This is a genomic window from Streptomyces sp. NPDC055025 (genome assembly GCF_053608565.1).
Window position 1 is genome coordinate 115,344 of the sequence record NZ_JBSGVS010000004.1, and the last position, 110,796, is coordinate 226,139.

At 71.7% G+C, this 110,796-nt stretch carries 91 protein-coding genes (1 of these 91 cut by a window edge); 44 read left to right on the forward strand and 47 right to left on the reverse strand.

Features of this window, described 5'->3' with window-relative positions:
* Positions 1–113 carry the beginning of a hypothetical protein gene (locus ACWGDX_RS04115; RefSeq protein WP_453622024.1) on the reverse strand. 382 nt of this gene lie to the left of the window's left edge, so 113 of the gene's 495 nt are visible here — the first part of the coding sequence; it begins with the start codon at positions 111–113; its stop codon lies off the left edge, out of view.
* Positions 114–1,168: 1,055 nt separating this feature from the next.
* Between ACWGDX_RS04115 and ACWGDX_RS04120 the strand changes: the two genes are divergently transcribed.
* The 9 genes from ACWGDX_RS04120 to ACWGDX_RS04160 all read left to right on the forward strand — a co-directional run bounded on the left by ACWGDX_RS04120 (position 1,169) and on the right by ACWGDX_RS04160 (position 14,489).
* Positions 1,169–2,218: a hypothetical protein gene (locus ACWGDX_RS04120; RefSeq protein ID WP_453622026.1), complete on the forward strand. Its 1,050-nt coding sequence runs from the start codon at positions 1,169–1,171 to the stop codon at positions 2,216–2,218.
* Positions 2,219–2,382: 164 nt separating this feature from the next.
* Entirely contained in the window at positions 2,383–5,043 is a 2,661-nt protein-coding gene (locus tag ACWGDX_RS04125; RefSeq protein ID WP_453622028.1) for an Hsp70 family protein, read from the forward strand.
* Positions 5,044–5,053: 10 nt separating this feature from the next.
* On the forward strand, positions 5,054–5,911 hold the full coding sequence (locus ACWGDX_RS04130) for a hypothetical protein (protein WP_453622030.1): 858 nt from the start codon (positions 5,054–5,056) through the stop codon (positions 5,909–5,911).
* A gap of 66 nt (positions 5,912–5,977) precedes the next feature.
* Complete coding sequence (locus tag ACWGDX_RS04135; RefSeq protein ID WP_453622031.1) at positions 5,978–7,969, forward strand: Hsp70 family protein; 1,992 nt, start codon at positions 5,978–5,980, stop codon at positions 7,967–7,969.
* 26 nt (positions 7,970–7,995) lie between these two features.
* A complete protein-coding gene (locus ACWGDX_RS04140) occupies positions 7,996–8,715 on the forward strand; it encodes an RNA polymerase sigma factor (RefSeq protein ID WP_453622032.1) in 720 nt (239 codons plus the stop codon).
* Positions 8,715–11,009: a dynamin family protein gene (locus ACWGDX_RS04145; RefSeq protein ID WP_453622033.1), complete on the forward strand. Its 2,295-nt coding sequence runs from the start codon at positions 8,715–8,717 to the stop codon at positions 11,007–11,009. Before ACWGDX_RS04140 ends, ACWGDX_RS04145 begins: the two co-directional genes overlap by 1 nt.
* Positions 11,009–12,679 (forward strand): dynamin family protein, encoded by a 1,671-nt coding sequence (locus ACWGDX_RS04150; protein ID WP_453622035.1) that lies wholly within the window; start codon positions 11,009–11,011, stop codon positions 12,677–12,679. The genes ACWGDX_RS04145 and ACWGDX_RS04150 overlap by 1 nt, the downstream gene beginning before the upstream one ends.
* Before the next feature lie 183 nt (positions 12,680–12,862).
* Positions 12,863–13,525: a Crp/Fnr family transcriptional regulator gene (locus tag ACWGDX_RS04155; RefSeq protein ID WP_453622190.1), complete on the forward strand. Its 663-nt coding sequence runs from the start codon at positions 12,863–12,865 to the stop codon at positions 13,523–13,525.
* A 52-nt stretch (positions 13,526–13,577) separates the two neighbouring features.
* Entirely contained in the window at positions 13,578–14,489 is a 912-nt protein-coding gene (locus tag ACWGDX_RS04160; protein WP_453622037.1) for a hypothetical protein, read from the forward strand.
* A 154-nt stretch (positions 14,490–14,643) separates the two neighbouring features.
* Here the strand turns inward: ACWGDX_RS04160 and ACWGDX_RS04165 are convergent, their stop codons facing one another.
* From ACWGDX_RS04165 to ACWGDX_RS04195, 7 genes are all read right to left on the reverse strand, one after another.
* Entirely contained in the window at positions 14,644–15,159 is a 516-nt protein-coding gene (locus tag ACWGDX_RS04165) for an RNA polymerase sigma factor (RefSeq protein ID WP_453622039.1), read from the reverse strand.
* A gap of 94 nt (positions 15,160–15,253) precedes the next feature.
* A complete protein-coding gene (locus tag ACWGDX_RS04170; RefSeq protein WP_453622041.1) occupies positions 15,254–15,841 on the reverse strand; it encodes a Pycsar system effector family protein in 588 nt (195 codons plus the stop codon).
* Positions 15,842–16,027: 186 nt separating this feature from the next.
* The gene (locus ACWGDX_RS04175) at positions 16,028–17,422 is read right to left on the reverse strand and encodes a cytochrome P450 (RefSeq protein WP_453622043.1); all 1,395 of its coding nucleotides are present in this window, start codon (positions 17,420–17,422) and stop codon (positions 16,028–16,030) included.
* Positions 17,423–17,630: 208 nt separating this feature from the next.
* The gene (dhaK, locus tag ACWGDX_RS04180) at positions 17,631–18,626 is read right to left on the reverse strand and encodes a dihydroxyacetone kinase subunit DhaK (protein ID WP_453622045.1); all 996 of its coding nucleotides are present in this window, start codon (positions 18,624–18,626) and stop codon (positions 17,631–17,633) included.
* 130 nt (positions 18,627–18,756) lie between these two features.
* Positions 18,757–19,491 carry a dihydroxyacetone kinase subunit DhaL gene (gene dhaL / locus ACWGDX_RS04185; RefSeq protein ID WP_453622047.1) on the reverse strand — a complete coding sequence of 245 codons (735 nt, stop codon included), beginning with the start codon at positions 19,489–19,491 and terminating at the stop codon, positions 18,757–18,759.
* A 28-nt stretch (positions 19,492–19,519) separates the two neighbouring features.
* Complete coding sequence (locus ACWGDX_RS04190) at positions 19,520–20,338, reverse strand: HAD-IA family hydrolase (RefSeq protein WP_453622049.1); 819 nt, start codon at positions 20,336–20,338, stop codon at positions 19,520–19,522.
* Positions 20,339–20,342: 4 nt separating this feature from the next.
* Entirely contained in the window at positions 20,343–21,203 is an 861-nt protein-coding gene (locus ACWGDX_RS04195; protein WP_453622051.1) for a class II fructose-bisphosphate aldolase, read from the reverse strand.
* Positions 21,204–21,411: 208 nt separating this feature from the next.
* Between ACWGDX_RS04195 and ACWGDX_RS04200 the strand changes: the two genes are divergently transcribed.
* Positions 21,412–22,026 (forward strand): CGNR zinc finger domain-containing protein, encoded by a 615-nt coding sequence (locus ACWGDX_RS04200; RefSeq protein ID WP_453622053.1) that lies wholly within the window; start codon positions 21,412–21,414, stop codon positions 22,024–22,026.
* A 40-nt stretch (positions 22,027–22,066) separates the two neighbouring features.
* Here the strand turns inward: ACWGDX_RS04200 and ACWGDX_RS04205 are convergent, their stop codons facing one another.
* The 4 genes from ACWGDX_RS04205 to ACWGDX_RS04220 form a co-directional block, all read right to left on the reverse strand.
* Positions 22,067–22,582 (reverse strand): DUF302 domain-containing protein, encoded by a 516-nt coding sequence (locus ACWGDX_RS04205; protein WP_453622055.1) that lies wholly within the window; start codon positions 22,580–22,582, stop codon positions 22,067–22,069.
* Positions 22,579–23,319: a hypothetical protein gene (locus ACWGDX_RS04210; RefSeq protein ID WP_453622057.1), complete on the reverse strand. Its 741-nt coding sequence runs from the start codon at positions 23,317–23,319 to the stop codon at positions 22,579–22,581. Before ACWGDX_RS04210 ends, ACWGDX_RS04205 begins: the two co-directional genes overlap by 4 nt.
* Before the next feature lie 236 nt (positions 23,320–23,555).
* On the reverse strand, positions 23,556–23,936 hold the full coding sequence (locus tag ACWGDX_RS04215) for a VOC family protein (protein WP_405983617.1): 381 nt from the start codon (positions 23,934–23,936) through the stop codon (positions 23,556–23,558).
* A gap of 129 nt (positions 23,937–24,065) precedes the next feature.
* Positions 24,066–25,229, reverse strand: a complete 1,164-nt coding sequence (locus ACWGDX_RS04220) for a hypothetical protein (protein ID WP_453622059.1) — start codon at positions 25,227–25,229, stop codon at positions 24,066–24,068.
* 289 nt (positions 25,230–25,518) lie between these two features.
* Between ACWGDX_RS04220 and ACWGDX_RS04225 the strand changes: the two genes are divergently transcribed.
* Both ACWGDX_RS04225 and ACWGDX_RS04230 read left to right on the forward strand, forming a co-directional pair.
* Complete coding sequence (locus tag ACWGDX_RS04225; RefSeq protein WP_453622061.1) at positions 25,519–26,790, forward strand: DegT/DnrJ/EryC1/StrS family aminotransferase; 1,272 nt, start codon at positions 25,519–25,521, stop codon at positions 26,788–26,790.
* A gap of 58 nt (positions 26,791–26,848) precedes the next feature.
* Positions 26,849–28,138 (forward strand): aminotransferase class V-fold PLP-dependent enzyme, encoded by a 1,290-nt coding sequence (locus tag ACWGDX_RS04230; protein WP_453622063.1) that lies wholly within the window; start codon positions 26,849–26,851, stop codon positions 28,136–28,138.
* On the opposite strand, the gene ACWGDX_RS04235 is transcribed toward ACWGDX_RS04230, so the two are convergent.
* The 5 genes from ACWGDX_RS04235 to ACWGDX_RS04255 all read right to left on the reverse strand — a co-directional run bounded on the left by ACWGDX_RS04235 (position 28,110) and on the right by ACWGDX_RS04255 (position 34,150).
* Positions 28,110–28,916 (reverse strand): DNA alkylation repair protein, encoded by an 807-nt coding sequence (locus ACWGDX_RS04235; protein WP_453622065.1) that lies wholly within the window; start codon positions 28,914–28,916, stop codon positions 28,110–28,112. The genes ACWGDX_RS04230 and ACWGDX_RS04235 overlap by 29 nt on opposite strands.
* Before the next feature lie 170 nt (positions 28,917–29,086).
* Positions 29,087–29,962 carry a hypothetical protein gene (locus ACWGDX_RS04240; RefSeq protein ID WP_453622067.1) on the reverse strand — a complete coding sequence of 292 codons (876 nt, stop codon included), beginning with the start codon at positions 29,960–29,962 and terminating at the stop codon, positions 29,087–29,089.
* Entirely contained in the window at positions 29,959–31,353 is a 1,395-nt protein-coding gene (locus tag ACWGDX_RS04245) for a phenylacetate--CoA ligase family protein (RefSeq protein ID WP_453622069.1), read from the reverse strand. Before ACWGDX_RS04245 ends, ACWGDX_RS04240 begins: the two co-directional genes overlap by 4 nt.
* A complete protein-coding gene (locus ACWGDX_RS04250) occupies positions 31,350–32,810 on the reverse strand; it encodes a coproporphyrinogen-III oxidase family protein (protein ID WP_453622071.1) in 1,461 nt (486 codons plus the stop codon). The genes ACWGDX_RS04245 and ACWGDX_RS04250 overlap by 4 nt, the downstream gene beginning before the upstream one ends.
* Complete coding sequence (locus tag ACWGDX_RS04255; protein ID WP_453622073.1) at positions 32,807–34,150, reverse strand: hypothetical protein; 1,344 nt, start codon at positions 34,148–34,150, stop codon at positions 32,807–32,809. The genes ACWGDX_RS04250 and ACWGDX_RS04255 overlap by 4 nt, the downstream gene beginning before the upstream one ends.
* 235 nt (positions 34,151–34,385) lie before the next feature.
* Here ACWGDX_RS04255 and ACWGDX_RS04260 point away from each other — a divergent pair, with 235 nt between their 5' ends.
* Positions 34,386–35,939 carry a GMC family oxidoreductase gene (locus ACWGDX_RS04260; protein ID WP_453622075.1) on the forward strand — a complete coding sequence of 518 codons (1,554 nt, stop codon included), beginning with the start codon at positions 34,386–34,388 and terminating at the stop codon, positions 35,937–35,939.
* Here ACWGDX_RS04260 and ACWGDX_RS04265 read toward each other — a convergent pair.
* The 3 genes from ACWGDX_RS04265 to ACWGDX_RS04275 form a co-directional block, all read right to left on the reverse strand.
* Positions 35,929–36,927, reverse strand: coding sequence for an SRPBCC family protein (locus ACWGDX_RS04265; protein WP_453622077.1), 999 nt, complete (start codon positions 36,925–36,927; stop codon positions 35,929–35,931). The two genes, ACWGDX_RS04260 and ACWGDX_RS04265, sit on opposite strands and share 11 nt — an antisense overlap.
* 6 nt (positions 36,928–36,933) lie before the next feature.
* Positions 36,934–37,605, reverse strand: coding sequence for a histone protein (locus ACWGDX_RS04270; RefSeq protein WP_453622079.1), 672 nt, complete (start codon positions 37,603–37,605; stop codon positions 36,934–36,936).
* 67 nt (positions 37,606–37,672) lie between these two features.
* A complete protein-coding gene (locus ACWGDX_RS04275) occupies positions 37,673–38,104 on the reverse strand; it encodes an Asp23/Gls24 family envelope stress response protein (protein ID WP_453622081.1) in 432 nt (143 codons plus the stop codon).
* Between the two features lie 285 nt (positions 38,105–38,389).
* Here ACWGDX_RS04275 and ACWGDX_RS04280 point away from each other — a divergent pair, with 285 nt between their 5' ends.
* Together ACWGDX_RS04280 and ACWGDX_RS04285 are read left to right on the forward strand one after the other, a co-directional pair.
* On the forward strand, positions 38,390–39,355 hold the full coding sequence (locus ACWGDX_RS04280; protein ID WP_453622083.1) for a hypothetical protein: 966 nt from the start codon (positions 38,390–38,392) through the stop codon (positions 39,353–39,355).
* A 185-nt stretch (positions 39,356–39,540) separates the two neighbouring features.
* The gene (locus ACWGDX_RS04285) at positions 39,541–39,912 is read left to right on the forward strand and encodes a DUF779 domain-containing protein (protein ID WP_453622084.1); all 372 of its coding nucleotides are present in this window, start codon (positions 39,541–39,543) and stop codon (positions 39,910–39,912) included.
* 53 nt (positions 39,913–39,965) lie between these two features.
* Here ACWGDX_RS04285 and ACWGDX_RS04290 read toward each other — a convergent pair whose 3' ends face one another.
* From ACWGDX_RS04290 to ACWGDX_RS04320, 7 genes are all read right to left on the reverse strand, one after another.
* A complete protein-coding gene (locus ACWGDX_RS04290; RefSeq protein WP_453622086.1) occupies positions 39,966–40,160 on the reverse strand; it encodes a hypothetical protein in 195 nt (64 codons plus the stop codon).
* Positions 40,161–40,288: 128 nt separating this feature from the next.
* Positions 40,289–41,155: a phosphatidylinositol-specific phospholipase C/glycerophosphodiester phosphodiesterase family protein gene (locus ACWGDX_RS04295; protein WP_453622088.1), complete on the reverse strand. Its 867-nt coding sequence runs from the start codon at positions 41,153–41,155 to the stop codon at positions 40,289–40,291.
* 202 nt (positions 41,156–41,357) lie between these two features.
* On the reverse strand, positions 41,358–42,482 hold the full coding sequence (locus ACWGDX_RS04300; protein ID WP_453622090.1) for an acyl-CoA dehydrogenase family protein: 1,125 nt from the start codon (positions 42,480–42,482) through the stop codon (positions 41,358–41,360).
* Positions 42,479–43,672, reverse strand: coding sequence for an acyl-CoA dehydrogenase family protein (locus ACWGDX_RS04305; protein WP_453622092.1), 1,194 nt, complete (start codon positions 43,670–43,672; stop codon positions 42,479–42,481). Before ACWGDX_RS04305 ends, ACWGDX_RS04300 begins: the two co-directional genes overlap by 4 nt.
* The gene (locus tag ACWGDX_RS04310) at positions 43,669–44,637 is read right to left on the reverse strand and encodes an NADPH:quinone oxidoreductase family protein (protein WP_453622094.1); all 969 of its coding nucleotides are present in this window, start codon (positions 44,635–44,637) and stop codon (positions 43,669–43,671) included. The genes ACWGDX_RS04305 and ACWGDX_RS04310 overlap by 4 nt, the downstream gene beginning before the upstream one ends.
* A 213-nt stretch (positions 44,638–44,850) precedes the next feature.
* Positions 44,851–45,120 (reverse strand): DUF5133 domain-containing protein, encoded by a 270-nt coding sequence (locus ACWGDX_RS04315; RefSeq protein ID WP_365901145.1) that lies wholly within the window; start codon positions 45,118–45,120, stop codon positions 44,851–44,853.
* A gap of 203 nt (positions 45,121–45,323) precedes the next feature.
* Complete coding sequence (locus ACWGDX_RS04320) at positions 45,324–46,622, reverse strand: alpha/beta fold hydrolase (protein WP_453622096.1); 1,299 nt, start codon at positions 46,620–46,622, stop codon at positions 45,324–45,326.
* A gap of 108 nt (positions 46,623–46,730) precedes the next feature.
* Between ACWGDX_RS04320 and ACWGDX_RS04325 the strand changes: the two genes are divergently transcribed.
* Entirely contained in the window at positions 46,731–47,894 is a 1,164-nt protein-coding gene (locus ACWGDX_RS04325; protein ID WP_453622098.1) for an ATP-binding cassette domain-containing protein, read from the forward strand.
* Positions 47,895–47,939: 45 nt separating this feature from the next.
* Here the strand turns inward: ACWGDX_RS04325 and ACWGDX_RS04330 are convergent, their stop codons facing one another.
* The 5 genes from ACWGDX_RS04330 to ACWGDX_RS04350 all read right to left on the reverse strand — a co-directional run bounded on the left by ACWGDX_RS04330 (position 47,940) and on the right by ACWGDX_RS04350 (position 52,843).
* Positions 47,940–48,920: an ABC transporter substrate-binding protein gene (locus ACWGDX_RS04330; protein ID WP_453622100.1), complete on the reverse strand. Its 981-nt coding sequence runs from the start codon at positions 48,918–48,920 to the stop codon at positions 47,940–47,942.
* Positions 48,917–49,591 (reverse strand): ABC transporter permease, encoded by a 675-nt coding sequence (locus ACWGDX_RS04335; RefSeq protein WP_453622102.1) that lies wholly within the window; start codon positions 49,589–49,591, stop codon positions 48,917–48,919. The genes ACWGDX_RS04330 and ACWGDX_RS04335 overlap by 4 nt, the downstream gene beginning before the upstream one ends.
* Positions 49,588–50,268 carry an ABC transporter permease gene (locus tag ACWGDX_RS04340; RefSeq protein ID WP_453622104.1) on the reverse strand — a complete coding sequence of 227 codons (681 nt, stop codon included), beginning with the start codon at positions 50,266–50,268 and terminating at the stop codon, positions 49,588–49,590. The genes ACWGDX_RS04335 and ACWGDX_RS04340 overlap by 4 nt, the downstream gene beginning before the upstream one ends.
* 115 nt (positions 50,269–50,383) lie before the next feature.
* Positions 50,384–51,586: a cytochrome P450 gene (locus ACWGDX_RS04345; protein ID WP_453622106.1), complete on the reverse strand. Its 1,203-nt coding sequence runs from the start codon at positions 51,584–51,586 to the stop codon at positions 50,384–50,386.
* 123 nt (positions 51,587–51,709) lie between these two features.
* Positions 51,710–52,843, reverse strand: coding sequence for a cation diffusion facilitator family transporter (locus ACWGDX_RS04350; RefSeq protein ID WP_453622107.1), 1,134 nt, complete (start codon positions 52,841–52,843; stop codon positions 51,710–51,712).
* Positions 52,844–52,976: 133 nt separating this feature from the next.
* On the opposite strand from ACWGDX_RS04350, the gene ACWGDX_RS04355 reads away from it, so the two are divergent.
* Positions 52,977–53,336, forward strand: a complete 360-nt coding sequence (locus ACWGDX_RS04355; protein ID WP_066949867.1) for an ArsR/SmtB family transcription factor — start codon at positions 52,977–52,979, stop codon at positions 53,334–53,336.
* A 124-nt stretch (positions 53,337–53,460) separates the two neighbouring features.
* Here the strand turns inward: ACWGDX_RS04355 and ACWGDX_RS04360 are convergent, their stop codons facing one another.
* Positions 53,461–54,600, reverse strand: a complete 1,140-nt coding sequence (locus ACWGDX_RS04360; RefSeq protein ID WP_453622109.1) for a glycoside hydrolase family 19 protein — start codon at positions 54,598–54,600, stop codon at positions 53,461–53,463.
* A 313-nt stretch (positions 54,601–54,913) separates the two neighbouring features.
* Here ACWGDX_RS04360 and ACWGDX_RS04365 point away from each other — a divergent pair, with 313 nt between their 5' ends.
* The 3 genes from ACWGDX_RS04365 to ACWGDX_RS04375 all read left to right on the forward strand — a co-directional run bounded on the left by ACWGDX_RS04365 (position 54,914) and on the right by ACWGDX_RS04375 (position 61,124).
* Complete coding sequence (locus ACWGDX_RS04365) at positions 54,914–56,338, forward strand: M28 family metallopeptidase (protein WP_453622111.1); 1,425 nt, start codon at positions 54,914–54,916, stop codon at positions 56,336–56,338.
* A 386-nt stretch (positions 56,339–56,724) separates the two neighbouring features.
* On the forward strand, positions 56,725–58,476 hold the full coding sequence (locus ACWGDX_RS04370) for a ThuA domain-containing protein (RefSeq protein WP_453622192.1): 1,752 nt from the start codon (positions 56,725–56,727) through the stop codon (positions 58,474–58,476).
* Between the two features lie 149 nt (positions 58,477–58,625).
* Complete coding sequence (locus ACWGDX_RS04375) at positions 58,626–61,124, forward strand: PQQ-dependent sugar dehydrogenase (RefSeq protein ID WP_453622113.1); 2,499 nt, start codon at positions 58,626–58,628, stop codon at positions 61,122–61,124.
* Between the two features lie 117 nt (positions 61,125–61,241).
* Here ACWGDX_RS04375 and ACWGDX_RS04380 read toward each other — a convergent pair whose 3' ends face one another.
* Both ACWGDX_RS04380 and ACWGDX_RS04385 read right to left on the reverse strand, forming a co-directional pair.
* Positions 61,242–62,024, reverse strand: coding sequence for an SAM-dependent methyltransferase (locus tag ACWGDX_RS04380; RefSeq protein ID WP_453622115.1), 783 nt, complete (start codon positions 62,022–62,024; stop codon positions 61,242–61,244).
* Between the two features lie 156 nt (positions 62,025–62,180).
* The gene (locus ACWGDX_RS04385) at positions 62,181–63,821 is read right to left on the reverse strand and encodes a PucR family transcriptional regulator (RefSeq protein WP_453622117.1); all 1,641 of its coding nucleotides are present in this window, start codon (positions 63,819–63,821) and stop codon (positions 62,181–62,183) included.
* A 322-nt stretch (positions 63,822–64,143) separates the two neighbouring features.
* Between ACWGDX_RS04385 and dnaK the strand changes: the two genes are divergently transcribed.
* The 9 genes from dnaK to ACWGDX_RS04430 all read left to right on the forward strand — a co-directional run bounded on the left by dnaK (position 64,144) and on the right by ACWGDX_RS04430 (position 74,022).
* Positions 64,144–66,048, forward strand: coding sequence for a molecular chaperone DnaK (dnaK, locus tag ACWGDX_RS04390; protein ID WP_453622119.1), 1,905 nt, complete (start codon positions 64,144–64,146; stop codon positions 66,046–66,048).
* Between the two features lie 9 nt (positions 66,049–66,057).
* On the forward strand, positions 66,058–66,552 hold the full coding sequence (locus tag ACWGDX_RS04395; RefSeq protein ID WP_453622121.1) for a nucleotide exchange factor GrpE: 495 nt from the start codon (positions 66,058–66,060) through the stop codon (positions 66,550–66,552).
* A 6-nt stretch (positions 66,553–66,558) separates the two neighbouring features.
* Entirely contained in the window at positions 66,559–67,530 is a 972-nt protein-coding gene (locus tag ACWGDX_RS04400; RefSeq protein WP_453622123.1) for a DnaJ C-terminal domain-containing protein, read from the forward strand.
* Positions 67,527–67,883 carry a chaperone modulator CbpM gene (locus ACWGDX_RS04405; RefSeq protein WP_382861743.1) on the forward strand — a complete coding sequence of 119 codons (357 nt, stop codon included), beginning with the start codon at positions 67,527–67,529 and terminating at the stop codon, positions 67,881–67,883. The genes ACWGDX_RS04400 and ACWGDX_RS04405 overlap by 4 nt, the downstream gene beginning before the upstream one ends.
* Positions 67,874–70,510: an ATP-dependent chaperone ClpB gene (gene clpB / locus ACWGDX_RS04410; protein ID WP_453622125.1), complete on the forward strand. Its 2,637-nt coding sequence runs from the start codon at positions 67,874–67,876 to the stop codon at positions 70,508–70,510. Before ACWGDX_RS04405 ends, clpB begins: the two co-directional genes overlap by 10 nt.
* Before the next feature lie 218 nt (positions 70,511–70,728).
* Positions 70,729–71,346 carry a TetR/AcrR family transcriptional regulator gene (locus ACWGDX_RS04415; RefSeq protein ID WP_453622127.1) on the forward strand — a complete coding sequence of 206 codons (618 nt, stop codon included), beginning with the start codon at positions 70,729–70,731 and terminating at the stop codon, positions 71,344–71,346.
* Positions 71,347–71,683: 337 nt separating this feature from the next.
* The gene (locus ACWGDX_RS04420) at positions 71,684–72,220 is read left to right on the forward strand and encodes a ParH-like protein (protein WP_453622129.1); all 537 of its coding nucleotides are present in this window, start codon (positions 71,684–71,686) and stop codon (positions 72,218–72,220) included.
* Positions 72,213–73,430: an MAB_1171c family putative transporter gene (locus ACWGDX_RS04425; RefSeq protein WP_453622131.1), complete on the forward strand. Its 1,218-nt coding sequence runs from the start codon at positions 72,213–72,215 to the stop codon at positions 73,428–73,430. The genes ACWGDX_RS04420 and ACWGDX_RS04425 overlap by 8 nt, the downstream gene beginning before the upstream one ends.
* A gap of 154 nt (positions 73,431–73,584) precedes the next feature.
* Complete coding sequence (locus ACWGDX_RS04430) at positions 73,585–74,022, forward strand: helix-turn-helix domain-containing protein (protein ID WP_363082453.1); 438 nt, start codon at positions 73,585–73,587, stop codon at positions 74,020–74,022.
* A gap of 118 nt (positions 74,023–74,140) precedes the next feature.
* Here ACWGDX_RS04430 and ACWGDX_RS04435 read toward each other — a convergent pair whose 3' ends face one another.
* The 3 genes from ACWGDX_RS04435 to ACWGDX_RS04445 form a co-directional block, all read right to left on the reverse strand.
* A complete protein-coding gene (locus ACWGDX_RS04435; protein WP_453622133.1) occupies positions 74,141–75,460 on the reverse strand; it encodes an MFS transporter in 1,320 nt (439 codons plus the stop codon).
* A gap of 150 nt (positions 75,461–75,610) precedes the next feature.
* On the reverse strand, positions 75,611–78,331 hold the full coding sequence (lanKC, locus tag ACWGDX_RS04440; RefSeq protein WP_453622135.1) for a class III lanthionine synthetase LanKC: 2,721 nt from the start codon (positions 78,329–78,331) through the stop codon (positions 75,611–75,613).
* Between the two features lie 155 nt (positions 78,332–78,486).
* Complete coding sequence (locus ACWGDX_RS04445; protein WP_453622137.1) at positions 78,487–78,657, reverse strand: hypothetical protein; 171 nt, start codon at positions 78,655–78,657, stop codon at positions 78,487–78,489.
* Between the two features lie 317 nt (positions 78,658–78,974).
* Here ACWGDX_RS04445 and ACWGDX_RS04450 point away from each other — a divergent pair, with 317 nt between their 5' ends.
* The 10 genes from ACWGDX_RS04450 to ACWGDX_RS04495 all read left to right on the forward strand — a co-directional run bounded on the left by ACWGDX_RS04450 (position 78,975) and on the right by ACWGDX_RS04495 (position 92,526).
* Positions 78,975–80,870, forward strand: coding sequence for a BTAD domain-containing putative transcriptional regulator (locus ACWGDX_RS04450; protein WP_453622139.1), 1,896 nt, complete (start codon positions 78,975–78,977; stop codon positions 80,868–80,870).
* A gap of 183 nt (positions 80,871–81,053) precedes the next feature.
* Positions 81,054–82,313, forward strand: coding sequence for a radical SAM protein (locus tag ACWGDX_RS04455; protein WP_453622141.1), 1,260 nt, complete (start codon positions 81,054–81,056; stop codon positions 82,311–82,313).
* On the forward strand, positions 82,313–83,107 hold the full coding sequence (locus ACWGDX_RS04460; RefSeq protein ID WP_453622143.1) for an iron-containing redox enzyme family protein: 795 nt from the start codon (positions 82,313–82,315) through the stop codon (positions 83,105–83,107). Before ACWGDX_RS04455 ends, ACWGDX_RS04460 begins: the two co-directional genes overlap by 1 nt.
* The gene (locus ACWGDX_RS04465; RefSeq protein ID WP_365901115.1) at positions 83,104–83,331 is read left to right on the forward strand and encodes an aroma-sacti cluster domain-containing protein; all 228 of its coding nucleotides are present in this window, start codon (positions 83,104–83,106) and stop codon (positions 83,329–83,331) included. Before ACWGDX_RS04460 ends, ACWGDX_RS04465 begins: the two co-directional genes overlap by 4 nt.
* 129 nt (positions 83,332–83,460) lie before the next feature.
* Positions 83,461–87,150 carry an adenylate/guanylate cyclase domain-containing protein gene (locus ACWGDX_RS04470; RefSeq protein ID WP_453622145.1) on the forward strand — a complete coding sequence of 1,230 codons (3,690 nt, stop codon included), beginning with the start codon at positions 83,461–83,463 and terminating at the stop codon, positions 87,148–87,150.
* On the forward strand, positions 87,147–88,049 hold the full coding sequence (locus ACWGDX_RS04475) for a S8 family peptidase (RefSeq protein WP_453622147.1): 903 nt from the start codon (positions 87,147–87,149) through the stop codon (positions 88,047–88,049). The genes ACWGDX_RS04470 and ACWGDX_RS04475 overlap by 4 nt, the downstream gene beginning before the upstream one ends.
* On the forward strand, positions 88,046–88,651 hold the full coding sequence (locus ACWGDX_RS04480; RefSeq protein ID WP_453622149.1) for a GAF domain-containing protein: 606 nt from the start codon (positions 88,046–88,048) through the stop codon (positions 88,649–88,651). The genes ACWGDX_RS04475 and ACWGDX_RS04480 overlap by 4 nt, the downstream gene beginning before the upstream one ends.
* 78 nt (positions 88,652–88,729) lie before the next feature.
* The gene (locus ACWGDX_RS04485) at positions 88,730–88,870 is read left to right on the forward strand and encodes a hypothetical protein (RefSeq protein WP_363086306.1); all 141 of its coding nucleotides are present in this window, start codon (positions 88,730–88,732) and stop codon (positions 88,868–88,870) included.
* Positions 88,871–88,933: 63 nt separating this feature from the next.
* Positions 88,934–90,238: a hypothetical protein gene (locus tag ACWGDX_RS04490; RefSeq protein ID WP_453622151.1), complete on the forward strand. Its 1,305-nt coding sequence runs from the start codon at positions 88,934–88,936 to the stop codon at positions 90,236–90,238.
* A gap of 50 nt (positions 90,239–90,288) precedes the next feature.
* Positions 90,289–92,526 (forward strand): tetratricopeptide repeat protein, encoded by a 2,238-nt coding sequence (locus ACWGDX_RS04495; protein WP_453622153.1) that lies wholly within the window; start codon positions 90,289–90,291, stop codon positions 92,524–92,526.
* A gap of 173 nt (positions 92,527–92,699) precedes the next feature.
* Here ACWGDX_RS04495 and phzG read toward each other — a convergent pair whose 3' ends face one another.
* Together phzG and ACWGDX_RS04505 are read right to left on the reverse strand one after the other, a co-directional pair.
* A complete protein-coding gene (gene phzG / locus ACWGDX_RS04500; RefSeq protein ID WP_453622155.1) occupies positions 92,700–93,344 on the reverse strand; it encodes a phenazine biosynthesis FMN-dependent oxidase PhzG in 645 nt (214 codons plus the stop codon).
* A gap of 324 nt (positions 93,345–93,668) precedes the next feature.
* Positions 93,669–94,307, reverse strand: a complete 639-nt coding sequence (locus ACWGDX_RS04505) for a 50S ribosomal protein L11 methyltransferase (RefSeq protein ID WP_453622157.1) — start codon at positions 94,305–94,307, stop codon at positions 93,669–93,671.
* 472 nt (positions 94,308–94,779) lie between these two features.
* Between ACWGDX_RS04505 and ACWGDX_RS04510 the strand changes: the two genes are divergently transcribed.
* Positions 94,780–96,732 carry a helix-turn-helix domain-containing protein gene (locus ACWGDX_RS04510; RefSeq protein ID WP_453622159.1) on the forward strand — a complete coding sequence of 651 codons (1,953 nt, stop codon included), beginning with the start codon at positions 94,780–94,782 and terminating at the stop codon, positions 96,730–96,732.
* Here ACWGDX_RS04510 and ACWGDX_RS04515 read toward each other — a convergent pair.
* The 4 genes from ACWGDX_RS04515 to ACWGDX_RS04530 form a co-directional block, all read right to left on the reverse strand.
* Positions 96,711–97,982, reverse strand: a complete 1,272-nt coding sequence (locus ACWGDX_RS04515) for an IS701 family transposase (protein ID WP_453622161.1) — start codon at positions 97,980–97,982, stop codon at positions 96,711–96,713. The genes ACWGDX_RS04510 and ACWGDX_RS04515 overlap by 22 nt on opposite strands.
* 292 nt (positions 97,983–98,274) lie before the next feature.
* Positions 98,275–99,255, reverse strand: a complete 981-nt coding sequence (gene ppk2, locus ACWGDX_RS04520) for a polyphosphate kinase 2 (RefSeq protein ID WP_453622163.1) — start codon at positions 99,253–99,255, stop codon at positions 98,275–98,277.
* Between the two features lie 123 nt (positions 99,256–99,378).
* Positions 99,379–100,101, reverse strand: a complete 723-nt coding sequence (locus ACWGDX_RS04525; protein ID WP_453622165.1) for a lysophospholipid acyltransferase family protein — start codon at positions 100,099–100,101, stop codon at positions 99,379–99,381.
* Between the two features lie 233 nt (positions 100,102–100,334).
* A complete protein-coding gene (locus tag ACWGDX_RS04530; protein ID WP_453622167.1) occupies positions 100,335–101,804 on the reverse strand; it encodes an MFS transporter in 1,470 nt (489 codons plus the stop codon).
* A gap of 119 nt (positions 101,805–101,923) precedes the next feature.
* On the opposite strand from ACWGDX_RS04530, the gene ACWGDX_RS04535 reads away from it, so the two are divergent.
* From ACWGDX_RS04535 to ACWGDX_RS04545, 3 genes are all read left to right on the forward strand, one after another.
* Positions 101,924–102,463: a MarR family winged helix-turn-helix transcriptional regulator gene (locus ACWGDX_RS04535; protein WP_453622169.1), complete on the forward strand. Its 540-nt coding sequence runs from the start codon at positions 101,924–101,926 to the stop codon at positions 102,461–102,463.
* 171 nt (positions 102,464–102,634) lie between these two features.
* Positions 102,635–103,492, forward strand: a complete 858-nt coding sequence (locus ACWGDX_RS04540; protein WP_453622171.1) for an SMP-30/gluconolactonase/LRE family protein — start codon at positions 102,635–102,637, stop codon at positions 103,490–103,492.
* 195 nt (positions 103,493–103,687) lie between these two features.
* Positions 103,688–103,897 (forward strand): hypothetical protein, encoded by a 210-nt coding sequence (locus ACWGDX_RS04545; protein ID WP_453622173.1) that lies wholly within the window; start codon positions 103,688–103,690, stop codon positions 103,895–103,897.
* Between the two features lie 113 nt (positions 103,898–104,010).
* Here the strand turns inward: ACWGDX_RS04545 and ACWGDX_RS04550 are convergent, their stop codons facing one another.
* The 3 genes from ACWGDX_RS04550 to ACWGDX_RS04560 form a co-directional block, all read right to left on the reverse strand.
* Positions 104,011–104,757, reverse strand: a complete 747-nt coding sequence (locus tag ACWGDX_RS04550; protein WP_453622175.1) for an SDR family NAD(P)-dependent oxidoreductase — start codon at positions 104,755–104,757, stop codon at positions 104,011–104,013.
* A 231-nt stretch (positions 104,758–104,988) separates the two neighbouring features.
* On the reverse strand, positions 104,989–108,426 hold the full coding sequence (locus ACWGDX_RS04555) for a S8 family serine peptidase (RefSeq protein WP_453622177.1): 3,438 nt from the start codon (positions 108,424–108,426) through the stop codon (positions 104,989–104,991).
* Positions 108,427–108,728: 302 nt separating this feature from the next.
* Complete coding sequence (locus ACWGDX_RS04560) at positions 108,729–109,355, reverse strand: GOLPH3/VPS74 family protein (RefSeq protein WP_453622179.1); 627 nt, start codon at positions 109,353–109,355, stop codon at positions 108,729–108,731.
* Between the two features lie 295 nt (positions 109,356–109,650).
* On the opposite strand from ACWGDX_RS04560, the gene ACWGDX_RS04565 reads away from it, so the two are divergent.
* Positions 109,651–110,676 carry an MDR family NADP-dependent oxidoreductase gene (locus ACWGDX_RS04565; RefSeq protein WP_453622181.1) on the forward strand — a complete coding sequence of 342 codons (1,026 nt, stop codon included), beginning with the start codon at positions 109,651–109,653 and terminating at the stop codon, positions 110,674–110,676.
* Positions 110,677–110,796 lie beyond the last annotated feature (120 nt).

A 110,796-nucleotide genomic window follows, 5' to 3' on the forward strand; every position in this document is an offset into this window, starting at 1 on the left:
AGCTCAACTATCCGCGGCGTACCATCAGCACTGCGCTGCATCACCGCGGTGATCGTCGCCGGCGCCTCGTCGACGCTTCCATCGGACGCTTCGACAGTAATCGTCCATTTCATGTGACACCCACATTCATGAGCTCTTGGGATGGCCCCTCGCGCGCGACGAGAGTGAGCATCCCCCGTGAAGGCCACACGCAAGAACAACCCTCACGCCTGCCACTTGCGAGTTGCTCTGAAGTGTCCACTGCTCTCATCGACTATGGTAGCAAACACCAAACAAGAATCCAGCCACACTGCGTCACACACCCCGCGTAGATTCGGTCCCTGATGTAGCATTCTGTCTGAGTACACCTGGATCCGAAGATCCAACACCCCGAAGCACGTCAGCACCACGACTGCGGTCGGAGGTGTCCCTGAACAGCCCGGCCACGCTCCGGTTTCCCGAGACCCGAAGAGCCGGCGCGAACGACCCGCGCCGGAGGGATCAGCCACCCGCGGCCACCCCTGACCACTCGACACGGTGGCCGAAAGATTGTGCTCCGAGGCTTGGAATCGGGCCCGCGAAGCCGTTGTCTCCTTGGCCTGTTCGTAGTGAGCCATCAATGAACTGACCGAGAAGAGTCGTCGGCGACACGCGGCGCCGTAACGTGCCTGCCGTCGAACGGCGATGTCGCCGCGAGCGACGCGGCCGGACCCCTCGGGTGCCCGGACCCCTCGGGTGCGACGCGGACCGGCCCTCTCCCGACGCCAGGTCTCCCCCCGCCGTCCCAACCGCCCCACCGGCGACAGGAGTTCCTGTCCGGGATCCCGCGACGGGTGACAAGGGACCGTCCTGGTCTTGTCAGGGTCTCGGCTGTTCGAGGCGCGGGCCTCAGCCGCTCCGCCGACGGCGCGCGCCGGGGCGGGAGGTGTACGGCGCGGGCGTGCGGCACAGATGCGCGCCCGCCGAGTGCTGCCGTCCGCCGGGACACCACACTTTCGGTACCTCCCCCCTTCCCCGTCGACGCCGAGATGCTGAGGACTCGCCTCTTGCGCCATGTCCATGCCGGGTTGGGCTTCCCACCGGCGCGTCCGTGGTGAAGCGAGGCGTTTGCGCTGTCGGCCCGTAGAGCTGACAGCCCGTCATCCCACCAGGCCACGGCCTCGGGTCGTGGGTACCGGAAGGATTCCACATGACCAAGACGAAGAGGAAGCTGCTCGGCGCGGTCGGCGCGGCCATCACTGTTCTGGCGGTTCTGGGCGCCGGCCCGGCGCAGGGCGCACCGGGCGGGGACAAGGACAAGAAGCCCGTCCGCGCGACCGCGCCGAAGGGCGACGGTCCGGCCCCGGACCACGCGGCCGGTGTCCGCGCCGTGGCGCCGTCGCCCGGCGTGACATCGGCGCTGACGACGATCCAGAAGCGGATCGCCGACCATGTGGCCACGCACGGAACCCGGTACACGTTCGCCAGTTACGTGGATCCCGCCAGCGGGAGGATCGTTCTCGAAACCGACGCCCCGGCCCGCCTCGTGTCCGCGCTGACGGATCTGTCCGGCGCCGGGGCCGCCCAGAGCCAGGCCGCCGCCCAGCTCCAGCTCCGCCCCGGGACCACGACCGACACCTTCCACCGACGCGACGACTCACCGCCGTTCTACGGAGGCGGCGGCCTCGCGGCCGAGGGCCTCCTGTGCTCCTCCGGCTACGCCGTGCAGAGATCCGGCACCAGATTCATGACCACCGCGGGCCACTGCTTCAACAACGGCGCCACCGTCGCGACCGAGTCCGGCGCGAGAACGTACGGCACCGTCTCCGACCGGCGTCTGCCCCCGGTCTCCAATGACGCCGCGGACATGGAACTCATGAGCGGGCAGTCCTACGCGGGCCGCGTCTTCACCGGCGGCGTCACCAGCGACACCAGCATCCCGGTGGTCTCGGCCGGCGGAGCCGTCGTCGGTTTCAACAACTACTGCCACAGCGGACGCACCACCGGGGAGCAGTGCGGCCACACGGCGACCAGTATCACCGCGCAGGTGTGTACCTCGACGGGCTGCAAGTCGCCCGTCATCGCCTACACCGGCGGCACCCTCCAGCAGGGCGGTGACTCCGGCGGCGCCTTCTACGCCAAGGACAGCACCGGTGCCTATATCCGCGGTCATGTGATCGCGGGCAACAGCACCACGGGCTATATCGAGCCGTGGACCGTGGTGGCCGCCATGCTGGGCGTCGCCATCGTGACGGGCTGACCCGTTCGGCCGGGCCGACCCGCCGGCCCGGCCGACCCGGCCGCCCGTGCCCCCGGCCCGGCCGGTCCGCGTTCCCGGCCGGTCGTCGACGGCGACGGGGACGGGGACGGAGAAGATCTTGCCGGGGCCGGGAACAAAACCCTCCCGGCCGGAATCCAATTGCCGTGCTCATCAAAGATGTGGACGCGCGGTGGACGGAACGGTCGGAGAATGTGCTGGCCGTGGACTTCGGCACGTCGACGAGCCGTGCCGTGCTGGTCGGCGCCGACGGACGGGACCGGCTGGTCAAGGATCCCGTGAGCGGGTCATGGCGCTGGGTGTCGGCGGTCTACGCCGATGACGGGGGCCCGGTGTTCGGGGCGGCTGCGTACGGCAGGCGCCAGCGGGACCCGGCGCGCTATCTCAAGGAGTTCAAGCGGCTGCTGGGACCCGACGAACCGGTGCGGCTGGGGGGCCGGGCCTTCTCCGCCACGGAACTGGTCGCCGGGCTGCTCGGCGCGGTGCGGGACGAGGCCCTGGCGATGCTGCCGTCGGGCTCCGGACTGGGGCGCGTCGTGGTCACCGTTCCGGCGGGCTACGAACCGGACGGAGCACGGTGGACGGCGATGCTGGACGCCTGCGGCCTGGCGGGCTTCGAGGACGCGGAGCTGCTGTCCGAGCCGGTGGCGGTGGCGCTGGGTCCGGCGCCCCGGCCGGTGCGGTCCGGGGGCCCGTCCACCGTGCTGGTCTACGACTTCGGGGGCGGGACCTTCGACACGGCGCTGGTGCGCTACGGCACCGGGGCGAGCGCGGGCGAAAGCGGCGAGGGACACCTCCCGCCCCGGGTCCTGGGCCACGCCTGTCTGGACTCCTGCGGCGGGCGGGACATCGACGGTGCGCTGGTCCGGTGGCTGCGGGAGACCGGACGGGCGTGGCTGGAGCCGCTGCTGGCCGTCCGGGACGGCGCCGAGCTGGGACGGGCCATGGCACTGGAGGATCTGGCCCGCAGGATCAAGCACCAGCTCAGCGGAGTGAGCAGTACGGAGGACCGGCTGTTCCCGGAATCCCCTGTCGTCCGGGTCACCCGCGAGGTGCTGGCCGGGCTCGCGGACGCCACGGTCGCGAGCACCGTCGACTGCTGCCGCGCGCTCATGCGGCGGTGCGGGGTCGGCACCGCCGAGGTGGCGTACGTCCTGCTGTCCGGCGGCAGTTCGCGGATGCCGGCGGTCCGGGCGGCGGTGGAGGCGTCACTGCGGCTGCCGGTGGTGCCGTCGGACGACCCGGATCTCGCCGTGGTGCTGGGGGCCGGCGTCTGGGCCGCGGGCGGCGCCGCCAGACGGCTGGCCGCGGGGCGGCCTGCCCGTGGGGTCGAGCCGTTGGCGTGGCAGATCCCCGGCGGCTCCGCCCGGCTGACCCGCTGGCTGCGTGCCCCGGGAGACGCCTACGCGCAGGGCACCGCGCTGGCCCGGGTACGGCTGGCGGACGGTTCGCTCCATGACCTGACGGCCGCGGGACCGGGACGTGTGCTGCGCCGCCATGCCGGGCCCGGCCAGCGGATCGCGGACGGGGACTGGCTGGTGACCGGTCTCCGGCCGCCTGTCGAGGGCGAGTTGCTCACCACCCCCGGTGTCGTCCGCGAGGGAAGCGCCGTCGGCGACGGGGGCGGGGCTGCTCCGGTGCGCTCGGCGGCTCCGGTGCGTTCCGTGGTCTGGAGCCCGGACGGGCGGCTGCTGTACGCGGCGGGCGAGGGCTGGGTGAGCGTGCTGGACGGGGAGTCGGGACAGCCGGTCGCCTCGTTCTCGGGCGCGGGTCCCGGGCGTCATCTGACGGTCCGCGCGGACGGCCGGCTCCTTGTCCACGGGACGAAGGACCCGGAGGGCCGGACCGGGGTCGTGGACGCGCGGTCCCTCGCCCCGCTGGGGGCGCTGGACCAGGATCACGCGGGCGACGGTCCCGTCGTCTTCGCCCCACGAGGACGGCTGCTGGCCGCCGGCCACGACGACGGAACGGTCCGGCTGGCCGCCGTCCGGAGCGACTTGGGTACCGGCGACGGCGTCGGGGCCGGTACCGCTGCTGCCGGCACCGGCGCCCGGCGGCTCTCCGTGAACGGGACGGCTCCGCGTGAGCCCGGCCGGATCAGGGACATCGCCTTCGGCCTTTCGGGCCGCGAGGTGACCGCGGTGAGCCGGGTCCGCCAGGAGCGGGGCCGTATCACCACATGGCGCGTCCACGACGGCGCGGTGCTCACCGATCTGGACCTGGACACGCCCCTCGAACGGCTGGCCCTCGGTGCGGGAGGCAGACTCGCGGCCTCGGGGCCCGGCGGCAACGCCCGCTCGCGCAGCGGGCGCGAGGCCGCGGTGTGGCTCTGGGACCGGGACCGGTTGCCGGGCGCGGGGAACACCCGGGCACGGGACGCCGGCGGGCGGGACGCCGGTGCGCGGGACGCCGGTGCGCGGGACGCCGGTGCGCGGGACGCCGGTGCGCGGGACGCCGGTGCGCGGGCCATGGGGGCGGGGGACGCCGGTGAGGGCGCCGCCGTACTCGTACGGCGCGGACGCGGATCGGCACCGGCGCTGGCGTTCTCCCCCGACGGACATCTCCTCGCCGAGGGCGGCCAGGACGAGTGCGTACGGCTGTGGGACACCCGTCGGCGCCGCGAGATACGGGCGTACGGCACGGGCGCGGCGGTCCGCGCCCTGGCCTTCGCCCCCGACGGACACGCCCTGGCCGTCGGTACGGACCAGGGTCTGACGCTGTGGACGCTCACCGCGTCGTCGGCGTACCGGACACAGACACGGACAGCGGCACAGACAGCGACAGCGACAGCGCAGGACAACGGATAGCGAGGCCACTGTGACCCATATATCCCTCCTCGACGTGTACGGGCCGACCCTGGCGCGGCTGCGGAAGTCCCTGGGCGACAGCGCCCCTCCGGGCGACGTCGCCAAGGCGCTGGCCGGGGCGCTCACCGCGCTGCCGCCCGGTGGATCTGCGCCGTCCGCCGCACCGGCCGCCGCGCCCTTCGCGCAGGCCGTGCAGTCCGCCGTCTGCCTCGCGCTCTACGCCGTACTCGATCCCGTACCCGCGCCCGTGTACGGGCCGGCCGGGACGCCGACGCGAGGCGATGCGCCGGCGGAGTCCGGCGGCGGGGTGGCCGAGCGGCTCCAGGGCTTCAGGACACGGGCCAAGCAGCTCAATCCCCTCGCCGCGCACACCTCCCCAGAGGAGGCCGCCCCACCGCCCCCGCCGTCTCCCGCCCAGGTGAGCGTGGCCAAGGTGCTGGACGGTGTACGGGGCGCCCTGGAGGCCGCCGACCAGGTGATCGTCGCGATGACCCCCCAGCCGCCGGAACCGGAGATCCTGCCCTGGACCGAGGACGACGAACTGATCGACATGCTGCACGACGTACTGGCGGCGGGTTCGCGCGGACGCGAGGGCTTCGCACTGGCGCGTATCGCCGATCTGGAGGAGACGCTGCACTCCCGGGGCATCCAGGCCGTGCGGTACGACCCGGCCGGCGCCGGCGCCGAGGGCGACCCGGGCCTGTTCGACTTCGTCGAGGGCGCCCGGCCGGGAGTACCGGGGATGACGCTCGTACCCGCCCTCGTGGATCTCACCGCGGACGGCCGGACCCTGCGCCGGGGACGGGTGCGACCGCCGGTCGTACCCCGTCCCGCGCGGGACGGCGCCCCTGGCGCGGAGACCGGCTGACCGGCTGACCGGCTGACCACGCCATCACAGAGCAATCGACAGCGCACACACTTCTTGGGGGACGAGATGACAGACGACACGAGCATCACGATCATCGGATTCGACCTGGGGCACGGCGACACCGCCGTGACCAAGGTCCACGCGGGCACGCGCCCGGACAGCGCGTCGCTCGGCGACCGCAACGCGCCGCCGGAGATCATCGAACTGGGCGGGGACCGCAAGCAGCTCGTGACGGCGGTGACGGTCACACCCGAGGGTGCCGTCCTGGTGGGCGAGGCCGTGTTCGAGTTCCCCAGGTCCGAGATCCATGTCGCGTTCAAGAGCCCGCATGTGGAGCGGGAACAGGTGCGACGCCCTCTGGAGCTGTTCGCGCGGCAGGTGGTCCAGGACATCAGGGAGTCGCGGCTGTCGAACAGCGGCCGGGTCCGCTGGATCTTCGGTCACCCCTCGGGGTGGGACACCGAGCAGGTCGCCGGATACCGGGAACTGCTGGCCGGGGTCTGCGCCCCCGACGAGGTCGGTCTCGTCCCCGAGTCCCGGGCAGCGCTGCTGTACGCGCGTGACGCGGGCGACCTCCCGGAGTCCGGGCCGCTCAGCAGCAAGTCGCTCACCGCCTCGACCCTCATCGTGGACATCGGCTCGTCCACCACCGACTACACCTCGATCGTGCACGGTACGAGCCGCCCGGTCGACCACGGCAATGTCGTCCTCGGTGCTCATCTGATCGACAAGTCCGTGCTGGAGATGGCGATCGACCGCTCGCCCCACGCGGAGCGGATACGGGCCGAGCTCGACGCGGAGACCTCGCGAGGCGCCAGGCAGCTGCTGGAAATCAGCTGCCGCAAGCTCAAGGAGAGATTCTTCAGCATCAACCCCCAGCGCTTCACCTACAATCCGAACGCCTCCGCGACCACCACCGAAGAGGTCTTCACCCGGGACGGGGACGCCCTCAATCTGAATATCAAGATCGACCGGAACGACATGGCGCGGATCCTGGACACCCCGCACCCCGAGCTCGGCGGTCTGTCCTGGCACCACGCCTACCGCCGTGACCTGGGCGCGGCCCTGTCCCACACGGGCACCGAGGTGGACATGATCCTGCTGACCGGCGGCCCGTCCCGGATGCGCTTCGTGCAGGAGAGCACCAGGGAACTCGCCCCCGGCGCACGGGTGATGCTGGGCACGGAACCCGAGTTCGCCATCGCACGGGGCCTGGCACTCGCCGGGCGGATGGACGAGCGCACCCGGGGATTCCGCAAGGACGTCGAGGAGTTCCTGGCCACGAAGACCGTCGGCGATCTGGTGAACGAGCGTCTGCCCCAGCTCACCGAGGCCATGGGCGCGGCGGTCGCCTCCGGACTCACCGAGAACCATGTCATCCCGGCCTTCACCGCCTGGCGCCGGCGCGACATCGTGACCATCGACGGGATGCGGAACCGTATCGTCTCCGGGGTCAACGCCGAGCTGAACAGCACCGACAACGCCGTACTCAACAAGATCGTCGCGGACTGGATGGCCGAGCTGCGTCCCGAGCTGGCGCAGCACACCGCCGTCATCTGCCGACGGTGGAATCTCGAACCCACCGCGCTGTCGCTTCCCGAAGTGAGCGTGAGCGGGGGGAAGATGACCGCCCGGGTGAACACCTCGGCGGCCACCGATGTGCTGAACAACATCAGCACCCTGGTCAATGCGGCCATTTCCGGGGTGGTCGCCACCGCGCTCTTCGGCGCGGGTTCCGCCATCATCATGGCGACGGGTCCCTTCGCGGTCCTGTTCGCCGCGGCGGCGATCTTCATGGGGCTGGGCACGATGAAGAACGCCATCATGGAGGAGATCGGGGACAAGGATCTGCCCATGGCGGCCAGGACTCTCCGCAGTGAGGCGTCCATGATCCGCAAGCTGCGCGAGCAGGCCACGGCGCAGGAGGCGGCGCTGGCGAGTGAACTCGCCTCGCAGTTCCGGTCGGACGGCAGTGGGCGGCTCGCCCGGGAGATCACGGCGTCGATCGAGAAACAGCTGACGAGCGTCGCGGCCGAGGTCGAACTTCTCATCGCCTGATGGCCGGCGCCGGCTCAGGGGGGATCATGACCAGACATCCCGTTCCGGGACCGTCGGCGAAGCGCGCCGGCACCCAGCAGGGCGTGCCCGCGCCGTACGACGGGCCCGTCGCCGTCCAGTTGTCCGAAGCTCCGTCCGAAGCCCCGTCCGAAGCTCCGTCCGGGACTCCGTCCGAAGCTCCGCCGGAGGCCCCGCTGTTCGAGGAGCCGACGGACGCCGAACTGGCACGGCGTGGTGCGAACGGTGACCAGGAGGCGTTCACGCTCCTGATGAGCCGGTACCGCGTGATGATCCATGCCACCTGTCTGCGGATCGTCGGTGACGCGGACGACGCGGGCGACGCGGTGCAGGAGACGCTGATCGGTGTCTGGCGCGGTCTGCCCGGCTTCCGCAGCGACGCCAGATTCTCCACCTGGCTGTACCGGATCGCGGTCAACGCGGCGCTGAAGGAGGCCGGGCGCCAGAACTCCCGGCCGCTGCCCGTGGAGGAGATACCCGAGCGCAAGGAGCCGGTCAGATCGGTGGCGGACCGGGTGACGGACGGGCTCTCGGTCCGGCGGGCGCTCGCCCTGCTGCCGCTGGACTTCCGGGTGGCCGTGGTCCTGCGGGACTGTTGCGGATGCGAGTACAGCGAGATCGCCGGAATCCTCGGCATACCGATCAACACCGTCAAGAGCCGGATCTCGCGCGCACGGCAGTCGCTGGCCGACCTGCTCCGCCCCAACGACGATCCAGGAGAGATGTAATGGACGGTGGACGCTGGCTCGACATGTCGGCTCTCCCCGACGTGGACCCGGACGAGGCCGTCTCGGACGAGGCCCTCAACCGTTTGCGTCAGCTACTGCGCGAGACGGCCGCGTCACCGATCGACGACGAGAACTGGGCGCGGATGCTCTCCGTCGCGCTGGACGAGCCCCACGGGGCCCCGGGAAGCGACCCGGCCGCCGTGAGGAACACGGCGACGGGAAGTCACCCGGCCACGGGAAACCAGGGGGCCACGGCGCACCGAGCGGCGGCCACGGCACACCGGGCCGCCGCCGCGGGACAGCACTCCGCCGCCTTCGACAGGCTGCGAGGCGAGGTGCTCGCCCTGTTCCCCCCGCTCACCGAGGCCACCGCGCGGCTCGGCGGGGAGGAGGCGCTCACCCGGCTCGGCACCGCGCGTGAGCGGCTGGACGAGGGACGGCTGACGGTCGTGGTGTGCGGTGAGTTCAACCGGGGCAAGTCCAGTCTGCTCAACGCCCTGCTGGAGGAGGATCCGCCGCTCTTTCCCGTGGAGACCTCCTACACCACCAATGTCGTCACCACCGTCTCGTACGGACCGGCCGAGCGTGTCACGGTGACACTGGAGGACGACAGCGGCGAGGTCGTCGAGCGGGAGATCGGCCGGGGCGAGATCGCCGGATATGTGACGGAGAGCGGCAACACCGCCAATGCCCGGCGGGCCCTGACCGTACAGATCCGCACCCCCAACGCACGGCTCGGCAGCGGGCTGACCCTGGTGGACACGCCCGGCGTCGGCGGTGTCCACCAGGACCACACCGCCGCCACCGCCGCGTTCCTGCCCAGCGCCGACGCCCTGGTGTTCGTCACCGATGTGGTCAAACCGCTGACCGACAGCGAACTGGCCTTTCTGCGCCGGGCCATGAAGGCCGCCCGCACCACGGACGACGCCGACGGCCAGATCTTCGTCCTCACCAAGATCGACGCGGTGCCCGACCACACGGAGCTGCTGCGCAACACGATGGACAAACTCACCGAGGCCACCGGGCTCCCTCCCGGTGAGCTGACACTCCTGCCCGTCTCCAGCCAGGCCAAGCTGGACCATCTGGTCTCCGGCGATCCGGAGGATCTGGAGCTGAGCAACTTCACGGCGCTGGAGAACACGGTATGGGCGGCTCTCTCCCGCCGCCGGGCCAAACTGCTCCTCGGCGGCGCCCTGACCGGTCTCGAATCCTGCGCGCTGTCGCTGTTGCGCCCGGTGGAGGCGGAGGCGGCGGTGCTCGGGGACCGGCGTGAGGAGGAACTGCGCAGGCTCACCGAGGAGTTCACCGAGCAGCAGCGGCGGCTGGACGAGCTGAACGACGGCGGATCCCGCTGGCGGGCCGATCTGCGGGCGGCGCTGAGCGGGGTGGAGGCCAGGCTGAGGCGGGAGGCGCGCAACGGACTGGCCGAGGTATGGGCACAGGTCGGCGCCGAACATCTCTACCAGGAGGCCTATCTGGACAACCCGGACCGGCTGCTGTCCGAGGTGACCGCGCAGGTCGCCCAGCTCCTGGGCACGGCCAATGAACTGGCGGCCCGTGAGGCGTCCAGGGTGGTACGGGAGTTCTCGACGTACAACGGTCTGGCCCTGGCCCCCGCGCGGATCGGCCGGCTGCCCGACCCGCCCGTACCCGCCCTGCCGCCGGTGGCCGGGACACAGCAGAGGGAGGACGCGGAACGGCGCAAGCTGATGGGTTCCAGCGTCGGCCTGGCCGCCGGGAGTTCGGCGGGCGCGGCGGGAGGCGCCACGATCGGCGCGCTGGTCGGCACCCTGCTGATGCCGGGGCTCGGCACCGCGGCCGGCGCGCAGTGGGGCGCCTGTATCGGCTCGGCGCTCGGCGGACTGCTGGGGACGAGAGCCGGCTATGTCAACGCGGCGAAGACCCTGGAGAAGGAGCAGCTCACCGGGAAGCGCGACGCCCTGCGGCGCGCTCTGACGCCCCTGCGCAAGGAGCAGGAGCGGCATCTCGACGAGGGTACGGCCGAGGTGATCCAGGAGTGGAGCCGGGCCGTCGTCGCCGAGCTGGACAGCCGGATCGCGCAGGAACGCGAGACCGCCGCGCGGGCGTTGGTCAGGCTGGAGAGCGCCCGGGACACCACGGCGCGCGAGGCGCTCGCGCGCCGGGCCGAACTGGACGGGGAGCGGTCCCTGCTCGACGGGCTGCGTCTGCGGATCGCGGCGCTGACGGAGGAGGCGGACCTGCTGTACGTCTCCCCGGAGCGCTCCGGGGAGCCGGGCACGGCGGCGCCCGGCGAGAACGCGGGGCACGGCTGATGCCGCGGGATCACGACGTACGGCGGATGCCGCGGGACGGTGACGTACGGCAGATGCCGGGGGATCGTGACGTATGGCTGATGCCGCGGGACGGGGCCGGGGCGGGGCGGCCTCGGGAGAGGGCCGAGGCGGCGTTCGCCCGGGGGGAGGCGCTGCTGCCCGGCCCGGAGTTCCACCGGGCGCGGGTCCGGCTGAACGAGATCCGTGAGAGGTTCCGGGCCCGGCTGCGGGTCGCCGTGGTGGGCCGGGTCAGCGCGGGGAAGTCCACGCTGGTCAACGCGCTGCTCGGGGAGGAGCGTTCGCCGACCGGGGTGACGGAGCTGACGTTCAATGTCACCCGGCTGCGCCGCTCCCGCCAGGAGTCGCTGACCGTCCACTACAGGGACGGGCGTCCCAGCCGGCAGCGGGCACCGGACGATCTGTGGCGGCTGGTGGCACAGGCCCGTCATGACCCGGAGCGGCTGGCCGAGCTGCGCGCCGTGGACTGGCTCGATCTGGGTATCCCCAATCCGCGGCTCGCCCGGTTCGATCTGGTGGACACCCCGGGCCTGGACTCGTACTTCGGTGAGGAGTCCGCCAGGACGCTGCGCTTCCTCGGCCGTACGGGAGAGGATGTGCACACCGCCACCGTGGAGCACGCGAGCCGGGCGGACGCCCTGGTGATGGTGTTCGCCTCGGGACTGGCCGAGTCGGAGGAACGTCTTCTGGCCGAGGTCACCGGAGCGGGGCTGCGCGCCGTCGAGCCGATGACCTCGGTGGGGGCGCTGACCAAGATCGAGTACTACTGGCCGGTCCGTCCCGATCCCATGGCGGAGGGCGAGCGCGTCGCCGACCGGCTGATGACGAAGTCGGGCGGACGCCGGATCCTCTTCGAACTGGTGCCGGTCGCCGGTCTGCTCGCCACCGGCGCCGCCGCCTGCACCGAGCGGGACGCCGCGGATCTGGTGGAGTTGTCACGGGTCGCGCCCGCCCTGCTGGAGGCACGCGTCAGACGGGGGCCGTACTTCGCCTCGCGCGACTACCCCGATCTGCCGGTGGGCACCGAGCGGCGGGCGGCGCTGCTCCGCCGTTTCGGCGGCTACGGCACCGTCCTGGCCTGCGCGCTGGCCAGGGACGGTCTGACCGACCGGGCGGGGCTGCGGGAGGAACTGCTCAGACGCAGCGGTGTGGTGCGTCTCGGCCAGGTACTCACCGAGCACTTCGGCAACCGCGCCGATCTGGTGAAGCTGGACGCCGCCGTACAGGAGATGGGCGAGCTGCCCGCGCTGGGCGGGCAGGGCGCGGAACCGTGGCTGCGCTGGCGGCTGGAGGAGGCGGCGGACCAGGTCACCCGGCTGCGGCTGACGGAGCACGCGTTCCGTGAACTGGCCCTGCTACGGCGGGTGTATGACGGCTCGGTCGTACTGACGGCCCAGGAGCTGTCCGAAGTCCTGCGGATCACCGGAGAGTACGGGGACTCCCCCGCGGCCCGGCTCGGTCTTGCGGCCGATTCGAGCCGGTCCTCGCTGGTCGGCGCGGCTCTGCGGCAGCAGGCGTACTGGGCGGGCGTCGATCTGGACGCGGCGCGCGGCCCGGCGACGGCGGAGGCGGTACGGACCGTGCGCCGTGGCTACGACCTGCTGCTGAACCGGATCGGACCGGTGGACGGCAGGGCGGGAGGTGACGGGTGAACGCCGTGGACGGCACGGGCCGACGGGGCGGACGGGGCGGGCCGGGCGTCCCGGTGGACCCGCTGGTTCGTGCGCCGGTGCGTAGATCGGCTCGTACGCCGGTCCACGCGCGGGTCCGCACGCCGCTCCGATCCGGTGGGACGGCACCCTGTTGTGGCGGATCTCGGCCACAATGGGCGTGTGATGACGCGGAGTGCCTTACTCGCGGATCTGTCCTCCGAAGGCATGGCGGAACTCGGCCGGTCGGGGACGCTCGTGGTGTACCCGGCCGGCCGGACTCTGATGCGCGAGGGGGACGAGGACCGGCATGTACTGGTCCTGCTCGACGGCTGCGCCAAGGTGGTGGGGGTCAGTCCCGGAGGACGCGAATCCCTGCTGGCGATCCGGGTCGCGGGCGATCTGGTGGGCGAACTGGCGGCGCTGGACGGGAAACCGCGTTCGGCCACGGTGACAGCGGTGCTGGCGACGACCGCGCGCCGGCTGTCCGGCGACGAGTTCCTGGCCCTGCTCGGCCGGCATCCCGGGGACTGGCTGACCGTCAGCCGCTATGTCACGGCCAAGCTGCGCGACGCCAACCGCTCGCGGGTGCATTCGGGCAGTCCGGTCGTGGCCAGGACGGCGCGGGTGCTGATCGAACTCGCCGAGAAGTTCGGCCGTCCGGTCCCCGGCGGGGTGCTGGTGGACATGCCGCTGCCCCAGTCGGCCCTGGCCGGGCTCGTCGGTGCCTCGGAGCCCGCGCTGCACCGTGCGCTGACCGGGCTCAGACGCAGCGGCGCGGTCGACACCGGCTATCGCCGCATCATGATCGTGGACAGTACGGAACTGGAACGTGCCATGCGGGACTGAACCCGGGGAGGCGGCGTCGTCCGGCCGCTCCGGCCGCCGGACAGGAGTGACGATGGCGCTGGTGTCTCCCGGTATCACCCGGGTCGTGTTCGCCGTGGACATCGAGGGGTACAGCAAGCGGCTGAACCTGGAGCAGATGCGTGAGCAGGAGCGGCTGGACCGGATAGTCCGGCACGCCTTCACCAACGCGGGGACCGAGTACTTCGCGCGGCAGGACAGCGGGGACGGGGTCCTGCTGATCCTGGAGGCCGGTATCGACCAGGCGTGGGTGCTGCCCCGGTTGCTGACCGGTCTGCGCGACGGTCTGGAGGTGGACAACCGGGACCGCGGTCCCACGGGCCGGATCCGGCTCCGGGCCTCGCTCGGTGAGGGGACGGTGCATGTGGCGCGGACCGGTTTCGCCAGCGGGGCGGTGATCGAGGTCTGCCGGTTCCTCAACTCGGGTCCGCTGAAGGCCGCTCTGAGTGAGGCGAAGGACCGCGATCTGGTCACCGCTGTCACGGACCACACGTACAAGCAGGTCGTACAGCAGCGGTATCCGGGCCTGGACCCGTCCGCGTTCCGCGAGGTACTGATCACCATGGAGGACAAGGGGTTCAGCGAGCGGGCGTGGATCGACGCCCCCGTCCCCGACCGGGCTCCCGCCGTCCCGGAGCCGCGGACGGTCGAGGGCTACGGGGGGCCTTCGGGCGTCGAGGGCACGGGCAAACAGCCCGCCGCCGGAGCCGAGCGCCCGCGCAAGGCGCCGGGCTCACGGCTGAACTCGGCGGTACGGACGGTCGAAGCCGGCTATCTCATCCATGAGCTGAAGCAGGGGCACCCCGGCGACCGCCCCGACACCCCGGGCGACCATGTCTCCGGTCCCACGGGGACGGGGACGGACGCCGGTCCTTCGGCGGAGACGGAGGAGTACGGGGAGGAGGACGAGGACGACTTCGACGACGAGTCGCCGGACGAGACCTGACGCTCGCGGGAACCCCTGAGGCCGGAGGGCCGGGGGGGCGCAGGTCCAGAGGTCCAGAGGTCCCGGGGGGGGCGGGAGCCGGGGGGGCGGGAGCCGGGGGTCTCCCGAGGGGGGAGGGGGTGGGTACCGTCCCGGCCAGGGACGGTACCCGCTCTCACCGCACGGTCGGGACCGGCCGGAGCAGATTCCGGCGCGCCTTCCCGACCTCCAGCCGTACCCGGGCGGCCGGTTCGTCCATGGTGTCCGCGATCTCGTCGTAGGAGAGCCCGGCGAAGTCGCTCAGCGCCAGCATGGCCCGCTGTCCCGGCGAAAGCCGGCGTAAGGCCGACTCGAAGGCACCGTTGTCCGCTTCCTCTTCCTGATCCGGGGTACGTGGGGCGAGCGCCAGCGAGTGGATCACGGCACAGCGGTCGAACAGGGCGCTCGCCGAGGAAGGAGCCGTTCCGCCCGTCCCCCCGTCGGCGAACCCCTTCCAGGCGTCACGCAGCGCGGCCGTGGCGGCGGCGCGGGCGGCCTCCTCGTCGCAGGTGATGAGCCGGCACAGGCCCAGCAGCCGAGCCCGGTGACGGCCGGCCAGTTCGGTGAAGGCCGTACCGTCGTCGCCCCGCGCACCGGGGGTGAGCGGTTCGGTGGTGTCGGCGGTTCCGGCCATGTTCTCCGGTCCGTACATGTCCGTGCTCCTCAGTCTCAGTTCCGAGGAGTGGACCGTAGGCACCGGCGGCCGGCATCACCACATCAGAAGATGCCATCGGGGGACGGATTTCTCACCGGACGAGCCGGTCCAGCAGAACGGCCCCGCCGCAGCAGGCGAGAGCGGCGACGAGCAGCCACAGCGAGCCCGCCACAGCCCGGTACTTCACGGACACGATCAGACTGACCTGACGGAGCTGACTGACCGTCAGCTCCAGTCGGGCGGCGGCCGACCGGTCTATCGCGGCGCCCAGTTCGGCGTCGGTGCCGAAGCCGGCGGCATCGCCGAAGTACTCCACCGTCGAGCCGCCGGTGGCACCGCGCCGCGATCTGCGGGGATAGACCACACTGCCGAGCAGAGCGATCCCGCCCGTGCCCGCGGCCAGCCCCGCCCACCACAGCCACTGCACGGACACGACCAGCTCCAGCGGCGACCAGGACCTGGCCAGCAGCCCGCCGGCCAGCGCCCCGCCCCCGATCCCGGCGCCGGCCAGCAGGATCTGTGCCTTGTTGTCGGCCCGGTCGACCTCGGACCGGGCTTCGGCGAGCAGGACGGAGGCGTACTCCAGGGCGGCGTCCTCCGGAGGAGGCGGCACCGGAGCGGGAAGGCCCGCGGGCCGGCGTACGGCGGCGAGCACCCTGAAAAACCATGAGTCGGCCATAGGACAATTCTGCCTTTCCGGCGGCGACTTCGGCCTTGAACAGTTCTTGTCGCCCGGCGCCCCCCTCATTACCTTCTGTCCCCTCGGATCGCGGCCTCGTGCTCACGAGGTCCATGAGGGGGGACAGATGAAGAGGAAGAAAGCGATTCGCCGTTCCATCGCCGTGCTGGGGGCACTCGCCCTACGTCAGAAGGAGTTCGGGTCTATCGTCCCGGTGACCAGGCTGGTGAGGAACTGGCGCAGCGTGGTGGCCTGGGCGGGCTGCCGCTCCTCGCCCGCCGCCCGCCGGTCGGGGACCGGGGCGGCGGGTATCTCGAAGCCCGCGTTGAGCCGGTATCTGATGGGCAGGGCGAGCAGACCCCGTACGAAGGGCGAGGAACGCCAGGGGAGCCGGTCCACCGGTACCGCCAGTTCGAGATGCTCGAAGTGCTCGAACAGACACTCAAGGGCCAAGGTGGTGATGGTGGTGGCGAGTTCACGGGCCGGGCACTGCCGTGGACCCGCGCCCCAGGAGAGATGGGCCCGTGTGCTGGTCGCCCGGTGCGCCGACGTACCGGTCGCGAAGCGTACGTCCGTGTGCGTGGCCGCCGTGGCGATCCACACCGGTTCGCCCGCCCTGATGATGTACTGGCCCAGCCGCTGATCGGTCACCGGGAATCGCGGTACGAAGTTGGACAACGGCGGTTTCCGCAGGGCGACATGGTTCACGGCTTCACGGATCATGCCCGCCGAGAGACTGGCGCGTGCGCGGCCGTCGCCGGTGATGATCTCGACGACGGCGTTCGCGATGAGGATGCCTCCGTGGTCCGCGATCATCCCCATGAGCATGATGAGTTCATGGGCCAGTTCCGAGGCCGTCAGACTCGGCCGTGCGGCCAGCATGTAGGAGGGGAAGTCCTCGCCCGGCCGGCGCCGTTTCTCCTCGCCGAGCCTGCCCATGGCGGTGAGGACCCGCTCGGAGGCCTGGGCCGAGGCCGGTCCGGCGTCGAGGATCCGCCAGATGTCCATGAGGGCTTCGTCATCGAGGGAGCCGGGGGCGCCCAGCAGCTCGCCGGCGACCATCAGGGGCAGCGGCCGGGAGAACTGCGCGGCCAGATCCGCCGTACCCGACCTGCCGCCCTGCGCGAGCAGGGTGACGAGGTCCTTCGCGGTCCGGCGGATGTTGTCCTTGAGCCTGCGGGTCCGCGGATGGCCCGGGTCCTGGAAGGGCTTCAGCGCCGCGTCCCAGGCGGCCCTGTATTCGGCGTGGTCGGGGCCGCCGCGCGCCATCATGTTCTCGGCCACCAGCGCGGGAGCGACCGGCCAGTCGTCCGGGACGCGGCCTTCGTTGCGGGCCCGCCAGTGCTGCATGCCCTTGGGCCACATCGCGTCGTTCTGGAGTACGTGCAGGGCTTCCGGATATCCCAGCACCAACCACACGGGCACACCCAGCAGATCCACCGGAGCGACCGCACCGTACCGGCTGCGCAGACGCTCGTGCACGACCTCCGGGCGGTCCTGGTACTCACGCCCGAGCAGCGGCTCGGTCGTCAGCGACTCCAAAGTGACGTCCGGGGTGTATCCCCCGCTGACTCGTTCCACGTCGGTCTCTTCCCACAGCGCGGCTCACCGCACCACAAGTCGACCGGCGGCACGGCTAACTGAGCGGCCGTCAGCGAGCGGAACACCGAGCTGACGTGGTGTGATCGCCCTGGGCCGCCCAGTCGCGTTACACACTGCTAGGGAGCGGACACATTTCCAAGCCCGGCAACGTCAAGGCTTGGACAACAAATCCCGGGCGGGGCGTCGTTCACGCGAAGCGCATCGGGATCTCGGCGGGGGCCGCGAGCAGATCGGAGATCTCGTCGTCGAGACGGACCAGGGTGACGGAGGCTCCGGCCATGTCGAGCGAGGTGCAGTACTCGCCCACGTAACTGCGGCGGATCTCGATGCCGCGCTCCGTGAGCTGCCGGTGCGCCAGCCCGTACACCAGATAGAGCTCGCCGATGGGGGTGCCGCCCAGACCGTTGACCATCAGGGCGACAGCGTCACCGGAGGTGTAGGGGAGATCGTCGACGACAGCGGTGACGAGTTCACGCACCATGGCGTCGGCGGGCTGGAGCTTCTCGCGGCGCCGCCCCGGCTCGCCATGGATCCCCACGCCCATCTCGACCTCGTCCTCGGGCAGATCGAACAGCGGGGACCCCTTGGCCGGCGGGGTGCACGCGGTCAGCGCCATACCCATGGTGCGGGTGACGGAGTTGACCTTCACGCCGATCCGGTGCACCTCGTCGAGGTCCGCTCCGCGTTCCGCCGCCGCGCCGACCGCCTTCATCACGAAGAAGTTGCCCGCCACCCCACGCCGGCCGACCGTGTAGGTGGAGTCCCGCACGGACACGTCGTCGTCGATGTACAGGGTACGGACGGTGACACCGTCGGCCTCGGCGAGCTCTTCGGCCATCTCGAAGGCCATACGGTCGCCCGTGTAGTTGTTGACCAGCAGCAGCACGCCCCTCGGGGACGCGACCAGCTTGACCGTCTCGTACACATAGTCGGCGGGCGGCGCGGAGAAGACGTCCCCGGGACACGCGGCGTCGAGCATTCCCCTGCCCACGGTCATGACATGGGCCGGCTCATGACCGGATCCCGATCCCTGGACGATGGAGACCTTGTCCGCGTGCGGCGCGTCGGCGCGCATGATCAGGTTGTATTCGGGGACGTAACGGAGGGTGTCGGGGTTGGCCAGGGCCAGCCCCTGGAGCATCTCGGGCACATAGTTCTTCGGGTCGTTGACGAACTTCTTCATGAGGGTCGCTCCTGGGACTCGACGCTGAGGCAGGGACACGGACAGGGAGTGGGGAGTGGGAAGCAGGGAGTGGCGAGCAGGGATACGTGGGGACGGGGATCGGCGCCGGCCGGTGCGGCCGGACCGGAGGTCAGACGCGCCGGGCCCATTCGTCGGCGACGCGCTCCGCGATGACGGCGATGGCCACGGCTCCCGCGTCGGGCGAACCGATGCTGCGCTCCCCCGTGTAGCTCGGCCGGCCGCGTCTCGCCAGCATCGGAGTGGTCGCGTCGGCGGCGACACGGGCCGCCGTCGCCGCGACCCGCGCCAGCTCGGCGGGGCCGGCGGCCGGGCCCCGGGCGGTCCGCGTCTCCTTCTCCAGCGCGTCGGTCATCGGGATCAGCGCGTCCAGCAGCGTCTTGTCGCCGAGATCGGATCTGCCCCGTACCTTGATGCCCTCGGCGGCGGCGCGCAGCATGGCGACCGCGTCCGCGCCGCCCAGCTCGGACCAGGACCGGTCGTTGACGGCCCCGGCGGCCCGGAGGAACGCCGTACCCCACAGCGGTCCCGACGTGCCGCCCACCCGTTTGGAGATCACCAGGGCGACCTTCTTCAGAAACGCCGACGGAGCGCCGCGGTCGAAGGTGTCCCAGTCCGCGAGCACGATCTCGAAGCCCCGCGCGAGCGAGTAACCGAAGTCGCCGTCGCCCACGACGGCGTCGAGTTCGCCGAATTCGCGTTCGTTGTCCACCGCGGTCCGCGCGATGACCCCGACGACGAACTCCAGATCGCTGTCGCCGTCACCGCTCCCCCGGACACCGCCACGGCCGAGGTCAGGACGGCGCCCACCGCCACGGTCACTGCCGTTGTCTGTTGTCGATGACATGTCTCTCCTGACTCCTCACTGGCCTGCGTCACTTCGCGCCGGGGGCAGCGGAGAGCAGGAATTCGAGATCGGCGAGCCGGACGAAGGGGCGCGGATCCGCACCGAGAGGGTCGCTCAGCACCTCGGTGGTGCTCCCGGCGTTACCGGTGCTCCCGGTGCTCTCCTCCGGCGCGGGGTCGCCCAGGGACGACACGACCAGCAGAGCGCCGGTGAAATCCTCCTCGCCGGTGTAGGCGCTGGGGGTGACCACACACCCGAGGCCCGCGTCCAGCGCCGACAGCAGCCCGTTGTGGCTGTCCTCGATCACCACGGTGCCCGTGGGGCCGAGCCCGAGCCGGTCCACCGCGTACCGGTAGATGTCCGGGGCCGGCTTCTTGCGCGGGACGATGTCCCCGGCGAACACGGCGAAGCGCGAGGCGAGTCCGGGCCCGGCGGCGAGTTCCAGCACGCTCCGTACGGCCGGCTCCGCCGAGGTGGAGGCGACGGCCAGGGTCCATCCGGCGGCGTCGGCCTCGGCGGCGATCCGCCGTACACCGGGCCGGGGCGGAATGGCGCCGCTGCCGATGATCCCGGTGTACACCTCGGTCTTGCGCCGGTGCCATCTCGCGATCCGCTCGTCGAGCGCGTCGGGGTCGCCGGGCAGCCCGGCCGCCGCGATGAACTCGGGGGTGAGGAGCGTCCTCATACGCTCCTTGCCCCCGCCGACCTTCACCTTCTCCGCGTACTCGCGATCGCTCCAGCGCACGGGCAGGCCGAACTCCTCGAAGGTCCGGTTGAACGCCGGCAGGTGCCCGTAGCGCTCGGTGTCGGCGAGGACTCCGTCGCAGTCGAAGACAAGGGCGGGCACGGCGTCACCCGGCCCGTCCGGCGCTGCCGAAGAGCGTCATGAGCGAGCCGGCCATCCCGATGACGTCCTGGCGGACGGAACGGAACAGGGAGGGCGGATCCCATTTCTGTTTCTCCGCCGCCGATTCGAGAAAGGCGAGACTCGACTTCATGAATGTTTCCTTGAGCGCGGTCGAGATATTGACCTTCGCGCATCCCCGGGAGATCAGATCACGGAATTGCTCTTCGGAGAGGCCGCTGCCGCCGTGGAGCGCGATCGGCAGAGGATGCGCGGCGACGATGTCGGAGACCCGCTGGAAATCGAGTACCGGTGCGCGTTTGTATGTACCGTGAGCGTTTCCGATGGCGGGCGCGAAAACATCCACATGGGTTGTCGCAAGGAATTTCAGCGCCACGTCCAGATCCTGCTGGGCGGCCGCCCTGTCGGTGCCCACCCCGTCCTCGACCCCCGTGATGGACTCGATCTCGCCCTCCACATGAGCACCGTGCGCACGGGCCTCGGCGACGACCTCGACCGTCTGCCGCATGTTCTCCTCCACCGGCAGCCGGGAGGCGTCGAACAGTACGGAATTCCAGCCCTGCCGCAGACACTCGGTGATGACCGCTCGTTCCGGACAGTGATCCAGATGCAGACTGACGGGCACCTCGATACCCGCCGTCATGGACGTCCACATGGCGTAGAGCACATCGCTGCCGATCGATTTGACCGTCTTGACGGACGTCTGCACGATCAGGGGCGAGGATTTCTCCACGGCCGCCGCGAGAACCGCCTCCATCGTGAGGTCGTTGAAGACATTGATGGCCGGCACCCCGTAACGCTCTTCGAAGGCGTCGGACAGGATGTCGGTCAGCGGCACGACAGACACATGGACTCCTGGGATCGGGCTCGCCCAATGGAGGCCCGGCCCTTCTGGCGCGACCGGACGCTCCAGATACATTCCACGCCAGTCGGCCGAGCGCCGCCAGTCGGCCGGGACCGCCGCCGCACCAGGTCCGGACACCCGCCTGTAATGACTGTATGGACTACGATTGTTTCCATCAGATCGCCGCTTCGTCGATGAGGGGAGTTCCGCGATGACGGTCTCCGGTCTTGCCGGTGAAGCCGTGTTTCCCGCGAGCGGCCGGTTCAGTACGTCACTGGCACCCGAAGAGCTGCGGCTGAGTCAGGAGCTGGCCAATACGGTCGGCCGGACCGTGAAGCCGGCGGTCGATCTGCTGCACGACCGGGAGCGGGCACAGGCATGGCTGGACGTGCTGATTCCCGACTGGTGCCGCCGGCACGAGCTCGCGGATCCACGGATCGTGCTCACCGGAACGGATCTGTCACGGCTGCGTGCCCTGCGGGACGACCTGCGCCATGTCCTCGATTCCCGGGCCGGGGGTGCGGAGGGGCTCGCGGGGACCGCCATCACCTCGGGTGCGACGGTCTCGGTGTCCGCCACCCGTGCCGTTCTCGTGCCCACCGGGACGGGTGTCACCTGGCTGACGGCCGCCGTCGCGATCGAGTGTCTTCTCGCGACGGGCCGCGACGATCTCCGCCGGCTCAAACTGTGCCGCCACCCGGAGTGCCGTCTCGCCTTCTACGACCGTTCCAAGAACAACAGCGGGGTCTGGCACAACACCGCCAAGTGCGGCAACCCCGCCAATGTACGGGCTTTCCGCGCCCGTCAGCGGAAGACCACGCTCTAGCCACCGGCCGCCCTGGCCGCTGGCCCCACTGGCCAGGTCCTCAGGGGACGAGTTCCTTCGGCACTGAGGCGCCCATGAGGGACAGCAGGTCCGCGAGGAGCTGGTCGAGCTCCTCCCCCACCTCCGCGATCGCGGGGTTGCCGTAGCTGTCGAACAGGGTGCTCGGCTGGTCCACCGCGAAGCGGGTGGTGCCCTCCGCGTCCGCGTAGATGACCGTGCGCAGGGGCGCGTGGAGCACCGCCGAGGGATCGTGACGGAACATACGCTCGGCGATGACGTGGTTACCCATCAGATACTCGGTGCACTTCCAGCCCGAGGGCGAGCCGGCCATGATCGCCGTGATGTCGATGTTCCCGTAGATCATGAACCCGTGCGGGGCGTTGATCTCCGCGAAGGCGCGCACGGCATCCCAGTCGGCGAGCTGGCCGAACCGGGCGGTGTCCACGGGCGGAACGAGCTCCTCGTAGCGCTGGACGGCCCTTTCGTAGGGCAGGGGCAGAACGACATCGAGCCTGCGTGTCAGATGCTCGACGGAGTGGTTGTCGAAGGTTGTCATGATGAGCCACCTCGGTTGATGGTGATGTCATCGATGTCGATGGTGATCGAGGGCATGTTGAGATTGGACGTTCCGTCCTGGTTGCGGCGGAAGACGCGTCGCCAGGTGGGAAAAACGAACCCGCCGTAGGTCTTCGGACGGCCGGAGTAGTGCGCGACGAGGGTGCCGCCGAGAATCTCGGTGACGTAGTCCATGCGTCGCTGCATGAAGTCGGTGTCGTAGTAGAACACCTGCTCAGGGTTGTGCGTGGTGACGGCATCGGGGAAGCGGACGCGCAGCCGCCGCCATTCCTGGCCCGCCTCGTGCCAGGGCCCGATCTCGTGGGCCTCGACGCCGGGGCGGGTGAACAGGAAGGGGCTGGTGAGATAGTTCCAGAGCGCGTAGCCGATGAAATAGCCCAGGTGGAGCCGGTCCCAGGGGGTGGCGCGGAGAAAGCCGGTGAAGGCTTTCCTGGCGTCGGTCCGCTCCTCGACGGTCCCACCGTCGCCGCTCCGCACGGTGACCCGCTCGGGCCCGGTCTCGAAGACCAGGCGCAGATCCGGTGCGGTGAACGGGGTGAGCACACTGCGTTCGCGCCGTGTGTCCACCGTGACGGTCTCGTCGGCGAGCACACCGTCCCAGCCTTTGACGGCCCAGACAGGCCCGCCGATCGAGAGACGCGTGGTGACGGTGGCGACGTCGTTCCAGCGGTCGAGGCCGCCATGGGCGTCAAGCACCTTTGACAGCAGGCCGTCCATGAGGGAATTCCTTCCCGTGGTCGGAGCACGCCTCTTCGAGCCGACGGTTCGGGCCCTCCGTGGAGGGCCTGCGTGCCGGACCACTGCCACGTCGTCTCACCGCATGGTCTCAAGCGTCGGCACCAGATGGAAACAAGCGTAGCACCTTTACCCATTACCCACCCGGCGGCGCCCTCCGCGCTCAGGATCCCCGCACCCGCCCCCTGTCCGGGCTCGCGACCGGGTCGCGCGGGGTGTCAGGTGGCGCGGGCCACGACCTCGATGTTGTGGCCGTCCGGGTCGCGGACGTAGCAGGCGTAGTAGCCGGGTTCGTACTGCGGGAGGAGGGCCGGTTCACCGAGTACGGCGACGCCCATCTCGACCGCGGTCCGGTGCACCTGGTCCACATGCTCGCGGCTGTCGGCGCCGAAGGCGACATGGAGTTCCCGGTCGGTACGGCCCTCGGCGGGGATGATCCAGATGTCCGCCTTGTCGCCGCGGCCGAGTCCTACGGTGTCGCCGTCCTCCGCGACGACCTGGGTGCCGCACGGCGCCAGCAGGCGTTCGTAGAAGGCGCGGCTGGCACGGACATCGCTCACCTGGAGGGTGATGTGGTCGATCATGTTCTCCAGTGTCATCACAACCGCCTCCGGGGTAGGGCAGGGACCTCGCGGCGAACGAGTGAAGCGACGGGTGCGGCCGGGTGGGCCGCCGACGGCGCCCCTGCCCGTATCCGCCCGGATCCGTGGTCCCTCACACCGGGACGCCTACCCGCGTGCCGTCCCCGTATCTCCGGTGAAGCGGGGCGGCTGTCCGCTCGTCCCGGTCCAACGGGCCGCGATCGCCTCCAGCCGCTCCCGATAACCTCCCTGATCCTCCGTCAGATCCCGCTCGGCCCGCGACCGGCAGCCGCAGCGGTCCCAGCGGGCCGCCTCGCCGAGGGAGTCGGCGGACGGTGTCAGGGCGAACGCCTTCAGGGTGTCGATCAGCATGGGGCGGCATACCGGGCAGCTGTCCGGCCGGGCGGTCACGACCTCGCCGATCTGCGGGTTGTACCAGGACAGACTGAGATCGCCGGCCTCGTCGGGCGCGTACGCCTCGGCGGTGGCCGTCCGCAGCGCCCGGATCAGCAGCCACAGGGACGGCGGTTCCCACAGGCCCTGTTCGTGTGCCCAGCCCAGCAGACTGCCCTGCTTCGCGCTCAGCGGGAAGAGCATCTGGATGGCGAAGCGCGCCGCGCGGGTGCCGCGGATCGTGGCGAGTGTGTCCTCGTACGCCTCGGCCGGGGACAGGCCGAGCCCGCCGAGGGTGATGTTGGCGATGGGGGCGATACGGCGGGCCCGCAGCTCGCGGGCGGCCGTCTCGTAACACGCGGTGGGGGTGCGCTTGAGATGACAGTGGCGGCGCTTGTCGGGATCCCAGGACTCCACACCGAGATGACAGGCGACGGCGGCACCGGGCAGAAAACCCTGTAACTCGTCGAGCAGGCGCGGGGAACAGAACTCCGGGCGGGTCTCGAAGGTGAAGCCGACCGGTCTGCGGCGCGCGACGCTCCGCAGCAGGTTCCGGCGGAGGCCGGCCGGCACCTCGCGCTCGTCGAACAGGCTGCCCGAGGGCGAGAGATAGATCAGTGAGCCCTCCGGCACGGACGCGATCCGGGCGGCGACGGAACGGTGAACCGCGTCGGGGTCGATCTCCGGGCCCACACCGTAGTTGCACATACTGCACTGTCCGCCCCGGTCGAAGGTGCAGCCTCGGGTGCGGAACCAGAACTGGTAGAAGTCCACGACCGCCGAGGGGCGTCGCAGCCACACGGTGCCCTTGCGCACGGTCCAGTCGGTGTCCGGGGGATGGGGCGTCCGCCCTGCCCGGATCTGCCGGTTGGCCCGGAGGAGCGTGCGTTCGACCTCGGAAGCGGCGAGGGTCGGCATGGCGTGCCTCCAAAGGCGGCGAAGGTGCGCGGGGAGGACCGGGCGGGGAGAACCGAGCGGGGAGGACCGAAGCGGTGAAGTGGGGAAAGCCAGGTGAACTCGGGAGAGATGAGGAGAGGTGGGGCATACCCATCAGACAATCGGATCAAACAACAGCGAAACTCCCCTCGCTGACGACCGATCGGCGTAGGCTGCCGGGGTGTTGGGGTACTGGGGGTACTCACCGGTACTGGGGGGTACCCACCGGTCCCCCACGCGGGAAGAGGGTCTCGGGGTGGGGAGACGCACGGTGCCGCACGCTTCACAGAGCGACGAGGACGACCGGGCGCGTCGGTCACATCACGGCGACGGCGTCGACGACAGCGACGGCGACGGACCGGCCCCGTCGGTTCCCGGCCGCCTTGTCCCCGTGACCGGGCACGGTGTCGGGGAGGCCGAACTCGCGGCCGTCGCGCGCGTACTCGGCTCGGGCGGCCTCACCACCGGCCCGGAGACCGCGCTCTTCGAGGAGGAACTGGCCGGACACTTCGGTACCGGGCCGGTCCTCGCGGTGAACTCGTGCACCGCCGCTCTGCATCTGGCCCTGCTGTGTCTGGGCGTCGGCGCGGGTGATGAGGTGATCACCTCCGTGCTGACCTTCCCGGCCACCGTCAACGCCGTACTGGCCGTCGGCGCGGTCCCGGTGCTCGTCGACGTCGACCCGCGGACCCTGAACATCAGCCCCGCCGCCGTGGCGGCGGCGGTGACCCCCCGCACCCGGGCCGTCGTCCCCGTCCATATGGGCGGCGCCGCCTGCGACATGACGGCCCTGCGGGACATCGCCGACCGCCATTCCCTGCGGCTGGTGGCGGACGCCGCGCACGCCGTCGACACCCGGACCGGCGGCCGGCACATCGCCGGTGAGGCGGATGTGTCCTGTTTCAGTTTCTACGCCACGAAGAACCTCACCTCCGTCGAGGGCGGCGCCCTGACCGGACCCGCGGAGATCGTCGACCACGCGCGGCTGCTGGCGCGGCACGGGCTGCGCTTCTCCTGGGACCCCGCGCTCCCGGCCACGGCGGCCTCCTACGAAGCGGTCGCCGCGGGCTGGAAGTACAACCTCAGCGATGTGCACGCCGCCGTGGGCCGCGCGCAGTTGGCCCGGCTGCCGGAGCTGCAACGGGCCCGCCGGGAGGTCGTACGGATCTACGACGACGCCCTCGCCGGGCTGCCCGGCGTCGAACTGCCCCACCGGACTTCCACGGAGGAGCACAGTTGGTATCTCTACCAGATCCAGTTGACGGCGGGCCCGGACAGCCACGGTCCGGACGGCCACGGTCCGCGCGACCGGGTGGCGGAGCGGCTGCGCCGCGCCGGGATCGTGACCGGTTCCTACTACGCGCCGCTGTCGCGGCACACCTTCCTGGCGTCGGTGTGCAGGGTGCCGGAGCGGCCCGTACACGCCGAGGCGGTCTGGCACCGGCTGCTGGCGCTGCCGGTGCACCCAGGCGTGTCGGCGGCGGACGCGAGATGGATCGCCGCCCGGCTGACGGCCGCCCTCGCGGAGGAGGACCAGGACTGACCCCTGACGCGCCCGTCCCGCGCGGTGGGCCCGTCCGCCGCGTCGCCGGGGCGCGGCCGTGACCGCCGCGGACGGGGGCGCGAGACCGGTCGCTCCCATCGTCCCCGTCGCTCCCCTCGTTCCCGCCGTTCCGATCGCCACGGCCGGGTCCACGGGGTCGCCGCTCACGGGCCGTGCCGCGCTCGTGGACCGCGCGGACTTCCCGTTGGTGCACCGGCGTACCTATCTCGACTCGGCGAGCAAGGGCGCGCTGGGCGGGCCGGTCCGGACCGCCGTCGCCCGCTTCCTGGACGAGTGGGACGAGGGAGGCGCGCGCTGGGACCTGTGGCTGGAGGAGATGGAGGCGGCGCGCGGCGCCTTCGCCCGGCTCGTCGGCTGCGCACCCGAGCAGGTGTTCGTCGGCAGCTCTGTCTCGTCGGCCGTCGCCGCGCTGACGACGGCACTGGACTACCGGGAACGGCCCGAACTCGTGCTGTTCGAGGACGACTTCCCCACCCTGGGCGATATCGCGCTGAGCACCCGCCGGCTGGGTGCCCGGGTACGGCTGCTGTCCGCGCCGGACGGGGGCCGGGGCGGTACGGACGCCGCGCTCGCCGCCCTCTCCGAGGCGCTGACCGAGCGGGTGGCGGCCGTCGTCGTCAGCGGGGTCCATCACAACGGCCGGTACGAACTCCCGCTGGCGGAAGTGGCGGACATGTGCCACGCGGTGGGGAGCCTGTGCGTGGTCGACGGCTACCACCAGGCAGGTGTGATCGGTGTGGACGTCACGGCGAGCGGGGTCGACGCGTGGACCTCGGGCTGTATGAAGTATCTGCTGGGCTCGGCGGGCGGTTTCACCCTGACGTACTGCGGCGACCTGCTGCTGGAGCGGGCCCGGCCGCTGGCGGTCGGCTGGCTCGGCGCGGCGGAGCGGTTCACCACCGCCCGGTCGGCGGTACGGCGCCGGCCGGACGCGGCCCGCTTCGACTCGGGGCTGCCGTCGCTGCTGTGCGCGTCGGCCGCCCGAGCCGGTCTGGAACAGGTGCTGTCCTGGGACGGGGCCGCGGTGGAGCGCCATGTCCGGGCCCTGGTGGCCGACGCCGCCGAGGCGCTGGCGCGGGCGTCCGGACGGCGCACGCCCCCGCCGCTGCGGAGCGCGGGCGCGATGCTGTGCGTCCCGGTCGACGACATCGTCGCCGTACGGCGGTCGCTGGCCGAGGAGGACGTGCTGACCGGTTCCTGGCTGGACTGGCTGCGGGTGTCCTTCCACGCCTACAGCGACGAGGAGGATGTCCGCCGGTTCGTGGAGGTGATGGAACGCCGGGACCTGCTCCGGCACATCATTCCGCGCCTGGGGACGGGGAGTTGAGGGGGACACCACTCGGGGAGCCGAGGGGGACGCCAACCGTCGCGGTGGGTACCGGCGGCTCCTGGAGCGCGGGCAGCCGCCGGACCGTCCAGTCGTCGCCGGAGCGCCGCAGCCGGCGGGCGACCTCGGCGGCGGTGTGCGGCTCGGCGGCGAGCAGTTCGCCGGTGAGCGCCGTGACACAGGCGCGCGACAGCCAGCGGTCGTCCGCCGCGGACCATTCGCGGAGCGCGGGTGCGAGGACGTGCGGGTGGGTGCGGGCGAGATAGCGCAGACAGAAGGGCACGTTCTTGCGTACATAGGGCCCGTCGTCGGCGAGCGGCACACGCAGCAGCCGGATCAGTTCCTCGACCGCGGACGGCTTCTGCCGCTTCGGCTGGCGGGCCACGACGAGGAACGCGCGGTGCTCGCGATCGCCGCGGTCCTCGGCCGCCCAGCGGCGCACCAGCGGCAGAACGCGTCCGGCGTCCGCGACGAGCGCCTCCCGCACCCCGAAGGTGGCGGCCTCACGCACCGTCCAGTCGCCGTCGCCCACCAGCGGATCGACCAGCGACCGGGCGTCGTCGTCCTGGTGACGGAGTACGAACCAGGCGGCGGCGTATCCGGCGACACAGCGCGCCTCCGGGACGGCGGACGCGGCCAGCCGGCCGAGGATCGCGGTGTGTTCGGCGGCGGGCGCCGTACGCAGCGCCTTGGCGGTCACCCGCAAGTCGGCGACCGGCCGCCCGGCGAGATCTCGTGGCGACGGGACGGGTGCGGCGGGTGTGGCGGGTGTGTTCATACGGTCGTCCTCCCCCGGCCGATGGGCGCACCAGCATGGCACACACCGGTCCGGACCAGGCCGGGGCAGGCCGGGCCGGAGAACCTGGGCGGTGTGGGCCGAGCCGGGCCGAGCCGGGCCGCCTCGCACCGGGTCGCGCTCCGCCGCGCAGCCCGTCGTCGGGCAGGAGGTCAGCCGACCAGGGCGTGGTGGATGTCGTGCGCGGAGCGGCCGTCCGCCGTCGGCCGAGCCCGCCCGGCCGGGCCGGGGCCGGGGCCGGTGGAGTCCATCCACTCCAGGACCGCCGCGACGTCCGCCACGCTGGGCAGTCCGCCGATGCGGTACGGCGGCGGCGACCACCGGTCGTCCGTCGCTATGCCGGCGGCGGTCAGCACCTCATGGGCGAGACCGGGAGAGGCCGCCACAGCGGCGGCTCCGTCACGGCACGCGGCGAGAAAGGCCGCGGCCGTCCCGGCTCCCGGCGCCCGCTCCCCGGCGGCGGTGCACAGGGTCGGTCCGGGCGGGGTGAGCGTACGGTCGGTGGCCAGCACCGTACAGCCGCGGCTCACACACCACGAGCCCGCGGGCTCCGGCAGGACGGCCCAGTCCACGGCGCCTCCCACGAGGGCCCGGCCACGGGCGGTGATGTCCTGGATGTCCACGACGGTGACCTCCTCCCAGCCGCGGTCGAGCAGGCCCAGCAGGAAGAAGGCGCTGAAGTCGGCGATCGTTCCGCGCGAGACGGCGAGAACCGGCCGCGCCCGTGGCTCGGCCGGGGCCGCGAGCAGCCGGAACATCCCGCCCTCCCCCGGCCGGTCCAGCAGATTGGTCATGATCCGCATGGCGGTGGCGGTCAGATGGATACGCAGCACACTGACGAGGTTCATCAGGGCGACGTCGAACTCCCCGGCCAGGAAGGCCGCGTCGCGCTCCGCCGCGCCGGTGACCAGGGTGAGACGCACCGCGACCCCGCGGCGGGCGAAGGCTCCGGTGTGCTCGGCGGCCAGCAGCGGCACCGCCTTCTCCCCGGTCATCAGGCCGACCCGCAGTTCACGGGCCTCGCTCACCGCGCGCCGCCCGCCTCGGCCGGAGCCTCTGCTGGGGCCTCTGCGGGGGCCTCTGCGGGGGCCGGAAATGCGTCGCGGCGGTCGACGAGCCGGCGCGGCTTGCCCGGACCGTCGTCGGCCACGAGGTCGTCGTACGCGCACCACTCCAGCTCGATCTCGACGGAGCCGACCGCCGCCGACATGTCCAGGGACATCTCGCGCAGCCCCGCGATCAGCCGCCGCACCGCCTCGGGGGCGAGCGGCCGGTCGTGCTGGGTGGCGACCCGTACCGACAGCCGGTCGCCGGTGGTGAACCACTGCCTCTCCATGGGGACTTCGTCGACATACGCCCGGAAGTCGGTGATCCCCTCGGCGCCGACCACCGCCTCTTCCACCTGCCACGCCCACAGCTTCTCGCCGGACTCCAGTACGGCGGACTCCGCGATCCGGCCCAGGACCCGTACCTCCAGCGGAATCACCGGGCCCTCCTGTCCGACCCGGGTCAGCCGTACCAGATCGCCCGTGCGGTAGCGCACCAGTGGCATGCCTTCCTGGAACAGCGTGGTGACGACCAGTTCACCGGTGGCGCCCTCCCGCAACCCGGCGGGCCCGTGCGCGGTCAGCACCTCGTACGCCAGGTCCGAGGTGAGGGCGATCGAGCCGTCGGCGGCCGGATCGCAGCCGAGATGGCCGAGCTCGGCCGATCCGTAGAAGCTGTGGACCGCGTCGAGCCCCCAGGACCGCCGCATCGAGGCGCGCAGCCGGCCGGAGACCGTCTCGCCCGACAGCAGCAGCATCCGGGTGCCCAGCGCCGCGGCCGCGTCCCCGGGGCCGACGAGGGCGGCGAGCCGCTGGGCGTAACCGGGAGAGGTCGCGATGACATCCGCGCCCAGCTCACGCAGGAGCGCGAGCGTGTGCGCGATACCCGGCCCCTTGCCGACCGGCACCACCCGTAGCCCCAGTTCCTCGCCGGCCGAGGTGAAGTCGGGTCCGATCAGCCAGATGCCGAAGCCGTGTGCGACGACCAGTGTGTCGCCCGGGTCGACACCGCAGGCGACCAGACCGGCCGCGGTCCTGCGGACCGTCGCCGCGCGGTCGCGAGCCGTGAAGAAGGCCGGCTTGGCGGATCCGCCGGTGCCACTGCTCGCGTACGCGGTGACGCCCGTCCGCGCGGCCATCCGCGGACCGCCGCGCAGCAGGTCGGCCGCGCTGGTGAACGGGGTGTCCGCCCACTTCGCGCGGGCGTCCGCGCCGCCATCGCCGTTGCCATCGCTGTCGTTGCCGCTGCCGCTGCCGCTGCCTCCGGCCGGCAGATCGCGGTAGTGCGGGGACACCTGTGCCGCGCGGTGTGCGGCGGCGCGCAGTGTGTGCTCCGGTCTGCTGGCGAGCGGCGCGCCGTCCCCGGTGCTCATGCCGGGCTGCCGTGGAGGTCGACGGACATCATCTGCAACTCCGGCTTGTAGGGCTGGGGGAAGCGGTGGTTGTCCGCGTTGAAGAACGCCTTGGAGATCGTGTCCATGTAGTGCACACCCCGCGGTGTGATCCGCAATGCCTCCCCGCTCTCCTCGGTGAGACCGCCCGCCGCCAGCAGATCCAGTGTGTCCGGGAACGCCTCGCGCAGCGTACGGCCGAACCGCTCGCGGAAGGGTGCCAGGGGCAGTTCGAGGTGTTTGACGCCGAGCACGGCGTAGCGCGAGCGGCGGTCGGAGTCGGTCAGGGTACGTCCGGCGAGTACGGGCGGGGCGCCGCCGGCGACCGTACGGGCGTACTCGCCGAGGGTGTGGATGTTCCAGTACACCGAGCCGTTGAGGAATCCGACCGCGCCCGGACCGATCGCCGCGTACTCGCACTGGGGCGCCGCCCGGTGCCTCAGCTCGTACACCGACTCACGGCCCGGCAGACAGAGGTCGAAGCCCGCGCTGCTGCACGAGCCGTAGTGCCGGTATCCGGCGCCGGCGAGGGTGTCCAGCGCCGTCTGCGCCATCCGGACCTCGGTCTCCTCTCCGGCCTGGGGGACGGTGCGCCCGAGCCGGATGCCCCGGCCGAGCGGCCCCATCGGGTCCAGCAGCATCCGGTAGGTGCTGATGTGGTCGGCGCCGGTACGCGCGGCCCGGTCCAGATCCGCCGACCAGGACTCCATGTCCTGGCCGGGGAGCAGGAACATCAGATCGATGGCGACGTTGTCGAAACCGGCCCGTCGGGCGGCGGGCACACAGGCCGCCGAGTCGTCCGCGGTGTGATGGGAGCCGATGGCCGTGAGCATACGGGCGTCGAAGCTCTGTACGCCGAAGCTGATCCGGTTCACCCCCGCCTCGCGCAGCGCGGTCAGATACTCGGCCGTGGCGTGTGCGGGATGGCATTCCAGACAGACTTCGGCGGCTTCGAGATCGAATCTCTCCCCGAGCCGGGCGAGCAGCGAGCCGACACGGGCGGCGGACAGCACCGACGGGGTGCCGCCCCCGAAGTAGACGAAGTCCGCCCGGTCCACGTGCGGTGCGACCACGTTCCCGTACAGCGCGATCTCCTGTTCCAGCAGGCCGCCCAGCCGGTCCGGGTGTGTGCCGCTGAGGAACTTGTTGTAGTTGCAGAACGGGCAGATCTGATCGCACAACGGGACATGCAGATAGATCCCGAAGCCTGCCGAGCCGTCGGTCGGCCGGGCCGTCAGATCCGCCGGGGTGAAGGGGCGGATGTTCACGGGAAAGTAGGTGATGTACTCGCATTCCCTCGCGAGCGGGCCGGTCAGGGCAGGTCCGACCGGATCCAGGCCGGTCGGGCCCAGGCCAGTCGGATCCAGGCCGACCGGATCCAGGCCGGTCGGATCCACGTCGGTCGGATCCGCGTCGCTCAGGTCCTGGTCTGTGCTCATGCTTCGTCCTCCTCGGCGAATCCGCTCATCAGATGCACGACCTGCCGCATCGCCGTGTCCACCTCGGGCACCGACGCGCCGGCCAGGGCGAACCCCGCGTACGGGACCTTCTCCGCGGACGCCGTCACGAGGGTCGGGACGAAGGCGATGCCCCGGCCGGCGAGGACACGCGCCACGGTCTCGAACCGCGCGTGCAGACGTTCCTCCGGGATCGCCCTCGGCAGGGGCAGGGTGTCCTCGGTCCGGACGACCACCGGCCGGCCGGCCGACGCTCCGAGGTTCGCGGCGATGGCCATGGCGACGCAGGGGCCGGTGCGGCGGGCGTTGATCTCGGTCGGCGCGAGCCGCCCGTCCCGCGCCCGTACGAAGTCGACGTCGAACCAGCCCCGGTAGCCCTCGGCCGCCAGCATCGCGCCGACCGCGCGGCCGAAGTCCGTCACCGCCCGGCGCAGCGGCTCGGGCAGCGCGCCGGGCCCGGTGGTGGCCCCGCGGTAGTGGGTGCCCGTCACATGCATCAGCGCGGTCCCCCGGTCGGCGACGCCGTCACCGGTGATCTCGCCGTCGTAGGTGAGCTGGCAGTGGAGCGGGTGCGGTTCGACATACTCCTCGACGAGCAGGGGCACGACGCCGAAGATCGCGTCGTCGTCGGTCAGCGCGCGCAGCAGGGCCCACATGCCGTCCTGGGTGGGGATCTCGTCGGACCGGACCAGCCGGGTCCCGAAGCCGCCGACGCCGAAGTCCGACTTGAGCATCACCGGACCCGTGCCCGCCCCGGCCCGTGCGGCGAGCGCCGCCGCCGCGGTCTCCGCGTCGTCGTAGACCTCCTGACGGGGGATCAGGATCTCCGGCCGGCCCCGCGCGCACTCGGAGAAACGGCGGTGTGCCTCGCGCTTGGACTCGAAGGACGCCTGTCCGTGCCGCCGGACCGGTCCGCCGTCCGGATCCTCGGGACCGGACACGGCGGCGCGCAGCCGCTCCGTCCCGGCCGTCTCGCCCCACGCCAGCAGACGGCCGCCGCCGGGCGCGTCCAGCGCGGTGTGCAGGGCCGCCACCATCGCCGGATCGGCGGCGAGCACATCGGACACCGCGGGCTCACCGGCGGTCCAGTGGACCGATATCCGGGGCCAGTGCAGATATCTGCGCTGCATGTCGAGCCAGGAACGGTCGAAACGCAACGGCAGAAAGACCGGGCCGGGATCGGCCGAATAGAACAACGCGAGCCCGGCGTAGTGATGACCTTCCATGTCCCACGACCGCAAATGATCGCTGCGGAATTGCGCCGGAAAGAATTGACGGTTGTACTCGGCCACATTGCCGATATGGGCGTTACCGCCAGCCATGAATCAGTCCGGCCATGATGACTTCCCCCCTGGGCCGCCGTCCGGCCGCTCAGCGTAACGGGCTTCCCGGCCGGGCACCAGGCATGGGGCGGAGGGTTTTGAATTCGCGACGGCCGTGGCCGGTGTTTCGGGACATCGGCGGCGATCACCACTTCTCCGCGTCCGGCCATATCCCCGGCATGCGGATCCGTATCCGAAATGGCCTGATGGAGGGTATGAGGGAAGGAGTGGACCGATGGGTTCGACCATGGGTTATGACTATGTCGTCGTCGGCGCGGGGACGGCCGGATGTGTGCTCGCCGCCCGGCTGACGGAGAACGAGAACGTCCGGGTGCTCCTGCTGGAGGCGGGTGCCCGGGATCCTCTGGAGCTGATGGCGGTGCCGGGTGCCTGGCCGGCGCTGATGGGGAGTACGGCCGACTGGGGCGGCATGACGGTCGTACAGACGTCGACGGGGACGGCGATCCCGACGCCCCGGGGGCGGGGGCTCGGTGGTTCCTCCAGCATCAACGGGCTGAACTTCATCCGCGGGCATCGCTCCAGCTATGACGTATGGCCGGAGCGGGGCGCCACGGGGTGGGGATTCGACGATCTCCTGCCGTACATGCGGCGGAGCGAAACGGCGGAGGGACGCGATCCCGCGCTGCGCGGCCAGGACGGGCCGCTGACGGTAGGGCCTCCGGTCGAGCCCCATCCCCTGGTGGCCGCGTGTGTCGACGCGGCGGTGGAGACCGGGCACGCGCGCGCGGACGACATCAGTGGAGGCGTGGAGACGGGTTTCGGCTGGTGCGACAACAACATCGCGGACGGCGCGCGCCAGAGCGCGGCCGACGCCTATCTCAGGCCGGTGATGAGCCGGGCGAACCTCGATGTGGTGACCGACGCGCTCGTCCTGCGCCTGGTGGTGGCCGACGGCCGCTGCCGTGGGGTCGAGTACGCGAAGGACGGTGGGACCCGCTCCGTGGAGTGCGCCGAGGAGGTCGTGGTGACGGCGGGCACGATCGGTTCCGCACAGCTCCTGCTGCTGTCGGGGATCGGACCGGCGGACCATCTGCGCGCGGTGGGGGTGGATGTGGTGCTCGACCTGCCGGGTGTGGGGGCCGATCTGCACGACCACCCCATGTCGACCGTCACCTACACCGCCAGGCGGGCGGTCCCGCGGAACATGAGCAATCCCCCGGGGGAAGCCATGGGAATGGTACGGACCGGTACCGGCACCGGTACCGGCCTGGCCGTACCTGATCTGCAGATCCTCTTCGCGAGCCTGCCCTACCGTGCCCCGTCACTGCCAGGGCCCGACAACGGCTACACGATCGCCTTCTCGGCGGTGAATCCCCGGAGCCGCGGATCGGTACGTCTCGCGAGCGCGGAGGCCGGAACGGCGCCTCTGGTGGACCCGGACTACCTCGGGGACAGTCGCGACATCGAGACGATGAGGACCGGTCTGCGCGTAGCCCGTCGGATCGGCGAGGCGGACGCGCTGGCCGCGTGGCGGGACGAGGAGGTGCTGCCGGGCCCGGGGACGACCGACGACGAGGACGCCGTCCGTGACTATCTCGGCAGGAGCCTGCTGGTCTACTACCACTATGTGGGTACCTGCCGGATCGGACCGGACGGGACCACCGCCGTCGTGGATCCCGAGCTCCGGGTGCGAGGTGTCACCGGGCTCCGCGTCGCGGACGCTTCCGTCATGCCCTCCATCGTGAATTCCAACACGAACGCGGGCGTCTACGCGATCGCCGAACGCGCGGCGGCTCTCATCAAGGGACAGACCGAGGTCATTTCCTGACGGGTTCGTCCGCGGCCTGCTCTTCCTCTTCGTCGTCTTCTTCGTCCTCTGCGTCTTCTTCCTCGCCGACGTACTCGGACCCGGCCTCCGCGCCTTCTTCCTCGTCGTCCGCTTCACCGGCTTCGTCGAGTTCCGTGTCGTCCTCCGCGGCTTCCTCCTCCTCCATCGCCTCTTCATGCGTGCGGAGGACTTCGCCGTCCCTGATCTCACCGCGCCAGCCCTCGGGCTCTTCGTCGGTGAGGGTCACGTGCCGCTGGAAGTGCTTGACGTCGAGGCGGAGTCGACGGCCCTGAGCACGCCAGATATTGCCCGTCTTCTCGAAGAACCCTGAGGGGTAGTACTCGACGACGAGGGCGATCCGGGTCAGATTGGGAGCCAGTTCATGAAAACTGACGGCACCGTGGGTCGACCCCTTGGCACCTTCCGAGTTCCACACGATACGGTCGTCGGGTATCTGCTCCTGAATGGTGGCCTTGAAGCTCCGTGTCGAAGGACCGACCTTGACCCGCCAATCGCTCGCCACATCATCGCTCTTCGAGACACTTCTGACGCCCTTGGTGAAATCGCTGAACTTCTCGTACTGCGTCCAGTGGTCGTAGGCGGTGCGGACCGGTACTCCCACATCGACGAATTCAACGATGTTCGTGACCTTCGTGTCACCGGCCTTCCCGCCGCCGCCACCCCCGCCGAAGATACCCTTCACCCGTCCGACGACGTTGTCCTTCACACTCTTCGCCTTCTCGCTCAGGAATGCCTTCAGCGGCGATTCACCATGCAGAACACGGGAGCCGATGGCAGGCAACTGTCCCCCGTTCTCGGCGACTTGTGTGAGCTTGTCCGTGGCTCCTGATACCTTCTCGCTGAGCTTCTCCGCCGCCTTCCCCACGGCGTGCTCCAATTGCGCGGCGACGTAATGTGTGATCGCGCCACGCGCCCGGCCGGCGACCGAACTCCCGGCGTCGCGGACCTTCTCCGCTGTCTTCACCATGGCTGTCTACCTCCGACGGCTGTCACGCGTGGGGGACGGATCGGTCGCTTTCCTCCTCGGCGCGGCCGTCTTCCTGACCGCGCTCCCGCCCGGAACACCCCTGCCCGCCGCCGGCTTCTTCGCCGCCCGAGCGGCGGAGGCAGCGGACTTGCCCGGCGCCCTGGCCGTCCGACGCCCGCGCCGGGGCGCGTCGGACTCCCCGGTACGGCGGCGGCCCGACGGCGGGGGTGGCTCGTCTTCCGTCTCCTCCTCCTCGGACTCCTCACCCTCGCCCTCGTCCTCGAACTCGCCCTCGTACTCCCCCTCCGGTTCCTCCGCTCCTTCTTCCTCTTCCTCCGGCTCGTCCTCGTCCGGCTCCTTCTGCTTCCCGCCGAGATTGACGGCGCGGCTGCTGATCGAGTCGCTCAGCGAGCCGACGCCCCGGCCGACCACGGCCGAGAGCGCGCCGCGCGCCGCGTCGACCCCTTCCTCGCGCACCTGCTCCTGCAACTCCGCGACCTGCGGAATCTCGCCCAGGCGCCGTACTCCCTCGGTGACCAGTTGCTTCGGATCGAGGCCGAGGCCCTTGCCCGCCACACAGGTCGCGACGGTCAGGGCGAGTCGGCCTTTCTTCGTACGGCCGAGCACATAGCCGCCCAGTACCGCGAAAGCCACGGCCACTTTGGTTCTCCGATCCATGACTGTGCCACCTTTGATCACATTGTTCGGAAAAGGCCGGTACCCGCCTCGCCGGGCGGCGCCCGCCTCACTGCACGCGTGACGATTCGCCCTCGGACTCGTCGTCGGCTCCGGGCACATGTACGTCGAGAACGCCGATGTTCACCTCGACCACATCCAGTCCGGTCATGCTCTCCACGGCTTCGGAGACATTCGACCGGATGCTGCCGGCGGTCTCGGTGATCGGTGTGCCGTATTCGACGACGATGCCCAGATCGATCGCCGTCTGCTTCTCCCCGACCTCCACCTGCACGCCGCGCGCGGCGGAGTCGTCCGTGCCGGGCATCTTGCCGCGTACGGCTCCCAGGGTGCGGGACACCCCTCCGCCCATGGCATAGACACCGGATGACTCACGGGCCGCGATGCCCGCGATGGACGCGACGACCGAGTCGGCGACCGTGGTCTTTCCCTTGACCGTGCTTTCCCTGCTACCCGCCATAGTGGCTTCGTTGGTTGCCATCAGGGGACGCCCCTTCCCGCAATGAGGATCCGCACACCAGTACCTTGATGAGGTAAGCGAAAATGGAGTGCGCGACCGGAGAGTCACCCCTCACGGCGCTGCCTCTTCCTCTCCACTCTGCCCGGCATGTCGTAGCGACGCCATTCGAGTGACGCCATGAGAAATGATCATGACCGTATGTCTTTTTCCGACTGTCTTTCCCGACCGCCGGACATCGATTGCGCCGGGCCCTGGAGGAGCCGACAATTGCTTACGGGGCCGAATCGTTGAGGATGTGCGGACACCATGGACGACGCCGAAAACGCCGATGCCGAGTACGGCGGCCTCGAAGCCGAGGAGGACCCGGGGGACGAGGTCGCGCTGCCTGACGCCGACGGGACGGCGGGGGACGAAGCGCCGGGGGACGAAGTGGTCGACCAGCGCAACCCGGACGTGTACCTCGATGTCCCGGTGCTGAACATCGAGGAGATCAATCTTGAGGTCGAGGACCTCTCCGCACGGGTGTCGCTGCGGGCCGAGGTCCTTGATCTGCTCAAGCTTCAGGTGGGCGCGGATGTGCAACTCGGCAGGGTGCAACTCGGCATCAAGGGCGTGGAGGCGCAGGCCCGTCTGGAGGTCCGCCTCGGCAATGTGGCCGCCATCGTCAATCGCGTACTGACGACGATCGACCGGCACCCCGAGATCCTGGGGGAGTTGACGCGTGGTGTGGGAGCGGCCGTCGAGGAGGTCGGAACGGGTGCCCGTCATGCCGTCGGCGAACTGGGCCATGGCGCGGGCCGGGCCGTCGAGGACGTGGGACGCGGAGCCGGTGGAGCGGTCGAGCAGGTGGGCCGAGGCGCCGGCGAAGCGGTCGAAGAGGTGGGGCACGGGGCCGGCGGAGCGGTCGACAAGGTGGCACGCGGGGCGGGCGAAGCCGTCGGGGACGTGGGCCGGGGTGTCCGGGAGACCGTCGAGGACGTGGGACAAGGGGCCGGTGGGACGGTCGAGGACGTGGGACGCGCGGCCGGTGAGACGGTCGGACGCGTGGGACGCGGGGCGGGCGAAGCCGTCGACGACATGGGACGCGGCGTCCGGGAGACCGTCGAGGATGTCGGCGACACGGCCGGTGAAGTCGTCGGGGACACGGTGAGGAAGCGTGGCCGCAGAGAGGTCAGGGCACCGGAAGTGAGCAACCCCGAACGGAAGGACAGTGAGACACGGTCGTCCAGGACGGCCCGGCGCCGTACGGCGCATCGGCGCCAGGTGGGCTGACAGCGCCGAGCGGGCCGACAGGCGGTGGGGGCGAACCGGATCGACAGACCACCGGTCTCTTATTAAGGGACCCGTGGTCTTTTATGCTGGGCACCGGTCCCGATACCGGTCCCGCGTGCAACCGTCTCGCAACGTTCCGTGGGGTTGGCTCGGGCTCCGTCCGGTCCGATCGCGCTGGAGGAACCATGACCGAGCAGGCTCCCCCTCAAGAGCCACGCGTGCAGCTGACCCCCGCCGCCGCCGGGCTGATCCGGCGGCTGCGGACGGATCACGGGCCGCTGATGTTCCACCAGTCGGGCGGCTGCTGCGACGGCAGCGCGCCGATGTGCTACCCGGACGGCGAGTTCCGTACGGGTGCTTCGGATGTGCTGCTCCAGTCCCTGGAGATCGAGGGCGTCGCCGAACCGGTGCCCTTCTGGATGTCGGTGAGCCAGTACGAGGTGTGGAGCCACACCCGGCTCATCGTCGATGTGGTGAAGGGACGCGGCAGCGGCTTCTCCCTGGAGGCGCCCGAGGGGGTGCGCTTCCTGATCCGTTCAAGGCTGTTGGGAACGTAGACCGCCCCCGCCCGACGGAACACCTCCGCCCACCGGAGCACCCCCCATCGCCGTCACGGTCTGAGGTTGCTGACCACCCCGGCCGTGGCGGAGATCCCGTTCGCGATGGTCGGCGCCATGCTCGTGCCCGAGAGGAAGAACCCGAGCAGGACGCAGACCGCGGCGTGCGAGAACTTCAGTCCGCCGTTGCGTACGAAGATCACCGCGAGGATCACCAGGAGCAGCACCACTGAGATCGAAATGGCCATCGACAAACCTCCTCCGCCGCACCGGAATCGCGGCATTCGGCCGCCAGTGTGGCGGAGGAGGAGGCCCGTACCCCCGACTGGCGTGTCCGCCGTACGGGTGGTTGACCTCGGGTGATCCCGGACAACCCTCAGGGACGGCGCGTGCGCAGGAAGCGTTCGAGACCCGCAAGGTCGTCCGTATTGAGATGGTCGACCCCGGCGGCGAGCAGTTCGGCCCAGACGGCGTCCCGTTCGGGACCCGCGAGATCCGGAGTCGCCCAGAACCGCACCCGCTGGCCGCGTCCATGGGCGGTCGCGACGATACGGCGCAGTTCGGCGCGTTCCGCCGCGGGGAAGGGGCCCACACCCTGCCAGCTGAAGCTCTGGGTCCAGTTGCTGCTGATCAGCGGTACGAAGGAGGCGGGGGCGGTCGTTCCGAGGTCCTCCAGCCGTCCGTCGTAGAACGCGTACCGCACCCGCTGCGCCTCCATCGGCACCCGGGCCGCCCGGTCGCCCGATATCACCGGGGTGACCGCGCCGAGGCGCACGGAGCCGTGCGCGTAGGTGCTCAGTATGGAGCGGTACGAGGTCAGTTGGCGGTGGAGTTCGTCGTAGGCGGCGACCCCGTCCGTCTTGATGTCGATGAGCAGTTGCACCGGACGGTGGCAACCCCGGTACACGGAGCCGTGGTTGGCCCGTACGCGCGCGAGCAGCGGATCGAGGTAGAGCCCCGCGAGGGTACGGGACGGGTCGAGAGCGGCGGGCTCATGGGCGACGAGGAGTTCACCGTCCACCAGGAAGACATCCGCCTCCACACTCGTGAAGCCGTGTGACAGGGCGTCAAGGAGCGGGCGGGGGTGCAGATAGTCGTTGTGGGCGTGTGCCTGACGCAGCGGCAGGGGTTCCCGGCGGCCGGGTGTACGCGTGGCGGCCCGCGCGTACGCGGGAGCCGCGAGGGCTCCCGCGAGCGCGGCGGCGAGCGTGCTGACGGCTCTGCGGCGGGTGGTGAGGGCCATGATGCTGATGCCTCCGGTGGACGCGGTGGGGCGCGGACCAGGCGAGTATCCGCCCCGGCGGGTCCCGACCGGGGCCGTCCGCCGCAGAGTTCGTCACCGCGCCACCTGTGGTTCAGCCGGCCCCGGGCCGGTCCACCGGTCCCGGTGCCGGTGCCGGTCCACCGGTCCCCGGCCGCGCCGGGCGGGATGTGCCGGACGGGCCCTATCGGGGTCCCGGCAGATCCACGAGCGCGGCCAGTGTCTCCTTGTGGCGGCCCGGTGAACCCAGCGCGAGCTCATCGGACTTGGCGCGCTTGAGGGCGAGATGCGCGGGGTGCTCCCAGGTCATCCCGATCCCGCCGTGGAGCTGGACGCACTCCTCGGCCGCGTGGACGGCGACCCGGGCGCAGTACGCCTGGGCGAGGGCCACCGCGAGCGGTGCCTCGGAGCTGCCGGTGGCCAGCGCGTCGGCCGCGTTGCGGGCGGCGGCGCGGGCGGAGACGACCTCCAGCCAGAGCTGTGCCATCCGGTGCTTGAGCGCCTGGAAGGATCCGACGGGACGGTTGAACTGGTGCCTCTCGCGGGTGTGCGCGACGGTCTCCTCCAGACACCATTCGGCGATTCCGAGCTGCTCGGAGGCGAGCAGCCCGGCCCCGGCCAGCAGCCCGCGGCGTACGGCGGCCTCCGCCACGGGCGGCGCGGCGATCCGCAGACCCGCGGTGGCGTCGACGGTGACCGCGGCGAGCGGACGGGTCAGATCGAGCGGGGTCAGCGGCTCGACGACGACGCCGGGTGAGGCCGTCTCGACCGCGTACAGTCCGTCTTCCTCCAGCACCAGCAGGACATCGGCCCGCCGCGCGTCGGCGACACCGGTGATGGTCCCCGCGCCGACGGGCAGCGGCCCGTCCGGGGCGGTGGTGAGCGGTACGGCGAGCACCGCGACCCGGTGGCCGTGGGCGAGCGCGGTGAGCAGCCCCGCGACATCCGTGCTCTGCGTGCTCTCCCCGTCGCAGGCGAGCAGCGTCTCGGTCGCGATCACCGAACTGGTCAGATACGGCGCCGCCGTGACGCTCCGGCCCAGCTCCTCCAGTACGACGGCGGCTTCGCGCGGGCCCGCGCCCTGGCCGCCGAGCTTCTCGGGGACGAGCAGCCCCGACACACCGATCCCGGCGGTGAGCGAGGTCCACAGCCCGGGGTCGTAGGGATCTCCGGACTCGGCGCGCAGGAGCGCCGCCGGTACATCGCGGCGGTCGGTGAGCAGGGACCGTACGGCCGCGCGCAGATCGTCCTCGATGTCGGAGTAGAGCAGATCGGGGGCGGTCTCGGGTCCGCTGGGCGGCGGTGTCATCGTGTCAGGTCCTTCCAGGGGACGTCCTTGTCGTCGCGCGGTTCGGCGGGAAGACCGAGAACCCGCTCCGCGACGATGTTCAGCAGCACCTCGCTCGTACCGCCCTCGATCGAATTGCCCTTGGAACGCAGATAGCGGTAGCCGGCGTCGCGTCCGGTGAAGTCGACCAGCTCGGGCCTGCGCATGGTCCAGTCGGAGTACAGCAGGCCTTCCTCGCCGAGGAGTTCGACCTCAAGTCCGCTGATCTCCTGGTTGAGCCTGGCGAACGCGAGCTTCAGTCCGCTGCCTTCGGGACCCGGCTGTCCCGCGACGAGCGACTGGCGCAGCCGCTCCCCGGTGAGCCGGGCCACCTCGGCCTCCACCCAGAGTGTGAGCAGCCGCTGGCGCAGCTCGTGGGTGCGCAGTCCCGGCCGCTCGCGCCAGGTCCTGGCGACCGGACCGATCATGCCGCCCTCGCGCGGGAGCCGGGCACCGCCGATGGAGACCCGCTCGTTCATGAGTGTGGTCCTGGCGACCTTCCAGCCCTCGCCCACCTCGCCGAGCCGGTGGGCGTCGGGGATCCGCACATCGGTGAGGAAGACCTCGTTGAACTCGGCCTCACCGGTGATCTGGCGCAGGGGCCGCACCTCGACACCCGGGTCGGTCATATCGCAGAGGAAGTAGGTGATGCCCCGGTGTTTGGGCAGATCGGGATCGGTACGGGCGATGAGGATGGCCCAGCGGGCGAGATGCGCGCTGGACGTCCACACCTTCTGGCCGTTGACGATCCAGTCGCCGGAGGCGGAGCCGCCCTCGCGTACGGCACGGGTGGCGAGCGCGGCGAGGTCCGAGCCCGCGCCCGGCTCGCTGAAGAGCTGGCACCACACCTCCTCGCCGGTCCACAGGGGCCGCAGGAAGCGCTCCTTCTGTTCCCGGGTGCCGTAACGCAGGATCGTCGGCGCGGCCATGCCGAGACCGATACCGATCCGCCGCGGATCGTTGCCGGGCGCGCCCGCCGCGGCCAACTCGGCGTCCACGACGCCCTGGAGGGAGCGCGGCGCGTCGAGTCCGCCGAGCCCCACCGGGCAGTGGACCCAGGCGAGTCCGGCGTCGAAGCGTGCCGTGAGGAAGTCGGTGCGGTCGGTGCCGGCCGGCGGGTGGTCGGCGAGCAGCTTCCTGGTGAGGGAGCGCAGTTGGGCGGCGTCGCTCATCGGGGCGCGCCTTCCGGAAGGACGACGACCCGGCCGGTGGTAGCGCCGTCGGCGACCCGCTGGACGGCGTCGGCCGCGCCCTTCATCGGCACCCGCTCACTGATGAGCGGCCTGATCGAGCCCCGGGCCACGAGCGCGGTCAGCTCCTCGTGGCAGGCGGCCACCGCCGCCGGGTCCTTGCCGGTGTACAGCCCCCAGTGCAGGCCCATGATCGAGTAGTTCTTCACCAGCGCGTGGCCGAGGGCGGGGGTGGGGATGGTGCCGCTCGCGAAGCCCACGACCACGATACGGCCCTCGAAGGCGACACACCTGGTGGACCTGGTGAAGGCCTCGCCGCCCACCGGGTCGTACACCACATCCGCGCCCCGGCCGCCGGTGGCCTCCTTGACGGCCGCGACAAGGTCGTCCGTACGACGGTCGATCACCAGGTCACAGCCCTGTTCCAGGGCCACCCCGGCCTTGTCCGGGCCTCCGGCGACCCCGATGACGGTGGCTCCCGCGGCCTTTCCGAGCTGTACGGCGGCGCTGCCGACCCCGCCGGCCGCCGCGTGGACGAGCAGGGTCTCCCCCGCCCTCAGACGCGCCCGTCGGTGCAGTCCGAACCAGCCCGTCTGATAGCCGACATGCAGGGCCGCCGCCTCGGCGTCGTCCAGCGCCTCGGGCGCGGCGAAAACCGCGGACTCGTCGGCGACGGCGTACTCGGACAGTCCGCCGTACGGCAGGGCGGGGGTGGCGATGACCCGCCGTCCGTCCTCGGTCTCCCCGCAGATCTCCACGCCGGGTGTGAAGGGCAGCGGCGGCCGTACCTGGTACTCGCCGCGGCACAGCAGCGCGTCCGGGAAGTTGATGTTCGCGGCCCGGACCCGCAGTGCCACCTGGCCGTCGGCGGGCTCGGGGCGCTCCGCCTCTTCGAGCCGCATCACCTCGCCCGGCTCTCCGTTCCGGTGTACTCGCCATGCTTGCATTCAGGGCCTCCACACGATGAGCGGTACCGCACTTGACCGCATACTAAGCGGTCGCTTGCCACCGTGGGAACAGGATGCCCGACGGGTCTCTCCCGGTGCCGGAACCGACCGCCGGACCGGGTCGCCGGCCTGGCGCACCCGGCCGGCGGGTCCATGGACCTCACACGGCCGTCGCGGTCCCGGTCGGTCCGTGCCTGATCGGTCCGTGCCCGGTCACTCCGCGCTGATCTCGTGAACTCCCCGGCGGACGGGCTCCGTTCGGTCCGGGAAGATCGGAACGGGCCGGGTCCTGCGCAGATACGCCTCGGCGTGCCAGATCGCCTCACGCGCGGTGCGCTGCCCCATGAGCACACAGAGGGTGTACGCGACGTCCTCGAACCGCCCCCGGGTGGTCTCGTCGAGCGGGTCGGCGAGGACGAGCCTTTCCCAGGCCCGGTAACGGGCCAGCAGATCAGCGACCAGATGTCTGTCCGGCAGCAGCATGTCCACCACCTCCCGTCATCGCGCGCAGCGCGAGACCAGTCCCCTGGAGGCCATTCTCCCCCCGCCGCCCCGCATCCGCTCGGCGAGGTCCGGCGGCCCTGACGGAAGCGAGGCCACCGGTGCGCCGGGAGCGGTCCGGGCGGAAGGGTCCGGAACCGTACCCGGACCGCCGCAGCCCGGACCGCCGCCGGGGGGGGCGGGGGTCAGTCCTCGCCGCGCGCGAGCGCCAGCAGCCGGTCCAGCACCCGCGGGGCGCCCGCGCGCAGTCCGTCGTGCTCGTACTCGTCCGTCACCCAGGTCCGCAGCCCGCGGATCGCCCGCGCGGTGCGCAGGGAGTGTTCCGTGTCGACATACATGTCGTCGTGGTAGACGGCGGCGGCCACCGGCACCTCGTTGGCGGCGAGCCGGCCGGTGTCGTACAGCGCGGGCCAGCCGGTACGGGCGGCGAGGAGTCCGGCGGCCTCCCGCAGGGGGCGCAGCGCGGGATCGGACTCGAAGTGCCAGGGGTGGATGCTCTCGCCCGTGAAGTACAACGGGCCTTCCCCCGCGAGGGTCTTGGCCGCGTCGAAGCGGGCGAACTCGGCGCGCACCCGCTCGGCCGCCCAGTCGGTGGGCCGGCCGCCCTGGGCGTAGATCACCTCGTGGAGCACGGCGTACAGCGGGTGTCCGGCGTACGAGAGGGCCGACGCCACGCCCTCCTGGAACGCGTCGGAGAGCGTCTGGCCCGCGTGGGTACGGACGAAGGCGTTCTCCAGCAGATAGTGGAGCTGGTGGCTGCCGTCGCCGCCGCCGAGCAGGATGCCGAGGGACTGGAACGCCTCGGGGGTCAGAACGTATCCGGTGGGGAGCACGGGCCGGTGCTCGGCGACATGCTCCGCGATCGCGCGGGCCCTGCCGATGTCCTGCGGATAGCGGGCGTAGTGCGCCTCCACCTTGCGCGCGATCCGCGGATAGGCGGCGCGGTAGACCTCGTCGGCCGTGGCGTCCAGGGAGGGCAGTCCGCCGGTGATCAGCACGGTCCGCAGCCCCTCGGGGGCGGTGGAGAGATAGTGGACGGCGCAGAAGCCGCCGAAGCTCTGGCCCAGCACGGTCCAGGGGGCGCCGCCGGTCAGCCCCGGCCGGATGGTCTCGCAGTCGCGCACGATCGAGTCGGCGCGGAAATGGGCGAGATACTCCGCCTGCTCGCGCGGACCGCCGCGCAGGGGCAGGGTCTGCCGGTTGGCCGGGGTGGAGAGGCCCGTGCCCCGCTGGTCGAGGAGGAGCACCCGGAACTCCTGGAGGGCGCGCCCGAGCCAGGCCTGCCGCCCGGTGAAGCGGCGCGCGCCGAAGCCGGGACCGCCCTCCAGATACACCAGCCAGGGCAGGTCCGCGTCGGCGTTGGCGCTCGCGACGACCTCACGCGCGAAGAGTTCGATCCGCTCGCCCGACGGATCACCGTGGTCCAGTGGGACCGAGAAGCGGTGGTCGGTGAGGACGACGCCGGGCTGGCGGTAGCTGGTCACGGGTGCTCCTGTTCTCGCGCGCCCCCGCCGGGGGCGGTCACGGCGGACAGTTCAGCACACGGGTCACCAGCGGTCGCGCGGGGCCCCGCCCGCTTCTAGCGTGGGGACATGATCCGGTTCGAGCAGGTCACCAAGGTCTACCCGGACGGAACGGCCGCTGTACGGGATCTCTCCTTCGAGGTGGCCGAGGGCGAGCTGGTGACTCTGGTGGGGCCCTCGGGGTGCGGCAAGACGACCACGATGATGATGGTGAACCGGCTGATCGAGCCGACCTCGGGCCGTGTCCTGGTCGAGGACCGGGACATCTCGGGTGTCGACCCGGTCGCCCTGCGCCGCCGTATCGGCTATGTCATCCAGCAGGTCGGGCTGTTCCCGCACCGCACGGTCCTCGACAACACCGCGACCGTGCCCGCCCTGATCGGCTGGAAGCGGGCGAAGGCCCGCCGCCGGGCGGCCGAGCTGCTCGAACTGGTGGGCCTCGACCCCGCGGTCCACGGTCCGCGCTATCCGGCGCAGCTGTCGGGCGGGCAGCGCCAGCGGGTGGGGGTGGCACGGGCCCTGGCGGCCGATCCGCCGGTGCTGCTGATGGACGAGCCGTTCGGCGCGGTCGACCCGGTGGTGCGTGAGCGGCTCCAGAACGAGTTCCTGCGGCTCCAGGCGGCGATGCGCAAGACCGTGCTGCTGGTGACGCACGACATCGAGGAGGCGGTGCGGATGAGCGACCGTATCGCGGTGTACGGGGAGGGGCACATCGAGCAGTACGACACCCCGGCCGCGGTGCTCGGCGCCCCCGCCACCGCGTATGTGGCCCGGTTCGTCGGCGCGGACCGGGGGCTGAAGCGGCTGTCGGTCACCGCCGTCGAACCGGCCGATCTGGAGGAGCCCCCCGTCGCCAGGACCGATGAGCCGGCCCGGGACGCGGCGGCCCGTATGCGCGGACAGGGCGCGCGCTGGGCCGTGGTCCTGGGCGCCGACGGCGAACTCCACGGCTGGGTCTCCGCGGACGCGCTGGCCGAGGCCGGTGAGCGGGGCTCCGTCGGCGATCTGGCCCGCCGTATGGAGGCCTGGGTACCGCTCGGCTCCCCGCTGAAGCAGGCGTTCAGCGAGATGCTCCAGCATGACGCGGGGTGGGTGGCGGTCCTCGACGGGGCGCGCTTCCTCGGCGTCCTGACCCCGGCGAAGCTCCATGAGGCCCTGCGCCGCTCCGTGGACGCGGACGCCCAGGGCATCGGGCGGAGCGAGGTGGACTTCGACTCGGTGTCGGACGCGTAGGCCCTGTCCGGCCGGAACGGGGGCCGAGCCCGTACGTCCGGTCCGTCAGCGCGACGGGATCAGGGCTTTCGACCTCAGATACGTTCCGGCGACGTCCTCGGGAAGTCTGCGCCAGCTGTCCACCTGCTCGTTCATCGACGCCAGGTCCTTGGTCGTCAGTACGGTGTTCAGTTTGTCCAGTGCGCCGGTCACCCCGGCGGCTCCGGCCCGCGAGCGGTTGACGACCGGGACGATGTAGTCGGCGTTCTGGAGATGCTTGTCGTCGGCGAGGAGCACCAGGCCGAACTGGCCGAGCGTGGCGTCGGTGGTCGTGGTCAGCACCATCTGGTCCTGGCCGTCCTGGACGGCCTTCTTGGCCGGGGTCGTGCCCACCCCCTTGGGGTCGATACCGGTGATGTCGATGCCGTACGTCTTCCTCAGCCCCGGCTCGCAGTAGGGCCGCTCCACGCATTCGTCTCCCGCGGCCAGCCTGACGGGCAGCCCGGACGCGCCCAGATCGCTCAGTGTGCGCAGCCGGTGCTTCGCGGCGAAGGAGGCGGCGACGGCGAAGGCGTTCTGGTCGACGGCCCGGCCCGGGTCGAGCACGGTGAGTCCGCGCGGTGCGGCCAGCGCGCGCAGCGCCCGCATCGTCGCGGCCAGATCGGGCGAGCCGACGGGCCTGGCGCCGGGGCCGTGGGTCCTGGCGTTGAGCCAGTCCGCGAAGGTCGCCGCGTACTCCGGTACGACATCGATCTGGCCGCTCTCCAGGGCGGGTTCATAGATCTCCCGGTTGGTGACGGAGAGGATCCGGGTGTGGTAGCCCGCGTGGTTCAGCAGGAGGGCGTACATCTGGGCGAGCAGATCGCTCTCGGTGAAGCCGGCGGAGCCGATGGTCAGATGCCTGCTGTCGCCGGGCGGCCCGGTGATCTCGCCCCGGTGCTCCAGGGACGGACCCGTGACGCAGCCGGTGACGGCCAGCAGCAGGGCGGCGCCGGCGGCGATGCGGATACGGATACGGATACGGATACGGATACGGAACGCTCTCATCCGGCACCGTCCCTGACCCACCGCGGGCCCAGCCGCCGCACCGCCTCGAACACCGCCTCCACCAGCAGCGCGAACACGGCCACGAGCACCGCTCCCGCGACCACCTGCGCCGTGTCGGCGAGATTGAACCCCGCGGTGATGATCCGGCCGAGCCCGCCGCCGCCCACCAGCGCCGCGAGCGTGGCGGTCGCGACGAGCTGTACGGCGGCGATCCGTACACCGGTGAGGATCAGCGGCAGCGCGAGCGGCACCTCGACCCGTCGAACGAGCTGACCGCCGGTCATCCCCATGCCACGGGCGGCCTGTACGACATCCCGGTCGACGCCCCGCATACCGACATAGGCGTTGGTGAGCAGCGGCGGGATCGCGAACAGGACCAGCGCGATGATCGTCGGCCAGTCTCCGTACGTACCGATCGGGGTGAGCAGCAGCAGGACGAGGACGGCGAAGGTGGGGACGGCCCGGCCGGCGTTGGAGATATTGACCGCCAGCGCGCCGCCCCGGCCGAGATGGCCCAGCACCAGGGCGACGGGGAGCGCGATGGCGGAGCTGAGCGCGAGGCAGACGACGGTGAGGAAGAGATGTTCGCCGAGCCGGTGCCAGACGCCGTCGGGGCCCGACCAGTGCGCGGCGCTGGTGAGCCAGGACCAGGCGGCGGCGGGTGTGTTCACGCGCGCGCCGCCCTCGTCCAGGGGGTGAGCAGCCGCTGGAGTCCGAGCAGCAGCAGATCGGCGAGGACGGCGATGAGCACACAGAGGACGGAGGCGGTGAGGACCTGCGCCTTGAAGAAGGTGTTCATCCCGGCGTAGATGAGATTGCCGAGCCCGCCGTGGCCCACGATCGCTCCGATGGTGACGAGCGAGACGGCCGAGACGGTGGCGATCCGCAGCCCCGCCATGGCGGCGGGCAGGGCGAGCGGCACCTCGACGGCGAGCAGCAGCCGCAGCGGTCCGTACCCCAGACCCCGGGCGGCCTGCCGGGTCTCCTCGGGGACGGCGCGCAGTCCGGCGAGGATGTTCCGTACGAGCAGGGTCAGTGAGTACAGCACCAGCCCGGCGACGACGAGCGAGGCCGACAGTCCGTAGAGCGGGAGCAGCAGGGAGAACATCGCGAGCGAGGGGATGGTGTAGAGGACGGTGGTGATCCCGAGCACGGGTCCGCCGAGCCAGCTCCAGCGGCGGGCCGCCAAGGCGAGGGGAACGGCGATCAGAAGTCCGAGGAGCACGGCGGAGAAGGTCAGTTCGAGATGTTCGAGCACCGCGTTCCAGAGGATCTGGCGACGGCTGGTGAGATAGGCGCCGCAGATCCATTCATTGCGCGCGAGGCAGTCGTCCGGAGGCGCGGTCACGCGTCCATTGCAGCCTCGCGGGACGGTTGGCCGCGCGTCGTGATGGACCGTACGGGGCGGCCGTGACCGCTCGTACGGCGTGTACCGCTCCTGCCGCTCGCGGCGCGCGGACCGCTCACACCGTGACCGGCAGTGCCGCCAGTCCGCGGATGACGAAGCCGGGCTTGCGCGGCGGCTCGCCCGCCGGGCTCAGTCCGGGGGCCAGATCGAGCAGCGCGGCCATGGACGCGGCCAGTTCGATACGGGCCAGCGGGGCGCCGACGCAGTAGTGGATGCCCGCGCCGAAGGAGATATGGGGGTTGTCCCGGCGGGACAGGTCCAGGCCGTCGGGGGTGGTGAAGACCGCCGGGTCGTGGTTGGCGGAGCCGAAGAGGAGGGCGACCTCGGCGCCGCGCGGGATGGTGGTGCCGCCGATCTCCACCGGGTCGAGCACCCAGCGTTCGAAGAGCTGGAGAGGCGTGTCGTAGCGCATCAGCTCCTCGACGGCGGTGGGCAGAAGCGCGCGGTCCGCGCGCAGGGCGGCGAGCTGCGCGGGATTCCGGAACAGCGCGTGCCAGCCGTTGACGGTGGCGTTGACCGTCGCCTCGTGTCCGGCGTTCAGCAGCAGCGCGCAGGTGGCGACCATCTCGGCCTCGGTCAGTTTCCCGCCGTCGTCATGGGCGGCGATGAGCCCCGAGATCAGGTCCTCACCGGGCTTCTCGCGCCGTACGGCGATCAACTCGCGCAGATACGCGGAGAACTCCAGCGAGGCGGTGACGGCGCGGCGGGCCGTCTCCTCCGGCGGGTTCAGCTCGTACATCGCGCAGATCGCGGCCGACCAGGGCCGCAGCAGCGGGCGGTCCGCCGCGGGGACACCGAGCATCTCGGCTATGACGGCGACGGGCAGGGGCTCGGCGACGGACGCCAGCAGATCGCCCCCGCCCTCCGCCACGAGCCGTCCGACCAGTTCGGCGGCGAGCCCGCGTACGTACGGGGTGAGCCGGTCCACCGTACGCGGGGTGAACGCCTGTGACACCAGGCGCCGGATACGGGTGTGGTCCGGCGGTTCCAGTTCGAGCATCCCGTGGTCGTTCAGCTCGTGGAAGGGTTCATGGCCGGAGGGCGGCGGGGTTCTGCCGAACTCCTCGTGGGTGAAGCGGTGCCCGTAGGAACGGCCGAGCCGCCGGTCCCGCAGCAGCGCCGACACATCCGCGTGGTGCGGTACGAGCCACTGGTCGCTCGGCTCGTAGTAGTGCGCCCGGCCACGGGCCCGCAGTTCGGCGTAGGCGGGGTAGGGGTCCGCGAGGAACGCGGGCGACGAGGGGGCGAAGTCAGACATCCCAGGACGGTAACCGGCCCGTGGACGAGGAACCAGAGCGGGCCGCCACGGGCCGCCGGCGGTCGGCGGCGGCTGGCGGCGGCCGGGGTGTCTGTCCCCGGGCACCCCCGGCGCCGGAGGCGTTCACGCGGCTCGTGCCATGTGGTGCGCCAGCTTCCGGTGCGGGTCGTCCTCGGCATCGGACGTGGTGGCCGGATCGGTGTGGACCAGCGCGGCGGTGAGTCCGCGCACCGAGTGCAGCAGGGCGTGTTCGACCTCGACGGCGACCGCGTGCGCCTGCCGGACGGTCAGGGCGCCGTCGACCACGACCGTGACCTCGGCCCGCAGCCGGTGGCCGATCCAGCGCATCCGCAGATCCGTCACCGACAGAACGCCGGGGACCTCGCGCGCGGCGGCTTCGCCCGTATCGATCAGCAGGGGGTCCACGGAGTCCATCACCCGCCGGAAGACCTCCCGGCAGGCGTCCTTGAGCACGAACAGGATGGCGGCGGTGATCAGCAGGCCGACGACCGGGTCGGCCCACCGCAGCCCGAGGGCGGCGCCGCCCGCGCCCAGCAGAACGGCCAGGGAGGTGAAGCCGTCGGTCCTGGCGTGCAGGCCGTCCGCGACCAGCGCGGCCGAGCCGATCCGTTTCCCGACGCGGATGCGGTAGCGGGCCACCCACTCGTTGCCGAGGAACCCGGCGACCGCCGCGACGGCGACGACACCGAGATGGGAGACGTCCCGGGGGTCGAGCAGCCGGCCGATCGCCTGGTACGCCGCGAGCGCCGCCGACGCGGCGATGGTGAGCACGATGGCGAGGCCCGCCAGATCCTCGGCGCGGCCGTAGCCATAGGTGTAACGGCGGGTCGCCGCGCGCCTGCCGAGTACGAACGCCACGCCGAGGGGCAGCGCGGTCAGCGCGTCGGCGAAGTTGTGGATGGTGTCACCGAGCAGGGCCACGGAGCCGGATATGAGGACGACGACGGTCTGGAGGAGCGCGGTGCCCCCCAGGACGGCCAGGGAGACCCAGAGGGCTCGCATTCCCTCGGCCGACGACTCCATGGCGGAGTCCACCTTGTCCGACGCCTCGTGGGAGTGCGGTTTGACGAGATGTGCCGCCTGATGACTCAGCCGCGTCGGCCGGTCCGCGCCATGAGCGTGGTCATGGTCCTGGTCCTGGTCGTGGGACCGGGCATGGTCGTGGTCGTGGGACTGGTCACGGTCACGGTCATGGCCGTGGTCGTGGTCATGAGGGTGCGCGTGGGGAGCGTTCATAGGGGGCTCTCCTGTCGGGAAGATCGCGGGGAGGGACAGGCACCGCGGGTGGGTCGCTTCCTATATGTATTTAAGCGCGCACCAATGCACCTGTCGAGCGGACGGTCTCCACCCGGGGTCCTACGATGGGGAGATGCCAGCGAGCAATCCGCCCTCAGTTGCGCCCGAGTCGCAACGGCACACTCCAGGCGCCCCGCAGTTCGACGCGGCGGCCGGCGTCTTCGCCCTGCTCGCCGATCCCACCCGGCTCCACCTGGTGTGGTCCCTGACCCAGGGCGAGGCCGATGTGAACACGCTCACGGACATCTGCGGCGCGGCCCGTCCGGCGGTCAGCCAGCATCTCGCGAAGCTGCGGCTCGCGGGACTGGTCCAGGTGCGCAAGGACGGCCGGCGTTCGATATACACACTGCGGGACGGGCATCTGCGGAGGCTGGCGATCGAGGCACTCAACCACGCCGACCATCTGGTGACGGGGACCCCGCCCCACGACTGACGGCGGCAGCGCGACCGGCAGCAGCGGCCTTCCCGCCGAACGGCGCGGTGCGCGGTCCCGGGGGTTCCGGAACCGCGCACCTGGGGGTGGCAGCCGTGGCGGTGGACCGCCCGGCGGCCGGCCGTCAGCAGTAGAGGTTGTTGCCCGGACCGACGCCCAGGATCTGCACGAAGCGCTGGTAGTTGTTGATCCGGCTCTGGACCTGCGCCGGGTTGCGTCCGTCGCACTCCAGCGAGCCGTTGATGGAACGGATCGTCTGGCCGAAACCGGCCTGGTTGACCATCGCGTTGTGCGGGGTCATCGTGCCGGGACCGTTCTGGGTGTTCCAGTACCAGAGACCGGTCTTCCACGCGACGGCCGATTCGCGCTCGACACGCCACGGGTCGGCCAGCAGGTTGATACCGAGCGCGTCACCCGCGGCCTTGTAGTTGAAGTTCCAGCTCAGCTGGATCGGTCCACGCCCGTAGTACGCGGCCTGACCGGCCGGGCAGCCGTACGACTGGTTGGGGTCGCAGTAGTGCGGGTAGTTCGCGGTGTTCTGCTCCACCACATGCACGAGACCGCCGGTCTCATGGCTGACATTGGCGAGGAAGGCCGCGGCCTCCTGCCGCTTCACCGTGTCACTGCCGGAGTTGGCGAACCCGGGGTACGCGCTCAGCGCCGCGGTCAGCCCGCTGTAGGTGTAGAAGGAATTCCGGCCCGGGAACATCTGGTTGAACTGGGACTCGCTGACGACGAAGCCACCGGCCGGCGGCGGGTTGCCGCCACCGCTGGTGCCCGCCGCCGTCCACTTCTGGTTCGACTGTCCGGTGCAGGTCCAGATCTGGAGCCGGGTGCCGTTGGCGGTGCTGCGGTTCTGCACATCCAGACACTTGTTCGCCTGCGGATTGACGATGTCACGGGCGGAGTTGACGACCCACTGCTGGTTCGCGCCGCCGCCGCAGTCCCAGAGCTGGACGAGCGAGCCGTCGGCGGTGCCGCGTTCGACGACGTCCAGGCACTTGCCCAGCGCGCGCAGCGTGCCGTCACCGGCGACGGTCCAGTTCTGGGCGCCGCTGCCGTTGCAGTCGTAGAGCTGAACGGGAGTGCCGTTCGCGTTGCTCGCGCCGGCGACATCCACGCACTTGCCGCCCAGACCGGTGATCCGGCCGACCGGATCGGCGGCGGAGGCGGGTACGGCGAACAGGGTGGCGAGAAGCGCGCCGACAGCGAGGACCACTGCGGAGCGCGCGAGCGAGAGACCCCGGAAGGTTTTTCTTGGCATCTGCGGTTGCTTTCCCCTCTTCGCGCCGACGGCGCCTCTGACGGTTTCGCTTGGATTGAAGGGGAAGGTCTAGACCTTGTCAAGTACCCCACAAGCGGGCCCAGTTGCCGCCATGGGCGGCTGTCGGGGGATGTGAGCCGACATGGCGGACATACGCGGGGCACCGGCGAACTCACGCTCCGGTCGGCATCGGCGGCCTCACGCCACGGCCGGCACCGACACCGGCACCGGCGACCTTGTGCTGTGGTTGGCCTGTCCATGACCATGGAGCGCCAGTGCCGTGCCGTCGACGCAGCCAGGGAAGGGACCTGTCATGCCCCAGCACCCCTCAGGGATGCCCCGGAGGGCCGTCCTGTCCGCCACCGTCGCGACCGCCGTGGCCGGCGCGCCGGCGGTGGCCCAGGCCGCCCCCGCGGCGACCTCGTCCGGGCGGGGGAAGGAAGAGCGTGCCGCCACCGCCCAGGCCCCCGGCCGGGAGTTGCGGGAACTGCTCAAAGAGGTCGACCGCGACCGGATCGAGGCGACCGTACGCCGGCTCGCCGCGTTCGGAACGCGCCATACGCTCTCCACCCAGGACGATCCCGAGCGCGGTATCGGCGCCGCCAGGGACTGGATATACGAGGAGCTGAAGCGGTACGCGGCGGCCTCCGGCGGCCGGATGACCGTCGAACTCCAGTCGTACGTACAGCAGCCCGCCTCGCGGATCCCGGTGGCGACCCGTATCACCAATGTCGTCGCGACCCTCCGCGGTTCGGTCGACCCCGACCGCACCTACGTCGTCTCCGGCCACTACGACTCGCGCGCCAGCGATGTCATGGACGCGGTGAGCGACGCGCCGGGCGCCGACGACGACGCCTCCGGTGTCGCGGTGGCCATGGAGCTGGCCCGTGTCATGGCGCGCCGCCGTCCGGCCGCGACCATCGTCTTCGCCGCCGTCGCGGGCGAGGAGCAGGGACTGTACGGGGCCGCCCATATGGCGGAGCGGTTCAAGGCGGCGGGGACGAATGTCCTCGCCATGTTCACCAACGACATCGTCGGCAGCCCCAAGGCCGACGACGGCACCCGCGACCCGTACTCGGTGCGGCTCTTCGCCGAGGGTGTGCCCACCGCGGAGACACCCCAGCAGGCGGACGTCCGCCGCTCGGTCGGCGGCGAGAACGACTCGCCGACCCGCCAGCTCGCCCGGTTCGTCCGTGACGTCGCGGACAACGACGCCACGGGGATGAATGTCCGGGTGGTCTACCGCCGTGACCGGTATCTGCGCGGCGGCGACCACATCCCCTTCCTCGAACGCGGTTACGCGGCCGCCCGCTTCACCGAGCCGGCCGAGGACTACGCCCATCAGCACCAGGACGTACGGGTGGAGGACGGCCGGCAGTACGGCGACCTGCCCGAGTTCTGCGACTTCGGCTATATCGCCCGGGTGGCCCGGGTCAACGGCGCGGCCCTGTGGACCCTCGCCCAGGCACCGGCCACTCCGCGCGGGGTGAACATCGTCACCAGCTCGCTGACCAACGCCACGGAGCTGGTGTGGAACGCGGGCACGGAGACCGATCTGACCGGCTACGAAGTGGTGTGGCGCGAGACGACGGCGCCGGAGTGGACCCATGTGACCGAGGCCGACGGCGCGACGAGCCACACCGTGGATCTCTCCAAGGACAATCTCTTCTTCGGTGTGCGTGCCGTGAACCGGGCCGGTCACCGCAGCCCGGTGGCCTTCCCCGTCCCCGGGCGCTGACCGGCCGTTCCCCACGGCGAGTGCCGCGCTCGGCCCCTCACCGGACCGAGCGCGGCTTTGTCATGCCGTCATGCCGAGGCCAGGACCGCAGGGAGATCCGATCAATCAGCGGACTTCCTGACGGCTTCCGCGGTCCCCCTCGGAACCGGGGCAACTGCCTCTCCTCCGCGAACAGGCCGTGAGACTGGCCGTGAAAAGCAATCTTTGTCATGGCGGGAACAATCTTTGACCAGTTCAGTATCTTCCCTTGACCCCTAAAAACCTCCGATGTTCACTACGTCTGACGCGGCCACCGTGCTGCCTTGTTCTGCCACGTACTCGTACCTCAGCCGGCGTCTCCTGGCGCCCCGAGAGAGGACCGGATCGTGCGCCTTGTGTCCCGCACCATGATCGCGCTCGTCCTGTCGGCCCTGTCGCTGCTCGCCCTGCCGCACACGCCGCAGGCCGCACCGGCGTCCGCCGCCAGCCCCCTTTCCACCGTCCCCCTGTCCGCCGCCGCGCCCGTCTCCGCCGCGGCGCCGCTCTCCAAGGTCCTGGTGTTCTCCAGAACCGCCGGATTCCGGCACTCGTCGATTCCCGCCGGGATCGCGGCGGTTCAGCGCCTCGGCACGGCCAACGGCTTCACCGTCACCGCCACGGAGGACGCGGGCGCGTTCACCGCCGCCAATCTGGCCCAGTACCAGGCGGTGGTCTGGCTCTCGACCACCGGTGATGTGCTGAACGCCACGCAGCAGACCGCCTTCGAGTCGTACATCGCGGCGGGCGGCGGCTATGTCGGCGTGCACGCCGCCGCCGACACCGAGTACGACTGGCCCTGGTACGGCGGGCTCGTCGGCGCGTACTTCGCCTCGCATCCGGCCACCCAGCAGGCCACCGTCAAGGTCGAGGACCGGTCCTCCGTCTCCACCGCGCACCTTCCGCAGCGCTGGACCAGGACCGACGAGTGGTACAACTACCGCGCCAATCCCCGCTCGGCGGTGAAGGTGCTCGCGAGCCTGGACGAGTCCTCGTACTCCGGCGGCAGCATGGGCGATCATCCGATCACCTGGTGCCAGAACTACGGCGGCGGACGGGCCTGGTACACGGGTCTCGGCCACACCGAGGAGTCCTACGCCGATCCCAACTTCACCACCATGCTGCTCGGCGGTATCCAGACCGCCTCGGGCGCACGGCCCGCGGACTGCCGTCCGGAGAATGGTTACACCCCGCTGTTCGACGGTACGCAGGCCAGTCTCGACCGCTGGCGGCAGGCGGGTCCTGGCGGGTTCACGCTCGCCAACGGCACCCTCACCTCGGTCGGCGGCATGGGGCTGCTCTGGTACCCGGTGACGCCCTTCAGCGACTACTCGCTGAAGGTGGACTGGATGATGCCGGGCGACGACAACGGCGGGGTGTTCATCGGCTTCCCCGATCCGCAGGGTGACCCGTGGAAGCCCGTCGACACGGGCCATGAGATCCAGATCGACGCGACGGACGGCGATCCGTCCCGGACGACCGGCAGCGTCTACAGCTTCCAGGCGCCGGACACGGCGGCACGGGCCGCCGCGCTCAATCCGCCGGGAACATGGAACACCTACGAGATCGCGGTGCACGGCCGCCGTGTCGAGATCCATCTCAACGGTGTGAAGATCAACGACTACACCAGCACCCGTGATATCGCCCTCGGGCACATCGGCGTCCAGAACGACGGCGCCGGCATGGACATCAACTACCGCAACATCAGGATCAAGCAGGACGGGACGACGCCGGCCACCGATCTGGCGCGGGGCCGTCCGGTCACGGTCTCCAGCGTGGAGCCCGGCAGCGCCCATGTGGGCGCCAACGCCGTCGACGGCGACCCGGCCACGCGGTGGAGCAGCGCCTACTCGGATCCCCAGTCGATCACCGTCGACCTCGGCTCGGTCCGTACCCTCCAGCGGGTCCGGCTGACCTGGGAGACCGCCTACGGCAGGGCGTACACCGTCCAGGCCTCGGCGGACAACCAGACCTGGCGCACCGTCAACACCACCACGGCGGGTGACGGAGGCGTCGACGACATCGCGGTGAGCGGAACCGCCCGCTATGTACGGGTCCAGGGCACGGCGCGAGCCACCCAGTGGGGCTACTCCCTGTGGGATCTCGCCGTACTCGGCAGCTAGGGCGCCGACCCCCGTCCGGCCGGGCAGGGCCCAGGTCCTGTCCGGCCGGGCGTCACCCGGCCCGCCGTCCGTCCGGCCGGACGCATTCCACACGTTCCCGTTCCCGCAGGACACCTCTCACCCGCGATCGGCCCCTGGAGGTAGATACCGTGCTCTCTCGCGCCGTTTCCTTACTCGCCGCGCTGTTCACCCTGTCCGCCCTGCTACTCGCACCCGGCGCCACCGCGGCTCCGCGGGCCGCGGCCGCGGAACCCGCCGTATCGCGGGCCGCCGCCGCTCCCCCGCCGACGGCCGGGTTCGAGAAGGTCAAGCTCGACGGCGGACTCCAGATGGGCGAGCCCATCGAACTCGCCGTGCTGCCGGACCAGAAGGTCCTCTACATCAACCGGGGCACCAGCGCCTCGGGCGGTCAGGTACGGCTCTACAACCCCGCGACCTCGTCGACGACGGTGGCGCTCACCCTGCCGCTGGACGCCCGGTTCGAGGACGGGCTGATCGGCATCACCCTGCATCCGCGCTTCGCCACCACCGGCTGGGTCATGCTGTTCTACTCGCCGAAGGTCACCCCGCTGGTCAACCGGATCTCCCGGTTCACCTTCAGCAACACCACCAACACGCTCTCCGCGGCCAGCGAGGACGTGATCATCGAGTGGCCGACCGAGCGTGAGCTGTGCTGCCACTCCGCGGGCTCGATGTCCTGGGACACTGCGGGAAACCTCTACTTCGCGGTGGGTGACAACACCAACTCCGGCGGCGACTCGGCGGGTATGGCCCCCATCGACGAACGGACCTCCCGCAACCCGCAGTACGACGCCCAGCGCACCTCGGGCAATGCCAACGATCTGCGCGGGAAGATCAACCGGATCCATCCGGAGGACAACGGGACGTACACCGTTCCGAGCGGCAATCTCTTCGCTCCGGGGACCTCGGGCACGCGCCCCGAGGTCTATGTCATGGGCGTGCGCAATCCGTACCGCGTCTGGGTCGACAAGAAGGCCGGCAACACCCTGTACTGGGGTGAGGTCGGCCCCGACGCCGGTGCGACCGTCGCCAACCGGGGGCCCGCGGCGTACGACGAGTTCAACCGCGCCACCGGTCCCGGCAATTACGGCTGGCCGTACTGCGGCGGGCCCAATGTGGCCTACAACGACTGGGACTTCGCCGCCAACGCCCCGCGCGGCTGGTTCCCCTGCGGCGGTACGTCCGGGCCGGTCAACAACTCCCCGCGCAACACGGGTATCCAGCAGCTCCCGCCCACCAAGCCCGCGCTCGTGTGGGAGCAGCACGGCGGCAGCAAGGAGTGGCCGCAGCTCGACAATCCGGGCGGCTGCGGTTCGCCCAACCACACCGAGGTCTACCACTACGACGCGAATCTCGCCTCCGACGTCAAGTGGCCCCAGTACTACGACAACAAGCTGCTGATCTCCGAGTACTGCCGCAACTGGATCAAGGAGGTGCAGTTCGGCAACGGCAATCCGGCCACCGGCACGCCGACCGCGATCGAGCCGGTGCTGGACGGGATGCGCTTCGTCCACCCGATCGACTCGGAGTTCGGGCCGGACGGATCGCTGTATCTGCTCGAATACGGCAGCGGCTACTTCTCGGGCGCCGAGGACGCCGGACTCTACAAGATCAATTACGTACAGGGCGGCCGGTCACCGCTCGCCAAGGCATCGGTGAACAGGGACAACGGACTGGCGCCGCTGGCCGTGACGTTCTCCAGCGCAGGCAGCAGCGATCCGGACGGCAATCCGCTCACCTACGCCTGGGACTTCACGGACAACGGCAGCACCGACTCCACCGCGGCCAATCCGACGTTCACCTACACCGGCAACGGCAGCTTCCAGGCCAGACTGACCGTCAGTGACGGCACCGGGCGGACCGGCACCACCACCGTCCCGGTCGTGGTCGGCAACAACCGCCCCACGCTGAGCATCGCCTCGCCACCGGACGGCGGGGTGTACGAGTGGAACGAGAACGTCACCGTCACCGCGTCCGCGACGGATCCGCAGGACGGTGCCATTGACTGCTCCAGGGTCATCGTGCGGATCGCCCTGGGCCACCAGGAACACGCGCATGAGGTCGCCGAGGGCACCGGCTGCGGTACGACGTTCAACACCGGTCCGATCCACTCCGGACTCGACGCCACCCAGTTCTATGTGGTGCGCGCCACCTATACCGACCGGGGGGCCACCGGGACCGTCCCGCTCACCGGGGAACAGCAGCGGACGCTGTGGCCCAAGCGGTGGCAGGCCGAGCACTTCGCTCAGTTGTCGGGACCGCAGATCATCACGGCCGCCGGAGCGGAGGGCGGCAAGCGCCTCGGGGACGTACAGAACAACGAGTGGGTCCGCTACCACCCGGTGAGTCTCAAGGGCGTGACCGGGGTCAGGGCCCGGGTGTCCTCGGACAAGGCGGGCAATGTGGCCACCTTCCGCTACGACTCCGTGACCGGGCCGGTCCTCGCCCGGGTGACCGTGCCGAACACCGGCGGCTGGGAGACGTACACCGAGGTCAGCGCTCCGGTCTCCGGTGCCGAGGAACGGACGCGTGACCTCTACGTGGTCTTCACCGGTGGCTCGGGGGCCATTCTCGATCTGGACAGCTACACCTTCACCGGCCCCGGCGTCAGCACTCCCGCCGGCTGAAAGCACGGGAGAACCCTGACGGACAGGCCATGAGGACGGCCGCGGCGCGGGCCCGGAGCCCGCGTCGCGGCCGTCGTCCGTCCGTCGGCGGCCCTGTCCGTCGGTCCTGGCTGTCCGTCAGCGGACGCGGGCGATTCCGGCGTAGAGGAGTTCGGTGCTCGTGTCGTTCTCCGGCGCGGGGGTGTCCTTGTACCAACGGGTCACCAGACCGGGCTCGACCAGATCCAGTCCCTCGAAGAACCGCTCGACCTCCGCGCGGCTGCGGGGACGCAGATTGATCCCGCTCGAACGGTACGCGTCGATCTTGTTCTGTTCCTCGGTGAGGAAGTCCCCCGTCAGATGGGAGAGCACCAGCAGGCTTCCGGGGGCCAGGGCGTCGATGAGGGTGCGGGTGATGCCGTACGGGTCGTCCTCGTCGGGGATGAAGTGCATGAGGGCGATGAGGGACAGCGCGATCGGCCGGTCGAAGTCCAGCAGGGTACGGGCGTGGTCGAGGATCACCTCCGGCTCGCGGACATCGGCCTCTATGTAGTTGGTGACCCCCTCCGGCGTGCTGATCAGCAGGGCCTCCGCGTGGCGCAGCACGATCGGGTCGTTGTCCGTGTAGACGATCCGGGCCTTGGGGTCGATCCCCTGGACGATCTGGTGGAGGTTCGGCGCGGTCGGGATACCGGTGCCGATGTCGAGGAACTGGTCGATACCGCTGCGGGCCACCCAGCCGACCGCGCGCTGCATGAAGGCCCGGTTCTGCCGGGCCCCCTCGCGGGCCTCGTCCGTCAGCCGTGAGGCCAGCGCCTGGTCGACGGGGTAGTTGTCCTTGCCGCCGAGGAGGTAGTCGTAGATACGGGCCGGGTGCGGCTTGCTGGTGTCGACCTGGGACTTGGGCGTTCCTGCCGTCATAAAGGGCTCCAAGAAAGTCTGATCGTCATACAGGAAAGAGAGACGCGAACCAGCGCACACTCCCCCTGCGGATCATCGCCACCCCGACGAATATTGCCACAGCAACGCGCGTGTCAGCACGCCGCGTTGACGGCCTCCGACCACCAGGGCCGAAGGTCAGGCCACGCCGCCCAGTACCTTCCAGACCCTGGTCGCCACATGCAGATTGAGACGGGTCTCGACATCGCCCAGGTCGTGGCCGCCGATCTCGCGCAGCCGCTGGAGCCGGTAGCGCAGGGTGCTGCGGTGGATACCGAGGACGGCGGCCGTGTTGTCGTAGTTCCCGCCCGCCTCGAAGTACTGGGAGAGGGTGGGCACCAGGTCGGTGCGGTGGGCCGTGTCGTAGTCGAGGAGCGGGCCGAGCCACTCCTGGACGTACCCCTCGATCTCCCGGTGGTCGTCGCCCGTCCCGATGATCCGGTACAGCCCCAGATCGTCGAACGAGGTCGCGCCGTGGGGCACCCGGGAGCGCCGGCGTACCTCCAGCGCGCGCAGTGCCTCCTGGTACGAGCGCGGGATCTCGGACGGGGAGTCGCAGCGGCCGCCGAGGCCGACGGCTCCCGCGCGCGAGCCCAGCTCCCTGGCGACCGCCCGGTACAGCTCGTCCCCCCTGGGGCGGCCCTGGACCACCAGCACGGCGCGGCCCGAGCGCCGGGCCACCAGCGACCGCAGCCCCAGGCCCGTCGCCGCGGCGGCCACCGCCTGGACGAAGGTGTCGTCGGCGGCCGTCCCCGTCCATCCCACCGTGACCAGATGCTGGGGGCCGTGCAGGTCGTGGCCGACGGCCGCCGAGCGGGCGAAGGCGCTCTCGTCGTCCGTGCCGGTGATCAGGTCGTCGACCAGTTCACGGCGCAGCCGCAGCTCCATCTCGGCCAGGCTGCGCAGATGCGCCATCTCCAGGGCCAGCGCCTCACACGCGCGGGCGAGCGCGAACTCCTCGTGCTCGCCCGCGCGCGCCTCGGGGTCGACCAGGGACACCGTGCCGAGGATCTCGCCGCGACGGCGGGCGACGGCGACGAGCCGGTGTCCCAGATACACCGGGTGCGCGTTTCTGGCGGCGTCGAGGATCAGCTCCTCCTGGCGGGCCGGGTCGGGCCTCGGGTACGGATCGGGGCGGCCGGGCCCGGCCCAGGCGCGGAGATTGCCGAATCTGTCCTCCACCACGGCGGGAAAACCGGTCAGCCGGTGCACCGTCCTGGCGATGCCGGCCTCCGTGTCCCCGGTGGCCGTGGCACCGCTCAGCGCGTCGTGCACCGACCGCTGGTATCTCAGCTCGGACTCCACGGCGACGAGGCGGGCGCGGGCGGCGGCGCCTTCCTGGCGGGCCCGGTCCAGCTCCACGGCGTACTCACGCTCCCGGCGACGGGCCGAGGCGCCCGTCAGGGCCGCCCCGGTCTGCCGTGCCAGCAGGCCGAGGAGCGTGATCTCGTCATGGCTCGGCTGCCGCTGGGAGCTCACGACCAGATATCCGGCCCGCCGGGACCCGGCCCGTCCGCCGGGCTCGCGCAGGGCGAAGGCCCATGACCACACCCGGTCGGGGAGCCGGACCGCGCCGTCCCGGTCGCCGAGTTCGGCGATCTGGGTGTCCAGCGACCGGCTGGTGGCGGAGCAGCCCATCGGCAGGTGGACCAGCCGTCCGCCGGCCGGCAGATATCCGGCCTCGGTACGGCAGGGGCCCAGCCGCGCGACACAGGCGGCGGCGAGCCGCATCACCTCGTACTCGTCGCGGCCGTCGAACACCGCGCTCGACAGTGCCATCAGACGGGGCAGCCGGGAGGACCGGTGGCCCGCGGGCCCCGGGGGTCCGGTTCTTCCGGCGGCCGTGCCCATCGCCCTGATCCGGCACCTTCCTGGAGAGCGCGCCCCCTCACAACTCTACCGAGGCGGCGCGCTCGTGCATCCGGTCCGGATGTCCGGACCGGCCGGCCGGCGGGCCTGTGCCGGCAGGACCAGCGACGGTACGGATTTCGACCTCCCAGGAGCAGGAAGCGGCCCGGCGCGCCCGCCACGCTCGGAGAGACGGGGGAACCGGACGAAGGCAGCACCGGACGAAGGCGGCCGTGCGCGTAAGGAGCACCTCATGGCGAAGGCAGTCGGTATCGACCTGGGCACCACCAATTCGGTGATCGCCGCGTGGGAGGGCGGTGAAGCGACGGTCCTCCCCAACGCCGAGGGCGCCCGCACCACCCCCTCCGTCGTCGCCTTCACCGACTCCGGCGAACGGCTCGTCGGACAGCTGGCCCGCCGCCAGGCGATCCTCAACCCCAAGGGCACCATCTACTCGGCCAAGCGCTTCATCGGCCGGCACTACGACGAGGTCCCGGCCGAGACCAGGGCGGTGACGTACGACGTCGTGGCGGGCGAGAACGGCGAGGCGCGGTTCGACATCCGGGGCAAGCTGTACGCGCCGGAGGAGATCAGCGCGCTGGTGCTGCGCAAGCTCGCCGACGACGCCGGGAAGTCGATGGGGGAGCGGGTCACGGAGGCCGTGATCACCGTACCCGCGTACTTCAACGACGCCCAGCGCACGGCGACCAAGGACGCCGGCCGGATCGCCGGTCTCGAAGTGCTGCGCATCATCAACGAGCCCACCGCGGCGGCCCTGGCGTACGGCCTGGACAAGAAGGAGCACGAGACGGTGCTCGTCTTCGACCTCGGCGGCGGCACCTTCGACGTGAGCATCCTGGATGTCGGCGACGGTGTGGTGGAGGTGCGCTCCACGGCCGGCGACACCCATCTCGGCGGGGACGACTTCGACCGCCGGCTGGTGGACCATCTCGCGGACACGTTCCAGCGGGAGAACGGTATCGACCTGCGGGGTGACACCCAGGCGCTGCAACGGCTCTTCGAGGCGGCGGAGAAGGCCAAGACCGAGCTGAGCTCGGTGACCCGGACCCAGGTCAGCCTGCCGTTCGTCACCGCCGACGCCACCGGGCCCAAGCATCTGACCGAGCCCGTCATGCGTTCCACCTTCGAGCAGATCACCGCCGACCTGGTGGACCGCTGCCTGGGGCCGGTCAAGCAGGCGATGTCCGACGCGAAGGTCACCGACAGCGACATCGACGAGGTCATCCTGGTCGGCGGCTCGACCCGGATCCCGGCCGTGCAGGCGCTGGTCCGGCGGATGACCGGCGGCAAGGACCCCAATATGAGCGTCAATCCGGACGAGGTGGTGGCGCTGGGCGCCGCCGTCCAGGCCGGGGTGCTCAAGGGCGATGTCAAGGATGTGCTCCTGCTGGACGTCACCCCGCTGTCGCTGGGGGTGGAGACACGCGGCGGTGTGATGACGAAGATCGTCGAACGGAACACCACGATTCCGGTCCGCCGTACGGAGACCTTCTCGACGGCCGAGGACAGCCAGCCCGCCGTCGATGTCGTCGTCCTCCAGGGCGAGCGCGAGCGCGCGGCCGACAACCGGGTGCTGGGCCGCTTCCAGCTCACCGACATCCGCCGGGCCCCGCGGGGCGAACCGCAGATCGAGGTCACCTTCGACATCGACGCCAACGGCATCCTCAATGTCACCGCGCGTGACAAGGACACCGGCAAGGAGCAGGGCATCACCCTCAGCGAGGGCTCCAACCTCGAATCCTCCGAGGTGGAGCGCATGATCGCCGAGGCGGAGCGCAACCGCGGCGAGGACCAGGCGCTGCGCCGGTCCGTGGACGCGCGCAATGAGCTGGACGCGATCGCCTACCAGGTGGAACGCCGGCTGGGCGAGCTGGGCGAGAGCGCCCCCGAGCACGAGCGGGCCCGTGCCCAGCTGCTGATCGGCGACGCGCGCCAGGCGGTGAAGGGCGAGGCGCCGCTGGACCGGGTCAGGTCGCTGACCTCCGAGCTCCAGCAGGTCCACCAGGGTCTCGCCGCGCGGCAGGCCGGTCCCGCCGGACCCTCGGAGCCCGGGGCGGCGGGTCCGGGGCCGGGGCGAACCGGGGGAACCGGCGGTGGTGACGACGATGTCGTGGACGCCGACTTCGACCGGAGCTGAGGTCACGCCATGGCCGCACAGCCGGAACCGGAAGCGGTACCGCCGCCGGACGATCCGCGGCAGGACGGTCCGCCGCAGGAGCTCGCCGAGGTCCAGGACGCCTGGCGCCGCGCGCTCGCCGATCTCGACAATCTGCGCAAGCGCTACGCCAGGGAGCTGGAGGACGTACGGCGGGCCGAGCGGGCCCGTACCGCCGCCGAATGGCTCCCCGTACTCGACCATCTCGAACTGGCCCTCGCGCACGCCCGCGCCGACCCCGCCTCCATCGTCCAGGGTGTCGAGGCGGTACGGGACCAGGCCGTCGACGCGATGGAACGGCTCGGCTATCCCCGCCAGGAGGAGAAGGGAGTGCCGTTCGACCCGGGCCGGCACGAGGTGGTCGGTGTCGTCGACGACCCGGACGCCGAGCCCGGCACGGTCGTGAAGGTCCTGCGTCCCGGATACGGACTCGACGACCGCCAGCTGCGGCCGATGGCCGTGACGGTCAGTCAGCGGCGGGAGTGACGGTCCATGGCACAGGACTACTACGAGGTGCTCGGGGTCCCCCGTACGGCGGGCGACGAGGAGATCCAGCGGGCCTACCGGAAGCTGGCCCGGCGCCACCACCCCGACATCAACAAGGACCCGCGGGCCGAGGAGCGGTTCAAGGAGGTCAACGAGGCCTACGGCGTGCTGTCCGACCCGGACACCCGGGCGCGTTACGACCGGTTCGGCCCGGACTTCCGCGCGTTCCCCGGGTCTCCCGGGGACTACGACGAGCGGGTGGCCGCCGCGGCCGGGCGCGGCCCCGGGGGCCGGGCCTCGACGGGCGGCGGCCGGACCACGCCGGGCGGCGGGGTGCGCTTCGCGCAGGGCGCGCGCGGCGCCTACCAGGACGTGGACTTCGAGGATCTCTTCGGCGATCTGTTCGGCGGCGCGGGGCGGGGCGGGGGACGCGGGAACGTGCCCGGGGCCGACCAGGAGGCCGAGCTGGAGCTGACCGTGGAGGAGGCCTACCGGGGCGGCCGGCGCGCTGTGGGCCTCGCCGGACCGGACGGCCGCCGTGACTACCAGGTCACCGTGCCCCGGGGTGTGACGGACGGACAGCGGATCAGGCTGGCCGGCGAGGGCGGGCGGGGCGGCCGTGCCGCACCCGCCGGTGACCTGTATCTGCGGGTGCGTATCAGGCCCCACGACCGGTACCGGCTGGAGGGCCATGACATCCATGTCCAGCTTCCCGTGGCGCCCTGGGAGGCGGCGCTCGGCGCCACCGTACCGCTGCCCACCCCGGGCGGCACCGCCAAGGTCACCGTACCGCCGGGCTCCTCCAGCGGGCGCCGGCTGCGGCTGCGCGGCGAGGGCATGCCCCGTGCGCGCGGTACCGACGGCGATCTCTACGCCGAACTCCGGGTGGTGGTCCCGCCCCGTCCCACCGACCGTGAACGCGAGCTGTTCGAGGAACTGGCCGCCGCGTCCGAATTCGACCCGAGGAGGCCGGGATGACGGCCGATCAACGGCACCAGCGGCCGGAGGCGGGGCGGATCCGGGTCTACGAGCTCGTGCCCGTCCGCCGGCTCGGCCTGGAGGAGGTGGCCCGCCGCTCGGGACTCCATCCCGATCTGGTCCGGCGTCTGGTGACGCTCGGTCTGGTGGACGCGACCCGCGACCGCGCCGGCCGGCTCTCGTTCGACCTCTCCGCCCCGCGCACACTGGCCCGTGTCCAGCGGCTGCGGGCCGGACTCCCCCTCAACTACGCCTCCATCGGCCTGGTACTCGATCTGCTGGACCGGATCAGTCTGCTGGAGGCGGCGCTGCGCCGTACCGGCGCGAGGAGTGACGACTCGCCATGGACATGAACCGTCTCACCCAGAAGTCCCAGGAAGCCCTGCAACAGGCCCAGAGCGCGGCCGTGCGCCTCGGGCAGACCGAGGTCGACGGGGAGCATCTGCTGCTGGCGCTGCTCGACCAGCCCGACGGGCTCGTCCCCCGGCTGCTCGGCCAGGCGGGTGTCGATCCGCCCTCCCTGCGCGCGGCCGTGGAGGGCGAGGTGTCGCGCAGGCCCCGGGCGACCGGGCCGGGCGCCGCCCCCGGTCAGGTGTTCGTCACCCAGCGGCTGTCGCGGCTGCTGGAGACCGCCGGGCAGGAGGCCGGGCGGCTCAAGGACGAGTACGTCTCCGTCGAGCATCTGATGATGGCCCTGGCCGACGAGGGCTCCGCCTCCGCCTCGGGACGTCTGCTCAAGGAGCACGGGCTCACCAAGGAGACCCTCCTCGCCGCGCTCACCCGGATCCGGGGCAACCAGCGGGTCACCTCCGCGACTCCGGAGTCCGCGTACGAGGCGCTGGAGAAGTACGGCCGCGACCTCGTCGCCGAGGCGCGCGCCGGCACGCTGGACCCGGTGATCGGCCGGGACGCCGAGATACGGCGGGTGACCCAGATCCTCAGCCGCAAGACCAAGAACAACCCGGTCCTGATCGGCGATCCGGGGGTCGGGAAGACCGCGATCGTGGAGGGGCTCGCCCAGCGGATCGTGCGCGGCGACATACCCGAGGGGCTGCGGGACCGTACCGTCTTCGCGCTCGACATGGCGGCGCTGGTGGCCGGGGCCAAGTACCGCGGTGAGTTCGAGGAGCGGCTCAAGGCGGTGCTCGGGGAGGTCAAGGCGGCCGGCGGCCGGATCCTGCTCTTCCTCGACGAGTTGCACACGGTGGTCGGCGCGGGCGGCGCCGAAGGGGCCGTGGACGCGGGGAACATGCTCAAGCCGATGCTCGCCCGGGGCGAGCTGCACATGATCGGCGCGACCACCCTGGACGAGTACCGCAAGCGCGTCGAGAGCGACGCCGCGCTGGAGCGCCGCTTCCAGCAGGTCCTGGTGGACGAGCCGGGCGTGGAGGACACCATCTCCATCCTGCGCGGACTGCGCGAGCGTCTGGAGGTCTTCCACGGGGTGAAGATCCAGGACACGGCGCTGGTCGCGGCGGCGACCCTCAGCCACCGCTACATCTCCGACCGCTTCCTGCCCGACAAGGCGATCGACCTGGTGGACGAGGCGTGCGCGCGGATGCGTACCGAGATCGACTCGATGCCCGCGGAACTGGACGAGCTGACCCGGCGGGTCACCCGGCTGGAGATCGAGGAGGCGGCGCTCGCCAAGGAGACCGACCCGGCCAGTGTGAACAGGCTGGAGGAGCTGCGCGGGGAACTGTCCGGTCTGCGGGCCGAGGCCGATGCCGAGCACGCCCAGTGGGAGTCCGAGCGCCAGGCCATCCGCAGGGTCCAGGAGCTGCGCCAGGAGATGGAACGGGTCCGGCAGGAGGCGGACGAGGCCGAGCGCGCCTACGACCTCAACCGCGCCGCCGAACTGCGCTACGGGACGCTCACCGAGCTGGAACGCCGCTTCGCCGCCGAGGAGGAGCAGCTGCGGGCCAAGCAGGGCGAGACCCGGCTGCTGCGTGAGGTGGTCACCGAGGACGAGATCGCCGAGATCGTCGCCGCGTGGACCGGTATCCCGGTGAGCCGTCTCCAGGAGGGCGAGCGCGAGAAGCTGCTGCGGCTGGACGAGATCCTCCAGGAGCGGGTGATCGGGCAGGACGAGGCCGTACGGCTGGTCGCCGACGCGATCATCCGGGCCCGGTCCGGGATCCGTGATCCGCGCAGGCCGATCGGGTCGTTCATCTTCCTCGGCCCGACCGGTGTGGGCAAGACGGAGCTGGCGAAGACCCTCGCGGCGGCGCTCTTCGACACGGAGGAGAGCATGGTCCGCCTCGACATGAGCGAGTACCAGGAACGGCACACGGTGAGCCGGCTGGTCGGCGCGCCTCCCGGGTACGTCGGGTACGAGGAGGGCGGCCAGCTCACCGAGGCCGTGCGCCGCAGGCCCTACTCGGTGGTGCTGTTCGACGAGGTGGAGAAGGCCCACGCCGATGTCTTCAACACCCTGCTCCAGATCCTCGACGACGGCCGGATCACCGATGCGCAGGGCCGCACGGTCGACTTCCGCAACACCGTCGTCATCATGACCTCCAACATCGGCTCCACCTATCTGCTGGACGCGAGCGTGGACGGCGAGATCAAGCCCGACGCCCGTGCCCAGGTGATGGCCGAACTGCGCGCGCACTTCCGGCCGGAGTTCCTCAACCGCGTCGACGACATCGTGCTCTTCAAACCGCTGGGCCTGGCCCAGATCGAGCGGATCGTCGACCTCCAGTTCGAGGAGCTGCGCCGGCGTCTCGCCGAGCGCAGGATCACCGTCGAGCTCACGGAGCAGGCCCGTGAACTCATCGCCCACCAGGGCTTCGACCCGGTGTACGGGGCCCGGCCGCTGCGCCGCTACATCTCGCACGAGGTGGAGACCCTGATCGGACGCGCGCTGCTGCGCGGGGACGCGCGGGACGGTTCGGTCATCCGGGTGGACGCCCAGAACGGCGAGCTGGTCGTGACGTATCAGGACCCGCCCGAGCCCGAGTCGGGGAAGGCGGCATGAGATGGGCGCGGCGGCCGGCTGCCGACAGGTCCGCCGGTTTCCCCGTGGGCGGCAGGGACGTTGACTGTACGGACAGCCAGTGTATTTTTGACGTGTACATAGTTCGAGTGCGCGCGAGGCCGTGACACCGGACGCGGGGCCCGCCGCCGGCCCGGCGGGCCTTGGAGTGAAGAGCTGGGGGGACCGTGTCGCCGCGATCGGCGCATACGAACGAGGAAATGCGTGAGCAGTCGCGGGAGAGGATCCTCGCCGCCGCGCTGACGGAGTTCGCCGAGAAGGGCTACCACGAGGCGAGTATCTCCGACATCACCGCCCGCGCGGGTGTCTCGCGCGGTCTGATCAGCTACTACTTCCCCGGCAAGCAGTCGCTCGTGGACGAACTCCTCGACCGCTATCTCGACGGTGTCGTCGAGATAGCCGAGGTGACCGGCAGCCCCGACGAGCGGCTGGCCGCGATCCTGGACGGTGTCCTGCTCGCCGCCGTACGGACGGTCCCCGTCCAGCGCATGGCGCTCAGCCTGGTCGTCGGTCCCGCCACGCACGATCTGTTCGCGCGGGTCGAGGCCCGCAAGGAGGAGCGGATCGTGAAGCTGGAGGACCGGCTGCGCGAGATGTTCGCGGCCCGTGGCGCGGCCGACCCGGCGCTGGAAGAGGTCTTCTTCCGCAGTGTGCTCGAAGGCGTGATCTTCAAGACCGCCGTCTACGCGGACCAGTACCCCATGGAGCGGGTGCGGGGCCGGCTGTACGAGCTGTACGGTCTGCCCGCCCCCAAAACTCCGCTGATCCTGCCCGACCCGCCGCCCGTGGGCCGGATGCGCGCCGCCCCCGCCGACTGACCCGCGGCACGCCCGTCCCCGGTCATCCGCTTCGCCCGCTACGCAAGGAGATGAGCCGAATGGACACCCATGCAGCTTCGGCCGCCCGTGGGACGCGGCCGTCCTCCGGGGACCGGCAGGACGCCGACGACGGCGCCGAGGGGCCTGCGAGAGGTACGACAGGACAGCACAGCCGATTACCGGCAGGGGGGTGCGTGACCGCCCCCCGGTCCGAAAGCGCGCGGCACGCGGCAGGCGCGGGGCCCGCTCGTCCGGTGCACGCCCGTCCAGTGCACGCCCCCCACCAGCGGATACAGCGCGCGGCTTCCGGGCCCGCGGGTGCCGAGAGGGGGCACGCGTGAACCGGAGCCGCGCCGAACGGCGCATGTGGCAGCGGACCCGCCGGATCGCCGCGTCACTCACGCTGCCACGGCCGTTCACCCCCGAGGCGTTCATCGCCGCCCTCGCGGAACAGCGCGGACGGCCCATCGAGATCCTGTCCGTCGCCATGGGGCATTCGCTGCCCTGCGGGCTGCTCGTGACCACCGACCGCGCCGACTACATCCTCTGCGCCGAGGGCACCACGGCCTTCCACCGGCGGCACATCCTGCTGCACGAGGCCGCTCATCTGCTGTGCGGTCACGACCAGGCGCCGGCCGCCGAGTCGTCGGCGGCGCGTCTGCTGATGCCGGGCCTCTCCCCCGCGCTGGTCCGCCGGGTCCTCGGCCGGACCGTGTACAGCGAACCGCAGGAGTGCGAGGCCGAGTTGCTCGCCTCGCTGATCCTGCACCGGGTGGCCCGGAATGGGGCCAGGCCCGCCCGGACACCCCAGGGGCACGGCGAAGCGGGCTGGCTCGTGGGCGCCGTGGACGACGAGGAGCCCGGCCGTGGGTGAGGTGCTGGCGTACTGTCCGGCCGCGGTCGCCATCGCCGTCGGCTGGTACGAACTGCGGCTGGCGCGGCGCGGGGGATCCTCCTCCGCGGTACGGCTGCTGTGCTGGTTCGGGCTGACCATGGGCGCGGCGATGGTGCTGCTCGCCCCCACCACGGTGACCGTGGCTCAGCTCTTCGTACCGGGGGCCGCCGCGGGATTCCATCTCGCGGGGCGTGAGCTGGAGATGGCCGCGATGGCCTTTCTGCCCCAGGCCGCGCTACGGCTGACGCCACGGCCACCGGTGCGGATGGCCGGGCTCTGGCATCTCGGCACGACCGCCGTCGTCCTCGCGGGATGCCCCGTGCTCTTCCTCGTCGCACGGCCCGACGTCGTCGGGAGTACGGTCACCACGGACGCGGCCGGGTCGCTCTGGTTCGCCGCGTTCGACTCCGTCTTCACGGTGTACACGCTGTTCTGCCTCGTCCTGTTCACCGTGCCGGTGGGCCTGCACGCGCGGGGTCTGCCGCCGGGGCCGCTGCGGACCGGGCTCCGGCTGATCTGCGCCGGCGCCGTGGTCGGTCTGCTCTGGGGGCTCTGGGGCCTGACGTCCGTGGTGAGCATGGTCAGAACACATCGTCAGGGAGCGGGCCTGGAACCGGTGGCGCTGGCGCTGGGGACCGGCTGTCTCGTTCTCGCGGCCCTAGGGGTGACCGCCGCCCGCTGGGGTCCCGCGCTCGCCGCTCCGGCCGACTGGCTCCGCCCCTACCGCGATCTGCGGGCCCTGGAGCCGTTGTGGTCGGCGCTGCACGCCGTGGTTCCCGGCACGGCCCTGGGCGTCTCCTGGCGCTGGGCGGGCCGTGTCGATCCGCGTGCGGCCGAATTCGCCCTCTACCGGCGGGTGGTGGAGATCAGGGACGGCTATCTCGCCCTGCGCCCCTATCTCGATCCCCGGATCGAGCTGTGGGTGGAGGGTGCCCTGATCCGCTTCCCGGTCCCGCCCGCCGGTCTGGCCGCCACGGTCGAGGCGGCCACCATAGCGGCGGCGCTCGAATCCGCCCGAGCGGGGCGGAGATACGGTGACGGCGCCGCCGCGGGGCTCACCTCCCCGCCGGCCGAGGACACCGTCGACGCCGAGGCCGCCTGGCTGATCAGGGTGGCCGAGGCCTTCACCTTCTCCGGCGCGGTGGAGTACACCCGCCGGCGGGCCCGCGAGGAACTGGCGCGTCCCTGACGGTACTTCGGCCATACACACCGCCGGGAGGACGGCGCCACCGGCCGGATCCGCCCCCCTCCGCCGCAGGGGGCCCATGAACTAGGATGAATGCGCAGTCGGAAACGATCCGGCAGTGCCGGGAATCCACCGGGCCCAGGAGGTGACGGACGCGATGGCCGACGAGGAGCCCGCTCCGTCGACACTGGCCGGGAGGATCGACGCCCTGTTCCGTGTGGTGCGCCGTCCCAACCGTGAGCCCTACAGCCACGAAGAGGTCGCCAGGGCCTGCCGTGAGGCCACGGGGGACAGCTTCTCCGCGACGTATCTGTGGCAGCTGCGCACCGGCCGCCGGGACAATCCGACCAAGCGCCATCTCGAAGCCCTGGCCCAGTTCTTCCACGTACCGGTCGCCTACTTCTTCGACGACGACCAGGGCGCGGCGGTCGCCAAGGAGCTCGAACTGCTGGGCGCGCTGCGGGACGCGCAGGTGCGCAGCATGGCCCTGCGCGCGGTCGGCCTCTCCCCCGAGGCGGTGGGCACGATCAGCGACATGATCGATGTGATCGCGCGACGGGAGAGGGAGCACGGAGCGGCGGACGGCACCGCGTGAGCGATACCGTCCGCCGCTGACACTCCCCGATCGCCCCTCCCCGCAGCTCCCCCGGGCGCCCCTCCCGGGTCCCCTCCCTCGTCGGCCGTCGCGTCGCCGGCCCTCACACAGCCCGTCGTCACGTAGCCCGTCGTGCCGGCCGCTCCGCGTCCAGGGGCGCGTCCCGGGCGGCCGCTGTCTCCCGCTCCGCGGCCTCGCGCAGGCGCCGGGCGGTGCGCAGTGCCCGTGGCAGGGTCACCAGAACACCGGCCAGTCCGAGCAGGGTCATGGCCCACAGCGCCTCGCGGATCCCCCACCGGCTGCCGAGCGCGCCCCCCACGAGCGCGCCGAGTATCCCGGCCGCCGCCGTGCACACCTGAAGTGCCGCCATGGACCGGCCCAGTACGGCTTCCGGTACATCGGCGACGAGCACGGAGGTCACGGCCACATTGGCGATGGCCCCGAAGAACACCGGAAGTCCGATGCCCAGAGCGGCGCTCGGCGCGGCGAGCGCGAGAGGTCCGGTGGAGAGAGGCAGCAGCAGCGTGCACGCGGCGGCCAGTGTGAACGTGAACAGCGCCACCCTGCGCGCGTCGCTGCCCGGCCGCAGCAGCCGCGAGGCCACGGCCGACCCGCCGAGACCCATGATCCCGGAGAGCGCGAAGACGGCTCCGAACGCCTCCGTGGGCAGTTCCAGGGTCCGCAGCAGGAAGGGGCCGGTGAGCGCGGTGACCGCCGCCGCCGTACAGGTCGGTACGACGATGAAGACCCCGAGCGCCCGGTGGAAGGGGTCCTTGGTGAAGAACCGCAGTCCGTCGGCCGCCCCGCGGAGCGTGGCGGCCAGCGGCTGCCCGGCCCGGGGCGGCAGCCCGTCCGGCTGACGCATGCTCAGCAGGGCCACGGCGCTGAGCAGATAGCTCACGGCGTCGAGCGCCAGGGCCGACGCCCCGCCGAGCACGGCGACGGCCGGGCCCGACAGCAGCCGGCCGAGCAGCGAGGCGCCGTACTGGCCCGCCTGGAGCTTGGCCCGCGCGGGGCCGACCCTGTCCGCACCCGCCAACTGCTTGAGATGCAGGAAGTACACGGCGGTCGAGAGCGTGGACATGGCGCCCAGCGCGGCGCTGAGGCAGGCCAGCCAGACCACCGTGACGATGTCCTGGGCCAGCCCCAGCGCGACCACCGCGACCGTCGCCGCCGACACACAGTCCAGCGCCATCAGGGCCCGCCGGGGGCGGGTGATCCGGTCGGCCAGCGCGCCCGCGGGCAGCCCGAAGAGCAGGACGGGCAGGGTGGCGGCGGCGCTGAGCAGACCGACTTCCATCGCCGAGGCGCCGAGCTGGACCACCGCCACGATGGGCAGGGCGATCGCGGTGAACACGGAACCGAAGGCGGAGGCGGTCTGCCCCCACCAGTACAGGGTCAGGTCGCGGTGTCGTGTCGCGGTTTCCGCGCCGGGCACGGGTGCTTCCTCGCCGGGCACTGGGGCCTTCGCGCCATGCACGGGTGCTTCCTCGCCGGGTACGGGTCGCTTCGCGCCGGGCGCGGGTCGCTTCGCGCCGGACCGGCGCGGCGGCCGGGGGGTGCTCTCCGGTTCATCCATGGAAGTGCCTCACCGGGGGGCCAGGGCGGATTCGGGTGTGGTCACGGCGGCCGGCAGGCCCGCCGTGAGAAGGGCGCCGGGGCGCGGGTCGAGAAGCTCCGACAGGAAGAGCAGGACACCCGCGGAGCCGCTCCACAGGTCGGCGCTGAACCGCAGCAGCCGGTCGCCCAGGAAGCGCACTCCGGTGGGGTGCGGAACCGCGAACTTGTAGAGTCCGCGCGCGATCCGGATCGCCTCCTGGCGGCTCGGCTCGTCCCCGGTGAGCACGGCGTGGTCGGCGAGCGCGAAGCCGAGACCGGCGAGTCCCTGCTGGAGTCCGGACATCGCGGGGGCCCCGGAGCGCAGGGCGGCCAGCAGCCGGGGCAGCGCCTCGGCCAGCCGCTGGTCGTCGACGGCGCGCAGATAGCGGGTGACCGTGTGGGCCATTCCCGCCGAGCCGCAGTACAGATAGGGCAGGCTGCGGCTGTCGGCCGCGGAGATCGGGAAGTACATCCGGGGCGTCCCGGGGGCGGGGTCCCGGTCGAGTTCGGCGTGCAACAGCCGTACCCCGCGCCGGAGATGGTCCCGCTCTCCGGTGACGGCGGCCAGTTGACGCAGCATCAGGGCGACGCCACAGCGTCCGTGCATCAGACCGGTGGCGTCGTCGGGCCCGAGCGAGGGGGTGATCGTCTCGTCGGAGGGCAGGGCGGCGGCGAGTGCCTGGGCCCGGTCGACGTGGTGTTCGTCGCCGGTACGGCCGTACAGGGCGAGATGCGCCAGGGCGAGTCCGGCGGAGCCGCCGTACAGCGTCACCGACGCGGCGCCGGTGGTGAGCGGATGGCCGTCGGCCACGGTGAGCAGCTCGCGTGCCTCGTCCAGCAGACCGTGTTCGGCGAGTATCCAGGCGATACCGGAGAGACCGACGTACAGGCCCGGGGCGAGATCGGTCCTGGCGGCGAGGGCGTCGCGGCGCAGCCGTTCCAGCAGCCCGTCGGGGAGGGTACGGCCGGCCCTGCCCAGGGCATGCACGACACCCGCCGTGCCATAGGCCACGCAGAGGGTGTTGGTGCGGTATCCGTCCGGGACCGTCGGGAACACCCGGGCGGGGTGGTCGAGATCGGCCATCGCGAGGAGCGCGTCCCCGGTCCGGTCCCTCAGCTCCGCGAGATGACGCAGTGGTTCCGCCGCCACCGACTCGGGCGTGGGCAGCCGCTCCGGCCGGCCGGGCGCCGCCGCCCCGGCGGTCGGTCCGGCGGTCGGTCCGGCGCTGGTCCCGGGGGTAGGTCCGGCGGTCGGTCCGTCCGGCCGGTGGAACTTGGTGGCGCGGCGCCACAGGACCTCGGAGACGGGGGCGTAGGCGCTCAGCTCATGGCGCAGATGCGACAGCGTGTCCGGGTTGTGGCGAATCGAATGGTGGTAGGGGCCGACGAGCAGCTGGGCCAGCGCCGAGACCCCGTAGTCGTCGTAGAGGAACGGATCGCCGCCCGCCCCGGCGACGAGTTCGGGCGGCGGGGAGTAGCCGAGGGTGCCCAGCGGGGTGAACGGGGTGCCGGGGCGCCGCGTCGCCTCGAAGTCGACCAGTCTCACCCCGTCGTCCTCGGTCACCAGGACATTGCCGGGGCTGACGTCCACGAAGAGATAGCCGGCCGTGTGCAGCCGCTCCAGCGCCTCCTCGATCCCGGCGAGGACCCTCTCGCACCGCCGGTAGTACGCGGCGAAGGCCTCCGGAGTCCGCTCCCCGCTCAGCATGGGCTGGTTGTCCGCCATCCAGCTGTTCAGCGACTTGCCCTCGATCAGCTCCATGGCCAGGAACTCGTGCTCCCCCTGGCGGAAGTAGGCGACGGGCTCGGGGGCCAGTCCGGGATCGGTCGTCCGCAGCTCCTGGAGGACCCGCCACTCGCCCCGCAGATAGTCCGGCGCGGCGGCGCCGTCCTGGTCGACACCGGAGTGCGCCCGCGCCTCCTTGAGGAACACCGGGCGGCCGGAGGCCTCCTCGTGCCCCCGGTAGACACCGCCGCCGTTGCTGAACCGCACGGCCTCGTCGAAGACATATCCCTGGAAGGAGAGCTTCTTGGCGGCGGGGCCGGAGGCGGAGGCGGAACGGGCCGCGGGACGGCGGGCCGCGGCCACCCGCTCGGTGAAGGGATCCGACACACCCTCGGGAAGGACGAAGGACATCCCCCGCCGGTCCTCCGTCTCCTGGCCGTTCCCGTCGCGCACCAGCAGCAGATCCGTACCGTCGGGCCGGATACGGCTGCGGCGCGTGAAGGCCCCGTAGCGGTAGTGCACCGTACGGGAGTCCTTGTAGCGCCGGTCGGTGAGGATGTGCGGCCCCTCCTCGTCGGCGAGGGCCTCGCGCAGCCGTTCCATCAGCGCGCCGGCGGCCTCCGCGCTCCTGGGATAGACGGCGATGAACTTGCCGTTCGCCTGGCGCGCGGCCTGTTTGTGATGGGTCCACAGATAGAACAGCCGGCAGGAGAGGTGCTTGAACGTCACCTCCTGCTCGAAGCAGATCTCCGCGACCGTGTCGAGAACGGGTGCCAGCCGGTCGCTCCGGGCGGAGACATGGACCTTCCAGCCGTCCTCGACGCCGGGCTTCCTGTCCTCCCGGTACCAGGTGGTCCAGACTCCGAAGTCGATGTCGAGCCAGCCCTCCGGCGGGCTCGCGGGCCGGAAGATCTCGCCCCGGTCCCGGCTGCTCTCCAGCGGCGCGTAGAACTCTCTGTCCGCTACGGCGAAAGCGACGGGCATGTCCATGAACCTCTCTCCGGCGGGACTTCGGGCGGCTTCAGGTGACTTCGGACGGCCTCGGACGGCTTCGGACGGTCTTCGGGTGGGGAGGGACAGCGGCGCGTCCGGCCGCGCGGTGACAGCGGCCGGACGCACCGTCGATCGTGGGGAGCGTGTCAGCAGAGGGCGACGCTGATGTTGCTGGTGCCCGGCTGGTCCAGGTCCTTGCCGGGAACGGCGCCGTCCAGCTCCTGGAGCTCCAGCGGCGACTCGGCGTGCGCCTCGACCTCGGCCTCGGCCTCGGCCGGCTCGGTGGACTCGTTCGTGGGCTCGGTGTTCTCGGCCATGGCTTCTCCTCAGATAGCGAACCGTGTCCGACGACGGGGGTACGCCGGCAGCACCAGAAGCTAGAACAGGCCGATTCACAGATGCCCAAAGGTCGGTATGCGTCCGGTATCCCCGCATACCAGAGGGGTGGTCCGGGTCGGACGGCGCCGTGAACCGGCCGCCACCAGGTACCTCTTGCGTCCACCCGAACGGAGATTAATGATGTATCCACACTTATTCATTTCAGCTTATGGCCGCCGGGCAGGCACGGTCGCCCTGTGCTCCCGCGCCGCCGGCCGCCGACACGCCGCCTCGACACCCAGGGGGTACGAACGTGATGAACGGCATCGCCGAACCGCGGACCGGCGGCATACGGTTCTCCGTCCTCGGCCCGCTCTCGGTTCATCTCGGCGGACGCGCCCTCCCTCTCGGTCCGTTGAAGCAGCGTCTGCTCCTGGCGATGCTGCTCTGCCGGCCGAACAAGCCGGTCTCCGTCGACACGCTGACGGACGCGCTGTGGGCCGACATGCCACCGCGTACGGCCCGTAAGAACCTCCAGGTGTATGTCTCGGCCCTGCGCAAGCTGCTGGACGACGCCGGGGTCCGGGGCCGGCTCGAACACCAGGCCGGTGGCTATGTGCTGCGCGTCGGCGAGGACGAGCTGGACTCGCTGCGCTTCCACCGCCTCGTCCAGTCGGGCAGGGACGCGCTGCGCCACGGGGCATCGGTCCCGGCCGCCCGGCTGCTGCGGGAGGCACTCGACCTCTGGCGCGGTCCCGCCCTCCCCGAACTCCTCTGCTCCCGGGCGGTCCTGGACGAGAGCGAGCGTCTGAACAGCCGTTACCTCCAGCTGTACGAGGACTGGGCCGAGGCGGAGCTGAGCCTCGGCAACGCCCCGCGCATCGCCGAGACCGTCGCCGATCTCGTGGAACAGCATCCGCTGCGGGAGCGGCTGCGGGCGGTCCAGATGAATGTGCTGTGCCGGCTGGGCCGGCAGACCGAGGCGTTCGCCGCGTACGAGGGACTGCGCCAGCTCCTCGCCTCCGAACTCGGCCTTCAGCCGAGTCCCTCGCTCCAGGCGCTCTACCGGTCGATGCTCGACGGCTGTCAGGACGGCACCGGCGCCCCGCCGGGTCCGAGCTCCTCCGTCGCCTTACCCGCGCGTGGCGGTCTGCGCTCTCTGCTGCCCCGGGATCCCGGGGACTTCACCGGCCGCCACGACCAGGTGCGCGAACTGATGACGCTGCTCGGTCGGGACAGCCACGCCGAACGGCGGGTCGCGGTCCTCACCGGCCCGGTCGGCATGGGAAAGACCGAGACGGCCGTCCATGTCGCGCACCGGCTCGCCGACGCGTTCCCCGACGGCCGGCTGCTGGTACGGATGCGCGACGCCGCCGGTGCCCCCCGGCCGTGGCCCGCCGTGCTCACCGAACTCGCCCGGCTCGTCGGCCTCGCCCGTCCGGTGTCCGGCGGCGCGGTGCCGGACGGCCCGAATGGCCCCGACGACCCGGACGAGACGGCCTCCGTGTGGCGGGCCTGGCTGGCGCACCGAAGACTTCTGCTCCTGCTGGACGACGCCGCCGCCGAGGCCGATGTCCGGCCGCTCCTGCCGGAGGCCGGAGCCAGCGCCGTGATGATCACCGCCCGCTCCCAGCTGGGCGGACTCGCCCCGGCCCACCGGGTCGCCCTGGCGCCGTTCTCCATGTCCGAGGCCCTCGACCTCCTGGCGGGCATCATCGGACCCGACCGGCTCAGGGGCGACCGGGGCGCCGCCGAACGCATCGTCGCGGCCACGGGCATGCTGCCCCTCGCCGTCCGGGTGAGCGGACTGAAACTGGCCGTACTGCGCCATCTCCCGCTCGGTGAGTACGCGGCGCGACTGGCCGACGACAGCACCCTGCTCGACGAACTCACGGCGGGCGACATGGACGTACGCCCCCGGCTGTCGAAGTGCTGGAGTGATCTGCCCGAGGCCAGCAGAACGGTGCTGCGCCGCCTCGGGACCCTTCCGGAGCCCGTCTTCACGCTCCACGAGGCGGCGGCCGTGCTCGCCCGTGGGCAGGACCAGGCCCGCAGGGAGCTGGAATCCCTGATGGACGCCGGAATGATCGCCCTGCCGGACAGCGAGGTCACCGCGCACGCGGTGCTCTACGAACTCCCGCGTCTGCTGCATGTCTACGCGCGGCAACAGTCCCTCGCCGACGCGGCGGGACCCCGTCACGCGATGGCCTGACCAGGTCATGGCAAAGACCTTCGGACCCCCCTCCCGCCTGCGGATTTACCGATTACCAGGCGGCTGTGACCGGGGTTCCGAACCCGCCGCCCGGAGACTTTCCCTGCACCGCGACCCGCCCCGCACCGCGATCCGGCCCGCACCACCGGGAGAGCCCGCACCACCGGGAGAGGAGGAAGCACCGTGGAACTCGCCGAGCTGATGAGCCTGCGCCCGATGCCGGGCGCCGGGCTGCTGCTGAATCTCACCCGCCGCTGTCCGCTGCACTGCGCCCACTGCTCCTCCTCGTCCACCATGGACTCCGAGGAGCCGGACGGCGGCCGACTGCTGCGCTTCGTCGGCTCGTTCCGTGCGGACGACCGCCCCGACGTGCTGATGATGTCCGGCGGCGAACCCCTGCTGCGACCGGATCTGGTGACGGAACTGGCCGCGCGTGCCCATCGGGCCGGCACCCGCTGCGCGCTGCTGACCGGGGCGTTCTTCGCGGCGGACACCGGCTCCCTGGACACCCCGATCCCGGCGAAGATCCTGCGGGCGATCACCTCGGTCGACCACTTCTCCGTGAGCGTCGACGCCTTCCACGAACGGGAGGTGCCGCGCCGGGCGGTCTTCCGTACGGTACGGCGGGTCCTGGACGCCGGAGTGCCCGCCAGCCTCCATCTCGTCGGCTCGGGACCGGACGATCCGTATCTCACCGACCTTGTCGCCGAGGTCCGAGAGACCTTCGCGGACCGGGTGCCGATGCTGGTGAACACCGTACGGGCCGTCGGCCGCGCGGCGTCCTGGGCGACCGCCCGTCCCGCGGCGCCCGATCCACGGCGCGCGCTCCCCTGCTCCATGGCCGCCTGGCCGGTCGTCGCCCACGACGGGACCGTCCTCGCCTGCTGCAACCAGCAGACGGTGGACACCCGCCCGCCGCCCGCCCATCTGACGCTGGGTCATATCGCGGTGGACACCTGGGGAGAGATCCGGGAACGGTCGTCCTCGTCACCGGCGCTGCGGATGATCAGGACGGTGGGTCCTGCCAATCTGCTGCACCGCTCCGCGCCCGGCGCCTCCGCGCGGGGCTACTGCGCGGGGTGCCGGCGGCTCGGTGAGCACCCCGAGGCGCTGGCCACGGCGGACAAGGTCGCCTCGGGAGCGGCGGGCGCGCTGCTCGACCGGCACGCGGCCCGGCTCCAGGCCGAAGCGGGCCCGGTCGCGCTCGTACGCCGCCACGGCAGCGCCCGGCACGCCGGTCTGGTGTCCCTCCGTCCGAAGCCCGCGAACCCGGCCCCGACGGCTCCGCCGACGCGGGCTCCGATGGCGCCGGGTCCGTCGGCGCCTGGGCCGCTGATGCCGGGGCCGCCGGCGTCGGGCTCCGTACCGGACTCCGTTACGCGGCACGGCGCTTCACGGCGCGGGACCTCGCAGCACGGGACCTCACAGCGGGAGACGCCGTGATGAGGGCGCCCGTACATCCGAAGACCGACCGGAACCGCGCCCCCCTGACCGACGCGGGCGCCGCCGTCCTCGCCGGACAGGCCGTCCTCACCGGACAGGCTCTGCGGGCCAGGCTGGCGCTCACCGCTCCGGCGCTCGCCGCGTCGACCGCCCGGCTGTGGCGTGCCCAGGGACTCCGGGAGCGGTACACCGCCTACGTACGGGCCATGCACGGGGTGATCCGGGCATCGGTGCCGCTGATGGAGCGCGCGGCGGCGCGCTGCGCCGAACTCGGGCCGCGCGACCGGGTCGCCGCACCGCTGGCGGGCTATCTCCGGGAGCACATCGACGAGGAGCGCGGCCACGACGAGTGGCTGCTGGCCGACTTCGCGGCCCTCGGCGGCGACCCGGAGACCCTTCTCACCACGCTTCCCCAGCCCGCCGTCGCCCGTCTCGTGGGGGCGCAGCAGTACTGGATCGAGTACCACCACCCGGTCACCCTGCTCGGTCACATCGCGGTCCTGGAGGCCAACGCGCCCGCGCCCTGGCTGGCGGACCGTATCGTCTCCGCGACCGGTCTGCCGGAGGCGGCCGTGACCACCGTCCGCGCACACGCCGGTCTGGACACCGGACACGCGGGGGCGCTCTTCGCCCTGCTCGACCGGCTGCCGCTGAGCCCCGCCCTGAGTTCCGCTGTCACCGTCAGCGGTCTGCACACGCTGGACGCGCTCGTCGAACTGTTCGGGTGCGTCGACCGTGACGCACGTTCCGCACCGCGCCCGTACGGCCCCACGCCAGGAACGGACACGTCATGAACGAGCCCCGAGGCCCCCTCCCCGGACCCCCCGCCCCCGACGCGCTGACCACCCTCGAAGAGCACGGCTTCCCGCTCTCCGAACTCAACGACGAACAGCGCCAGGTGCTCGGCGGTCTCACTCCGGACGAGGTCTTCCTGCTCCTGGACATCAAGGCACGCCTCGACGAGGTGGGCCCCGAGGTCCAGGCACACAGCGAGATCGCCGGCGGGGCCCTCTTCTGAGGTCTTCCGCCCACGGGTGACGTCCCCTCGCGGGTCCGGCCCCCCTCCCGAAGCCGGTCTCTCCCTGACCGAGCTGATGTCCCCCTCCCGAAGCCGATGTCTCCCCCAGAGCTGAAAGGACAACGATCCATGCGGTGTGCCTCGTGCGAAGGCCTGCTGCCGCGGAGCGCGCGGTTCTGCCCGCTCTGCGGGGCGACCGTCGCCGCACGCCCGGTCCCGCAGGCCGAGGAGCGGAGGACGGTGACCGTCGTCTTCTGCGATCTCGTCGGCTCCACGGCGCTGTCGGGGACGCTGGACCCGGAGGCGCTGCGTGCCGTGACCCTGCGGTACTTCGGGCTGATGCGGGCGCGGCTGGAGGAGTTCGGCGGCACCGTGGAGAAGTTCATCGGGGACGCGGTGATGGCCGTCTTCGGTATCCCCGAGATGCACGAGGACGACGCCCTGCGGGCGCTGACCGCCGCGCTCGCCATGCTGGACGCGGTGGAGGAACTGAACGACACGGAGCTCGAACCGTCCCTCGGGATCCGGCTCCGCGTCAGGATCGGTGTCAACTCGGGCCCCGTGGTGAGCGGTACGGATGTCAGCGCCCGCCAGGCCCTCGTCTCCGGCGAGACGGTCAATATCGCCGCGCGGCTGGAGCAGCACGCCTCCCCCGGTGAGATTCTGATCGGCCCGGAGACCCGGCGCGCGGCCGGGGCGGGCGCGCGGACGGAGAACGTGGGTCCGCTGACGCTGAAGGGCAAGGCGGAACCCTTCACCGCCTATCGGCTCACCGGCATCGGGGAGGACGCGCCGGAGCTGCTGCGCCGCTTCGACGTGCCCTTCGTCGGGCGTGGGCGGGAGCTGACGGAACTGAACCTGGCTCTCGCCGATGTGTCCGACGGCCATGGCTCGTATCTGGTCACCGTCTACGGCGACGCGGGGATGGGCAAGACCCGTCTGCTGCACGAGTGGCGCGAACGCACCGCGTCGTCCGTGGTCCTCGGCTCGGGACGCTGCCGCCCCTACGGGGACCACGGCAGCCTCGCGCCGCTGGCCGAGGCGATCACCGCGCTCCTCGGCCGGACCGCCGGAACGGGGACCGGCCCGGACACGGCCGGCACGGACCCGGCAGGCGCGGACACGGCAGGCCCGGACACGGTCACCGGGGAACGGCCCGGTGAGCGGGCCGGCCTGGCTGACCTCTCCGACCTCTCCGACCTCGCTCACCTCTCCGACCCGGCGGAACGAGCCGTGTGGAGCGCCGCGTCGGAGGTACTGGCGGCCGGTCTGCTCAAGGACGGCACCCCCAATCCCTCGGTCGGCGAGACATGCGCCGCCGTGGTGGCCCTGCTGACCGTCCTCTCCCGGTACCGGACCGTCGTGGTGATGATCGACGACTGCCACTGGGCGAGCGATCCGCTGCTCGACGTCCTCGGCCGTCTGATCGAGGAACTGGACCCGTCCGCGGTGCTGTTCGTCTGTCTGGCCCGTCCGGAACTGCTCGACCGGCGGCCCGGCTGGGGCAGTGGCCGGCTGCGCTCCCGCGCGCTGATGCTGCCGCGGCTGACGGCGGCCGAGTCCGAGTCGGTGGCTCTCGCGCTGACCGAGGTGAGCGCCCACTGGGCCGGCGCGGACGGCGGCGCGGTCCCCGTGCGGGTCCTGGAGGCCGCCGGTGGCAACCCGTTCTATCTGGAACAGCTTCTCGCCACCGTCTCCGAGCCGGAGTCCGCGTACGGGGCGGACGGCCGCGGCGATCTGCCGCCCACCCTCCAGGCGCTGCTCGGGGCGCGTATCGACGCGCTCGGCGGCGCCGAGCGGGCCGCACTCGACCTCGCGGCCGTCGTGGGACGGGAGTTCACCACCGACGAGGTGGCCGCGCTCGCGGCCGTCTGCCCGGAGGGCGCGCCCGGCGGCCCCCTGCACAGCGGTACGGCGGGTACGGGTGCGGGCGCTCGCGCGGGGTCGGCGGATACGGGCACCTCAGGTACGGGTACGGGTACGGGTACGGGCGCGGCGCGTACGGCTGGTGTGGACAGCTGTCCGGAGGACTCTGTCCGCTCGGCGCTGACCCGGCTCTGCCGACGCCGTCTGGTACAGCCGGTGGGGCGGACCGCCTCCGGCCGCGCTCCGCTCCGGTTCAGCAATGTCATCGTGCACGAGATCACATACGAGTCCATGGCCAAACGGGTCCGGGCCGAGCGGCACGAGCGTGCCGCCGATGTGCTGCTGGCCCGGACGGGCGGTGGGAGCGGCGGCCCGGCCGCCGAGCACCCCACTCACCAGCGCCCCACTCCCCAACGCCCCACTGCCCCGCACCCCGCTCACCAGCACCCGATCCCCCCGCACTCGATTTCCCAGCCTTCATCTCCTGAGCACTCGTCCGAGTACGCGTCGCCCGAGCGGGACGCGGCCGTGGCGGGCCATCTGGAGCGCGCCTTCCGCTACCGCGCCGAACTGGGCGTACTCGACGCGCGCACCGGACAACTGCGCCGCCGCGCCGCCCAGTTGCTGATCGGCGCCGGCTCCCGGGCACTCGCCCGGTCCGACCTCGCCTGGGCCGGCACGCTGCTCGCACGGGCGGTGGAACTCTCGACGGAGACAGGAACAGGGGCGGGTACGGGGACCGGGACCGGGACGGAGACAAGGACGGGAACGGAGCCCGAGTGGGCCGAGGCCGCGCGGCGCCTGGGTGAGGTGCGGCTCGCCACCGGCCGGACCGACGAAGGCCGCGGCCTGCTGCTCGCCGTGCTCGGCACCCGGCAGGGCGCCGGCGGGAGTACGCGTACGGGGGATGTCCCGGCCGTGGAAGCAGCCCACGCCCGGCTCGCGCTGGCCGCCGCGCCGCCCGCCGACGACCCCGGCGACATCGCGGAGACGGCCCGGCTCACCCTGCCCGTCTTCGAGCGGGCCGGTGATGAACTGGGCCAGGCCAGGGCGTGTATCCGCATGGCGCAGGAACGCCAGCTCCAGGGCCGGCACGGCCAGGCCGACTCCCTGCTCACCCGCGCTCTCGACCACGCGGTGCGCCACGGCGCCGAACCGGAGCGCGCCCTGGCACTCGGCGCCATCGGTGTCTCGCTGTGGCGGGGGCCCGAGCCGGTGCCCACGGCGCTGGCACGCGGCTGCGCGCTGCTGGCCGAGCACGGCGGCCCCCGGCCGACCGTACGGCTGACGCTCAACTGTCCGCTCGCGGTGCTCGTCGCCCTGCGGGAGCGGTGGGACGAGGCCCGTGCCCGACTCGCCGACGCGCGCCGGATCGCCGCCGAACTCGGCTATGCCGAGGGCGCCGTGGTGGTACCCATGTTCGCGGCGGCGGTGGAATCGCTGGCGGGCCGGGGCGAGCGCGCGCTCGATCTGCTGGACGAGGCGGCGGACGCCGCGGACGGGCTGGGGGCCGGCGGACTTCTCGGCACGGTGACCCGCGAGGCCGCGCGCGTACTGCTGGACGCGGGCCGTGTCGACGAGGCCGAGTCGCGCCTCGCCTCGCACTCCGCGACCTCGGCGGGCCTGTCGCCCGGCGGCGGGGCCGCCATGGCCACTACCGGCCTGCCCCGCTCCGACACCGCCGCTCTCTACGGCGTCCTCGCCCGTATCTCCGCCGCCCGGGAGCGCGCCGAGGAGGCACTCGTACTGGCCTCCGACGCCGTGAGCGCGGCCAGCGCGACCGACTCCCCGGTCGTCCAGGCGGTCGCCCTGCTCGACCGGGCCGAGGTGCTGGGGCGGCTCGGCCGCCGCCCGGAGGCACGGGAGGCCGCGGAGCTGGCGCGCGGACGGTTCGGGGCGAAGGAGCACCTGCCCGGTCTGCGCCGGGCCGCGCGAACGGCGGAGTCGGTATGAGCGACAACTACGCCGGGACCGGCGACCGGCACGGCGAGACCCCGGGGAGCCGCACGACGAGCGGTGACGGAACGGCGCACCGCCCCGGCCTGGTCTGGAGTCTGCGGGGCGAGGGCCCTCGGGATGTCCGCGTCACCGCCGACGCGCCGCCCATGCCCGCGCCGTCGGCCGGGACGCGTGCCCGGGGGCGCGGGATCAAGGTGTGTGTCGTCGACTCCGGTGTGGAGCGGGACCATCCGCTGATCGGCGCCGTCGACGGCGCCTGGGCCGTCGTCCAGGGCCCCGACGGGATCACGGTGGAGCGCACCGAGAGCGGGGACGCCTGCGGACACGGCACGGCCTGCGCGGGGATCATCCGCGCCACGGCGCCCGAGTGCGAGCTGTACAGCGTCCGGGTGCTGGGCAAGGGGTTCTCCGGCACCGGCGACATCATGCTCGCCGGTCTGCGCTGGGCGGTCCGCCAGGGCTTCGACGTGATCAATCTGAGCCTCTCCACCACCCGTACGCGGTTCGCGCCGGAGCTGCACGCCCTCGCCGACGAGGCGTACTTCCGCAGGACCGTGATCGTGGCCTCGGCCCACAACACCCCGGTGGAGAGCTTCCCGTGGCGCTTCGCGTCCGTGATCTCGGTCGGCAGCCACCGGGAGAGCGACCCGGACCTGTATCTCTACAACCCGCGGCCCCCCGTGGAGTTCTTCGCGCCCGGCCAGGACATACAGGTCGCCTGGCTCGGCGGCACCACGATGCGGACCACGGGCAACAGCTTCGCGACGCCGTATGTCGCGGGCCTGTGCGCGCGGATCCTCTCCGAGCACCGCCGGATGACCACCTTCCAGCTCAAGACCGCTCTCTACCTTTCCGCAGCAAACGTCGAAGTCGCCGCCAGGGGTGCCCAGTGAGCGAAAGCAGTGCAGGGAACGAGTCCGCCGTGTCCGCCGTCGACCCGCTCGCCGGAGAGCTCCTGCGGTCCGTGGTGGAAGTGGCGCGGGCCATCTTCGGCGCCGAGGCGAGTTCGGTGTTCCTGCTGGACGAGGCCGCGCACGAGCTGGTCTTCCAGGCGGTCTCGGGACGCGGGGAGGCGTTCCTCGTCGGGCGGCGCTTCCCGGCCGACAGCGGTATCGCGGGCTGGGTCGTCACCTCGGGCGAGCCGATGATCGTCGCCGATCTGTCGCGCAGCGCCGCGTTCGACCGCGACTTCGCGAAGTCGACGGAGTTCGTGCCCGACGCGCTGATGGCCGCGCCGCTGATCCACGGCGACCGGGTCCTCGGCGTACTGGAAGTGCTCGACCCCGCCCCGCAGGCCCGCTCCAGCCTCGGTGAACTCGATCTGCTCGCCCTGTTCGCCCGGCAGGCCGCCACGGCACTGCGCCTGGCGGACGACCGCCGCGCGACCGCGCGCCCCGTGGATCCCCGCCCTTCGCCGGATCTCGCGGAGGGCCCGAGGTCCCGGGCGCTGGATCTGCTGGAGGACCTGCGCAGCGTCCTCCAGTCGCCCGTCTGACGACGGGCGCCCCCAAGCTTCCGGCCCCGAATCCCCGGGACCGGGACCGCCGCCGACACCCAGAAGGAGGTGAACACCATGAAGAAGACCGGATCCCTCAAGAAGATCACGGTGCGTGTTGCCGGCCCCGTCCGCCTGACGGCCGCCGCCAGCGCCATCTACGGGAACACCTGCGAGCCGAACATCCCCACGCTCCCCACCTTCCCGTTCCCGCACTGATCCGCCGGGGGGTGCCGCCCCGCACCACGGGGCGGCACCTCCCGATCGCCGAAGGAACCCGTCATGAGTGGCACTGTCGAGTACGATTCCGGCGATGTCGAGCTCGACCTGCCGGTCACTGTGCATCCCCTGGTCTATCTCGACGAGGGCGAGACAACCACGCTGGGCCGCCCGGACATCGACGCGTATGTGATCCTGCCGACCGACGGGGCCGAGCTGGTACGCCGTCTGGCCGCGGGGGACACCCCGCGCGAGGCCGCCCTGTGGTACGAGACGACCTATGGCGAGGAAGCCGATGTCGCCGGGCTGATCGCCGATCTCGGCGAGGTGGGCCTGCTGCGTCCGGCCGTCCGGGGCCCGGTGTCCGCCACTGACCAGTCCGCCACGGACCCGAGCGGCAGGAACCCCGCCGGCACGGACTCCGCCGCCGGCGCGCCGGCCGGCGAAGGGCCCGTACGCTGGCAGCGGTTCGGGAAGGCCGTCTTCTCCCCGCCGGCCGCGGCCGTGTACGCCCTGCTGGTCGCCGCCGCGATCACCGCCTCCGTACTGCGCACGGATCTCGCGCCGCACTACCGGCACATCTTCTTCTCCGACTACTACACCATCGTCGAACTCGGCCTGTTCGTCGGCCAGGTGCCGCTGATGCTGCTGCACGAGGCGGCGCACGCGCTGGCCGGCCGCCGGCTCGGGCTGCGCACCCGGCTGTCGATCGGACGCCGGCTGTACTTCGTCGTGCTGGAGACCTCGATGGACGGCCTGGTCGTCGTCGAGCGCGGAAAGCGGTATCTGCCGATGCTGGCCGGTCTGGGCGCCGACGCGGTGGTCTGGTCCACGCTGACCCTGATCGCCGCGTGGACCCGGGAGCCCGACGGAAGCTTCTCCGCCCTCGGCAGGGTCGCTCTGGCGCTCGCCTTCAGCACGATCCTGCGCATGGTCTGGCAGATGTACTTCTATCTGCGCACCGATGTCTACTACCTGGTCACCACGGTCCTGGGCTGCACCGATCTGCACGGCACCTCCGTACAGGTGACGAAGAACCGCTACAACCGGCTGCGCGGCAGGAAGGAACGGCTGGTCGACGAGTCCGTCTTCGCCCCCGCCGACCGCAAGGCCGCGCAGTGGTACAGCTGGGTGATGCTCGTCGGCTACGCGGTGATGCTCACCAGTCTGGTCCTGGCCGGGCTGCCCACGGCGTACCAGTTCCTGTCGGGTGTCTTCGGCCGGCTGACCGGTGACCCCGCGACCGCGGAACTGGCCGACTCGGCCACGCTCGTGGCGCTCAACGTCCTCCAGTTCGGCATCGTGGGGGTGCTGGCCTTCCGGGCCCGGAAGGCCAGGAAGTCGGCACTCCGTCCCCTCAGTGAGTAGCCCCGCCGTTCCGGCGGGTACCCGTCACGCCAGCGAGTAGGAGAGCAGCCGTGTCAGACGTCCCCCACCAGTGGATCCGCGCCCGCCATCGGCACGACCGGCGACGGCTGCTCGCCGCCGGGGCCGAGGCGCCGGTGCTCGCCGTGCTCGACGCGCACCGGCGGCTGCGCGGCCCCTACTCGGCGGGCGGCGCCCTGATGCGCGCGGTGGTGCCCGAGGCGCTGCGGGACTGGCCCGGCCTCGTCGCCTCGCACGAGACGGAGATCCTCGCGCTCACCCCCGAACTGCGCGGTGTGGTGCCGGCCACCCGGGAGACGCTCACATCGCTGGCCGTGCCGAAGGAGCGGACGCGCTTCTACTCCCGGCTGCGCACGGCCCGGATCGCGCACGGTCTGACGGAGTTCCTGCACGGTCATCTGCGCCGTCTCGGCGGCGGTCCCCGGCTGCTCCTCGTGGACAACGCGCACGAGGCCGACCCCACCGACCAGGAACTGCTGGCGGTGCTGCTGCGCCGGGCCGACCCCGCTCTGCTGCGGCTGCGGATCGCCACGGCGGGCGACGAGCTGAACACACCGCCGGGCCCGCTCGCGGAGCCTCTCCGCCCGGCCCTGGAGCGGTACGCGCGGGTGATCACCGGCGGGGAGACCCAACTGCCGCCGCTCCCGCCGCTGTCCGCGGCGGATCTCGCCGCCCGGTGGGTCGACGGCGACTGCGTGGACGACGATCCCCGGTCACGCGCCGCCTATGAAGGTCTCGCTCCCGCCGACCGGGCCGCCCTGCACGAGGCACGCGCCGACGCGCTGATGGCCGCCGGTGAACCCTCGCTCGCGCTCGGGGCCGTGCCGTACCACCGCGAACGCGGCGGGGACCCGGCCGGCGCCGGTGCCGGCGCCCTGCGCACCGCCCTGGACATCTGTGTGGACCTGGGCTTCTACCACGCGACGGTGGACTTCGCCGAGCGCGGTCTGGCCCTGGTCGACCCGGCCACGGCACGGAGCGACTGGTGGGCGTTCACCACCAAGAAGACCACATCGCTGGCCGCGCTCGGCCGGCCCGAAGAGGCCCTGGTGCTGTACGAGGGAGCGCGCGCGTCCACCGACAGCCCGATGGTCCATATGCAGGCCGCCTACGCCACCTCGATGATCCACACCCGGTATCTCCCCCGCGACGAGCAGGACCACTCGACGGCGCGGGCCTGGGCCAACGCCGCGGTCGCCTTCGCCCAGGCGATCCCGGACCCGGCCGAACGCGCCTTCCAGACCGTCTTCAACCGCAACGGCCTGGCCCTGGTGGCCGTCCACGAAGGCAACCTGGACGAGGCGCTGGCACTGGTCAGCGAGGGCATCACCTGGCTGGACCGGAGTCTGGAGGCCGACGAGCACGCGCTGCACCGCTCGGTGCTCAAGCACAACCGCTCCCAGGTCCTCATCGCGCTGGGCCGCTACGAGGAGGCCCTCACCGACCTCGACGATGTGATCGCCATCGACTCCAATCACGCCGAATACCATTTCGACCGCGGCAATCTGCTGCGCAGGCTGAACCGGCCGGCCGAGGCCGTCGTCTGCTACGAGCGGGCGATGGCGCTGTCCCCGCCGTTCCCCGAGGTGGTGTACAACCGTGCGGACACCCTTCTGGAACTCGGTGACATACCGGGCGCGCTGGCGGACTTCGGCTATGCCATCGAGCTGGACCCCGGCCGGGTGGACGCCTATGTGAACCGGGCCAGCCTGCTGTACGCGACGGACGATCCGGCCGGCGCGGGCCGGGACATCGGCGCCGGGCTCGAACTCGACCCGGACAACGCCCCGCTGCTCTGTCTGCGGGGTCAACTGCTCGCGGCCTCGGACGCGGACGCCGCCCATACGGCACTGACCGGTCTGGTCACCGCCCGCCCCGACTACGCCCCGGCCTGGGCGGCCCGGGGGGCGGTCTCCTACGAGCGCGGCGAACTCGCGGACGCGATCGACGACTTCGGCCGCTCGCTGGACCTGGAGGACACCCCCGACGTCCGGTTCAACCGGGGCGTCGCGTATCTGGAGACGGGGAACCCCGACAAGGCGCTGGCCGACCTGTCGGCGGCGTTCGAGGCCACCGGCGACCCCGAGGCCCAACTCCACCTGGGCGTCTGCCTGCTGAAACTGGACCGCCCCGCGGAGGCCAGGTCGGCGTTCCTGCGCTGTGTCGAGGAGGACCCCGGCCTCGCGCCCCGGGTCGAGGCGGAGACCGGCCTCGTACTCGACGGCGGCGGGTACGACGCCGAGGCGGCGGTGGACGTCCACCGCGGCTGAGGCGCGGTTCGCCCCCGCCTCAGGTCCGCGGCGTCGGGAGCACGGTGCCGGCAGGAGACGACAGGGGCGGGGGACGGTACCAGTACGGGAACGGTGCTGGCAGGGGACGGCGCGGGGGTGCCCTTCCGGCACTCGCCCGCGCCCTCACCGTACGGCGCTCCCCCGCTCGCGGCTCAGGGCTGGAGACGCCGGACGGTCCACCCCTCTCCCTCGTCCGCGCGCTCGTAGCACAGCCGCTGGTGCAGCCGGTCCTCACCGTTGGCCCAGAACTCGACGGTGTCGAACCGCAGCAGATACACGGCATAGCCGTCCGGGCGCGGCAGGGCGCCGCCGATCGCGGCGAGACGCTCGACCTCGGCCCGCATGGCCCCGATGTCGGCCAGTTCCTCGCTCTGGCGGGACACCGCCGACGCCGGATGGGTGAACACCGGCCGGCTCAGCCATTTCTCGTCGGCCCGTTCGGCCCCGAGGAGTTCCACGGCCCCGCTGATCACCACCTGCTGGCTGGTCTCACGCCAGTACAGGGTGCCCGAGGCCCAGGGATTCTCGCCGATCTCCCGGCCCTTGCGGCTGCCGAGATGGGTCGCGAAGACGATCCCCTCGTCCGTGATCTCGTTCACCGCGACGATCCTGCTCGACGGTCGGCCCCGCTTGTCGGCGGTGGCCAGGGCCAGTGCCGCGGGCTCGCGCACCCCGGCCTGTACGGCGGTGTCGTACCAGTGCCGGAAGAGCCCGGACGGCCCGGGGGGCGGGTTGTCGTACTCCGGGAACGGGATCTCGACCGTCCCGGTGAGGGTTTCCGATCTGCCTCTGGTCATGATGGCCTCCTCGGGGAGTGAAGTGTCCCCATGAGTAACGGCGTTGACGTTCGAGGAGATCAGATCAGGGCGCGGGCCCCCACGAACAGGGCGCCTGTCCAACCGCTGCCGACCGGTGCGCCGACGGCCGTCAGGACCGCCCGGAACGGGTGCCACGCGGGCTCGTCATCGCATACCACGACCCGTTCCCGCCCCGTCAGCTCGGCGAGGAAGTGAAAGAGGTTATGCGTGAAAGAATCGCAATTGTCGATGATCAGTGCCCGTACGATGATTCCGCAGAGGGTGTCGGAGCCGTCTCCGCGACGAATGACGGAAACGACAGCGTCAATTCTTCATAATGACTTCGTAAAGGACGAGTTCCACCGTCTCGTCGCCCTCGGTCAAATGACGCCTTCGCACCGGACGCAGAGTCCGCCCGTATTCCTCGGCGAGCCGCCGCAGCAGACCGAGATCGCCGCGCTCGCCGAACTGGAGGAGTACGGTGCCGCCGTCGGTCAGCAGACCGGGCGCCTCGGCCAGATAGCGGCGGTGCGCACCGTAGCCCGGGTCGACATAGGCACGCTCGTGGTCGGCCTGGTACTCGTACTCGGCCGGTGCCAGCACATAGTTGGAGTGCCAGTAGACGGTGTCGAAGCGCTCCCCCTCCCCGACCGCGTCGAACAGGTCGCCGTGCAGTGACACGAGCCGGTCGGCGACCCCGTGCCGCTCGGCGTTCATGGCGGTGTTCCGTACGGCCAGGGCGTTGATGTCCGTCGCCACCACCCGCGGACAGCCGGCCAGCGCGGCCGAGACCGCGATGACGCCCGTCCCGGCCCCGATCTCCAGGAACGTACCGTCCGCGCGGAACACGGGATCCGGGTCCCGGGTCCCGGGGAGTCCCAGCAACTCCATGGCCACGCCGGTGGTGGGCGAGTGGACCGGAGCGAAGACCCCGTCCAGCAGATCCCATTCGCGACCCGCCATGGCGAACACATCCGGCCTGTTCTCGTTCGCCTGAGATGCCCTGCTTCGAGCGAGCGAACTCGTATAACTCGCGATTTCTGTCATCCCCACCCCGCTAATCCTCGGACTTCGCTCTCCGCGGTGCCCAGCCGTGATCATTTCCGAGTGCCGCGGTGGCCGGAAGGTCGCGCCGCGACAGCGGCGACCGGCCATATGGTGGTCGGAGCACCATGCCGAATCCCGTTTCGGGAAGGCGCGGCTTGACCCGTGTAAATCACCTCACTAAAGTCCGGCCAATGATCTTGGCTTCGGGGCGCGTAGGGTCTTTTGTTTGGATCTGGCCGGATCAGGGAGCGGGGCCGGGTGGCGTGGGTCGCGGGGCGCGGAAGGGAGCCATGGCGAAGCCGTGGTGACCGACGGCGGCGCGGCGGGGCGCGACACCGGGGCACGCGAGCCCGGCCCGATCCGAACGAGACGCCCCAGGGGGGAACTGATGGACTCCGAGGACACGAGCGCCGGTTCTCAGGCGCTGGCGATCCTGGAACTGCTGGCCGACGAGGCGCCCACGAGTAGCTTCGAGGACCTGTTACGGGAGGCGCGGGAGCGCTCCCCCGACGACGTCCGGCTGCCCGGCCTCGAACGCGCGGTCCGTATCGCACTGGACATCAGGACCAGGACCGAGCAGCGGCGCCGGCGCCAGTCGGCGCTGGCCGCGCTGGTCGACGTCCTCCAGGACATGACCTTCCAGGAGTCGCTGGACGGCCGGCTCAGCGTCGTCACCCGGCACGCCAGACGGCTGCTCGACTTCGACATGGCGTATGTCAGCCTCCGGCTGCCGGGAGGCGGCAGTTATGTCCACAAGTCCGACGGGGACACGACCGCGCTCAACGTGGGGCTGGAGATGGGCCCGGGGCAGGGGCTGGGAGACATGGCCCAGGAGCGGGGCGCCCCGTTCTGGACCCCCGACTATCTGATCGACGACCGGTTCCCGCACTCGGACGCCATCGACGAAGTCGTGGTCTCCGAGGGGCTGCACGCGATTCTGGCGGTGCCGATGACCTATGACGGCCGGACCGCGGGGGCGCTGTACGGCGCGTGCCGGGCCGTCCGGCACTTCTCGCCGGACGAGGTCAGCCTGCTGCGCTCGCTGGCCGATCTGTCCGCCTCGGTCATCGACGCGACCCGCCGTATGGACCGGGTCCGGGCGGAGCTGGACCGGGAGCGGGCCGAGAACTCCCGTATCGGCGCGGCCCTTTCCGAGAGCCGGTCGCTGGCCGAGGTCCAGGCCGCCCTCTCCGGCATGTGTCTGGAAGGGGCGGATCTGTACGACATCATCCGGCTGGCGGCGACCACACTGGGCGCCGATCTCATGGTGCGCAACGCGCACGGCCTGGTGCTGGCCTGCACCGGCGAGGTCCCGGACGTCGACACGGCCACCCTGGTCGGGGCCATGGTGGGCTCCCATGCCTCGACCTCCGTGGTCGAGCTGGCCGGGAATCTGTGGGCCGCCCATGTCACCACCGGGGTGGAGGGCCCCGGGGTGCTGATCTGCCGGAGTCCGGGCCCGCTGAGCGACGAGGGACGGCGGCTGCTGTACTTCACCGCCCAGACCGTCGCCATGGCGCTGCTGCTGCGGCACAATCTCGCGGCGGCGGCCGGCCCGGCCCGTGACGAGTACCTCAACGACCTGCTCTCCGGCGTCCTCCAGCCCCCGCGTCATCTCGCCGAGCGCGCCCGCAGGCTGGGGCTCGATCCCACCGCCCCGCATGTGGTGGTGACGCTGCGGCCCGAGGGCGGCAAGCAGGGCGAGGCCGCGATCTGGGCCTCCTCCTACGCCTACCGGCTCTCCGGTCTCAAGACCCTGCGCGGCGAGTGCGTGGTGCTGTTCCTGCCCGGCTCCGACCCGTCGGCGGCCGCCAGGGCGGCGGCCGACGAACTGTCCCCGCTGCTCGGGCACGCGGTCTCGGCGGGCGCGGCGGGCCCGGTACGGAATCTGGCGTCGGTCGGCAAGACCTACCGGGAGGCCCTCCGCTGCCTCGACACCCTCGTCGCGCTGGGCGGTGTCGGCGGCACGGCGGCGGCCGGGGATCTGGGATTCCTCGGGCTGCTGCTCTCCGACGACCATGACGTCGGCGCCTTCATCGCCTCGGCCGTCGGACCGGTCATCGAGTACGACGCGCAGCGCTCCACGGATCTTCTGCGCACCCTGGACGCCTATTTCGCCTCCGGCGGCAGCCCCACCCATGCCGCGCAGGACCTCCATGTCCACACCAATACGGTCGCCCGTCGGCTGGAGCGGGTCACCGAGCTGCTCGGACCGGACTGGCAGCAGCCCGCGACCGCGCTGGAGATCCAGCTCGCGCTGCGTCTCCAGCGGGCCCGCCACAGTGTCTACCGGCCCAGCGCCTCGCGGCCCCCGGCGGCTCAGGCGGACCGGTGCGCGTAGTCGGACGCCCGGGTGGGGGCCCCGACCCGGGTGGAGGCCTCGATCAGGGCCGACACGGCGTGGGCGGCGGAGGCGAGTGTGATGTGCCGGTGCCAGCCGTTGAAGGAACGGCTCTTGAAGTCCCTGAGTCCCATGTCCGCGCCGCTCGCGGCGAGATCGTGACCGGACCTGCCGCCCAGCCTGGTCATCCGCAGCAGGGCGCCGGTCGACATCGCCGTCATATTGGTCACCCACAGGGCGTCCGGCATACCGCGCGGGCCGTTCCACTCGGCGAGCAGCACCAGCTCCCTGTTCTCGTCGCCCGTACCGGCCCGGCGCCGGCCCGCCGCCGGGCCCGCGGCCTCCACGGACAGGGTCACCGCGAGCGTCCCGGGGGATCCGGCGGCCGCGCCTGAGCGTTCCGTCAGACCCACCCGCCTGCGCAGCCCGCGGGCCGCCATCGCGATCTGCTGGGCGGCGAGCTGTCCGCCCGCGTGTCCGGGGAGCGCGGGGTCATGGACGACGAACCGGGCCGTGTCGGTGACCCGGGCGATCACCGGGACACCGGCCCGGGTGAACCTGTCCATGATGGCGGTGACATGCCCGATCTCCGTGTTCAGCACCACGGGGCGCGACGGCACCTTCCAGGAGCCCAGCACGTCCAGCACCGCCTCGACCGCGCACTCCTCCAGTGTCTCCTCGCCCGCGTCCTCCGGGATCTCGGCCTGCCGTCGCCGTGTCTCGTCCTGTGTCCAGGAGTCCGGCAGGAACAGCCGCCAGCTCACCGGGGTGTCGAAGGCCGCCGAGGCATACCACACCCCGAAGGCCCGCTGGCCGCGGAAGGTTCCCAGACAGGGATCGAGGACCTGCTCGACCCCCACCGAGAGGTCGCCCGCCTTGGGGATCGGCATGGGGTGCACCACCCAGGCCTGCGGGGGGCTGAGCCGCGAGAGATAGACCGCCAGCGCCTCCCGGACGGGCTTCCAGTCCCAGGTGGAGCTGCTGATGAAGTGGTGCATGCTCTGCTCGGCCGCCGAACCGCCCATGTGCGCGGCGATGGTACGGATGGACTTGCGGCCCGGGGTGTTCAGCGATCCGAGCAGATACAGCTCGCCCTTGCGCCGCTGATCCCGCCTCGGGAAGGACGCGAACAGCACATCCGCCAGCTCCCTGGACGCCGCCTCCCGCAGATCCTCCTGCCCGTCGACCGCCATCCGCCACCGGGCGCCGGCCACCTCACGTACGGCCGCCGTACCCTCATCGAACGACACGGTCACTGTCTCCCCTTCGGCACTGGGACTTCGGTCCGGCGATTTCGGTCCGGCTCAACACTGTCCGATCCGGGGGCGTCACGCAGAGGTGTGCCGACGCTCTAACAGGGGCCCCGTCCGGTGGTGGGAACACCTGGTACCCGTCCGGGGCACCGCGCGGGGGCGGGGGGACGCGCGTCCGCGCGGTGAAAGGGGTGGTGGGCCCGCCGGCACCCCGCCAGGACCCGTGCCTCACCCGGACCCGCGCCCCGCCAGGACCCGCGCCCCGCCCGGACCCGTGCCCCGGCCGGGGTCAGTCCTCCGGTGCGGGGTGGGCGCCCGGCCCGTGCCGGCGCCCGGTCAGCGGCGTGGGTGTCAGGTCGGTGCTCTCCTCCCCCGGCTCCAGAAGCGTGTCGGCGGGACCGACGATCAGCGGGTCGGGTTCTCCGACGGCATCGGCGTCCTTGTTGGCGTAGTCCAGATGCCGGAGCAGACTGCGCATCGCCTCAAGACGCCCGCGCTTCTTGTCGTTCGTCTTCACGACGGTCCAGGGCGCGTACGGGGTGTCCGTGGCCCGGAACATCTCGATCTTGGCGACCGTGTAGGCGTCCCACAGATCGAGGGAGGCGAGATCGGTCGGCGAGAGCTTCCACTGCCGTACGGGGTCGATCTGCCGGATGGCGAATCGGGTGCGCTGCTCGTTGCGGGAGACGGAGAACCAGAACTTCACCAGCAGGATGCCGTCCTCGGTGATCATCCGCTCGAACACCGGTGCCTGGCTCAGGAAATGCTCGTACTCGGCGGGGGTGCAGAAGCCCATGACGCGCTCCACCCCCGCCCGGTTGTACCAGGAGCGGTCGAAGAAGACGATCTCACCGGCGGACGGAAGATGTGCGACATACCGCTGGAAGTACCACTGCCCGGCCTCGCGTTCGGTGGGCTTCTCCAGGGCGACGACCCGGGCGCCGCGCGGATTGAGCCGCTCGGTGAAGCGCTGGATCGTACCGCCCTTGCCCGCCGCGTCCCGCCCCTCGCACACGACCACCAGGCGCTGTCCGGTCTCCCTGACCCAGCGCTGGAGCTTCAGCAGCTCGATCTGGAGCACGCGTTTGCGCCGCTCGTACTCCCGCCGCCCGACCTTCCTGTCGTACGGATAGTTCTCGCGCCAGGTCCGGATGGGCCGCCCGCTCTCGTCCAGCAGGACGGGCCGCTCGGGGCGCCGTTCGTCGACGGTGAGCCCGTCGAGCAGCGCCTCCCCCTGGCCGTCCGGCTTCCTCCCCTCAGCGGGCGGCATGAGCGGCCGCCCCTCGTACGGGACGGAAGGGCGAGCGTCGGCGAGAGAGCGGAGACATCACGGTCCACCTGCGCGTATCGAGGGGAGCGGACCGAGGGCGCTACGGACCGCATGCCGCTTCCTTTACCCCGCTGCCGCCTCTTCAGGCGGAGGAGACGCCGGAGAGGGCCCGGGAGGACGCACGCGAGCGGCGGCGGCGACCGGTTCACCGATCCGGGCCGCCGCCGTGCGCCAGGCGGCGGAGACCGCGCGGTGGGCACGGGCCGTGGCGACGGCCGGTTCACCGGACAGCCGCACCGGGGCACCGATATGGACATGGAGGTCCGGCCGGCGCAGCGGAGCGGTGGCCAGGCCCGCGAGCTGTTTCGCGGGGCCGCCGGAGACGAGCCGGCGCGCCCCGGCCTGGCCGAGCGGCACCACCGGGGCGCCGGTGGCGCGCGCCAGCCGGGCGATACCGCTGCGGAAGGGACGGGGAGCGGCCTCGCCGGCGTCCTTGCGGTGCGGGAGGCCTCCCTCGCCGTAGAGCAGGACGAGACGGCCCGCGGTGAGCGCCTCCGCGGCGTCCTCCAGGGCGTGGGCGGCCCGCGGACCGCCGCGGTGGACCGGCACGAAGCCGTCCCGGGTGAGTGCCGAGGCGAGCAGCGGGATCCGCCACAGCCCGGCGGCGGCCAGCACGACGGGCTCCACGCCGAGGCGGTGCAGGGCGGCGAGAACGACCGCCGGGTCGCTGAGCGAGGTGTGGTTCGCGGCGATGATGCTGCCGGGCCGCAGTGCGGCGTCGGTGTCGGCCGTGACCGTGAGGTGTCCGAAGAGGGGCACGACGGCGCCGGCGATACGGCTGAGCATGAACGGCCCTCCGGTCACGGCGAGTTCGGGACTTCATCGTCGCCCGGCACCGGCCGGGCGGCGTGAGTACGCGTACTCAGGGACGCGGAGAGGGCCGATGCGGAAAGGGCCGCCGGGACACCCCCACCCCCGGCGACCCGCTGGCCCGGGTCGACGGCGTCTCGCCGGCCGCCGCTCGGAGCGGACCGGCCCCGTACCGGTCCGACCGGTCCGACCGGTCCGCTTCGTACGGATCAGCTCCGGGCGAGACCGGAGACTTCCTGGGGGCCGGAGGAGACGGGGGCGGCCTGGTCCATGGAGGGCGCCTTGCGGCCGGGGATCGCGAGGGTGATGGCGGCGGCGACCAGTGCCACCACACCGCCGATGATCATCCCGGTACGGAACCCGTTCTCCGAGGGGATCTCGAATCCGCCCATCCGGACGGTCATCTGCGCCAGGACGACACCGACGACCGCGGCGGAGACCGAGGTGCCGACGGAACGCATCAGGGCGTTGAAGCCGTTGGCGGCCGCCGTCTCGGACTGGGGCACGACGGACATGATGAGCGCCGGCATGGCGCCGTAGGCGAGGGCGACGCCCGTACTGCCGATGCAGACGACGATCATCAGACCCCAGGCGGAGCCCATCAGGAAGAGGGACGAGGCATAGCCGGCGGCGATCACCAGGGAACCGACGAACAGGGTGACCTTGGGGCCACGGGCCGCGGAGAGCTTGGCGCCCACCGGGGAGAGAGCCATCATGAAGAGACCGCCGGGCACCATCCACAGACCCGCGGCCAGCATGGACTGGCCCAGCCCGTAGCCGGTGGCCTCGGGCATCTGGAGGAGCTGCGGCACGATGAGCGACTGGGCGTACATGGAGAAGCCGACGACGACCGAGGCGAGGTTCGTCAGCAGGACCTGACGCTTGACCGTGACCCGCAGATCGACCAGCGGGTCCTTGACGCGCAGCTCCCACCGGCCCCACAGCAGCAGCAGAACGACGGCCACGGCGGACAGGCCGAGGGTCGTACCGCTCCCCCAGCCCCAGTCGGCGCCCTTCGAGACGACCAGCAGCAGAGAGAGCAGTCCCGCGCCGAGTCCGACGGCGCCCACATAGTCGAAGCCGCCCCGGCCGGTGGTCTCGGTGTGCGGCACGACCCGCCAGATCAGCACGCCGACCAGGGCGCTGAGCCCGGCCGCTCCCCAGAACAGAATGCGCCAGCTCGCGTTCTCGGCGACGGCGGCGGCGATCGGCAGGCCGAGCGCTCCGCCGATGCCCAGGGAGGCGCTGATCAGGGCGATGGAGGAGCCCACGCGCTCGGTCGGCACGACATCACGGACGGCGCTGATGCCCAGCGGGACTATGCCCATGCCCATGCCCTGGAGGGCCCGCCCGATCACCATCGGGACGAGCGAGTCGGCCAGGGCGCAGACCACCGAGCCCGCCACGAGGGGCACCACACAGATCAGCAGCATGCGCCGCTTGCCGAACATGTCGCCGAGCCGGCCGACGACCGGAGTGCAGATGGCTCCCGCCAGCAGGGTGGCGATCACCGCCCAGGACGCGTTGGAGGGACTGGTGTCCAGTATCCGGGGCAGCTCGCCGACCAGGGGTACCACGAGGGTCTGCATCAAGGCGGCGACGATCCCGGCGCACGCCAGCACCAGGACGATCACCCCGGAGCGCGCGCTGGGGCCGGAGCCGGACTGTTGGTCGTTCACTGTGTTCCCTCCACGGCAAGGATGTGCATCATGCAATCGATAGGCATCATACATGCGATATGCGCTATGCATACGACGTGGTATACAAGAGGAACGAGCCCGGGAAGAGACGATGAAGGATGGTCGCTGTGGAGAGGGAGAGCCGACGGCTTGAGCGCGAGTTGATGCTCCTGGGGCGCCACTCCACATCTCCCCGGGGCAAGCGGGAGGGCGGCCTCATGGACCGCAGCGCCTATCTGCTGCTCAGCAGGATCGAGATCGAGGGCCCGATGTCGATCGCGCAGCTCTCGGACGCCTTCGGACTGGACGTCTCGACCCTCAACCGTCAGACCTCCGCGATGCTCCGCGCCGATCTGGTCGACCGCGTCGCGGATCCCGACGGCGGTATCGCCCGCAAGTTCCGCATCACGCCTGTCGGCCGGAGCCGGCTCCACACGGAGCGCGACCGCGTGGTGAACGGTCTGGGAAACGTACTCGCGGACTGGACCCCCGAAGAGGTCACCGCCTTCACCGACGCGCTGGAACGCTTCAACTCCGACATCGAACGGCGGCTGGGCCGTATCTGGCCCCGCCCGGCGCCGGACCCGTCCACGGCCGCCGCCGGAACCTTCGACGACGAGGCGGTCCCGGAACAGCTCTCGCCGCCCTCGCGGGGCTGAGCGTCGGCAGGTCGCGGAAGCGCCGGACCGGGGAGAAGAGCGGCCTGAGCGGGGCTGGTTTTCGGCCTTCCTGTCGCGTGACGGACGATCACATCGACGCCGCGTGCTACCAAGTGGCAGCGGCCGACGTCGGGTTGGGCGCGGCCATACCCCCAAGGGAGCGGATCGATCGTGACTTCATCAAGGACATGGCGTGCCCGGACCGCGGGCGTGGTGCTGGGCGCGCTCGTCGGCGCGGGGCTGGCGGTTTCGCCGAGTGCGGCCGCCGCGGTCACGGTCGTCAACTGCCCTTCCTCGGCCTGTACGCAGGTGGCCGGCGGGCTGGGCGAGCCGGTCGGTTCCGCCTATGACGCGAACGGGCACGCCTACATCACGTACCAGAACGGCGATCTGCGCGAGGTGGAGCTGGCGACCGGGGCCACGAGCACGGTCGCACGCGGGCTCGGCAATCTGCGTGGCATCGATCTGGACGGCGAAGGCGGCGCCTACGTGGGCGACTTCGACGGCAATCTGCTGAAGGTGGACCTCGGCACCGGATCACGGGAACTCCTCGCCTCGGGGCTCGGTCCGCTGCACGCCATCGTCCATAGCGCGGGCACGACCTATGCCACGGGCGGCAGCGGCAAGCTCTACGAACTCGCGCCGGGCGGGAGCGTCCGGGTCGTCGCCTCCGGGCTCGGTCTGTCCCAGGGCATCGCGCTCGACGGCGAGGGCAAGGCGTACACCGCCGACATGTTCACCGGCCGCATCCTGGAGACCGTCCTGGCCACCGGCGCCGTCAGGAGCGTGGCGAAGGAGTTCTACGAGCCGACGTCGATCTCGGTCGCGGCCGACGGTCTCGTCTACTTCTCCGTCGGCGACCAGGTCACCCGGCTGGATCCGGCCACCGGCCGGGGCACACATATCGCGACCGTCCGCGGGCTCAACTCCGTCATCTTCCGGCTCGACGGCGACGGAAACGCCTACGCGGCGCAGGTCACCGGCGGCGGCTCGCTCTGGAAGATCAAGGGCCTGACCCGCTTGCCGTGACCCGCTTGCCGTGACCCGGCCGCCCCGGTCGTCGTTGAGCGCGAGGCGGGCACCGGACGAGCGCGCCGTGACGGCCGGGCGAGCCGACCCTTCCCCAGGGGGTGGCCGCGATGGCCGATACGCGCGAACCGCGCGCGCCTGGACTGGGCGGACATCGGCCTGCCCGTCGACCACACCGCGCAACCGGCGGCGGTCATGCGGGAGATCAGCGGGGCCGTGCGCCGACTGGCCGGTGAACAGGGCCTGCGGGAACGGCTCGCGGAGGAACTCGCCGGTCTGGCGGCCGGGCTCGGCCGCTCGCCGGGCAGGGCACGGGCGCTGACGGACCGTTTCGGCCACGGCGGTATGCGGCCGGCCGCCACCGCCATTCTGCGGCAGGTCGAACGGAGCGCGGAGAACCCGTAGGTCCTGTCCGGGTCGGCCGGGCACCCTGCCAGGCACCCCGCCGGACGCTCGACAGCACACCGGCGCGCACCGGGGGCGGGTACGCGCGGGAGCATCGGCGTGTGCGGCGTGTGTCAGCCGATGCCGGGCCGGCCACCGGCCACTTCCAGCACCTCTCCGGTGATGTAGCTGGCGCGGTCGGAAGCGAGGAAGGCCACGGCCTCGGCCACTTCCTCGGGCTCGGCGACCCGGCCCAGCGCGGTGGTGTGGGCGATCGACTTCAGGGTGGCGGCCTCCATCGCGTCGGTGCCGGGGGTCCGGACCGGGCCGGGCGCGACGGCGTTGACACGGATGCCCTTGTCGGCGTACTCGGCGGCCCAGACTCTCGTCAGCTGCTCCAGAGCGGCCTTGGAGGCCGCGTACATACCGGTGCCCTGGGTGGCGACCGAGGCCGCGAGCGTGCCGACGTTCACGACCGATCCGTGTCCCCGTGCCACCATGCCCGGGGCGAGTTCACGCACCAGCAGATACGGAGCCCTGGTGTTCAGGTCCATGTGCAGATCGAACAGTTCGTCGGTCATCCGCGAGGTGGGCAGGAACTTGTAGACGCCCGCGTTGTTGACCAGGATGTCGACCTCGCCCGCCTCCAGCGCCAGCCGCAGCACTTCCGCGGTGTCGGTGAGATCGGCCTCGACGAACCGGGCCCTGCCTCCGGCGGTCTCGATCCCGGCCACGACCTCGTCGCCGCGCCGGGCGTCACGGCCGTGTACGACGACCTCGGCTCCCTCCCGCGCGAGCTGAACCGCGACGGCGCGGCCGATACCGGCGGTGGCGCCGGTGACCAGGGCGGTCTGTCCGGACATCTCCATGTCGTTCTCCATCGCACGTCTCCCATCGGACGGCGAGCCGAGTGGCGCGTCCCTTCCAACGTATCCGCACGACGGCGACCGTGCCCGACGCGCGAGCCGGGCCTTGCACAAGATCACGCGACATCGTTGTCAGGGCGCCGGTTCACCGTCCGAACCGTCGCCGCGGGCCCCGCGCGGGGCCGGGGCCGGTGCGGCCGGTCCCCGGCCCTGCTCCGTCCCCGGCCCTGCTCCGTACCCGACGCGTCACTTCGTCAGATACGCGTCCAGCACCGTCTGCGAGAAGACGTTCCCCGCACGGTCCCTGACGTCGGCCCGGAACGAAACCGTGCCGCCCGCCGCCGGGTTGACGACCCGCACGCGTCCGTCACGTACCGCCGCCTTCGACCACGACGTACCACCGTCGTACGAGACGGACACCGTCAGCGACGTGAGGTTCCGGCCGGCGGCCGAGCCCTGGACGGTGACCGGCACACTCTGCGTGGCGCCCGCCACGGCCCGCGCGTCCAGGCCGAGTTCCGGCGTGTAGCGCACCACGCTCGCGGGCAGGGCGGTCGGCTTCGCGGTGTGCCCCGAGGTGAACTCGGCCGACCAGCTCACCCGCGTGGTGACCGCCGATACGCCCGTGGTGGCGCGGCCGACGGTGGTGACCAGCCGGTATCTCGCCCTCTCCGCAGGGAGATCGAAGCTCACCGCGTCCAGGACGCCGTCGGCCGTGGCGTACTCCTCGCCGTCGCGGTAGAGCGTGGTGGACGCGGTGGCGGGGTCGTACAGACTGCTTCCGTCATGTCCCGCGCCGTCGGCGAAGGGGCGTATCGCACCGGTCAGCCGGTCGCCGTCGCGCGTCAGACCGCCGCCCTCGACCAGCGCGGGCCCGAAGACCGCGGTGTTGAAGTCCTCGGTGTACGGCTTTCCGCCGCGGTACACCCGGGACGGGAGGGCATACTGCGTCTCGGCCGTCCCTCCGCGCCGCTGCTGGAAGGTCCGCTGCCACGCGTAACCGCCCTGGAGATACGAGGTGGTCGTGCTCGCCAGGTCGGTGAAGGTGACCGGTACGGAGGTCGGGAAGTCCGGGGCCGAGGCGATCTGCCCCCATCTCCCCCCGGTGACCGTGCCGCCCGTGTTGACCGTCACCTTCGCCAGGTCTGCGGCCTTCGCGTGCTGGACATGTCCGGTGTAGAAGGCGTTCTTGAGGGTGTCGGCGAGCAGATAGTCCGTGCCGTCGCCCGCCCAGGAGGAGAGCAGATACGAACTGACCGTGCCCGGCCGGGGCTTGGGGCCGACCTGCTGGGTACGGAAGCCCTCCGACAGGTTGCCCATGTAGAGGATGATCGGTCCCGGCGCCTCCCGCGGCGAGATGGTCAGGAATCCGGACTGGTACGAGGCGTCCGGGTCCGGCGGTGCCATGTCGATCAGTTCGGTCGCGCGCGCGTCGACCGCGAGCACCGTGTCCTTCGTCAGTTCGAGCCGGGGCGCGGCGACCCAGTCGTCCCCGATGTACACGAGGTCGGGGCTGAGCAGCGGGACCTCGCCGAGGATGGTGTAGATGCCGCGGGGCAGGCGCACCTGGGCCGAGCCGTTGTCGCCGGACACCCTGACCATGGTCTGCGCGCCCAGGTCGTAGATGAACGCCGTCCAGTCGCCGTCCGCCGGTGCGGAGCCGTCGCGGGCCGTGGCCTTGAGGGTGAGGTCGTACATCTCGCCCTCGCGGAGGACGGCACCGGCGGTGCGTACGCTCTGGCCGCCGCCGGTCGCGGTGACGGCGAGGCTGTAGACGCCCTCCGTATCGCCGCCGAGCGTCGGGTCGGCCGTGATGTCCACGGACGCGGTGCCGTCGGCCGGGACGGTGACCCGCGAGGCGCCGAGGGCGAAGAAGCCGGCAGGCGCTTCCGCGCCCTTCGGACCGGTGGCGGTGGCCGCGAGATCGAGGGTGAGCGGCTCGGTACCGGTGTTGCGGTAGGTGAGCGTCCTGGTGATCGGCTGGTCGTCGGTGTGCGGCCAGGCCGGGGCACCGAAGCTCAGTGAGGCGGGCTCGGTGACGACGCTCTGGGTGATGGCGTGTGTCACGTCGACCCGGCCGCTGCCCTGCTCGACCGCGCTGTACGGGCCGGGCTTCGCGGAGCCGGTCAGCGCGGCCTTGAGCCGGGCACCGCTCCAGTCGGGGTGCTGCTGGGCGAGGAGCGCCGCCGCGCCCGCCACATGCGGGGTGGCCATGGAGGTGCCGTCGAGCGTGACATATCCGGGGGCGGGATGCGGTACGCCCGGATTCTGGTCGATGACACTGCCCTTGGCGGCGGCGGCCGTGATGGCGACACCGGGTGCGGTGATGTCGGGCTTCGCCCCGCCGTCGCCGATGCGCGGGCCCCGTGAGGAGAAGTCGGCGATCGTGTCCCGCTTGTCGACGGCGCCGACGGTGAGCGCGCCGTCGGCCGTGCCCGGTGTGCCGACGGTGGAGTCGCGCGGCCCCGAGTTGCCGGCCGCGATGACGAACAGGGCTTTGGCGGAGAGCCTGTTGACGGTCTCTTCCAGGGGATCCACACCCGGGGTGTCGGGGCCGCCGATGGAGAGGTTGACGATCTTCGCCCCCTCGTCCACGGCCCACTCCATACCGGACATGATCGCGGACTCGGTGGCCGCGCCTCGGTCGCCGGCCACCTTGCCGATGAGCAGTCGCGCGCCGGGGGCGACGCCCTTGTACTGGCCCTTGGACTGCGCGCCGGTCCCGGCGACGATGGAGGCGACATGGGTGCCGTGGCCGTAACGGTCCATGATGTCGGCGGAGTCGGCGGAGGTGAAGTTCTTCCCGGCGACGATCTGGCCCGCGAAGTCCGCGTGGTTGGTGTCGACACCGGTGTCCAGGACGGCGACCTTCACGCCCTTGCCGTCGTGTCCGGCGGCCCACGCGCTCGGCGCGCCGATCTGCGGGACGCTGACGTCGAGCGTCGTCCTGAGCAGACCGTCGAGCCGGACGGAGCGGACCCCGGACGCGAGCCGCAGGCCCCGCGCGGAGCGCGCGGTCAGCGAGGCCCACGCCTCGGCCGCCGCACTCCTCCGTACGGTCAGCGCCTCGCTGTCCACGGCGTCGATCTCGGCCCGTACGGTGGTGCCGTCCTGCGCCCGCAGCTCCGCGCGGGCCTCCTGGCCCGCCGCCTTGCGCGCCCCGGAGCCGTGGTACGAGACGAGCAGCGGCACCCCGTCGCCCGTGAGGGTCCGGTACTCGGGGCGGCTCAGTTCGGTGACGTCGAAGAGCCGGATGTCCAGCTTGTCGGTGGCGATCAACCCGGCCGCGTCCGCCGGGAGTACATACGAGTGGCCCTTGACCTCGCGCATCTGGACCGGTACCGAGGCACGGCCCGGGGCGGGCCGCAGTCCGACCGTCTTTCCGTGATCGTCGACCAGGACCCGGTCACCGGTGATCAGGGTGACCTCACGCGGGGCCTCGGCCCCCGCCGGGGCTGCTGCCGGCGCGGCCCATGTCTGCCCGGGGGCCGCCTGCCCGGAAGCTGTCGGTCCCGCGGCAGTCTGTCCGGAAGCTGTCTGTCCGGAGGTACGGGCCGGGGCGGGGCCGGTCGCCGCCGTGCCCGTCCCGGCCGTCGCCGCCAAGGTGAGTGCCGCCGCGCCCGCGACGACGGCGGCGGCGGTGCTGCTCCCTGGTCTCCGTGTCCTGCGCGGTGCTCTGCGCAACGTGCCCCCTTGCCCAGTCGGGGCAGCCTGTTGCGCCCCGGACGGAGATGCCGAGGGCATGGATTCGGCCCTTGGCGCGGACACGCCAAGAGCCCCATGATCGTCCCGTCAATCAGGCGAAAAGGAGCATAAGGGAGCAGGTGAAGACGATTGGTCCAGACCCTTCATGGATCTCCGGTGCCCGGACATCCGAAAGGTCCGTTCCGGCACCCGGGTAGGTCCGTTCCGGCACCCCGGTAGGTCCGTTCCGGGACTCGGGACGGACCTACCTTGGCGCGGGCCTCTCCGCCGGGCGCCGGATCTCAGTAGCCCCGCCGGCGGTTGTCCTCGGCCGCCTCTTCGCGCCTGCGGTCGCGCCGCTGACGTTCCGCCACCAACTCCCCCACCGCTTCCTCGACCTCCGTGAGCACCCGCTCCACCGTGTCGTCGAGCACGCCGGGGGCCTCCCCGGTCGGGGCGTCGTGAATACCGCCGTGGATTCCGACGGCTGCCGCGAGGGCGGCGAGGACGGGCTCGTCCGCCGCCCAGCGATTCGCCGCCTGGCGCCGGTCGGGCGAATCGGTCAGCACCGTACGACTGGTGCGCAACACCATCCAGCGGCGTCGCTGTTGCGAGATGATCTGCCCTCGCGCCTCCAGCTCGGCCAGATAGACGGCGGCCAGACCGCGGCCCCTGCGCCACAGCCAGTCGGAGACCGTCTCGTAGGGCGCTTGCCGGACGAGCGACGACGCGGCCTCGCCCAGCAGGCGGTCCGTCATCGCCGGCGGGTCGTCCGGCACGAGGTGACCGTCCTCCAGTCTGACGGCACGGGCGTTCAGGAGGTCGATCACCTCGGCTCCCGCGAGCGCCAGCGACAGATCGCCCCGCTCCACCGGGTGGCCGGACGGAATGTCCATGGAGACGAGGTACAGGTCCCGCGGTGTGGTCATGCCTCTCGCCGCCTCCGGTGCGTCGGAAACGCCGGGGCCATCGGCACCCGGCCTGCCGTGGCAATTCTCGCTCCCGGTGACCGCGTATGCCAGTGAGGGAGGACCCGCGTCCCAGGGACGGCTCCCTCCGCCCTCTCCCCCGCCGCGAGACCGCCCGGTCCGCCCACCCCAGCGGCTCACCGCGGCCCGCGTCGGCTTGACCCTGACGTACGCGTCAGGGGTTAGCGTCACCGCACGCCGACGCCGGACACGCGCCCTGCCGCGCTGCCCCGACCCCACCCCCAGGAGCCCCAACATGACCGCAGTCCTGCCCCGTACCGCCCGCGAGATCCGGCTCGCCGCCACCCCCGAGGGACTGCCCGCGCCCGAACACTTCGCCGTCGTCGAGACAGCGCTGCCCGAGCCCGGGTCGGACCATGTCCTCGTCAGGAACCGGCACTTCCTGGTCTTCCCCGGTCTGCGCACCCTGATCGGCGGGGAGGTCGACGGCGTACCGCTGCCACCGCTGCGCGGCGGCGACACCCTGTTCGGCCCGGCCGTGGGCGAGGTCGTGGCCGCGCCGGCCGGCAGCCCGCTGCGCCTAGGCGACACGGTCACCCATCCGCTCGGCTGGCGGGAGTACGCCCTGGTGGCCGCCGCCGACTGCACCCCTGTGGACGGCACACTGCCCGACCCGGTCGCGCACCTCACCTCGGGATCCGCCGCCTACGGCGCGCTGACCCGTCTCGCCGAAGTCCGCGCGGGGGACACCGTGTTCGTCACCGGCGCGGCGGGCGGCGTGGGTTCCCTGGCCGGGCAGATCGCCCGGCTGCTGGGCGCCGGCAGGGTGATCGGCAGCACCGGCTCGGCGGAGAAGGCGGAGCGACTGGTCGCCGAACTGGGCTACGACGCGGTCGTACTGCGCGGGGCCGGTCCCATCGCCGCGCAGCTCGCCGAGGCGGCGCCCGAGGGGATCGATGTCCTGCTCGACAACGTCGGCGGCGAGCAACTGGTCGCGGCACTCGGCGCTGCCCGGCAAGGCGCGCGTTTCGCCCTGGTCGGAGCGCTGTCGGGGCAACTGTCGGCAGAGCGGGCGGGCGGCAGCGCGCCGGTGGAGATCGACGCCTTCCGTCTGGTCGTCAAGGGCGTCTCGCTGCGCGGGTACAGCGGCGCGGACCACCCCGGGATGGAGAAGGAGTGGACCGGTCGGTTCGGCGACTGGCTGCGCTCCGGCGAGATCAGCTTCCCCCACACCCGGATCGCGGGCATCGATCGCGCGCCGCTGGCGTTGCGGGAATTGATCGAAGGCCGGCACTTCGGGACCGTCGTCGTGGAACTGTAGTCGTGGTGCCCTAGGGCGTGTTTCGAAAGTCCCGCCGTCCGCCCGGAGGGCGGGGCCCGCGGCGTCTGGTGCGTGCGATCGCAAGGCGGAGGATCGTGCTCGTACTGGACGTACTTGGAC

What these genes read in the sequence shown, in the direction of transcription:
- ACWGDX_RS04120 (WP_453622026.1), top strand. Translation starts at nt 1,169, where the DNA reads ATGACCAAGACGAAGAGGAAGCTGCTCGGCGCGGTCGGCGCGGCCATC.
- ACWGDX_RS04135 (WP_453622031.1), top strand. Translation starts at nt 5,978, where the DNA reads ATGACAGACGACACGAGCATCACGATCATCGGATTCGACCTGGGGCAC.
- ACWGDX_RS04140 (WP_453622032.1), top strand. Translation starts at nt 7,996, where the DNA reads ATGACCAGACATCCCGTTCCGGGACCGTCGGCGAAGCGCGCCGGCACC.
- ACWGDX_RS04145 (WP_453622033.1), top strand. Translation starts at nt 8,715, where the DNA reads ATGGACGGTGGACGCTGGCTCGACATGTCGGCTCTCCCCGACGTGGAC.
- ACWGDX_RS04150 (WP_453622035.1), top strand. Translation starts at nt 11,009, where the DNA reads ATGCCGCGGGATCACGACGTACGGCGGATGCCGCGGGACGGTGACGTA.
- ACWGDX_RS04155 (WP_453622190.1), top strand. Translation starts at nt 12,863, where the DNA reads ATGACGCGGAGTGCCTTACTCGCGGATCTGTCCTCCGAAGGCATGGCG.
- ACWGDX_RS04160 (WP_453622037.1), top strand. Translation starts at nt 13,578, where the DNA reads ATGGCGCTGGTGTCTCCCGGTATCACCCGGGTCGTGTTCGCCGTGGAC.
- ACWGDX_RS04165 (WP_453622039.1), bottom strand. Translation starts at nt 15,159, where the DNA reads ATGTACGGACCGGAGAACATGGCCGGAACCGCCGACACCACCGAACCG.
- ACWGDX_RS04170 (WP_453622041.1), bottom strand. Translation starts at nt 15,841, where the DNA reads ATGGCCGACTCATGGTTTTTCAGGGTGCTCGCCGCCGTACGCCGGCCC.
- dhaK (WP_453622045.1), bottom strand. Translation starts at nt 18,626, where the DNA reads ATGAAGAAGTTCGTCAACGACCCGAAGAACTATGTGCCCGAGATGCTC.
- dhaL (WP_453622047.1), bottom strand. Translation starts at nt 19,491, where the DNA reads ATGTCATCGACAACAGACAACGGCAGTGACCGTGGCGGTGGGCGCCGT.
- ACWGDX_RS04200 (WP_453622053.1), top strand. Translation starts at nt 21,412, where the DNA reads ATGACGGTCTCCGGTCTTGCCGGTGAAGCCGTGTTTCCCGCGAGCGGC.
- ACWGDX_RS04205 (WP_453622055.1), bottom strand. Translation starts at nt 22,582, where the DNA reads ATGACAACCTTCGACAACCACTCCGTCGAGCATCTGACACGCAGGCTC.
- ACWGDX_RS04210 (WP_453622057.1), bottom strand. Translation starts at nt 23,319, where the DNA reads ATGGACGGCCTGCTGTCAAAGGTGCTTGACGCCCATGGCGGCCTCGAC.
- ACWGDX_RS04215 (WP_405983617.1), bottom strand. Translation starts at nt 23,936, where the DNA reads ATGACACTGGAGAACATGATCGACCACATCACCCTCCAGGTGAGCGAT.
- ACWGDX_RS04220 (WP_453622059.1), bottom strand. Translation starts at nt 25,229, where the DNA reads ATGCCGACCCTCGCCGCTTCCGAGGTCGAACGCACGCTCCTCCGGGCC.
- ACWGDX_RS04235 (WP_453622065.1), bottom strand. Translation starts at nt 28,916, where the DNA reads ATGAACACACCCGCCACACCCGCCGCACCCGTCCCGTCGCCACGAGAT.
- ACWGDX_RS04245 (WP_453622069.1), bottom strand. Translation starts at nt 31,353, where the DNA reads ATGAGCACCGGGGACGGCGCGCCGCTCGCCAGCAGACCGGAGCACACA.
- ACWGDX_RS04250 (WP_453622071.1), bottom strand. Translation starts at nt 32,810, where the DNA reads ATGAGCACAGACCAGGACCTGAGCGACGCGGATCCGACCGACGTGGAT.
- ACWGDX_RS04255 (WP_453622073.1), bottom strand. Translation starts at nt 34,150, where the DNA reads ATGGCTGGCGGTAACGCCCATATCGGCAATGTGGCCGAGTACAACCGT.
- ACWGDX_RS04260 (WP_453622075.1), top strand. Translation starts at nt 34,386, where the DNA reads ATGGGTTCGACCATGGGTTATGACTATGTCGTCGTCGGCGCGGGGACG.
- ACWGDX_RS04265 (WP_453622077.1), bottom strand. Translation starts at nt 36,927, where the DNA reads ATGGTGAAGACAGCGGAGAAGGTCCGCGACGCCGGGAGTTCGGTCGCC.
- ACWGDX_RS04270 (WP_453622079.1), bottom strand. Translation starts at nt 37,605, where the DNA reads ATGGATCGGAGAACCAAAGTGGCCGTGGCTTTCGCGGTACTGGGCGGC.
- ACWGDX_RS04275 (WP_453622081.1), bottom strand. Translation starts at nt 38,104, where the DNA reads ATGGCAACCAACGAAGCCACTATGGCGGGTAGCAGGGAAAGCACGGTC.
- ACWGDX_RS04280 (WP_453622083.1), top strand. Translation starts at nt 38,390, where the DNA reads ATGGACGACGCCGAAAACGCCGATGCCGAGTACGGCGGCCTCGAAGCC.
- ACWGDX_RS04285 (WP_453622084.1), top strand. Translation starts at nt 39,541, where the DNA reads ATGACCGAGCAGGCTCCCCCTCAAGAGCCACGCGTGCAGCTGACCCCC.
- ACWGDX_RS04290 (WP_453622086.1), bottom strand. Translation starts at nt 40,160, where the DNA reads ATGGCCATTTCGATCTCAGTGGTGCTGCTCCTGGTGATCCTCGCGGTG.
- ACWGDX_RS04295 (WP_453622088.1), bottom strand. Translation starts at nt 41,155, where the DNA reads ATGGCCCTCACCACCCGCCGCAGAGCCGTCAGCACGCTCGCCGCCGCG.
- ACWGDX_RS04300 (WP_453622090.1), bottom strand. Translation starts at nt 42,482, where the DNA reads ATGACACCGCCGCCCAGCGGACCCGAGACCGCCCCCGATCTGCTCTAC.
- ACWGDX_RS04305 (WP_453622092.1), bottom strand. Translation starts at nt 43,672, where the DNA reads ATGAGCGACGCCGCCCAACTGCGCTCCCTCACCAGGAAGCTGCTCGCC.
- ACWGDX_RS04310 (WP_453622094.1), bottom strand. Translation starts at nt 44,637, where the DNA reads ATGCAAGCATGGCGAGTACACCGGAACGGAGAGCCGGGCGAGGTGATG.
- ACWGDX_RS04315 (WP_365901145.1), bottom strand. Translation starts at nt 45,120, where the DNA reads ATGCTGCTGCCGGACAGACATCTGGTCGCTGATCTGCTGGCCCGTTAC.
- ACWGDX_RS04325 (WP_453622098.1), top strand. Translation starts at nt 46,731, where the DNA reads ATGATCCGGTTCGAGCAGGTCACCAAGGTCTACCCGGACGGAACGGCC.
- ACWGDX_RS04330 (WP_453622100.1), bottom strand. Translation starts at nt 48,920, where the DNA reads ATGAGAGCGTTCCGTATCCGTATCCGTATCCGTATCCGTATCCGCATC.
- ACWGDX_RS04345 (WP_453622106.1), bottom strand. Translation starts at nt 51,586, where the DNA reads ATGTCTGACTTCGCCCCCTCGTCGCCCGCGTTCCTCGCGGACCCCTAC.
- ACWGDX_RS04350 (WP_453622107.1), bottom strand. Translation starts at nt 52,843, where the DNA reads ATGAACGCTCCCCACGCGCACCCTCATGACCACGACCACGGCCATGAC.
- ACWGDX_RS04355 (WP_066949867.1), top strand. Translation starts at nt 52,977, where the DNA reads ATGCCAGCGAGCAATCCGCCCTCAGTTGCGCCCGAGTCGCAACGGCAC.
- ACWGDX_RS04360 (WP_453622109.1), bottom strand. Translation starts at nt 54,600, where the DNA reads ATGCCAAGAAAAACCTTCCGGGGTCTCTCGCTCGCGCGCTCCGCAGTG.
- ACWGDX_RS04365 (WP_453622111.1), top strand. Translation starts at nt 54,914, where the DNA reads ATGCCCCAGCACCCCTCAGGGATGCCCCGGAGGGCCGTCCTGTCCGCC.
- ACWGDX_RS04370 (WP_453622192.1), top strand. Translation starts at nt 56,725, where the DNA reads ATGATCGCGCTCGTCCTGTCGGCCCTGTCGCTGCTCGCCCTGCCGCAC.
- ACWGDX_RS04380 (WP_453622115.1), bottom strand. Translation starts at nt 62,024, where the DNA reads ATGACGGCAGGAACGCCCAAGTCCCAGGTCGACACCAGCAAGCCGCAC.
- ACWGDX_RS04385 (WP_453622117.1), bottom strand. Translation starts at nt 63,821, where the DNA reads ATGGCACTGTCGAGCGCGGTGTTCGACGGCCGCGACGAGTACGAGGTG.
- dnaK (WP_453622119.1), top strand. Translation starts at nt 64,144, where the DNA reads ATGGCGAAGGCAGTCGGTATCGACCTGGGCACCACCAATTCGGTGATC.
- ACWGDX_RS04395 (WP_453622121.1), top strand. Translation starts at nt 66,058, where the DNA reads ATGGCCGCACAGCCGGAACCGGAAGCGGTACCGCCGCCGGACGATCCG.
- ACWGDX_RS04400 (WP_453622123.1), top strand. Translation starts at nt 66,559, where the DNA reads ATGGCACAGGACTACTACGAGGTGCTCGGGGTCCCCCGTACGGCGGGC.
- ACWGDX_RS04405 (WP_382861743.1), top strand. Translation starts at nt 67,527, where the DNA reads ATGACGGCCGATCAACGGCACCAGCGGCCGGAGGCGGGGCGGATCCGG.
- clpB (WP_453622125.1), top strand. Translation starts at nt 67,874, where the DNA reads ATGGACATGAACCGTCTCACCCAGAAGTCCCAGGAAGCCCTGCAACAG.
- ACWGDX_RS04415 (WP_453622127.1), top strand. Translation starts at nt 70,729, where the DNA reads ATGCGTGAGCAGTCGCGGGAGAGGATCCTCGCCGCCGCGCTGACGGAG.
- ACWGDX_RS04430 (WP_363082453.1), top strand. Translation starts at nt 73,585, where the DNA reads ATGGCCGACGAGGAGCCCGCTCCGTCGACACTGGCCGGGAGGATCGAC.
- lanKC (WP_453622135.1), bottom strand. Translation starts at nt 78,331, where the DNA reads ATGCCCGTCGCTTTCGCCGTAGCGGACAGAGAGTTCTACGCGCCGCTG.
- ACWGDX_RS04445 (WP_453622137.1), bottom strand. Translation starts at nt 78,657, where the DNA reads ATGGCCGAGAACACCGAGCCCACGAACGAGTCCACCGAGCCGGCCGAG.
- ACWGDX_RS04450 (WP_453622139.1), top strand. Translation starts at nt 78,975, where the DNA reads ATGAACGGCATCGCCGAACCGCGGACCGGCGGCATACGGTTCTCCGTC.
- ACWGDX_RS04460 (WP_453622143.1), top strand. Translation starts at nt 82,313, where the DNA reads ATGAGGGCGCCCGTACATCCGAAGACCGACCGGAACCGCGCCCCCCTG.
- ACWGDX_RS04465 (WP_365901115.1), top strand. Translation starts at nt 83,104, where the DNA reads ATGAACGAGCCCCGAGGCCCCCTCCCCGGACCCCCCGCCCCCGACGCG.
- ACWGDX_RS04470 (WP_453622145.1), top strand. Translation starts at nt 83,461, where the DNA reads ATGCGGTGTGCCTCGTGCGAAGGCCTGCTGCCGCGGAGCGCGCGGTTC.
- ACWGDX_RS04475 (WP_453622147.1), top strand. Translation starts at nt 87,147, where the DNA reads ATGAGCGACAACTACGCCGGGACCGGCGACCGGCACGGCGAGACCCCG.
- ACWGDX_RS04485 (WP_363086306.1), top strand. Translation starts at nt 88,730, where the DNA reads ATGAAGAAGACCGGATCCCTCAAGAAGATCACGGTGCGTGTTGCCGGC.
- ACWGDX_RS04490 (WP_453622151.1), top strand. Translation starts at nt 88,934, where the DNA reads ATGAGTGGCACTGTCGAGTACGATTCCGGCGATGTCGAGCTCGACCTG.
- phzG (WP_453622155.1), bottom strand. Translation starts at nt 93,344, where the DNA reads ATGACCAGAGGCAGATCGGAAACCCTCACCGGGACGGTCGAGATCCCG.
- ACWGDX_RS04505 (WP_453622157.1), bottom strand. Translation starts at nt 94,307, where the DNA reads ATGGCGGGTCGCGAATGGGATCTGCTGGACGGGGTCTTCGCTCCGGTC.
- ACWGDX_RS04510 (WP_453622159.1), top strand. Translation starts at nt 94,780, where the DNA reads ATGGACTCCGAGGACACGAGCGCCGGTTCTCAGGCGCTGGCGATCCTG.
- ppk2 (WP_453622163.1), bottom strand. Translation starts at nt 99,255, where the DNA reads ATGCCGCCCGCTGAGGGGAGGAAGCCGGACGGCCAGGGGGAGGCGCTG.
- ACWGDX_RS04525 (WP_453622165.1), bottom strand. Translation starts at nt 100,101, where the DNA reads ATGCTCAGCCGTATCGCCGGCGCCGTCGTGCCCCTCTTCGGACACCTC.
- ACWGDX_RS04535 (WP_453622169.1), top strand. Translation starts at nt 101,924, where the DNA reads ATGGTCGCTGTGGAGAGGGAGAGCCGACGGCTTGAGCGCGAGTTGATG.
- ACWGDX_RS04545 (WP_453622173.1), top strand. Translation starts at nt 103,688, where the DNA reads ATGCGGGAGATCAGCGGGGCCGTGCGCCGACTGGCCGGTGAACAGGGC.
- ACWGDX_RS04550 (WP_453622175.1), bottom strand. Translation starts at nt 104,757, where the DNA reads ATGGAGAACGACATGGAGATGTCCGGACAGACCGCCCTGGTCACCGGC.
- ACWGDX_RS04560 (WP_453622179.1), bottom strand. Translation starts at nt 109,355, where the DNA reads ATGACCACACCGCGGGACCTGTACCTCGTCTCCATGGACATTCCGTCC.
- ACWGDX_RS04565 (WP_453622181.1), top strand. Translation starts at nt 109,651, where the DNA reads ATGACCGCAGTCCTGCCCCGTACCGCCCGCGAGATCCGGCTCGCCGCC.